The following is a 114228-nucleotide window of genomic DNA, read 5'->3' on the forward strand; positions in this document are numbered from 1 at the left end:
GGGAGATGTTGATGGTGATGCCGCGTTCTTTCTCTTCCGGCGCTTTGTCGATCTGGTCGAATTTGGTCTCTTCCGCGTAACCGGCTTTCGACAGGACGTGCGAGATCGCTGCCGTCAGCGTGGTCTTACCGTGGTCGATGTGCCCGATCGTGCCGATGTTCAGATGGGGCTTGCTGCGTTCAAATTTCTCTTTTGCCATTGGTGTGGCCTCCCTAAAACTGAAAATTTTCGGGCCCTGCAGGGGCCGCTTATCGAAAATCAAGCCTGCGTCATCTCTCCTGCGACCGCGTCACAAAGGACCGTCGCCGACAGCTTCTTTCTCCGTTCCAGCAGACGACTCCACCGCGATGCGGGCGGAGAGGCCGCAGACGAACGTTCTGCTTTTCGCTCGTCCATACAAGAGTTAACAGGTTCTCTGGAATTTTATCAAAGTGCGCCCGTCTTGTCCACGGCCCAATCTAAAAAAACAACGTGTTTCACTCCACACATCGTCCCGCGGAGCGAATTAAATTCATCATTTTGACAGAATATTTGATCTTTCATTAAAAATTCATGCGCACTTCACAGCAAAAGGTTCTTGACCGACAAAATTCGACTTTCCCCTAACGGCCGATAAATCAATTAAAAAAAACGAAGGAGATGTTTTTCGCGGACACCGCGGCTGCGGTTTCGGCAAAACCGCGCGCAAATTTCGCCGATTCGCCTGTGCATCGCGATCGAACCGCACACAGGACGCCACGGAGAATCGGCCGTCGGGCTCTCTTCATGCGAAATGTTCCACGTGGAACACACCATCCGGCCGTCTTCATCATTTTCCTCTTTTTCGCCGCCGCGCCGGCTTCAACAGCGCCCGCGGCCGCCAGACCGGCGGCACCGAATCGAAGAAACCCAGCCTTTCGCCGCCGAGATAATACGCCGCTGCCAACAGTCCGCCGGCCAGGACCGCCGCCACGCCGTTTTCCCGCAGCGGCCCGAGCGCCGCGCACGGCAGCGCGAACGCAAGCGACGGCTTCCACACCGCTCGGGCCGCGCGCTTCAACGCCCCCGGCGCCAACAGCGCCGCATAGACCAGAGCCGAGCCGCCCCACGTCAGCCCCGTCGCCACACAGAGCCCCGGCGCGCCCCAGCGCGGCGCCAGCATCCAGTCCAGAAACGCGTTCACCCCCAGCGCCCCGTAACTCACGGACAAAATCGTCTTCAGCCTGCCCGCCGCCTGCGCGTAGCGCGACAAAAACTGCCCCCACAACATCAGCGGCAGACTCCAGGCCGCCGCGGCCACGCACGGCGCCGTCAGATCCACCGCCGCCGCGTCGAAGGCGCCGTAGCCCAGAAAGATCCTCACCAGCGGCCGGCTCAGCGCCGACATCAGCGCCGCCGGCGGAAGCAGGTACAGCCATCCCGTGCACATCACCGTTTCGAGCTGCGCCTGCGACGCTTCGGGCGAATCCATCAGCGCGCTGGCGCGATGCAGATAAATCATCAGCGCCGGCGCAAGCACGCTCTGCGGCAGCATGTAGATCAATCCCGCGTAGCTGAGCGCGGAAATGTTTCCCGCCGGCAGCCCCGAGGCGAAATAGCGGTCCACCAACAGATACAGCCCGCTGGCGCCGACGATGCCGACGCAGAGCAGACAATCCGTGCGCAGCTCGCGCAGCGCCTCCTCGCGCGCCGCGCCCGCAGCCCGCCAGGGGAAATCCCCCGTGACCCGGAACGTGCCCCAGGCCAGAAGCGCCACCACCAGACTGTACATCGCCGGCACGGCGTACACCCCCCAGAAAAAAGACGCCGCCCAGATCGCCGGGATCAGCAGCGCATGCCCCAGCACCGCAAGAGAGACCGAAAGACTGTACCGCCCGTTGAAATTGTTCCAAACGCCAAGGAAAGGCAGCACGATCCATGCCACGCCCCAAGGGATCAGCATCACCAGCATTCGGGCAGCCATCACCTGCCGCAGCGGCTCGAAATGCCGCGCGAAAAACGCCACCAGCGCCGCCGGAAAAACCGCCGCCAGCGCCGCCGACAGCAGCGCGCCGATCAACGCCAGGCGAAAAACGCGCGCCATCAGAGCCGCCGCATCCGCCCCCGTCTCCTGCCGCACCAGCCGCGGCAGCAGCGCCGATTCCGTCACATTCTGCACGATCTGGCACAGCAGCGAAAGGATCCCCATGCTGACATAAAAGGCGTCCATGCCCGCCGAAGCGCCGAACAGCCACGCCAGCATCAGCGTGCGCAGATAGCCGACCGGCTTCGACAGCGCCCCCACCGTCACCGAAACCAGCGCCCCGGCACGCGCCTCCTGCGCGCCGCAGAAAAAATCGCGAATCTTGCGCCCCATGGCCATCGTCTCACCTCGCCCGCATCTTCCATTTCGGTAAGCATAACACAAAAAACACCATGGCGCGAAGAAAAACGGCATGGCGCGAGGCACAGTTCATCGGCCGGTCAGGATATTCGTTGACGCCGCACGTCAAAAACACTGCAACAGACGTACAAAAAGGGCCCCATGGCCGGACATTCGGCGCCGATTTTCAATTCAACGTCCGTGCGCGTCGACGAGGACAGCAAGAAGCAAGTCGAGGCGTTCTGCGCCGACGTCGGCATCAATCCCTCCACCGCCGTCAACCTCTTTTTCAAGGTCATGCTCAGAGAAAACCGTATTCCCTTTGAGATCGCAAGAGAACCCTTTTACGCCCCGGTCAACATGGCGCACCTGCGCCGCAGCATTGCCCAGGCCGAAGCGGGACGCCTCACACCCCACGAATTGATCGAAGTCGACTGAGCATGTACCGGTTATACGCTTACGGCCGGCAACGACGAATTTTTGAACACGGCGCTCGAAATCGCCAGAGGCGGACTTCATCTTCAAGGCATTTATCAATGGCTTCTCAAGCGTGCCCAATCAGGTTAAACGTTCCGACGCGTCACAAAAGCGCGCATAAGATTCCCCATAATGTCATAAATAATGAAGAAGCACTGGAAAAAAAGACTTCCAGCGCTTCTTTTCATAGGGAGCAGGCGGATAAAAAAGCGGAGCTGCCGAAGCAGCCCCGCTTTTTGCGTTGGCAGAGATTCGCTTAGAAGTTCAGCAGCGTGCGGAAGCGGATCTGGTTGTTGTCGTAGTCGGGATCGCCCAGTTTGCCGTCCATGTCGCTGTAGGCCAGTTCGAAGTAGAGGTTGGGCGTGTACTGATAGCCGATGCCCACCGTCCACTCCTTCATGTCGTTGACGTTGTCCATGTCGTACTTGACGTAGCGCTCGAAAGAGCTCCACTTGTCGTTCCACTTCTGCTTCGCCTTGACGAAGAGAGCGTCCATGTCGTCCTGCACCGTGATGACCTTGTCGTACTCGGGCCAGTCGATGTCGCTGAAGGAGTAGGGGTTGTTGTGCAGGATGAAGCCCTGATCAAACTGGGCGTACTCAACCCACAGGCTGGTGAACTTCAGCACGTCCTGGCTGACGTCGAGAATGACCTTCCACGCCTTGGGGTCGTCCGCGCCGGCGACGACCACGGAATCATCTGCGATGTCCTGCATGTAGTAGGCGCCCTTCAGCTCGAGACCGTCCATGAAGCTGAAGCCGAGGCCCGCCCAGTAGGTCTTGTAGTCGGTGTCGCCTCTGTCTTCCCACAGACCGTTGACGCTCAGCCACAGCTTCTCGCTGAAGTCGAGCTTCAGGCGGGCACCGTAGACATCGTCACTGGGATTGGCAGCGTAAACGCTACCGCCGCCTCTTCTGGAGGCTGCGAAGCCCTCGACGGTGAACATGCCGCGGTTGTACTTCAGGTCGAAGCCGCGATAGCCGGTGTCCATGAAGAACGCGTCGTTGTCGTCGTACAGTCCGTCTTCGTCTTCCCAGTCAAGCGCGAACTGACCGCCGCGCATCGTCAGGCCTTCCATGCCAAAGAAGTCCTTGGCGGTGACCCACCAGCGGTCGAACGTATCATTGTGCCAGCGGGCGTCGAAGCTGACGCCGTCGCTCAGGTCGCGGTGCAGGAACAGACGGGCGCGGTTCATCGTGAATCCGTCTTCACCAGAACCAGAACCGGCAACATCATTGTCCCAGGCGTTGTAGTCGAAGCGCATCTGACCGGTGATCTTCCATCCGCCGAGGCCCTTCTCGAGCGCGCTCAGGCGGCTGTCGAAGCCGTCCACTTTCACGCCCAAGGCTTCCAGCTCCGGCTGGAATTCCACCACCAGCGCCTTCAGCTTCTCCAGGTCTTCACCGCTCAGGCCGCCCGCGGCCATCATGCGCGCCACCATCGTGGCGATCTCGTAGCGGGTCATGGCGCGGTTGCCCTTGAACGTCCCGTTCGGATAACCCTCCAGGATTCCCTTCGCGCTCAGCTGCTCCACGGCGTCGTACGCCCAGTGGTTCATCGGCACGTCGCTGAACGGATTCGCGGCGAACGCCGGCGCGGCTGCGGCCGCCAGCGATGCGGCGGCGACTACGGCGAGCATTTTCTTCATACTCATTCTCAAAACTCCTCCTCAAAAAACGATTTTTTTGCGCGCTTCTCGAATTTGGCTTCGCGAGCGGGGAGAAGTTTCTTCGGGAGTTTCCTCGTTTCCTCGCCGCTTCCTCTTCGGCCCATTCCGCACGGCTTTTTTCGAGCGATTCTGTTTTCGTCGCAGAATCCTTCCTGCACGCGCCTTTATATTAGCAAAAAATTTTTGTTTTGCAAGTCCTTGTCCAACGCCGACGATTTTAGGTTTTGATCCTTGATTTTACTGGTTCTTCTTTACATTCACCGCAGAGCGCCCATATTTACAACGTAAATAACGCAGAAAAGCACAGTGCAATATTTTTTACTTTCGATTAAGTGATCGATTAAGATTATATTGCATCATTCCCAAAAAAACGATCCTCGCCGTAAGCTTTTCCATTGAGGAATTTTTGGGAAATATCCGCCTTTTTCGGCATTCTTCCCCGCCCATTTCCCGACGGCTTCGTTCGGATCGTTCCCATAAAAAATACCGCCGCTGCGCTCCTCAGCGCGGCGGCATTTTCCTCTTCAATTGACGCGTCGGTTAAAAGCTCAACATGGTGCGGAAGCGCACCTGTTTGTTGTCGTAATCCTTCATGTTGACGGCGCCGTCCTGATCGTTGTAGGCCAGTTCGAAATACAGGCCGGGGCTGTATTGATAGCCGACGCCGACGGTCCACTCGCGCGGCGCCGGCGACAGGCTGTCGACGTCGTAGCGGGCGTACCGTTCGAACGTGCTCCAGCGTTCGCTCCACTGCTGGCGAGCGCCCACGAACCACACGCCGGTGTCGCCCGCGAGCGAAAAGTTGCGCCTTGCGCCGCGGCGCGGCCAGTCGACGTCGTCGTTGAACGACCAGGGGACGTTGTCGAGGCGGAAGCCCGCGTCGATCTGGGCGTATTCCAGCCAGATGCTGGTGAAGCGCAGTTTTTCCTGGCTGAGGTCGAGAATCACCTTCCAGGCTTTGGGATCGTCGGCCGCCGTAGGAACGCCGTAATAGTCCGCCAGCCCGTCGTTCAGATCCTGCCGGTAATAGGCGCCGCGGAAGGCGATGCCGTCGGAAAGCATGTATCCCAACCCAGCCCAGTACGTGTTGAAATCGGCGTCGTTTTCGTTGCGCCACAGGCCGTTCAGGCTCAGCCAGGCGCGCTCGCCCAGATTGACCTTGAGGCGCGCGCCGTAATGCTCGTCGCTCGCGCCCGCGGCGTAGACCGATTCCCCGTCGTCGGCGCGCTGCGAGGCGGCGAACGCCGCCAGTTCCACGGCGCCGGCGTCTTTCTTCAGGCTGGCGCCGCGGTAGGCGGAGCCCATGAAGAAGCCATTGCGGTCATAATAGAGACGGTCCTCGTCTTCCCAGTCAAGCGCAAACTGCCCGGCCCTGAAGGTCAGCCCCCGGCCGAGGAAATCGGCCGCCGTCACCCAAAAGCGGTCGAACGTGCCGTCGCTCCAGCGCGCGTCGAAGCCGATTTTGCCGCCAAGGTCGCGGTGCAGATAAAGCCGGGCTTCGTCGAACGTAAAGCCGTCGCTTAGTGCGCCCGAACCGGGCAGGTCGTTGTCCCACGCGTTGAAGTCGAACTGCAGGGTTCCGCCGATCCTCCAGCCGCTCAGCCCTTTTTCGAGGGGGTCCAGACGGCCGTCAAGACGGTCGGTCTTCACTCCGAGGGCTTCCAGTTCGGGACGGAATTCGGCCGCGAGATCGTCGAGACGGGCCCGGTCTTCGCCGCTCGCGCCGCCGTTGACCAGCGCGCGGGCCACCATGACGGCGATCTCGTAACGGCTCATGGCTCGCTCCCCCTTGAACGCGCCGTCGGGATAGCCTTCGAGGATCCCCCTGGCGCCGAGTTCGGCCACGGCGTCATAGGCCCAGTGGCCGGCGGGCACGTCGCCGAACGATTCGGCGCGCGCGGCGGAAAGCGCCGCCAACGCGAGCGCCGCCGCCAGAAAAAGCGTTCTGCGGATATTCATTTTTGCCTCACCCCGCTTTTCGAGAGACAGAAAATTCCCGCGCCGCCACGGCGGACACGGAAGAAAAAGGCCGGCGGACCGGCCGATCGATGGCATTCGTCACCGCGCGGCCAAAGACTCGCGAACCGCGCGTCATTATCATAACATTTTTCGCGGCGGATGGCGAATCGCGGAAGGATATTTTCAAAAAAGAACTAAAGCGCGCCGTTCTCCCGAAAACGCGAAGAGGCGACTGCCCGAAAGCAGTCGCCTCTGTTTTTTGCAAAACGCGGATTGGATTTAGAACGTCAGCAGGGTGCGGAAGCGGATGAAGCTGCCCTCTTCGAAACCGGGAACGCCGTTGGCTCCCACGTCCATCTTGTTGTAGGCCAGCTCGAAGTAAAGGTTGGGGCTGTACTGGTAGCCGACGCCCACCGCCCAATCCTTGGCCTTGTCGCCGCCGTCGGGATCATACTGAACGTAACGGCCGAAAGTGCTCCACTTTTCGTTCCATTCCTGCTTGGCGGCGACGAAGATCACGTCCGTGTCGGCGCCGAAGGTCGTAAATCCGTCAAGGTAATCGCCGAGCTTGCCGAAAGCGTAGGGCAGATTTTCGGCGATGAAGCCCTGATCGAACTGAGCGTACTCGACCCACAGGCTGGTGAACTTGAGCACGTCCTGGCTGACGTCGAGGGCGACTTTCCAGGCTTTGGGATCGTCGATGGCGGCGCCGTCGATATCTTCCATGTAATACGCGCCCTTCAGCTCGAGACCGTCGGCGAACTTGAAACCAAGCGCGGCCCAATAGGCGGCGAAATCGTCGCTGCCCCACTCCGCGGCGCTTTTGCCCTCGGGTCTGACCCAATAGCCGTTGGCGCTCAGCCAGAACTTCTCGTTGAAGTTCAGCTTCAGGCGGGCGCCATAATACTCGCCGCTCTCGTTTCTGTCATAGACCGACCAGCCGTCGTCGGCGCGGTTGGAAGCGGCGAAGCCCGATACCTCGGCCAGGCCGAAGCTCTTGCTGAGGCCAAAGCCGCGGTAGGTCAGCCCCTGGAACAGGCCGGCGTCTTCGTGTTCACCGTAGTACAGGCCGTCGTCGCCTTCAAAGTCGACGTCGAACTGACCGGCCTTGACGGTGAACCCCTCCCAGCCCAAGAAATCTTCGGCCGTCAGGTAGAAGCGGTCAAAGGTGTCGTCGCCCCACTCGGCGTCGAAGCTGACCTTGTCGCTCAAATCGCGGTGCAGGAACAGGCGGGCACTGTCGAATTCGAAGCCGTGATCGCCCTCAAGGTCATCGCGGCCGCCGTTGAAGTCGAACTGCATTTCGCCGCTGATTCTCCATCCGCCGAGGCCCTTCTCGAGCGCGCTCAGGCGGCTGTCGAAGCCGTCCACTTTCACGCCCAGCGCTTCCAGCTCGGGCTGGAACTCCACCACCAGCGCCTTCAGCTTCTCCAGGTCTTCACCGCTCAGGCCGCCCGCGGCCATCATGCGCGCCACCATCGTGGCGATCTCGTAGCGGGTCATGGCGCGGTTGCCCTTGAACGTCCCGTTCGGATAACCCTCCAGGATTCCCTTCGCGCTCAGCTGCTCCACGGCGTCGTACGCCCAGTGGTTCATCGGCACGTCGCTGAACGGATTCGCGGCGAACGCCGGCGCGGCTGCGGCCGCCAGCGATGCGGCGGCGACTACGGCGAGCATTTTCTTCATACTCATTCTCAAAACTCCTCCTCAAAAAACGATTTTTTTGCGCGCTTCTCGAATTCGGCTTCGCGAGCGGGGAGAAGTTTCTTCGGGAGTTTCCTCGTTTCCTCGCCGCTTCCTCTTCGGCCTCGCCGCCGCCTCTTCGAAAAGCGAATCCCGTCGCAAAAACAGGATCTGACGCATGATCATTATAGTTAGTATGTCATAACTAATCAACGCTCGAAAACTTTAATTTCCCTTTTCAAAATAAAGCCATTTCGGTTTAATCAAACAGAAACTTGCACGGAGACACGGAGTTATGAATGAGGCGCGCATCGATAGAATTTGAGAATATACGACAAACAGCTCAAATCGTTCGGATTTTTTTGCTGAGTTCTCAGTTATTCGGCAGTATCACGAGAAAATTTTTTCGCCTAAGATATTCCTTATGGTTGTATAGATTATTTTCATTGCAAAGGAGCAGATGAAAAACATGAACGTGAAAAAAGTTTTCCTTTCCGCCGCGCTGGCTCTCGCCGTCGCGTCGGCGGCCGCGGCCGCGCCGCTGGACGCCTTCAAGGGCATGTCGGGGACGATGGACATCGCCGGAGGCACGGCGCATATCCCCGTGATGAAGGAAGCGGCCAAGCGCATCATGAGCGTCAATCCCGAGATCCGCATCACCGTGGCCGGCGGCGGCTCGGGCGTGGGCGTCAAACAGGTCGGCGAAGGGCTGGTCGCCATCGGCAACACGGGACGCCCGCTCAAGGAGAAGGAAATCGCCCAGTACGGCCTGAAGACATTTCCCTTCGCGATCGACGGCGTGGCGGTCGTAGTCAATCCCGCCAATCCCGTCGGCGCGCTGACGAAGGAACAGGTGGCGGCGATCTACGCCGGCACGGTCAAGGACTGGTCGGAAGTGGGCGGCACGGCGGGCGCCATCAACGTGTTCGGGCGCGAGGACGGCTCGGGCACGCGCGAAGTGTTCACCGACAAGGTGATCAGCAAGGGCGAGCTGGCCCCGAGCGTGAATGTAGTCAACTCCAACGGCGCGATGAAGACGGCCGTCGGCGGCGATGAGCGCGCCATCGGCTACGTGGGTATCGGCCACATCGACGCCTCCGTGAAAGCGCCGACGCTGGACGGCATGACGGCGACGCAGGAGAACGCGGCCAACGGTTCCTACACGGTGGTGCGCGACCTGTTCATGAATACGAAGGGCGAGCCGCAGGGGCTGACGAAGGCGTTCATCGACTACATCTACACCGACGAGGGCGCCGAGATCATCCGCAAGAGCGGCTACATCCCCCTGCCCCGCAAATAATGGGGCGCGGGAAAAATTTTCGCGGCGCGCGATTCACGCGGGGAAAGCCTCGGCGCTTTCCCCGCGTCGTCGTATCCATATCGTGACGAACGCCCGGCGCGAAACGCGGCGGGGCGATGAAGGAAGATGATTCGATGACGGAAAACAAAGCGCCGCTGTGGCTCTCGGCCGCAGCGGCCTGCGTGGGGACACTGATGGCGTCGGTATTCGGCTTTATCATCGTCAGCGCGCTGCAGGCGGCGCTCGGCGGCGACGCGGCGGCGCTGATGGGCGACGCATGGCGGCCCGACGCCGGGCAGTACGGCATCGCGCCGATGGTCTGGGCGACGCTGGTTCTGTCGCTGTCGGCGCTGTCACTGGCGTGGTGTCTGTCGCTGGGCTGCGCCTGCTTCATGCACGGACTGGCGCCCCGCTGGGCGGCGCGCGCTCTCGGCGCGGCAATCCGTTTCATGACGGCGGTGCCGACGGTGGTGTACGGTTTCGTTTCGGTGTTCCTGCTCGTGCCGCTGGTGCGGCGCTCTCTGGGCGGCTCGGGGCTGTGCTGGCTGTCGGCGGGGCTGGTCCTCAGCCTGCAGATTCTGCCGGCGATGACGCTGGTGATCGACGGCGCGCTCCGCTCCATGGAGCAGCGCACGGCGCTGACGGCGGCGGCGCTGGGGATCGAGCCGGCGCAGTCGCTGGCGTGGATCGCGTTGCCGGCGTCGCGCCGCGCCCTGCTCAGCGCCGCCACGCTGGGATTCGGCCGCGCCGTGGGCGACACGCTGATCCCGACGATGCTGGCCGGCAACGCCGTGCAGTACGCGCGCACGCCGCTGCAGGCGATGCGGACGCTGGCGGCCCACATCGGCCTGATCACCTCGACGGACGTGACCGGGCAGGCGTACCATTCGCTGTTCGCGGCCGGCGGCCTGCTGCTGCTTTTCAGCGCCGCGGCCAGCCTGACGGTGCGCCGCCTCAAGGCGCAAAAGGAGAAATGCGCATGAGGAGCCGGGCGCTGCTGGTTCTTTCATGGGGCGCGGCACTGATCGTGCCCGCGTCCGTCGGCGCCATGCTGTGGCGCTTGTGCGCCCGGGGCGGTCCAACGCTGGGGCTGGAACTGTTTTTCGGCGACGCGCCGCCGCTGCAGGCCATGTTCGGTCGTTTTCCCGTCTGGGACGGCATCTGGCCGGCGGCCGCGGGCACGCTGTCGCTGCTGGCGCTGACGATGGCGATGGCGCTGCTCCCCGGCGTCGGCTGCGGCGTATACCTGGCCTGCTTCGCCGCTCCGCGGGCGAAGCGCTGGCTCGGTCTGGCGGTGGATCTGCTGGCGGGCGTGCCGTCGATCGTGATGGGGCTGTTCGGCTTCATGCTGATTTTGGCGCTGCGGCGGCTGTTCGCGCCCGCGGCCACCACGTGCCTGCTGCTGTCGGCGTTCTGTCTGGCGCTGCTGGTGCTGCCGCCGCTGATCATCACGACGCGGACGGTGCTGGAAAGCCTGCCAGGCGAACTGCGGCTGACGGGCGAGGCGCTGGGGCTGACGCCGTGGCAGACGGCACGGCACCTGCTGCTGCCCGCGGGAGGGCGGGACGTTCTCGGCGGCGTGATGCTGGCGCTGGGGCGCGCCGCCGAGGACACGGCGGTGATCATGGTCACGGGGGCGGTCGCCAACGCCGGTCTGCCCGCCGGGCTGACGGCCAAGTACGAGGCGCTGCCGTTCTTCATCTTCTACATCTCGGCGCAGTACGCCGACCAAGGCGACCTGCGGCGCGGCTTCGGCGCGGCGCTAGTACTGCTGATTCTCTCGGGGGCGCTGCTGCTGTGCGCCCACGCGCTGCAGAGGAGCCTCGAACGAAAATGGAAAGGAGAGCGCCCATGAATCTGTGTGCGCGCATCGAAAACCTGAACGTCAGCGCCGGAGCGCAAAACATCCTGAACGGTCTGTCGCTGGAATGTCCCGACCGGAAGATCACCGTGCTGGTCGGACGCAGCGGCTCGGGCAAGACGACGCTGCTGCGGTCGCTGAACCGGCTGAACGACTGTTTTCCGGCGCTGCGCACGTCGGGCCGCGTGGAGCTGAAAATCGGCGGCCTCCTGCGGGCCGTCGGCGACGTGCCGCTGCCGGAACTGCGCCGCCGCGCCGGCATGGTCTTTCAGTCGCCCAACCCCTTGCCTCTGAGCGTCGCCCGCAATGTGCTGCTGCCTTTGCAGCTGACGCTCGGCGTGAAGGGAACGGAGGCGGAGGGGCGCATGAAACAGGCGCTCGAGCAGGTAGGGCTGTGGAAAGAGGTCGCAGGGCGGCTGAACCAGCCCGCCGCGTCGCTGTCGGGCGGGCAGCAGCAGCGTCTTTGTCTGGCGCGCACGCTGGCGCTGGAACCTGACGTGCTGCTGCTGGACGAGCCGACCGCGTCGCTCGACCGCCACGCCGCTGAGGTCGTCGAAGATCTGCTGCTGTCGCTGAAAGAGCGCTATCCGATCGTGATGGTCTCGCACAGTCTGATTCAGGCGCGCCGCCTCGCCGACCGCCTCGCCGTGCTGCGCGGCGGCGCGCTGTGCCGCACGCTCGACGCCGCCGAGCTGCCCGCGGGCGGCGAAGGCGAGGTGTTCATCGAGCGTTTGCTGTAAACAAAAGCCACCGCGGAGACACGGAGAAAAACGAAAAATATGGACTATAGAAATACGAGAGAAGCTGGCGGGAGAACAATCTCCTGCCAGCTTCTCCTATGTTTTTGCCGCGAAGCGGCAACCTTTTTTGCCTTTCTTTGTGTCTCCGCGGTGGCTTTTGTTTTGACCTTCGCCCCTACGCCTCCCCGTCTTCGCCGCAGACGGCTTCGGCGACGCGGCGGCAGAAGCGCGCGCCCTTTTCGCGATCCGGCTGCAGCATCACCAGCGCCGCGGCGACCACGGGACGCTTGCCGTCGGGGCAGAGGACGCCCGCGTCGTATTCGCTGCCGGGAAACGAAGCGCCGAAACGCGCCAGGCATTTTTCTCCCACGGACGCGAACTTGCCGCCGTCCCGGGATTCCGACATGAGCGCCAGCAGACGCCGGCAACTGGCCTCCGACAGCCCCTCGTGACTCAGAAGACGACGGAAAAATGCGGCCGCGTCCTCGGCGCAGGTGACGTTGCTCCGCAGCGATTCGTTCTCCCCCACCGGGCGGCGGATCTCCGTCTGCTCCATGCCGGCGCGGCGGGCCGCGGCGTTGACCGCTTCCATGCCGAGCGCGCTGATCAGCGCGTTGACTGCTTCCACGCCGCCGCCGCAGACGGCGCGGGCCGCGTCTTCCCAGCTCATGGGAGCGCCGGGAAGCGGCTCTCCCAGTTCGATCTCGCCCGCTTCGACGCGCTCGAAAAGGTTCCACAGCGCCGGCAGCGCCGCCATCGGTCCGGCGGGCACAAAACGTCCGCCGTTATAGACAAGCTGCAGGTCCGCCGTGCCGTCGTAAACGGCCGCCGCCGGCGCGCCGCCGGCGGCGCCGGCGATCGCCCGCAGGACGCCGCCTTTCCAATTTTCAGGCATGAAAACTCCTCCTTATGAATAATCCTGCACGAGTGTAAACGCTCCCGCCGTCGCTGTCAATTTTCCGCGACAGATGTTTTTTGACTCCCTGCGGCCTTGCAATTTTTCGCTTTGTGTGTCAAAATATCCGCGGAGGCAAAGAAGTGTTTTTTGCTCGGAATTCATTCGCCGCCGGAAAATGATGCGGCGGCCATTGATCTTAAGGAGGTCATTCGCATGCAGGAAAGAAAAGGCGTCGTCGCGATGAAGGGCAATCCGCTCACGCTGGTGGGGCCGGAGCTGAAAGTCGGCGACAAGGCGCCCGATTTCGCCGTGGTCGACACGGCCATGGCGCCCAAATCGCTGAAGGATTACGCGGGCAAGATCAAGGTGCTCTCCGTGACGCCGTCGCTGGACACGCCCGTCTGCGATCTGCAGGCCACGTGGTTCAACGAGGACGCGGCCGAGCTGGGCGACGTGTACGTGCTCAACGTCAGTATGGACCTGCCCTTCGCGCTGAAACGCTATTGCGCCGCCAAGGGCTTCGACAAGGTGGCGACGCTCTCCGACCACCGCGAGGCCTCGTTCGGCACGGCCTACGGCGTGCTGATCAAGGAGCTGCGCCTGCTGGCCCGCGCCGTTTTCGTGGTCGACCGCGACGACGTGATCCGCTACGTCGAAGTGGTGCCCGAGGCCACCGACTCCATCGACTACGACAAGCTGCTGGAGGCCGTCAAGGCGCTGGCGTAAGGACAAAACACGAATACCGATCCGTAAAGCGCCCCTCGATGGCCGGAAACGTTCCGACCTTCGAGGGGCGTTTTTCAAGAATGGGGGCAAGCAGAAATCCTCGATTCATCGACGCAAAAAATTTCGCCCGCTCCGGTTCACTCGAACCGGAGCGGGCGAAATTTCTCTTGAGCATACAAACCAAATCGTTGCGGCATATTGCTTGAAGTAATCATGCTCCACGCAGAACATTTTCGGCGCGCACAAAAACGCGCCCGCTACGACCGCGTCAGCGGCGCTTTGAAGCTGAGCCGCCGCGGCGTGGCGAGGCGGTCGAAGCGCACCGTGTAGCACAGCTCGTCCGCGTCCGCGTCGACGATCACGCCGGGGCCGAAAACGGGGTGCGTCACCTTCGTGCCCGGCGGCAGCGCCTCGATCCGGCTGTCGCAGCGCAGCTGCCTTTCGCTCTCGGCGATACGCTCGCGGGCCTCTTCGATCAGGCCGGGGCGCGGCGGCGCGACGTGCTGCAAAAGTTCCGGGTCGATATCGAGGACGAAGCGGCTCGGATAGCGCGGCGAACCGTCGAGCGTGCGGCCGCCGGCTTCCGTCAGGCAGAGGGCGTCGCGGGCGCGGGTCACGGCAACGAAGGCGAGGCGGCGCTCCTCCTCCATCGCTTGCAGCGTGCGCGTGCGGCGCGTCGGGAATACGCCTTCGTTCATGCCGCACAGAAACACGTGGGGAAATTCCAGCCCCTTGGCGGCATGCACGGTCATCAGGCGCACCGTGTCGGCCGACTCGGCGCGGTCGCCGTCGGTGAACAGCGCCGCATGGCGGAGGTAATCGGCGACGCCGCTTTCCTCGCCGCAGGTCGTTTCGTACTCGTGGACGGCCTGTTTCAGCTCGGCCAGATTGTCGAGGCGCTGCTGGGCGCCCTCGGTGCGCAGCATGGCTTCGTAGCCGCTCTCGTCGAGGAGGCCGGACAGCGCTTCCGAGACTGGCAGAACCGGGGCGGCGGAGAACCGTTCGATCAGGCGCACGAAGGCGGCGGCGCGGGTGCCTTTGAAAATTTCCTCGTCCAGCGTCGCGGTCAGCGCCTCCCACAGCGAGCAGCCGAGCGACGCCGCCCGCTCTTCCAAAAAGGCCATGCGCCGCGCCCCCATGTTGCGCCGCGGCGCGTTGACCACGCGGCGGAAGGAGAGGTCGTCGCGGTAGGCGACCAGGCGCAGGTAGGCGAGCGCGTCCTTGATCTCGGCGCGGTCGTAGAACTGCACGCCGGCGTAGATCGTGTAGGGGATCTTCTCCTTCAAAAACGCCGCTTCCAGGCTGCGCGTCAGGTAATGGGCGCGGTACAGCACCGCGCACGACTTGCAGGGCGCGCCCGCTTCGCGGAGTTTTTTGATCTCGGCGGCGATCCAGCGCGCCTCGTCCTCTGCCGTCTCGCCGTGGAAGCAGCGCACCGGGGCGCCGGGGGCGCGCACGGGGAGCAGGTCTTTTTTGACGCGCGTCTCGTTCTTGCCGATCAGGCTGTTGGCGGCCGCGAGGATCTGCGGCGTGGAGCGGTAATTTTCCATCATCATGATCGTGCGCGTGCCCGGGTGACGGGCGTCGAAGTCGAGAAGGTATTTGACGCTGGCGCCGCGCCAGGTGTAGATGGTCTGGTCGGGGTCGCCGACGACGAACAGGTTTTTGTGAAAGCCGCAGAGGGCTTCCATGAGGCGGTACTGAAGCCCGTCGATGTCCTGAAACTCGTCGATCATCACGTATTCGAGGCGCTGCTGCCACTTGCGGCGGATCTCCGGCTCGCGCTCGAAGATGTGCAGCGTGAAGACGATCAGGTCGTTGTAGTCCAGGCCGAAGCATTTCTTCTGCTGGTAGAGATAGCCGTAAAACAGGATGTCCGCCGTCTCCGCGGCTTCTTCGTATTTTTTGCGCAGCCGTTCCAGCGGCAGGGCGATCAGGTCGAGGCAGTACCGCGGCTCCTTGAAGAGCTTGCGGATCTCGAACATGTCGCGCGCCTCGGCGAAGGTCATGTCGCGCAATGTCAGGCCGCGCTCGGCGTAAACGATCCTGAGGATGTCGTCGATGTCGGAGTTGTCGAGGACGATGAAGCTTTTCGGATACTGCACGGCGTGGCTGTCCTCCTGCAGGACGGAGACGCAGAAGCCGTGAAACGTGTTGACGTAGCCGGTGTCGTTGTCGCCGGTGAGCGCGTGGATGCGCTGGCGCATTTCGTTGGCCGACTTGTTGCTGAAGGTGACGCAGAGGATGCGCCCGGGTATCACGCCCAGCCCATCCACCAGCCAGGCGAAGCGCCGCGACAGGGCGCGCGTCTTGCCCGAACCGGCGCCGGCGATGACGCGCACGTAGCCTTCCGTGGCCGTCACGGCCTCGCGCTGGGACGCGTTCAGCCCTTCGAGGATGTCTTTCACGCCGCTCGCCCCCTTTCTTTCGCGAATACCAATTATCATACAGAAAGCGCCGAAGAAATCAAGGCGGCGGCAAAACGAAGCGCGGCGGGAAGGAAACGCGCCCCGTTTTCGCGCTCAGTGGGATATAATGAAAAAAATCTTCGCGGAGGCCGAGGCCATGATTCTGATCAGCGGAAAAAGTTATCTGCCGCTCAAGCGGCTTATGGATATTCTCGGATCGTTGGCGGCGCTGCTGGTTCTTTCCCCGCTGATGGTCGGGGTCGCTCTGCGGGTGAAAAGGGAGATGGGTTCTCCCGTCATCTTCGCTCAGCCGCGCCCGGGGCGCGGCGAAAAGATTTTTCTGAACTACAAGTTCCGCTCCATGCGTCACGCCGTCGACGCTTCGGGACGCCCGCTGCCCGACCGGGAACGCCTCACGCCGTTCGGCCGCAGGCTGCGCCGTTCCAGCCTCGACGAACTGCCCGAGCTGTGGAATGTCCTCAAGGGCGACATGAGCCTCGTCGGGCCGCGGCCGCTGCTGGTCGATTTTCTGCCGCTTTTCGGCGAAGAGGAAGCCCGCCGCCACTCCGTGCGCCCGGGGCTCACGGGGCTGGCCCAGATCAACGGGCGCAACGCCATGAGCTGGGAAAAGCGCCTCCAGTACGATCTCGAATACGTCGACCGCCTCAGCCTGTGGCTCGACCTCAAGATCCTCTGGCGCACCGTCGCCGCCGTTTTGCGCCGCGACGGCGTCGACGCCGGCGAAGGGGAAACGATCATCGCGCCGCCGACGGAGATCAAGCGGCCCCGCGCGCTCGAAAAGATCGACGGCGCGAAGGAGCGATCGTCATGAAAAAGATTCTCGTCGCCGGCGCCCGCAGCTTTGTGGGACGCTCTTTCGCCGGATGGCTGGAACGGTTCGGCGGCTGCTATCGCACTGATTTCGTCAGCCTGCGCGGCGCGGAATGGCGCCGGCGCAGCTTCGCCGGTTACGACGCCTTGATCCACTGCGCGGGGATCGCCCACCTGTCCGCCGGGCCCGACGAGCTTTATCTGCGCGTCAACCGCGACCTTGCCGAAGAAACCGCGCTCAAAGCCCGGCGCGAGGGCGTCGGACAGTTCGTCTTCATGAGCAGCATCGCCGTTTACGGCGACAGCGCGCCGCCGGGAAAGGAAAAAATCATCGCGGCCGAGACCGTTCCCGCGCCGGCGAACGTTTACGGACGGTCGAAGCTGGAAGCCGAAGGGAGACTCGCCGCGCTCGCCGCGCCGGCGTTCAGGATCGCCGTCGTCCGCGCCCCGCTGATTTACGGCCCGGGCTGCAAGGGAAACTTTCCCGCGCTGATCGGATACGCGCGCCGCCTGCCGCTTTTCCCCAAGGTGAAAAACCGCCGCAGCATGATCTATATCGGCAACCTCTGCGAACAGCTTCGCCTGCTCGTCGACCGGGAGGATTCCGGCACGTTCTTCCCACAGAACGAAGCGTACGTCGGTACTTCCGATCTGGTGCGCCGTCTGGGCGCGCTTCAGGGGCGGAAAATCACTCTCACGCGGCTTCTCAATCCTGCGCTGTATTTTTTGCGCCGCTTCACGCCGGCCGTCGACAAAGCCTTCGGCTCTCTCTGCTACGCGTGGGAGTTAAGCCGATGCGGAGAGTACAACGTCGTGCCGTTCGAACGATCTCTTGTGGAAACGCTGAACGCATTCGAGAATTTCCGATGAAAAAACTTCTTCTTGCGACAACAATCCAGCGAACGTTGCGCGATTTTCTGCTTCCTTACGGCGACCATTTCCGCGCCCAAGGCTGGCAGGTCGACGCGATGGCCAACGTGCGCGATCCCTTTCCCGCCGCGGCGGATCATTTCGATCATTTTTACGCCGTCGACTGGGGACGCAGCCCTCTCGATCCGCATAATTTCGCGCGCACGCCGAATTTCGTGCGGAAACTGGTGCTGCGGCAGCGGTACGACATCGTCCACGTGCACACGCCCGTGGCGGCCTTCGTCGCCCGCTTCGCCCTGCGCCGGCTGCGCGCCGCGGGAAAGATCAAAGTCGTGTACACCGCGCACGGCTTCCATTTCTTCAAGGGCAACTCGAAAATAAAAAACGGCCTGTTCATCGCCCTCGAAAAGCTCGCCGGGCGCTGGACAGACCATTTGATCGTCATCAACGAAGAAGATTACGACGCCGCGCTGAAATACTGCATCGTTCCGCGCGAAAACGTCACCTTGATGCCGGGGATCGGCGTCGATTTATCGCAATACAGCCGCGACGCCGTCAGCGACGCACAGGTCGCCTCCGTGCGCCGGGAAATGGGGTTAATTCCGGAAGACCGCTATATCCTGATGATCGCCGAGTTCAATCCCGGCAAACGCCACCGCGACGCCGTCAGGGCGCTCGCACGAATCGAGGACCCGCGGCTTCACCTCGCCTTCGCCGGACAGGGACCGCTGCTTGCCGAAACGAAAGCGCTGGCCCGCCGCTGCGGCGTCGAAAAACGCTGCCATTTTCTCGGCCAGCGCGCCGACGTTCCCGCGCTGCTCAAAGGCGCGGCCGCCGCCGTGCTGCCCTCGGAACGCGAAGGCCTGCCCCGCTCGGTGCTGGAAGCCATGGCCATGGGCACGCCGGCGATCGGCGCCGACGTCCGCGGCACGCGCGACCTGCTCGCCGGCGGCTGCGGCACGCTCGTGCCCGTGGGCGACACGGAAGCGCTGGCACGCGCGTTCCACGCCGTTTTCGGCGCGCCCGCGTCCGCCAGACAGCACGTCAGGCAGGCCTCGGAAAAGGTCAAAAACTATGACATCGAACGCCTCCAAAAAATGCACGAACAACTCTACGCCGAACTTCTCTCTCCAGCGCCCGCGCCTCGGGAAAAGAAACGATAATTCCGCCCCGCGGCGAGAAAAATTCGTTTTCAGACACAACTACGCGTCTTTCCCCCGCACAATCCGCCGCGCCACATCGTACAGATGGATTTTCCGCAGCACTCTCCCCAGCCCGCTCAACAGCCGGGCGCCCGGCGGACGCCAGCTTCCCGCGAACCAATGAACCGTAAAGGCGCCGGCGAAATTTTTTCCGTAATTCTCGCCTTTCAGAGTCAGCGGGCAAAAGATCTCCTGCGGATAGATACACAGGCCGTCGTCAAGAAACTGCTTCCGATTGTTCAAAAGCACGCCGTACCGTTCCTGAAGGTCCCGCGTGATCGGCACCGTATTCGGCGTCAGATCGGGGACGCCGTTTTCATCGACGAAACGTTTCCGCACGTAGTCGTCGAGCAATCCTTTGATCCACGGGTGTCCCGCCTCGGCTCCCATGATCCCGGTCACGGGGCAGCCGGGACGCTCGAATCCGGTAAAAGCCCGGTGCCGCAAAAAGCCATCGAGCGGCTTCAGCACCTCGACGTCGCTGTCCAGATAAATCCCCCCCTGATGATACAGAGCGTAAAGCCTCAGAAAATCCGAGACGAAGGCCCATTTTTTCATGGCCGCCGCTTCCCGTGTAAACCGAAACGCGGAAAGGTCGAAATTCCGCTCGTTCCAAAGAACGATCCTGTAATCGGGCAGATATTTCTTCCATGAAGCAAGACATCGGCGTCCCAGCGCCGGGAATTCCTTTTCGCCGAACCAGCAGTAATGGATGATCTTGGGAACCGCCACGTCTTCTCCCCCCTGACGCTGATTTTATACCACCTGAAACAGATAGAACTTGAGGTACTCGGTCTCCGGCACGCCCCAGAGGACCGGGTGGTCGGGGGATTGGCCGCGGGCCTCGATCTGGCGCAGGCTGACCTTGGCGTCGGCGGCCGCGGCGGCCAGTGTTTGGCGGAACAGCTCGCCGGTCATGAAGTGGGAGCACGAGGCCGTGGCGAGGTAGCCGCCGCGGGGCAGCAGCTTCATGGCCTTGAGATTGATCTCCTTGTAGCCGCGCGCGGCGTCGCGCACGCTGCGGCGCGATTTGGCAAAGGCGGGCGGATCGAGGATGATCATGCCGTACTCGCCGCGGGCGCGGCAGGCCATGCCGGCGAGCAGGTCGAACACGTCGGCGGCGACGAAGTCCATGCGGTCGAGGCAGCCGTTCAGCGCGGCGTTGTGACGCGCCATCTCCAGAGCGCTTGCGGAGACGTCCACGGCGGTGACGTGCGCCGCGCCGCCCCTGACGGCGTTGAGCGCGAATGAACCGGTGTGGGTGAAGCAGTCCAGCACGTTCAGACCGGCGCACAGGCGGGCCGCCGCGGCGCGGTTGAACTTCTGGTCGAGGAAGAAGCCCGTCTTCTGCCCCTCCACGAAATCGACGTCGTAGAGCACGCCGTTCTCACAGATGCGCGCCGTGCGCCGCCCCGCCAGCGAGCAGCCGTCCATGGCGAACTCGCCGCTGAAACGCGGCAGTCCCTCGCGGTCGCGGATCGCAGAATCGCTGCGCTCGTACAGGCCGCTGATCCGCTGTCCGTCTTCGCGCAGCAGCCGCACCAGCATGGGAAACAGCAGGGGCTTCATCTTGTCCATGCCGAGCGACAGCACTTCGGCCACCAGCACGTCGTCGAAGCGGTCCACGGTCAGCCCGGGAAAGCCGTCGGAATCGCCGAAGATCAGGCGGCAGCAGCCGTACTGACCGCCCATGACCGACTTGCGGTAATTCAGCGCGTAGCGCAGGCGGCGCTCGAAGAAAGCGGCGTCGAAGCGGTCGTTGGCGTTGGCGGAAATGAGGCGCACGCGGATCTTGGAATGATCGTTGACGAAGCCCGTGCCGAGGTAAACGTCCCCGCGCCCGACCACGTCCACAAGATCGCCGGGCGCGTACCGCCCCCGAACGTCCGTAACTTCTTCGCCGTAGACCCACGGATGCCCGCCTTTGACGCTGCGCTCCGCCTTGGGCGTGACGGTGAAGCGCGGATAGTGCCGTTCCTGTTTCATGATTGAGCTCCTCGAAGACCGGCCTGAACGGCCGCGATTTTTCGCCATTATACCATCATGCGAACCGGCTTTTGCGGCAAAAACGAGGGCGAACGGCCGAATTTCCCCGGTCGTCCGCCCTCGTTGTTTTTTTCAGAAAAGCTCCTCGTTCAGCGGCTCTCCATGCCTCTTCTCGGCTCGAGGATCTCGCGCACGATCAGATACATGAGGTTGTGCAGGATCGAGGGCTCCTGACCGGGCGCGTGCAGCAGCGTCCCGCCGGCGCCGAACTGTTCCTCAAGAAGCAGAAAGACCTGACGCGATTCCGCCGCGCGCCCCGCCTGGGCCAGCACGTAAGCGCCCAGCGACGCGGCCGCCAGCGACGCCTGCGCGCCCGTCGCGAGAAATTCCGGCTCGAGGCGCAGCTTTTCCACCAGCCGGTCCATGGAATGGAGCGGCACAAGGCCGCCGTCCACAAGATTGGCCATGATCAGCAGCGCGTCGAGAGAGCCGTCCTGACTGTCGACGTAGCTGCGCTTGTCCACGTCGTAGGACAGCCGCAGCGTCTGCGCGCCGCTTCCCGCCAGCAGGATGCCGAGGCAGCGCTGCGCCACCGGCTCCCACTGAGAAGAAAAACTTTGCAGCTGCTGCAGCGCCTTCACGTCGACGGCGCCGAGGCTGAGGCGGTGGCTCGGCTCGTAAATGCTGAAAATGCCGGATTTGCGTTCCTTCCACGAAGCGCCGTTGATCAGCACGCTGCGGTACACGTTGAAGCGCAGCATACGCCCGGCCGTTTTCAGCGCGCGTTCGCGGTAGCGCGGTTCGTTCCATCGCTCCGCCGCGTCGAGCAGCACGCGGCAGAACTGCAGGTCCGTCGCGGTGAGATTCTCGCACGCCACCGGCTTCAGCGAAGCGTCCAGCTGGCGGTACAGCAGCATCAGCGGCGACTGGAAGCGTTTCACCACCAGGCGATAGAGCGCCTCGAAGCGTTCGCGGTCGTTCTGCAGCAGCCGCAGGCGCAGCTCGCGCACAACCACTTCCGACGAATAGGTGCCGCCGCCGGGCTGATCGGGCAGCAGGCCGTTTTCGGCGCGGCACGCTTCCAGCGCGCTCTCCACGGACGCCCGCGCCGGAACGCCCGCCAGAGCCAGAGCCAGCAGAGCGCCCAGCGCGGCTTCCAGAAAACGGTTCCTTTTCACGACGGCGCCACCCCCGTATCGCTCAGAATTTTTTCAGCCGCGCCAAAATCAAAGGCACCAGGATCAGCGCGATCACCATGTTGGCGGCCATGAAACTGCCGTTGTACAGCAGCGAATAGACCAGCGGATGCGTGCCGGCCGGCGCGTAGGACGCGAAAAACACCACGCCCGAGGCCACGTGGCAGACGATCCGCGCCGCCACGGCGATGAGGATGCCGGCGAAGACGTGCTCCCCGCCCAGCGCCGCCAGTCCCAGCGCGGCGTAGGCCAGCGGGTAGTCGAGCAGCCCCTGCACGGGATGGACCACGTAGCCGCCCATCACGTACTGCAGAAGACCGGCCACGGCGCCCGCGCCGATCCCTTTCAGCAGTCCCCAGCGCATCGCGTAGACCAGCAGCGGCACGATCTCCAGCGTCACCGAGCCGCCCTGAGGCAGACGGAACAACCTCAGCCGCGAGAACACCACCGCCAGCGCAATGCACAGCGCCGCCTCCACCACCGACTGCGTTTTGCTGCGTTGATACATCGAAAAGACCTCCCGTAAAATCAAAAGATTTACAGGGGACGGGGAAACCCCGCACCTTCCCTGCACCGGTATGAACCGGATCAGGTTCCAAGGGTCGAGACCGTTTCGTCTCCTCTCAGCCGGATACGCCGACGCCCCCGGTTCCTGTTTTTATTATCATCGTTCCGGGCGGACGCGTCAAGGCCGTCTCGCCGAAAGGCGCCCGGCTATGGTAGACTTGTGAAAACGAACGCGCCGTCCCAGCGGCACAAAAGGAGAAAAAGACCATGAAACCAATTCTGTTCTTCGGAGAAGCGCTGATGGACCAGTTTTACGACGCCGCAGGCGAACTGCAAAGCTCGCTGCCCGGCGGCTCCGTGCTCAACGCGGCCGTCGGCGCGGCGCGTCTCGGCCTGCCGACGGCCTTCTGCGGCGGCATCGGCGGCGACGAGGAAGGGCGCGCCCTGCTGCGCCTGCTGAACCGCGAAGACATCGATCACCGCTTCACCTTCTACAAAAAAGACCGCGCCACCGCCGCCGCGCAAGTGCGTCTCACGCCGCAGGGGCAGCCGGCCTTCGCCTTCCGCCGCGCGGGCTGCGCCGACGAATCCGTGACGCCCGACGACATGGCGGGGATCGACCCGAACGACTTCAGCGGCCTGCACTGCGGCGGCGTCATGCTCGCCTCCGAACCGGGAGCGTCCGCGCAGGAAGCCTTGGCGGAAAAATTTTACGACGCCGCCGTTCCCGTGTCGTTCGATCTCAACGTCCGTCCCGCGCTGATCGCCGACAAGCAAAACTACTGCGAACGGGCGCTGAGATTCATGATCCGTCCGCAGCTCGTCAAGTTCAGCCGCGACGACATCGAATGGTTCTTTCCCGGCGAGGACGTCAACGACAGCTTCGCCGCCATGCATCAGGCGCGCCGCGGCGCGCTGACCGTGCTTACCGCCGGCGCGCAGGGCTCGCTGATCGCTTCGGGACAAGTCTGCGAGCGCCTCTTTGCCTACTCCGTCGCCGTCGCCGACACGACCGGCTGCGGCGACGGCTACGCCGCCGGACTGCTGCGCGGCCTCTTCAGCCTGCCCGACGCCACCGCCTGGGACGAGCTGACCGCCGAACAGGCGCGCTGGGTCGGTTCCGGCGCGTCGGCCGTCGCCGCCCGAGTCTGCGAAAAGCAGGGCGCGATCGCCGCCATGCCACGCTTCCGCGACATCTACAGCGCCAACGGCACGCATCAGTGAACGTAAGGCGGCGAAAAACGCCAAGAAGGCCGAAAAAACGACAAACGAAAAGAGCCTGACGATCGCTCGATCGTCAGGCTCTTTTCGTGCAGACTGTTCCACGTGGAACAGTCCCGATTTATCGTCAATTCTCATTTTTTCCGCGCCGATGCGCGGCATTTTCAACGATGCCTTCCCATTGAAAATCGGTATCAGAAATTCGGTTCGGGCCCCGTGCCGTGAGGCAGACCCCAGTCGCGGCACACTCCTTTGGTGAAGAGCAGATGGACGCAGGGCACGCCTTTTTCGAGAAAATCCATGATCAGGCCGCGATCCCACGATTTCGGCTTCACCGGCCAGGGCGGCATGATCAGCCCGTGAGGCAGGACGGCGCCTTCCTCCATGCTGCGGCCAAGGCTCGTCCACGAACCGCCGCAGCTGACGAAGGCTTTGATGGGCTTTGCAGCGAAGAGCATCTGCCGGAAAGCCATGGACATGCGGAGATCCGCCGGGATCATGCAGGTTTCGCGGCGCTCGCTCATGAGCCGGCGCACGAGCGGCAGCACGTCCTCGTCGAGGACGTTCCGGCGCATGCGGTCGTCCATGCCCCCCGGCGTCAGCGCGTCGATCTTCACGTCCATGACGCCGCGTTCGCGCAGCGCGTCGAGCATCACCGGCACGGTGAATTGCGGCAGCGTGCCGCCGTACATGGAAGCGCCGTAGGAGAGCACGAAGACCGTGTTCAGTTTCAGCGTTCGCGCAGCGCAGAGCGCGGCTATCGTGAAACCTGGATAGGAACTGGTGGAGTTGATGCCGATCCAATCCCCTTCTCTGACGCCGGCGCAGATCAGATAGCCGGCCAGGGCCCCGGCCATTTCCGGTTGGGCGGCCGCGCGCTTGTCGTGCCAGCTGCCGGGGGTCGTGGCCAGCGCGGTGAACTCCTCGCCCACCAAGCCGGTGCGATCGGGATCGAGACGCACGTCGAAATCGGGCACGCGTTTCAACATTTCTTCCCACAGCGCCGTCTCGCAGCGGCGCATCAGATCGGCGGCAGCGTTCTGCCTCGCGTCTTCGAAGGCAAAAACAGGGCGTGCCGCCAGCGCCAGAATCAAGCACAAGAAAATTCTTTTCATCGTCCCCACCTTCATGACGTCGCGGCGCACGAACAACAAAAACTCATACTGATTCTTGATAGAAAGTATTAACATAGTTTTCTGGGCGCTGGGGGGAGTTCAGTCGCTCAGGACTACCTCGAGCGCTGCGCGGTCTGCGCGGCTCGCTTTGTGAATCTCCCCCGCAGCGCCCTTGCGTTCGGCTTTTTAATTAAGAAATAGTATCAGAAACGGAGCGGCTGTTTCCGAGTTTTTTCTGTCGCGATCTTTCAACGGGCTCTCTTTCCAAAACGTTTCGCCTCGCGTTCGCACCACAGATACAGAGCGGCGCAGAGCGCAAAGAGCCCGGCGTAGAGAACCAGCACGGGCGAGTAACTGCCGGCGAGGCCGTAACCGAAGTTGATCAGCGGGTTGCCGACGGCGATGCCGGCGGACATGAGCGCGAAGAAAACGCCGATCATAGCCGTGTACGCCCGAGTCCCCAGAAGATTCATCACCAGCAGCGGCACAATAATGGTTTCCACCGGCATGGCAAAGCCCAGCAGCACGGCAAACGCGACGGCGGAAAGCTCGCCCGAGGCGCGGGAAAGCATCAGCAGCGCGGCGACGCCGCACGCGCAGCTCGTCAGGAACACAGGCCGAAGCCCGAAGCGGTCGTACAGCGCGCCCCAGAGGATCTTGGCCGCGCCCAGCACGATGAACATCAGCCCCGTCATCTGTCCGGCAAAGACGGGATCGAAACCGCGATCCACGAGATGCGCGGGAGCGATCGTATAGACAGGATTGCACAGCCAGCCAAGCACGAACACAATCGCGAACAGCGCGTAAAAACGACTCGTGCGGCGCAACTCCGCAAGCGACGGTCCGTTGCCGGAGGTTTCCGCGCGCTCCTTTCCCGAAGCGGCGTTTTCCGGCCTGCGGCGCACGCGCACGAACAACGTCAGACCGAGGCCGATGCCCAGGATCAGGAACGAAGTCAAACGGTAGGAGAAACGCCAGCCGTTCTGCGCGATCCAGCGCGCCACGAGCACGTTGCCGAGGGCGCCGCCGATGCCGCTGGCGGCAAAGACAATGCCCAGCACGGTGCCTTTGCGCTCCGTGAACCAGTTGTCCACCAGATAAGAGCAGGACGCGCTGGTGCACAAAGCCAGCGCGGTGCCCTGCAGGATGCCGCCGGCGTAAAAACCGGGCAGCGTGCTGGAAGACGAAAAGATGAAAAACGCCGCTGCGAGGACCAGAAAGCCGACGCCGATCGTCCAGCGGATGCCGATTTTCGTAAAAATTTTCACCCACAGCAGATTGAAAATCGTCGTGAACAGATACCTCATGCTGAAGGTCAGGGAAAAATCGGCCCGGCTCAGACCGAACTCCCGCGTCACCGGGGCAAGATACTGCCCGTTGGGCGCGTTGCCCAGCCCCATGGCCACAAACATGAACATGAAGCTCACCGCCGCAATGACGTAGCGATATGACGAATTTTTTTCCTCCGGCTCCGCGTTTCGATTCATTTTCAACCTCTTCCCGCTTCGGGAGCGTTGCGCTCCCACTGTTCACAGACGGCTACGGCAGCACCGCGCTGGCCACGGCAAAGTACAGCGCCAGACCGAGCACGTCGACGATCGTGGCCAGCAGCGGCCCGGAGATCAGCGCCGGGTCGAAGCCGAGGCGCTTGACGACGAAGGGCATGAGCGCGCCAAGCAGGTCGGAGGCGACGACCACGCAGACCATCGCCATGGCGACCACGAACGTGACCTGTCCCCCCGCGCCGATGAAAAGCGACCGCCCCGCGGCCAGCAGCGCCATGGCGCCGCCCAGCAGCAGGGCCGTGAGCAATTCGCGCAGCAGCACCCGCCCCAGCACATTGTTCTCCAGCCGTCCCAACCCCATGGAGCGGATGATCAGCACCGAGATCTGCGCGCCTACGTTGCCGCCCGTATCGATCAGCAGCGGCACGAAGAACGAAAGCGCCAGCACCTGCGAGAGCATTTCCTCGTAATTTTCCATGATGCCCGTGGTGAGGATGCCCGTTACCAGACAGAGCAGCAGGCACGGAAAGCGCCGCAGCGCTTCGCCCCACAGGCTGCCCTCGTCGTTGTCGCCGTAAAGCCCGCCGGCGTGGTGGAACAGCTCCGTATTTTCGTCCTCCATGACGTCGAGCACGTCGTCGAAGGGCAGCGCGCCGAGAAGCCGCCCGTCCTTCACGACCGGCAGCACCTGCACGTCGTAGCGCGACATGACGCGCGCCGCCTCGGCTCGGTCCATCTCCGGCGGCACGGCGTGGCAGTCCTCCTCCGTGAGCTGCGCAACCTTCACTTCCGGCACGGCGAGGACGAGATCTTCCAGCGCCGCCGTGCCGGCGAAGCGTTCGCCGTCGATGACGAAACAGTGGTAGACCAGATCCTTGCCGGGCGCGTCGCGCCGGATCTTGTCCAGCGCTTCGGCGACCGTGTCCCGCGGCGACAGGACCACGCCGTTGCCGCTCATGATGTAGCCGACGGAATCTTCCGGCCACTCCTTTTTGGGCTGCAAAAGCTTCTGGAGGTTCTTCGGCAGCTTTTCCAGCAGCGGATGCTTTTGGCGCGAGGGCAGGGCGTTCAGCAGCTCCGGCAGCAGGCGCTCCGGCAGCGACAGGAACAGCCCGCGCAGCTCGGGGATCGAAGCGCTGCTCAGCAGTTTCTGCTTTTCGCGGCGCGACAGACCTTCGATCAGCACGGCCAGACGGGGCGGCTTCAAAATGCTGCACAGCGCCAGGGCGCTCCGCGGCGGCAGGCGCAGCAACTCTTCCTCCAGCACTTCCGGCGCCATACCCCGGATCATCAGCCGGGCTTCGTCCAGGCGCCCTTGCTGCAGCAGCGCCTTCAGACGAGAACTGTATCCCATGCGGGCGGACATGGCGGGTCGTCCTCCCGGTCCAAAACGCAGATTTTTTTCATGTTCGTCACCTCATCGCGGACACAGGCCGCTCAACTCAGGCCGATAAAGGCACCGGCGATCTCGAAATAGACGATCAGCCCGCAGACGTCGACGACCGTCGTGATCAGCGGTCCGGACATGATCGCCGGATCCAGCCGCACGGCGCGGGCCAGCAGCGGCAGCAGCGTCCCCGCCAGGTTGCCCAGCAGCACGATCAGCGTCACCGCCGCCGCCACCGTCCAGGCCACGGCCGTTCCCGTGCCGATCATCCAGGCGCGCGCCATGCCCAGCAGGCCCAGCGCGCTTCCGAGCAGAAGCCCGGTCATCGTCTCGCGCAGGATGATTCGCCCCAGGTCGTGCCACTGCACCTCGCCCACGGTCATGCCGCGGATCATCAGCGTCGCCGCCTGCGTGCCGGCGTTGCCGCCGGTACCGATCAGCAGCGGCACGAAAAACGTCAGCGACACCACACGCTGCACGATCGGCGAATAATGTTTGAGCACCGTCGACGTCAGCGCTTCGGCGACGATACAGATGATCAGCCAGATGAAGCGTTTGCGCGCGACGGTGAGCAGACCGGCGTCGAGGTAATCCTCCTCGACCGGCTCGATGCCCGCCATGCGCTCGAAGTCTTCCGTGGCTTCCTCTTCGACGATGTCGAGAATGTCGTCGAAGGTGATGATCCCGACCAGGCGGTTTTCCTTGTCCACCACCGGCAGCGTGTGCAGGTCGTAACGGGAGATGAGCTGCGCGGCCTCTTCTTGGTCGGCGGTGGTCGGCACGGAGACGGGGCCGCCGTCCATGATGTCGAGCACTTCCGTCTGCGGGTCGGCGAGGATCAGGTCTTCCAGCTCGACCATGCCGAGCAGGTGGCGTCCCTCGTCGGTGACGCAGCAGGTATAGATGGTCTCCTTGCTGCGCGCTTTCTGACGAATGCGCACCAGCGCCGCTTCTGCCGTCATGTGCGCCTTGAGGTCGATGTACTCGGGCGTCATGATGCGGCCGGCGCTGTCCTGCGGATAGCCCAGCAGCGTGTTGGCCAGCTTGCGTTCCTCGGACGACAGCTTCTGCAGCAGGCGCTTGACCGTAGTCGCCGGCAGCTCGTCGAACAGTTCCGTGCGGTCGTCGTCGGACATCTCTTCGATCATTTCCTTGACTTCGTCGTCCGTGGCATGCTGCAAAAAGCGTTCCTGCTCCTCGATGTCCAGCAGCTCGAACACTTCGACGGCCAGATCCTTGGGCAGCAGGCGGAAATAAAACACCAGGCGGGCCGGCGGCAGGTCGCGCTCCAGCCCTTCGGCGATGTCGATCGGTTCCATGTCGGAGAGAAGCTCTTTCGCTTCGCGGAAGCGCTTCTGGTCGATGCAGTTCTCGATCTGCTCGAAAAGTTTGTTGCGTTCCAAAAAAAACACTCCTTTCGCATTCCGGCAGCGGCGGCAGCCGACGCGAAAGGAACGTCAGAGCCGAGCGAAAACCGCCGGAGCTATTGTGCCGAATCGTAAGGGAATACCGTCAGCGTGTTGGTCCATCGGTTTCCGACCGCCTCCTTCTCGTGAAAACGCCCTGATACTGATTTTCAATTAAAAAGAATCATTGAAGATACCGCGCTGGCACGCGATTTCATGCGGTTTTCGACGCGCCTTCGGCGCTCAGAAAAGGGCGAAGAGCCCTTGCTTTTTTAACGAAAACGAGTATGACTCTTTTCAGGGCAATGTTTTATTATGATACACACTCGCAAAAAATGAATCAAGTGACCAAAAAGGATTTTTTCGCGCGCCCGCGTAAAAGAGGAATGGAGTGCGCAAAAAAATCGCCCGATCTTCGCAAGACCGGGCGATTTTTTGCGCGCGCATGAAACGCGCTTATTTCCCTTCGACCGCAGCAGGCTGCGCGGCAGGCGCCGGAGGTTCTGCGGAAACCGCGGGAACCTCTTCGGGCAGTTCCGGCGGCAGGAACTCCTCCACTTCGCCCGGTTTGGGGTCGAGCCACTCCTTCTGGAACGGCAGACGAAGCGCCTTTCCCGTGTCCTTTCGCAGCGTGCCGGCTTTGCGGTCGCCGGAGCTGGCAAAGGCAAAATCGGTGGTCATGCTCAGCGCCGACACGGGACAGACGTCGTTGCACTGCGCGCAGAAGCAGCAGCGGTCGCCGTGCAGCATCACCTTGCGGGGCTTCTGCCCTTCGGTGTCGGGATCGAAGACGATGGCGCGCGCCGGACAGACTTTGGTACACATGCCGCAGCCAATGCACTTGGCGCGGTCGTAATTCAGACGCCCGCGGAAGCGTCCCCAGCGCGGCACGGCAGGATTGAGAGCGACTTTCCCCTCGGCCGCCGCCTGCAGCGCGCCGCTCATGGAATCGGGCATGCGCATGGCGGGGAAAGGACGGGTCAAGCAGCGCATAAAGAACTGACGGAGCACCGTCAGCGACATGGCGTTCAGCATTGCGGATCTCCTCCCTTTCCTTTAATGAAGCATGATCTCGACGGTGATCAGGATCATGCCGGCGAGGGACAGCAGTCCCACGTACCCCCAGTAGAAACGCGCGGCCTGCCAGATCTTGAGCCGTCCGAAGACGCTGCGCAGATACGTGACGCCGACCAGTGCCGCGGCCAACACTTTCAGCCAGAACCAGAAGAAATCCACGACATAGCCCACGGCTTTGGGCAGACTGCCGGCGAACAGAGATCCAGGAAAGAACAGAGCCACCATCAGCGCCGAAAAGGCCAGCGAGCGCACGGTGATCGACAGATTGACCAGCGCCAGGTTGACGCCGCTGAACTCCACCGTCATGCCCTCGAGGATCTCCGTCTTGGCCTCGGCAATGTCCATCAGCCCCGTGCCGCTTTCGCCCGGAGTGATCATCAGCGCCGAGAAAAGGAAGCAGAGCAGGCCGATGAAGCCGCTCCAGCCCACCATGCTCCACGGGCTGCTGACGTTGTACGTCGACAGCGCAAAGGGCGCGCCCGGCACGCCGACCCGGCTGGCCAGCCACGCGATCGAGGAGACGATGATCGCCGTGGGGATCTCGAAGCTCATCATCAGCACGATCTCGCGCTGAGCGCCGATCGTGGCGATCGGCGAACCGGAAGCGAAGGCCGCCATGGCCAGACTGATGCTCGACAGCGTGATCAGGTACAGCACGGTGATCATGTCGCCGCGGCCGGAAAGCACCGCCGGCACCGAGCCCATGGGGATGTACAGGAAGATCATCAGTCCCGCCGCCAGCGCAAGCACCGGCGCACCGTTGAAAATCCAGCCCACCGCGCGGCGCGGCGTGATGTTCTCCTTGCCGAGCAGCTTGAAGAAATCGTAAAATCCCTGCAGGAGGGGCGGCCCGAGACGACGCTGCATGCGGGCGTGACCGATGCGGTCCAGCGCCTGAAAATACAGCGCGAAGAGGACGACAAAGAGCGACAGCAAAAGCGCGAGGATGATTCTCACAATCAGCATTGGCCCATCTTCCTCCTCAGGTCAGCCGTCTTCTCGCGGCTCATCTTCAAAAGTTCGTCCTTGGTGACGACGCCCTGACGGTTCGCCGCGCGGTCGGTCAGCACCATGCGCTCCATGCAGGAGATGCACGGGTCGATGCTGTTGATGATCAGCGCCGCGTCGGCGATCTCGTTGCCGATGAACATCAGCGGCCAGGCCTGGGCGTTTGCGTAGGTGGGGGCGCGGACCTTCCACATGAAGACATTCTCGTCGCCGGCTTTCAGCTCCACCACGTGCGTGACGTCGCCGCGGGGCGCCTCGATGCAGCCGTAGCCGAAGCCGCCGGCCGCCTTCAGTTTGGCCAGCCCGGCGACCGGCTTCGGAAACGCCGTGATCGGGCCTTCGGGCAACCCCTCGAGGATGCTTTCGAGCAGATCGAGCGACTGATAGACCTCAAGCAGGCGCACGAGGAAGCGGTCGAGCACGTCGCCGTGAACTTCGCCGAAATAGTCCTGAGGCACGATCGCCTTGACGGGAATGTCGCAGTACGCGTCGTAGGGCGACGACTCGCGCACGTCGGCGCGCACGCCGCTGCCGCGCGACGTCGGCCCGAGCGCGTCCAGACGCACGGCGTCGCCCGTGGGGAGCACGCCGACGTCGCGCAGACGGGCCTTGACCACCGGATCGTTGATCACGGCGTCGTAATATTCGTGGAACTCGCTACGGTAATAAGCGATCATGTCGCGCACAACGCGGTCCACCTTGGGCGTCACGTCCCAGCGCACGCCGCCGATGGCCGTCACGGCGTAGTTGACGCGGTTGCCGGTGAGCGCTTCCAGAACGTCCATGACCTTTTCGCGCAGGGCCATGCCGAGGTGAAAGGCGCTGTCGAAACCGATCGAATAACAGGCCACGCTCAGCCACAGGATGTGGGAGTGAACGCGCTCCAGTTCCAGCACCAGCGAACGGATGTACTGACCGCGCACGGGCACCTGGACTTTGGCGGCGTCTTCCACGGCCTTGGCGTACGCGATGGAATGACTGAACGAACAGATGCCGCAGATCCGCTCGGCCAGAAAGATGACCTGGACGGGATTGCGCTCGCGGCTCATGAACTCGATGCCGCGATGGATCGCGCCGGGGCGGACCGTCGCGTCGACGATACGCTCGCCCTCGATGTCGAGCCACGCCGTGACAGGTTCCTTGAGCCCCACGTGGGCGGGACCGATGGGAAGTTTATAGGTTTTGGTCATCACGGCACCTCCTAATCGAGCTCATTGATGACGCCCTTGCCTTCGGGGCCGGTCTCGTCGCGGCGCCAGGGCAGGATCGCGCGGTCCCAGCCGTCGGGCAGGAACACGAGATCCGTGTTGGGCTGTCCGTCGTGAGCGACGCCGAGCATCTCGTTCATCTCGCGCTCGCTGAAACCGACGCCGGGATTGCGTCCGTGCAGCGACGGCATAACCGGATCGGTCTTGGGCACGCGCACCGTGACCGTGACCGTCAGTTCCTTGCCGCGTTCCTCGCGGCGGAACAGCGAGAAGTGATAGATCTGCCGGATCGTGTCGCCGTCGTCGTTGCCGCTGGTCACGTGAAAATGGGGAAAGTCCAGCTCGCCGAGAGCGTCCACGAGATCGAGGAACCTCTCGCGCCTGACGGTAAGCAGCAGATGCCAGCGCGAATACTGGCATACTCCCTCTTTGTATTCGCGCAGCTCCGTTTCCGTCACGGCGTCGCCGAAACGGCCCTGAAGAAACTCGAGCGCTTCCTGAGGCGTTTTGTAATTCACATTTTTATCCACGTAGATTTCCATCGACGTGGGATATTTTTTCGATTGCGCGCTTGCCAGCATGTCCATCGCGGATTACGCCCCCTCTCCCACCGCGCTCTTGTTCAGCAGCTCGGCCCGCTTGGCTTCCAACAACGTGACCGCCTTGGCCACGCCCTCGATCAACGCTTCGGGACGGATGGCGCAGCCGTGGACGTACACGTCTACGGGCACGATCCGATCCACGGGGCCGACGAGATTGTAGGATTTGAAGAACACGTCGCCGGACGTGGCGCAGTTGCCCACGGCGATGACCACCTTGGGGTCGGGGATCTGCGCGTAGATCTGGCGCAGCTTCGGCTCCATGAAGCGCGTCACCGGGCCGGTGACCAGAAGGACGTCGGCATGGCGCGGCGTGCCCGTCAGCTTCAGCCCGAGACGCTCGATGTCGTAACGGGGCGTCAGGCTGGCGACGATTTCAATGTCGCAGCCGTTGCAGGAACCGCTGTTGAGCGTAAAAACCCACAACGACTTGGGCAAGACCTGAAGATAATTTTCCAGCTTCATGACATCCCCCTCCTAAACGAGCACAAACGTGAGAATCAGAGCGGCCGTGAACACGAACCAGCCCACGTATTCCGTAGCGATGCCGCGATGCAGCGCCGTCAGGTGGGAATAATAGCCCTTCAGCGCTTCGCGGAATCCCCAGTAGGATGAGCTGGCCGGAACCGTAAAGACCTCCGCGTCGGGAACGACGTTGCCCGAATAGTAAATTTCGTCCTGGTCGGTCCCTTTTTTGTAATCGCTGCACCCCATCCGGCGGATGAAAAGCGCCGCTCCTCCCACGAAGAGGAACGCCAGGATCCACGCGCCCGCATCCCAGAAGCCGGCGCCGGAGAAAATGCTGCCGAACATCACAAAGCACCTCCCATCACTGCCGCTCCGTAGGAGGCCTTGTCCACCAGAGCCTCCGCCGCGGGGCGCACCAGCGTGTTCACCGTCCACGAGGGGAACAGCGAAAGCACGAGAATCGCCGCCGCCAGCACCACCATGCCGGCGATCATCGACTTCGGCACCTCGCGGACCGCCGCGAACTGAGAACGCTCGGGCCCGAGGAACGCCGTCTGATAGACTTTGACGAACGAAGCCAGCGTCAGCACCGACGAGACCAAAGCCACCACCATCAGGAACGGATGGACCGCGTAGACGCTCTCGTAGATCATCCACTTGGAGACGAAGCCGTTGAAAGGAGGCAGGCCGGAAATGGCCGCCGCGGCGACCAGGAACAGCACGCTCGTGACCGGCATGCGCCGCGCCAGGCCGCCCATCTTGTCGAGATCGCGGCTGCCCACGACGTAATACAGAGCGCCGGCGCAGAGGAACAGCAAACCCTTGTAAAGAATGTAGTTGATCATGTGATAAAGTCCGCCGGATACCGCCGCCAGACCGTAATCGTTCATGGCCGTCGCGTCGCCCAAAGCCAGCAGACCGACGCCGAACGCCGTAAGCATATAGCCCACCTGCGACACCGAGTGATAGCCCATCAGGCGCTTCACTTCGTGCTGCACCACCGCCATGGACACGCCGCCGAACATGGACAGGCAGCCCATGACGATCAGCGCCCAGGGCACCGCCGCCGAACCGATCGCCGTGCCGTACAGCGAGAAGCAGAAACGGCAGAGCACCACGAGCGAAGCCTGGCTGGTCGCCACCAGCATCACCGTCACGGAAGCGGGGGCCTCGGCGTAGGAATCGGGCATCCACATGTGCATCGGGAACGCACCGCACTTCATGCCCAGCGCGACGAGAATGAAGACCAGCACCACTTTGCTGATCAGGTCGGGCTGCACGGCGCGGCTGAAAGCGGCCATGTTGAGCACGCCGTAACGCCCGTAGATGAACGCCAGCCCGACCAGCACCAGCTGGGCCGCCAGCTGCGACACCAGCATATACTTGTAGGAAGCCTCGACCGACTCGGGACGGTCGCGCCAGAAAGCGATCAGACCGAAGGACGCCACCGAACTGATCTCGAGAAACACGAAAAAGTTGAACAGGTCGCCGGTCAGAATCATGCCCATCGTGCCGGCCGTCAACAGCAGAAACAGCGCGCTGTAAAACTCGAGCCCGGTGAATTTCTTCACGAATTTCAGGCCGTAGATCGTGCCCGCCAGCTGCGCCAGCGCCGCCGCGCAGGCCGCCAGCGCGTTGAACGCGTCGACTTCGAGAATGATGCGCACAGGAAGGGTAAATCCCGAAGGCAACGAGATGTTCCACGAAGACGCTCCCATCACGTAGATCTGCGTGCCCTGGACGAGCACGCGATGCAGCAGCGCGAAGACGACCAGCGTCACCAGCGCGGAGACGCACGCCACCCAACGGTTGCGAGCCTTGGCGCTCAACGCGGCGAAAAGCGGCGTCGCAAAAGCGGCCAGCAGAGGCAGGGCCAGCGCCAGCGCCGGAAGATGATTCATCAGCTTCATCCTCTCAGCCTCCTGATCTCGCGCACGTCAAGCGTGCCGTAATGGCGGTACAGCATGACGATCAGCGACAGCATCAGCGCCGACGTCGCCAGCGCAATGACGATGGCCGTCAGCGTCAGCGCCTGAGGCGTGGGCAGTACGAAGTTTTCCGTGCCGGCCGGCATCAGGAACTTGACCGGGATATAGCCGCCCTCGCGGTATCCCAGCACGATCAAAAACATATTGGCCGCCGATTCCATCACGTCGATGGCGATGCCGATCTTGATCATGTTCGTCTCCAGCAGAACGCCGAGAAGGCCGATCAAGAAAAGCACGGCCACCACGAAATAAGGCAGATTAGCGCTGATCATGACCAGTCTCCTTTCCCATGCCGTCCTCCTGAACCGTGCCCAGTCGAATGGCCCGGAACATCGTCATCAGAATCAGGCTCAGTCCGCCGGCGACTTCGATGCCGACGGCGATATCCATCAGCGCCACCGTGCCGGAAGGCGGCCACCAGGGCTTCACCGCCGCCAGTTGGTCGTGAGCCACCGCAGCCCAGTTCAGCATCATCGTGCCGTCCATCGCCCAGCCCAACCCCATCAGGCCGAAACCGATGAACATGAACAGCCCCAGAAACAGGCAGGCTTTGTAAAAATTCTCGTTCAACCACGCCGAGACGTAGGTGCTGCCCTGAGTGACCAGCATCAGCGCCAGGAACGTCGCGCAGATCGCACCGCCCTGAAAGCCGCCGCCGGGCGTGATGTCGCCATGGACGATCACATAGGCGCCGAAAGCCACCATGAACCACGCGTACATGTCGCAGGCCGTGCGCGCGATCACGGAAAGCGGACGCATGCTCCTGCTCTTCATTGTTTTCTGCCCCCCTTGCGGAACAGCATCATCACCGAGAGAAGCGCCGCAAACAGCACCGTCGACTCGCCGATCGTGTCGAAACCGCGATAATCGAAGACGATGGACGTGACCACGTTTTCACACGACAGATCCGCGCCGGCGCGGTTCAGATAGTGTTCGTCCACCGCGCGTCCTTCGACCGAAGGCACGCCGAAAGGATGCAGCGACGAAACCGCGCCCATCAGCGCGCCGCCCAACATAATAGCCGCAATGACGAAAAGAATCCGCACGGATTTCATCGGCGCCCGCCTCCGTTTCCGCGATGCACGTAACCGATACCCGTCAGGGCGATGATGAAGATCGCCGTGTCGAGGGCCGCGCCGATGCCCGCCTGAGCGATAGCCACGTCGGGCGCCTGGAGGATGTAAAACTCCAGCGCCAGCAGCAGACTGAACGCTCCGGCACAGATCACCGAGCACAGCAGGTCGCGAAACCAGACCGTGAAAAAGCCGGAAACCAGCAAAAGAATCAGAACCGTAAAATGCAGCCAGTCCACGCTTACTCACGCTCCTTTTCCTGCGCCAGCTCGGCGGCTTCTTCTTCAAGCTCCTTTTTGCAGAAGCCGTCGAATTCGTCCACCACGGCAAACCGGGGTTTGATGCCGGAACGGTAGGCTGCGCGCGAAAGCACGTGAGCGCTCGTCGAATTGCCGATCAGCAGCCCGAACAGCGCCATGACGATATGGATGATCAGCACGGCAAACCGCAGCTCGCCGCCGGCGACAATTCTCGCCACGCAGTAGACGATCACCGCCGCCGCGCAGAAAATCGCCCCCAGCGTGCTGCACTTGGTGGCCCCGTGCATGCGCATGTAGACGTCCTTGAAACGGTACAGGGAGATCACGCCGAGAGAGTTGACCAGCATGCCGAGAAACGCGAAAGGAACGATCAGCACATACATGATCCAGCTCATGAGCGGCTCCTCCTCTCGATATAACGGGCCAGGAACATCGTCGCCACGAAGGACAGCCCGCCGTACACGATGGACAGATCCACCAGGAGCACCGAATCGTAAGCGGCCGCCAGCAGGATCATGATCGCAATGACCAACGAATTCATGGTATCCAGCGCCACGGCACGGTCGGCGTCCGTCGGCCCCCAGACGATGCGCGCCACCGAGCCGAAGGCCAGCACGCTGAGAACCGCGGCCGCAAAACCGAAGAGCGAACGCGCAAAAGTCATTGAGTCAGCCTCCTCGCCCAGGCGCCAAAGCTGCCGTAAATCATTTCCTCCGTCGGACGCACGTCGGTCACGTTGATCCAATGGACATACAGATCGCCGTTTTCTGGATCGATATCCACCGTCATGGTCCCCGGCGTCAGCGTGATCGAATCGGCAAGCACCGTCTGCCCCAGCCCGCTTTTCAGTCCCGACGAGACCTTGACGATGCCGGGCTTCACCCGTCCCGTGATGATCCGCAGCGCCACGTCGATGTTTGCCCTGATCAAGGCCCAAAGGAACGGTCCGAAGAAATAGCAGACGAACAGTCCCCAGCGTTTCGGGCTCAGGCCTCCCCAGCCATAGCGCCGAGAACGGTTTTTCCGTCCCAGCGACAGGTACAGGATCGCCGCCACCAGCAGCGCGATCGCGTACTCATAAGCGGGCAACGCCTCCCCTGACCAGGAAAGAAGCAAATAGGTGATAAACGTAAGCACAAAGACAAACAAATCCCTGTTCCCCCCTCCAGCCGAAATCAACTTGCCGGCCCATGCCGGCAGGCTCTTCAGAAAAAACGCACCAGCGTGCGCCCTTTCAAAATACCACGGTTCGATCCGTCCCGTCACTCACCAACGCTTGCCGCAACGAGCGCACTGGTAACTTGCGGCGTCTTCCGGCATAAAGAGCCCGCCATAAACGATTTTGCCCTCTTCCTTCTTTCGCGCCACGTCAAAGGGCAGATAACCATAGATGACCTCTCTTATTTCTTTTGAGCCACAGCAAGGACATCTCACCCAACTCACCACACTTTGAACAGAAAAAGACAGAATTACTTATTCATTATACGATAAAATTTACATTGTGCAGAGCTTCTCGAATAAAAATACAATTTTTATACAGTTCTCTTTCTTTATCCGTCATTTCTCAGTATCGTTCCTCAAGATACTCACAAATATGATGAATTTTTTGCAGATCATGGCATGATACCATTCATTCGTGCCCTTCATTTCCGGAAATTCATCCGCGCCCGTCTCGAACGGTAAAAATTCAGACGCCATATTTCCCGAATCCATCAATTTTTCTGTCCGCTCCAGGTCCTTGGACAAGAAAAAGTGGAAGCGGCTTGCAGGATGAAAGCCGCTTCCACTTTTCTTTTGGCGAATCACCGCAATCGAACGATCCGTCGACGATCAGATGCTATGCATAAAGTTCTCGAGCACGCGCTCGCACACCTCGCGATCGCTGTCGGAAATTTTCAGAGCCAGCTTGCGGACGAGCTCTCTCTGGCGCTTGCGGTGTTCCTCGTAATAAGCGCGCCCTCTTTCGGAAAGAAGAATCTTGTAGGAGCGGCGGTCGTTTTCGTTCCGGCACCGTTCCACAAGCCCCATGACCTGAAGACGGTCGATCATCACGGTCACCGTTCCCGTGGTCAGCTCCATGCGGTCGGCGATGTCCTTCATGCGAATGTCTTCATTGCGCCCGATCACGCAGATCGTGCGAAGCTGCGGCGCAGACAGCCGCCCCAGTTTCGCCACCGACGCCTCCCAGCCGTAAAACCTCTCGCAGAACTCCACGAGGGTCGATGTCATCTTCTCCAGTGCTTCATCGCTCATCATTTCCATATCCATTCCCTTCCAGTACTTCAAAATTTTAAAGGCAACGCCTTTTGCAGCGATTTTTACGGACGCTCATCTTAACACAAAACTTCTTGATCTTCTACCGTCTCATTTATCCAGCGCCACGAAAATCCCCAAAACCCTGCTTTTATTTCTATTTTACCTCATTTCATTAGCCATGGAAACTGACAACATTAGAATGAAACTAACAAATTGTCAAACAGATTTCTCTTTTTGACAAAACAGCGCCGCGACAGACGCGGCGCCGCCATACTCTCGCCAGTCATGATCTCACTTTTGCCCGTGGCACGGCAAGCATAAAAAATATTCTCCAGTAATCAATATGACCAGCATCCCGGGGACATATCACCGCCAGGCGCTCTTTTTTCCGCAAAAATTCGAGTGGCTCGCGTCAGTTTTTCAAGCGACCTTCGTGAGTATTTTTTATTTTCCACAACTTGCGTTAAAAGGTCGCGTCCGAGTCGCCCACTGTCCTCTAACAGGTTTTGACCTGTGATAATCATGCCCGCCCGTCAACAAAAACGCCCCGGCCTTTCACAACAGGAAAAGCCGGGGCGCGTGCATGAGAGGAATAACTGTGGTTATCTTTAATACAGCCAGTTGAGGACGAGCGGCGCCCAGAGGACGAAGACGACGGTCATGAGCACGCAAGGGAACCAGCCCATCTTGATGTACTCCTTCATCTTGAAGCCCGCCGCCGAATAGGCATAAGCGGGAGCAGGCGCGGCCATGGGCGTGGCGAAACAGATGATCGAACCGACGCCGACGCCGGCGAGCACGAGGCGGGGATCCATGCCCAGCGACACGGCCATCGAGGCGGCGATGGGGCCGAACACGGCCCACACGGCCAGATTGCTCATGAACTGTGTGACGACCATCGAGATGACGGCGAACGCGGTAGCGAGCACGACGGGATTGGTCATCGAGGGGAACATTTGTTGGACGAGCCCAACCATCCACGTGCTGGTGCCGGAAACGTTGATCGCTGTGGCCAGAGGCAGGGTGCCGGCGACGAGGAACACGGTCTGCCAGCTGATCGACTGGAAGGCTTCCTTCTCAGTCAGGTAGCCCTTGCCCATGATGACGGCGGCGAAGAACAGGCTGACGAGGTAAGGAGCGATGATCTTCGTCATGCTGGCGACGACCATCAGGATGACGTTGAGGAAGAAGATCGTGACGATGACCTTTTCTTCCTTGGGCGCATAGCGTGCCGGCGTGGGCGCTTCGGCCACTTCGGCCACTTCGGCCACCGATTCGCTCTTCAGTTTCTGGCCGCGGCTCGTGAACAGGTAATAGGCGACAAGGATCAGCCACATCGGGAACTTGATGAACGTAAAGTCGAACAGGCCGTAGCGCAGCGGCGAGCCCGTCTGCTCAAGGTAGGAGTTGAACCACATGAAATAAGCGATCGAGCCGCCGATCGGGAACATCTGCACCGAGGCCCAGTTGCACACGTCGGCCGTGGGCTTGAAGAGCTTCTTCGGGTCCATGCCGGTATCCTTGCAGATCTCAAGCAGCAAAGGGCTGAGCAGAGCGATCGTGCCGCCGGCGCTGGTCATCATGCCGATCACGGAGCAGGCGATCAGCACCATCAGCGTGACGCGCACGGAGCTGCCCTGCGCGTTGCGGTTGACGAAGTGCTTGATCTTGTTGGTAAACGTCGTCTTGACGAACGCGCCGCCGATGATGAACAGGCCGTACCACGTGATGATCGTCGTGTTGGCGAAACCGGCCCACGCCTGGGCGGGCTTGAGGATGCCGGTGGCCTGGAGGGCGACGGGGACCATCAGAGCCGTGAACGAGATGGGCAGCAGCTCGGCGAAGAAAGAAACGGACATGGCGGCAAGGATCGCCAGCAGGGTTGCGACTTGTGCGGTCATTGTACAAACAGATCCTTTCTATAATAAAGAATGTGATCGAAATCCGACACAGCGCTTATGCCCGGTCAGGCCAGTCCTTGAGCGCGTTGTAGAGGAAACGCTCCTTGATGAAGGCGGAATCTCCGCCCAGAGAGTCGACGATCGCAAAAGCGAACGGCAGCGAGGTGCCCGGACCGCGGCTGGTGATCAGATGCCTGTCGTCGTCAAAAGCCACCGTGTCGGTCACGTAATTGGCGTCGGTAAAAAGCGGCTCCGTCTTGGGGCCGGGATAGGACGTGAGCGTCTTGCCCCTGCTCACGCCGGCGGCGGCCAGCACGGCAGGCGCAGCGCACATGGCGCACATGTACTTGTTCGGGTCGCCCGCATAATATTTCACAAGCTCGAGTACGCGCTTATCGGCCTTCATCGTGTCGGCCGCGCCCCAGCCGCCCGGGAGCACCAGAGCGTCGTAATCCTTGTACGGCTCGATGTCCTCTCCCATCACCTTGTCGGCGAGGATGCGCACTTTGTGCTGCCCCGTGATGATCTCGCCCTCGATGCTCACGCCGTCGGTGTCGAAACCGGCGCGGCGCATCACGTCGATGATCTCGCTCACTTCGCCCTCCTCGCAGTTGTTGGCGAGGATGACGCAGACCTTTTTCGTCATTGCGTGACGACCTCCTTTTTTCAATTTTCTGGCGAAAAGTATAGCGGTCAAAATTTTGAATTTCAATAAATTTACCGATGACGAAAACCGTTTCAGGAAATGAAAACGCGCCGCGAAAAAGCCTATTCAGAGCAGACGCGGCCACACAGCAAAAAACAGCCTCGAACAGGATTACCTGCCTGTTCGAGGCTGTTTTCGCGTTTTTTCGGCCAATGCCTATTTCGCTTGCGCGGAATTCTTCAGGTGCGCGTAACTCTGCGCGATCAGGTCAGCGGCGATCTGCAGCTGATACGGGTGCGACGCCTGATCCTGCTTCGATTTGAACGTGATCACGCAGTCGAGGTAATCGTTCTCGCGCACGAGCGGATTGCCCGTGACGAACCAGATCTTCGGGCGCTTGATGTTCGGATGGATACGGTTCTGGCTGTACTTGTAGCCGAAGTAGATGCCGGAATAGCTGAAGATGATCACAAGGTCGTTCTCATCGGCTTTTTCCAGATAATCGATCTGCTTTGAATAGCGCAGACTGGTGTTGACCAGCTTGCCGAGCATGAGCAGATTGGTCTGCAGGTTGAGCGCCGCGGTCGCCGCCTTGAGCGGACCGAAGACCGAAATTTTATCGAACTTTTCGATGTCGCGCGCCAGCAGCTCGATCATCCTCATGTCCAGACTGTCGCGCGCCAGTGCGATGGCGTCGATGACCGCGCCGATGTATTCCTTCTTCTGCGCGGCAGGCGAAGGGGCGTTCGAGGCGATCTCGAACTTGAGGTCCGTGTTGTTGATGAGGCGGCGCAGATCGGCAAAGTCAGTCAGGCCGATGTCGCGGCAGAAGCGCGACACCGACGCGGTCGAAACGTAGCAGTCAGCGGCCAGCTCTTTGATCGACAGATCGCGCAGCTCGCCCATGTGCGTGAGGATGTAGGACGCGATCCGCGCGTTCGTCGCGTCCGACGGATGCTCCACCAGCTCGGCCAGCAGCAAGATCGGCAGTTTTCCGTAAAACACGGTTGTTCTCCCCTCTTCATGCTCCGCATAATAAAGCCACGCGCTCTCAAGCCAGCAAAAAATATGTTTCAAGTTTATTTTACACCTTTTCCTTTTACGAGAGTGAGTATCAATTGAATTACCAATTTTGTATACATAATACTTAATTGAACAGGTCGGAAGATTATGATATACTTTTTACAGTTTCGGTTTTTTAAACCGTTATTCAGTACCTCATGAGAGGCATAATTATGTGGAGGTGGCGTTTATGAAATTTACCAAGAGTCTGGCCGTGGCGCTTGCGCTCATAGTGCTACCGTGCGGTTCGGCTTTCGCCGTTTTCCCTGATGGCAAGCCTGTTCATCTGGTCAACCCGTTCAGCGCCGGCGGTGCGGGCGACATCGAGTTGCGCTACCTAGCGCCCATGCTTGAACAGAAACTGGGCGTTCCCGTCGTCGTGGGGAATATGACGGGGGCCGGCGGCAAGATCTGCATGGAGCGCATGTATAAGGCCAAGCCCGACGGGCACACCTTGGTGTACAACAACATGCCCGCGTCGGTGCTCCAGGAGCATCTGTACAACGCCCGCTTCAAGGTGAGCGAGTTTGGTTTCCTGTCCAACTTCGGCCGCGAGAATCGTTTCATCGCCGTGCTCGAGAGCTCGCCCTACAAGACATTTAACGACCTGTTCGAGGCTGCCAAGACCAAGAGAATTTCCACCGCCGTTTCCGGCCTGGGTTCCAGCGGACACCTGGGTAGCGTGATGCTTGAAAACGGCATCGGCTTCAAGCACAGCATCGTCCCGTTCGAGGGCACAGCGCCCTCCAAGGCCGCGTTCCTGGGCGGGCACGTCGATTTCTGGATCATCGGTTACGGCGACCTGGCCCCGATGCTGAAGGACGGCAAGGTGCGCGTGCTGGCTGTGCTGGCTGACAAGCGAGAGGCAGCCTATCCCGACATCCCCACTCTGGCCGAGCTCGGCTACAAGAACGTGCTCGTCTTCACCGCTCGCGGCCTATGTTGCCCTCCCGGCACGCCTGAAGATGTGCAGAAGGTCCTTACCGACGCGCTGGCTGAAGTGCTGAACACCGACACTGTCAAGGAGTGGGCAAAAACCTCAATGCGTTCCATCGATACGCGCTACGGCCCCGCTTACCGCGCTCTGTACGAAGAAGTCGACAAATTAGTCCTCGACGCAATCCCCGCGATGAAGGCGAGTATCGGCCAGAAATAACAGCATTGTTCGGGGGGCCTCTTTCGGGAGACTCCCCTTTTTCTTTTGTCTGAGGTGATCACTTTGGAGTTCAGCCAAAAAAAATGTGAAATAGGCTTTCTCATCTTCATCGCCGCTTTTTCGGCGCTATTTCTGCACATCTCGTTCGAGTACAGCGAAATCTCGCGTCTGATCCCGGTCATGGCCTGCTCGGCTACACTGGCGCTGGTCGTAGTGCGTCTGGTGCAGATCTTCATGGCAAAGGAAGAAGGCAAACCCGTGAAGATTTCGCCCAAGGTGGCACTTTTCGCGCTCGTGCTGTTCGTCGGCTATCTTGGCGGCACGTACTTGATCGGCTTCACGATCGCCACGGCGCTGTTCGTGGCGTTGGTGATGTGGTTCTCCGACTACAAGAAGCCGCTGCTGATCCTCTGCATCACGGTCGGCTATGTGGCGCTGATGTATTTCCTGTTCGTCAAGGTTTTCAGCGTGTCGCTGCCTGAAAGCCTGATCGGTTTCTAACGTTCCAGGAGGGCTGAACATGATCCTTGAAGGCATCACACAGGCTTTTATGCCAAACAATCTTTTCATGGCTCTGCTGGGGACAACGCTCGGCATCGTCATGGGCGCGCTGCCGGGCATCGGCTCGACGATGACGATGGCGCTGCTGTTGCCGTTCACGTTCTGGATGACGCCCGCCGCAGCGCTGATCCTGCTCGGTTCAGTGTACTGCGGAGCAACGTACGGCGGTTCGATCTCGGCGATCCTGCTAAATACTCCCGGCACACCGGCTTCATCAGCCACAGCGTTCGACGGATACCCTCTGGCTCAGAAAGGCAAGGGGCTGAACGCGATCGGCATTTCGGCCATGGCGTCGTTCGTCGGCGGTACTGCCGGACTGCTCTTCCTGCTCTTCCTGGCTCCGCCGCTGGCGGACATCTCACTGCTCTTCGGGCCGGCCGAATTCTTCCTGCTGACGCTGTTCACGTTTTTGATCATCTCCGTGACGATTCTCAAGGAGTCGGTGTTCAAGGGGCTGATCGCTCTAGCAGCCGGACTGGTGCTGGCAACGATCGGGTATGATCCGGTCTCGGGAAACATTCGCTTCTCTTTCGGCATCTCCTATCTCGAAGATGGGATCCAGCTGCTGCCTGCCATCATCGGTCTGTTTGCCGTTTCCGAAGTGTTCGCGCTGATCGAGAAGGGCGGCACGATATCCAGCACCCCGGATGCACAGGGTAGCATCTGGCAGGGGTTCAAAGACACGTTCAAATACCCGCGGACGCTGACGGAATCGACGCTGATCGGCTCCGGCATCGGCGCGCTTCCGGGCATCGGCGTCAGCGCCGCCAACATCATCGCCTATGTCGTCGCCAAGTCGCACTCCAAACACGCGGCCGACTTCGGCAAAGGCGTCGAAGAAGGCGTCGTCGCTCCTGAAGCGTCGAACAACGCCGTCACCTGCACGTCGCTGATCCCGGCTCTGACGCTGGGTATTCCCGGCAGCTCGTCGGCGGCCGTACTGCTCGGCGCGCTGATGATCCACGGACTGATCCCCGGCGCCGGCCTGTTCACCGAATCGGGAAAGATCACCTACACGTTCATCTTCGGGCTGGGCATCTCCAACTTCTGCATGCTGCTCGTCACCGTCCTCTGCGCACGGATGCTCGTAAAGATCACCGTCGTCAACGTCAGCGTGCTCACGCCGATCATCACGAGCCTGTGCTTCATCGGCGCGTATTCGCTGCGCACCAGCATGGGCGACGTGATCGTTGCGTTCATCTTCGGCGTCGTCGGCTTCGTGATGCGCCGCCTGCGCTACCCCATCATCTGTCTGCTGCTGCCGCTCATCCTCGGTTCTATGATGGAGCGCGGCTTCCATCAGGCGCTGATGATCTCCGGCGGAAGTTACGGCATTTTTGTACAGAGCACAATCTCGAAGGTCATCTTCACGATGATCGTGCTGTCGCTACTGTGGCCGGTATTCAACGCGCTGCGCGCAAAACGGGACAAATAAGCCGACGGGCGGTCCGTCTTGTGACCTAAAAACAGATCGCCTGCTTTTTATTTGACTAAAGAATGACACGATGACATTTCATGTGTAAAATAATTCGCGTTCTACTCCGAACATCATTTCTCCTCGCGCAGTGTTTTCTGCAGAGGATCAAGACAGGAAGTGCAGCATGAAAACAAGCAATCTTTCTAAGAATTCTGTCCGTTCCGTCGAACGCGCTCTGTCGCTCCTGGAGTGCTTCAATCACAGCTGCCGCCGCCTGACGCTGAACGATCTCATGGACGCCAGCGGTCTGCCCAAGACAACAGTCGTCCGGCTGGTCGCATCGCTGGAAAAGAAAAGATTCATGGAAAAAGATCAATCCGGAACGGGGTACCGGCTTGGCAACGTTCTGTTCCGCCTCGGTCATGTCGTCGAGGCAGACATAGATCTGATCAGCATCGCCCAGCCAACCATGCGCGAGTGTGCGCAGCGCACCCTCGAATCTGTAGAGGTCAACGTCGTGATCGACGACTCACGTGTCTGCATCACAAAAATCGACAGTGTACGTACCCTGCGTCACGTGATCCCTGTAGGCAAGCGGCTGCCGCTGTATCGCGGCGGTAGCGGCAAGCTGCTGCTGGCTTATCTGCCGCATGTGCAGCAGGAACGCATCCTGCGCGAAAACCAAAATTCACTCGGCACCAGCATCGACAACGCGCTTGCAGAGCTTGACACAATCCGTAAAAATGGTTACGTCGTCTCAATCGGCAACCGTCTTGCCGGAGCTATTGCTATTTCAGCACCTATCTACGGGGCAGACGGCAATGTTATAGCCGGTTTTGCCATTTCTGGTGCCTCAGCCCGCTACGATGAAGCAGAGATTCAGAAAGTCCTTGCCGAAGTTGTCGCCGGTGCGAAAAAGATTTCTCTCGCTATGGGGCACATTCCAGAATAAATACTCTCCTGCTTTCCAAATACAAGACGAGGCTGTCTCAAAACAGGTCATTGTAAAAAGCGATCAAACATGCAGGACCTAGGCATTTGAAGTAACATTTATCAGAGAAAGTCAACAAATGAGAAAAATAGCACCGGAAGTTTTACCCTTCCAGTGCTATTTTTGTTATATTGTGGGTAATTGCGAGCAATCCCCATTCGATTTTGACCTTTCCGATCCCGCGCAGCAAAAAGCGCCGGAACGCCCAACAGCCTTTGATCCGGTCGAAGGTTTGTTCCACTTCGCTGCTTCTGCGTGCAGCAAGTGTCTTTCCCTCCGGGGAGCAAAGGTTTTCTCGTGTTTCCCGTTTTAGTTCATTCAGACGATGGGAAACCTGGGTGCTTCGCCGTTCGCCTTCTGTACACTATTCTACATATGAACAGCCGCCGCAGTTGGCACAGCGATAGATGTCTCGCCTTGCCTGATAGCTGGCTTCTGTCGTGTATTTACAATTGCCGACGTGTTCCAGTTTCTTCCCGTTGGGGCAGGTATAGCTGTCGCTTTCAGGATCGTATGGCATGTTGTCTGCCAGGAATGGGGTGTTCTGGTATTTCTTCGTCTGTTCTTTGTGATAGGTCCCGTATTTGACGCAGCTTTTGCAGCCGTGCTGTTTCAGGTATTCGTAGTTTTCTTCGCTGCCGTAGCCTGAATCGGCAATGACTGTATGCGGCAGTCTTCCCAGCTGTTCTTCAACGTGTTCAAGATGGAGGATGAGGGTCTTGGTGTCGGTGGGATTGGGAGGGATGGTGTAGCCGACGATGTAGGTATTCTCTGTTCCGATCTGAACGTTGTATCCGGGGTTCAGCTGACCGTTCAGCATATGATCTTCTTTCATGCGCATGAAGGTTGCGTCATGGTCGGTTTTGGAATAGCTGTTTCTTTCACCGAAGACTTCCAGGTCGTGTTCGTATCTCTCTTTGCGGGGAACTCTATCGTCTTTGAATTCTTTGAGGGCTTTTTTCAGTTTCCTGTGTATCGCTTTGTTCTGGTCTGTATTTGTATCCTTCTCCGAAACTTTATCCTGAAGTCTTTTCTCGATCTCTTCGGTAATGGACTTGACTTGCTCGCTTGTGATGCGTTCGGCGTTTTCTCCTGTCTCTTCCAGATCGGCATCCTGATAGATGGTGTTTTCTTCTGCTGTGATCCGGTCGATCTCTTTCAGATGAAGGCGAACCTTTTCATCCAGTTTCCTATCATATCTGATGACGTTCTTCTTCCACGTGAAGGTGTATTTATTGGTGTTCGCTTCAATCTTGGTGCCATCGAGAAAGTAGTTCTCCAGTTTGATATAGCTATTCTTGATGAGGAGCTTGATCACGGCATAAAAGACTTCTTCGATGATCTCTTTCATGTCAGCTCGGAAACGGCTGACAGTGCGAAAATCGGGCTTCTGGTCTCCGGCAAGCACATGAAATTGACGTTCTCGCGAAGGCTTTTAGCAATCTGACGAGATGAATAAGTCTTTTGAGTATAGGGGTAGAGTAGAACTTTCAGCATCATCTGCGGATGGTAGGCCGGGCAGCCTGCTTCTTTATACCTGCTGTACAGCTTGTTCAGATCCAGGCTGTCGATGACTGAATTGACAACTCTGACAAGGTGTTCTGCAGGTACGAGATCTTCATATGATGGCGGCAAAAGATACATTTGGTTCATTGTATAGGGTTTGAATTTTCGCATATTTCTAGAGCGTGTTCACACTAATAGACAACTGCACAATAGAAATCTATAATGTGCATATGGAAATTACGAAAGGACAATATGATCGAATTGAAAAGCACTTGCCCCGTCAGCGCGGGAATGTGAGCATGAGCAATCTCCAACTGATCAATGCGATACTGTATGTCACGGAAAACGGCTGTAAATGGAGGGCATTGCCGAAATCCTATGGAAACTGGCATACGATTTATGTACGCATGAGCAGGTGGAGCAAAAACGGCGTTTTACAGCGCCTGTTCGAAGCGTTGCAGGTGGAGAACATTATTCGCATAAAGGTCAAATCGATCTGCCTGGACAGCACATCGGCAAAGGTTCATCCCAACGGGACAGGCGCTTTAAAAAAAGAGGAAGACAGGCCATTGGAAGATCGAGAGGCGGGCTCACAACGAAGATTCATATGGTCACCGCAACTGACAGATCGGCTGTCAGCTTCGCGCTCTCCGGAGGAGAAGCCCATGACTCGCCGGAAGGCCCAGCTCTGCTTGACAAGATCACAAGAGTCCCAGAGCAAAAAAACATCTTGATGGACAAAGCTTACGAGGGAGAGAGTATGCGGAAGAAAGCGATGGAGAAGGGGTATTCTCCGGTTGTTCCTCCCAAATCGAACCGCAAAGATCCATGGGAGTATGATAAAGCAACGCAATGAGATAGAGCGATATTCCCTGCGTCTTAAGCGATTTCGGAAAATATTTACCCGTTACGATAAGCTTGACGTGCTGTTCTGTGGATTCATCTACTTTGCTATGATTGTAGATGCAATTTAGCGTGAACACGATCTAGTATAAGCTCTGTTACCCTGTCTGTCAGCTTCATGCCGCTCTAAAAATGAAAGAGGCTCTCTCTTGGTCATCTTCTCGATGACTTTTGAGACAGCCTCTTCTTGATTATCAGCCGCTAATTGTTGTTGTCTACAAACTTCGGCAGATATTTCTTCTCAAGTTCACGGAACGCGTTGAAGCCGATCAATTCCTTATAATCCGCCATCGGTGTCACCAGCTCAGAACGTCCCTGCGAGGTACCGCTACTGAGCGCTTCCAGATACCTCGTCATGCCTTTCACCGCGGAGAACAGCAGGCCAACAGGCACGCTGATACGGGCCACGCCGATCTTGCGCATCTCCTCCAGAGGCAGCAGCGGCGTCTTGCCGCCGGAAACCATATCCATAAAGTTGATGCTGACCAGACCGTGTATCTCCTTCACCGCGCGGCAAATATCGTCCGCCGTCCGGGGCGCTTCGACGAAGATCATATCAGCTCCGGCCTCGATATAGGCGTTGCCGCGCTCGATCGCCTTGTCAATGCCCTCTACGGCGATCGCGTCGGTTCTCGCGTTGATGATGAAATCTGGATCAATAGAGTCGCGAACTTCCTTGCAGGCTTTGACCTTGAGCACCATCTCCTCCATGGGGATGATCGTCTTGCCCTCGAGATGTCCGCAGCGCTTGGGGAACGCCTGATCCTCGATATTCATTCCGGCGCACCCCGCCTCGATGTACTTGCGCGTGACGAACATGGCGTTGACCGAGTTGCCGAAGCCTGTATCTGCGTCGCCCATCAGAGGTATATCGATCGCGTTGGCGATGTTGCGTGTCAGTTCCAACATTTCGCCGAACGAGAGAAATGCCATATCCGGCAAGCCGAGCATCGTCGCGGCAAGTCCAAAACCGCTTGCCTGCGCCGCCTGAAAATCGTACTTCTGGATCAGACGTGCGGAAAGCACGTCATGCGCACCGGGAACAACCAGCGCTTGTCTTTTTTTGAGGAGTTCACGAAGTCGGGTACTCTTTTTCATCTTGATGTTCAACCTCCTGTTCAGTATTACAGTTCGTACTTTTTGTGCTTTTTCATGTACGGCACAAGCCCGCCCTCGCCGAGGATCTGGATCATCACTTCCGGCAGAGGTTCAATGGGGATTTCGATCCCTTGCGTGATGTCAGTGATGCTTCCGCCGCCAAGCTCGCATACGAGATGATCGCCATCTTCAATTTTCCTTGTATCGCACTCGATCAGGGGCAGGCCGATGTTGACAGCGTTGCGGTAGAATATGCGTGCGAATGATTTGGCGACAACACAGCCAACGCCCGCCACTTTCAGCGCCACTGGGGCCTGCTCGCGTGACGAGCCGCAGCCGAAGTTTTCCCCTCCCACAACAAAATCGCCTTTCTCTAGTCTGTCTTTAAAATCCGGATCAAGGTCTTCCATCGCGTGCATGGCAAGGGAGCTGAAATCAAGCGTCTTAGTGTATTTTCCGGCAATGACCAGGTCTGTGTTGACATCATCGCCGTACTTCAGGACTTTTCCGTCAAGAAGCATGAGCTACACTTCCTTTCTGGGGTCAGTCAGACGTCCCGTCAGAGCGGAAACCGCCGCCGTTGCGGGAGATGAGAGATAGACAAACGCTTTGTTGTTGCCCATTCTGCCGCAGAAATTGCGATTGGTCGTCGAAAGGACAACTTCGCCGTCGCCAGGCACACCCATGTGGGTACCCACGCAGATGCCGCATCCTGAAGGCATGATCACCGCACCGGCAGCGACAAGCGCAGCAACGGTACCGTCTTCGGCAGCAGTGAGTAGCGTCTTCTGCGAGGCAGGGAAGATATAAAAGCGTACCGTCGGATCGACGTGTTTTCCTTTGAGGATGCCAGCGGCAACATGAAGGTCCTCAAGGCGTCCGTTCGTGCAGCTGCCGAGGACGACCTGATTGATCTTCATCCCCTCATGCCTGGATACGGAACACACGTTATCAACGAAGTGCGGACAGGCGATCTGCGGTTCGATCTTCGATGCATCAATTTCAACAACTTTGCAGAATGTCGCGCCAGGTTCGGAAGCGATACCGGTCGACGAATCACAGATAAAACCGTTCTTGCCGCCCATTTCGGAAACCATGTTGGCAATCGTTGCTTTCGACGACAGCGAGAGCGTCTCTAGCGTGTCGCCGTAAAATTCGACGCTCTTATAGATTGCGCCGCCGGCGCCCAGCTCCCTGATCACGTAAAGGATCAAATCCTTGGCAAAGACCCCTTTCTGCAGTTTTCCGCTGATAATGATCTTGATCGTCTCGGGGACCTTAAACCAGGACTGACCAGTCAGCATGGCCGCAGCCAGATCGGTCGCTCCTACACCAGCCGCAAAAGCACCGAGGCAGCCGTAAGTACAGGTATGTGAATCAGCGCCGAGGACGATCATTTTTCTTCTGATAAGTCCTGATTCCAGCAGAAGCTGATGGCAGATCCCCTCGCCAGATTCGTAGAACCTCACGCCATACTTCCCGGCAAAATCCCGCATGAGCACATGCAGATTGGCAATCGTTTGATTTGGAGGCGGAGCTGCGTGATCGATGACCAAAGCAACTTTTGCAGGATCAAAGACCTTTTCGCCGCCCATTCCTTCAAACGCTTTGATGGTCATGGGGCCTGTCGTGTCGCTGGCCATCAGAAGATCGACAGGGGCAATGACGATCTGCCCTGCTCTTGCCTCGTGGCCGCTACGCTCAAAAAAGATCTGCTCAACAACTGTCCTTCCCGTTTCGTTCATATTTTTCCCCCATTTCGAGTCCTGTGCCGCCATTTTCTCGATAAAGAACGTTCCTGTTTTTATTCCATTTAGCAAGTACCGTATAATGGTTTAATAAACCATTGTAATATTTTCATACTAGCACGTTTCATGAAATTTCGTCAAGCGCAGACTCGGCATTCTTCAAGAAGCTCTCTGTTTTTTGACCGCTTCCAACATAATATACACCCCCCCTCGCACCGTGAGAAGTTATACGCGCGAGGGGGAGCACAAATCCGTGTTATATTACCATACAAAAAGTTTTTTTGAACAAATATAGCCACTTATTTAAACTCGTACAGCTCGGCAGGATTATCGGCCAGCGCCAGCCTGCGCGCTCTCTCCGTGGGGAACCACGTCGCGATCAGCTCGGTCAGCTCAGTCTCGTCAGGCTTGACCTTTTCGGTGACATGCGGCCAATCGCTGCCCCAGACGACGCGCTCGGGCGCGAACCTGGCCAGCTCGACGGCCGTGGCGGTAGCGTCGTTCCAGGGGCGGCCAGTGACGGTGTTCAGGTAGGCGCCGGACAGTTTGACCCACGTGGCGCCGCGATCGATCATCCCGCAGATAAATCGATACGCGGGGTCCTTGACGCCGAGCGCGGGGTCGAGACGTCCCATGTGGTCGATGACAATCTTTCCTTTTAATTTGCGGATCACGTCGGCATGCTCGAGGTATTGCTGCGAGCTCATGTGCAGCTGCATGTTCCAGCCCATGTCAGCGCAGCGTTCCGACAGCGGCGGACAGTCGTCGAACGAGACGACGGCGTTCTTGGGGTTCCACACGGAAAAGCGCAGTCCCTTGACGCCGCCGGCGTTGAGGCGTTCGAGCTCCGCGTCGGTGACAGAATTATTCACCACGGCGATGCCGACGGCGTTTTTCGCCCCGAATTTCTCGATCGCGTCGAGCAGACACGCGTTATCGGTGCCGAAGGGCTTGGCCTGGACGAAGACGGCACGGGGCAGCTTCAGCGCCGCAGCGACCGCCTTGTACTCCGCCACGGTGCCGCGCTGGGCCTCGGCCTTGCCGTCGTTGGGGAAAGCGGGGTCAATGATGTGCAGATGGGCATTGCACGCGTTTTCGGGCATGGCAAACGCGAAGGGGTGTTCTGAGCTGTTCATGGGGCAGCGCTCCTTTAACAAAATTTGTTACATTTTATTAAAGAAAGGCCGCCGTTGCAAAGCAAAACATATCTCCCCTCGTGCAAAATTTTCTTGCACCGCAAAAAGCGTTTTCGTTGAACTTTTCGCTGGTACCATTAAGCTGTTTCCAGAATATTTTGCCTCTTAGCAACCAAAAGATGCACCCATATAAAATTTATGTGCTTCTCTCTCAGCTTCAATCGTGATAAATTTTGACTATCAATAAAGAGGCCTTATCAGACGATCAGCGCGTGCTGCTTCTTATCAATCGATCTAAAAATATGAAATGAAAGGAACTCCATCATAATGGGAAAGACTTGCATCGTAAAAATCATGGAGCGCGCGGCGGGCCTCCCGGTCCGGGTGGGCGAACGCGTCTGGTGCCGTGTGGATCTGGCGTCCGCCCGTGATTTCGGCGGCGCCAACTGCGTGCTCCAGTTTGAAAAGGAGATGGGCAAGGAGGCCAAAGTCTGGAATCCGGACAAAGTCGCTTACACGTTTGACCTGCAGGCGCCGGCCCATTCAGAAAAAGTCGCCAACAATCAGAAGATCATCCGCGAGTTCGCCAAGCGACAAGGCATTCGACATCTTTTCGACGTGAATCACGGCGTCGGCCAGCACGTCATGCTCGAAGCCGGCCTGATCAAGCCCGGCGACGTCGTGCTCGGCACCGACAGCCACATGAACCTGCTGGGCGGCGTCGGCGCTTTCGCGACCGGCGTCGGCAATTCGGACGTCGCCGCCTCCTACATCAACGGCACGGCCTGGTTCAGAGTGCCCGAGACCATGAAGATCGAAGTGACCGGCTCGTTCCCAAGGGGCGTATGCATGCGCGACCTGCTGACGAGAATCGTCGGCGACCTCGGCGCCAACGGCATGGACTACCTCGCCGTCGAATTTACCGGCGAAACCATCGACAACGCCACGCTGGCCGAGCGCATCACCCTCTGCTCCATGGTCACGGAGATGAGCGGCAAAGTGCCTTTGATCATGCCCAGCGGCGAAGTGCTCGACTGGCTGGTCGAACGCGCCGGACAGGAAGTCGTCGAACGCGTCAAAACCCTTTCCGCCGATCCCGACGCCGCGTACTGCCGGGCGCTTCGCTACGACGTCAGCGCTTTGGAGCCGCTGGCCTCGTGCCCCGACGCTCCCGACAACGTCAAGCCGGTTCGCGAAGTGGCCGGCGTCCATATCGACCAGGTGCATATCGGCTCCTGTTCCAACGGCCGCTACGAGGACATGAAAGCCGCCTACGACGTGCTGATGGCCGGCGGCGGCGCCGTCGATCCCGGAACGCGCGTGATCATCACGCCGAGCACCACGGAAGTGCAGCTCGAGTGCATCAAAAACGGGCTGGCCGCGGCCTTCCTCGAAGCCGGGATCGTCTTCACCAATCCCACCTGCGCCCTCTGCACCGCCGAACACTACGGCGCGATGCCCTCGGGCGACGTGGGCATCGCCACCAACAACCGCAATTTTATCGGCAAAGTCGGCAAAGGCAGCCACACCTACCTGACCAGCCCCATGACCGCCATGGCCAGCGCCGTCCGCGGCCGCATTACCGACCCCCGCGACATTCTTGGACGGGAGGAATGAACATGAGCAAACTGACCGGACGCGCCTGGGTTTTCGACGACAACGTCGACACCGACCTGATCTATCACAATAAATACCTGGCCGAGACCGACCCCAGGCAGATGCCCCAGTACGCCTTCGAATACTATCCCGGGCAGGAGAACTTCGCCAAAGAGGCAAGACCGGGCGACTTCGTCGTCGCCGGCAAGAACTTCGGCTGCGGATCCAGCCGCGAGCACGCCGTCTATTGCCTCGAATACGCAGGAATCCCCTGCGTCCTCGCCGAAACCTGCTCGCGCATTTACTACCGCAACGCCATCAACAACGGCTATCCCGTGCTGTTCGTCAAAGGATTGTCCGACGCTATCCACAACGGCCGGATCAAAAACGGCGATCAGCTGCAAGTCGACCTCGACACCGGTTCCATCCGTGATCTGACCAGCGGCCAGGAATTTCACGGCGACGCCGTCAGCGACCTCGAGCACGAGATCATGGAGGCGGGGGGGCTGTTTGGGTATATGAAGAAGCGGACGACGAAAAAATAGCCACTGTACAAACGTGCATGAAAGGGTGATACTCACGTGAAAAAGAACGATACAACACGCTATTTCTGCATTTTCCTGTTCTGTGTCGGGATGATACCGACGATCTACGAATTCGTCGAGAGCTCAGAAGGGTATGAGGTTTCGCCCCTGTTTTGGCCGCTAATGGCAGTCTGGTTAGGGCTGACGTTCACCGTTATCGCTTTCTTTGTTGCGCTGAAAGACGGGCAGAGATTCATCCTCGCTGAGATTCTCTCGGGCATCTGGAGCAACAGAACGCAGCTTGCATTCCTTGTGCTGGCAGGATTATACCTATTCGCCATGGGCTATATTGGTTTCCTTGCTGCCTCGCTCATTATACTGCCAGTGATGATGCTCTTCTTCGGTTACCGTAAATATATCATTGGGCTTGTGACCTCGTCGACATTTGTGATCATCGTCTTCCTGCTCTTCAGTAAGATCTTCAAGATCCACTTCCCTACGTGGGCGTTAGGGGGTCTCTAAAATGGAGACTCTCACTGTGGTATTAGGAACTATCACTCTGAAAAACGTTCTCTTCCTTGTCGGTGGCTCTTTCTGCGGCATCATCGGCGGTGCGCTTCCCGGCATCAGCCCGAGCATGACGATTGCCCTATTGTTGCCCATGTCGCTTTACCTGCCTCCCAGCTATGCGATCATGATGCTAATCGGTGCATATCAAGGCGCAATGTATGGCGGATCGATCTCAGCTATTCTCATTAATACTCCGGGCACAGCTAGTGCAGCTGCAACCGCCTTCGACGGTTATCAGATGGCGAACAATGGCAAAGCTGGCAAGGCGCTTGGTATGGCTTTAACTGCCTCATGCAGTGGCGGCCTGATCTCCAGTATCATCCTCATCTGCCTGGCCAAGTCACTGGCCAATCTGTCGATCCAGTTCGGCCCAGCCGAATATTTCGGCATCATGGAGCTGGCACTGACGCTGATAGCCGGCGTATGTGGCGACAACCTGCTCAAGGGACTTGTTGCGGCCACACTGGGACTTCTGGCTGCCAGCGTCGGACAGGATCCTGTTGTCGGTACCGAGCGTCTGACATTCGGTATTTTCGAGTTGTTCGATGGCTTCACTCTGCTTTCCGTATTCATCGGCATATTCGCCATGTCCGAGCTAATGATGCAACCACGCTCCGGCAATACAATCCTGAACGAGCCTACCAAGCTACTCAATGTGTCAAGTGATCGTCTCACGTTTGGCGAATACTGGAGCCAAAAGTGGAATATCCTCATTAGCGGTATCATCGGTACATTCATTGGCGTTCTTCCCGGCGTTGGCGGCAGCACAGCCTCATTCCTCGCCTATGCAGAAGCGAAGCGCCGTTCGAAGTATCCTGAGCAGTTCGGTACCGGCATCATCGGCGGCGTCGCTGCGGCCGAGTCAGCCAACAACGGTGTCTGCGGAGGGGCTCTCGTCCCCATGTTAGCGCTAGGCATTCCAGGCGATGTGGTCACGGCCATTCTCGTAGGTGCGTTCATCGCCCATGGACTTAAGCCGGGGCCTCTTCTGTTCACACAACATATCAACGACGTGTATATGATCTACGTATCGTTGATCCTCTCCTGTATCGCAGTCCTTTTTCTCGGTATGATCTTCTTGCCGTTGTTTGTGCGCATCGTCAAGATTCGTAAATCAATTCTTTTTCCCTGCGTGTTCATTCTCTGCATCGTGGGGACCTACTCAGTACGCAGCAATTTGTTCGACTGTTTTATGATGTTGGGCTTCGGCTTGCTCGGCTATATCCTGCGTTGTTACAAGTTTCAGCTGGCACCGTTCATTATTGCGTTTGTCCTTGGTCCCGAGGCGGAACTTAATTTTCGTCTCGCACTGCGTATTTCAGGTAACAATTACATGACGTTCATCCAGAAACCAATCTGTGCAGGGTTACTGGCCCTGACACTCATCTCGTTCTATTACTTTGCGTACCGTTCAAGAAAATAGAAAAAGGCAGCGTAACAATTACGAACACATGGCCAGCATTGTGCACGGCCGCCTATGGGCTAAAAAGTCCGAATCATTACGGAGGTGCAGTTCAATGAAATTGATGAAGAAAATGGCGTTTGTGTTTGTCTGCATTCTAGCGCTCGGCGCTTCGGCAACCGTAGCAGCCTACCCCACCAAGCCGATCACGATGGTCGTTGGCTACGCTGCCGGTGGCGGCACGCACCTAGCAGCAGAGATACTCGCTCCCGGCGCGGAGAAGTTCCTCGGTCAGCCCCTCGAGATCGTTTGTAAACCCGGCGCAGGCGGCGCAATTGGCACAACTTATGTCGCCAAGGCTCCTAAAGACGGCTATACTATTCTTTACGCGACGCTGTCGCTTCCCACCGCTCCTCTTCTCGGTAAGGTTGGTTACAAGACCGATGAGTTCGTCGGCGTTGCCCAGTGTTCTGACGTTGCTTCGGTGCTTGCCGTGCGTGCCGACGCCCCGTTCAATAATGCCAAAGAAATGGTAGAGTGGGCCAAAGCTCATCCAGGACAGTTCTCGTGGAGTCATCCCGGCGTCGGCAGCAGCCTTCACATTCAGGGTGCCAACGCCATTTATCAAATGGGTATCGCTAATGTAACCAAGGACATCCCCGCCAAGGGCACTGCTCCTGGAATCGCCAATGTGCTTGGCGGTCATGTCACTGCAATCAGTTCCTTTTTCCCCGCGCTCAGCGAGAACGTCAAGGCGGGTCAAATGAAAGTCATTGGCGTGGTCGGCTTGAAGCGCCTTGAAGAACTACCTGACGTTCCTACGTTTGATGAACAAGGCTATCCCGCGCTTGTGACCAGTTGGCGTGGTGTGTTTTGCCATAAGGATGTGCCCATGGAGATCCGTAAGTACCTTGAAGAAGCGTTTGCCAAGATCATCGCTTCCACTGAGTATCAAGAGCGAGCCAAGAAGCTCGGCGAGCCGCAAGTCTACGCCAACAGCGAGGAATTCACCAAGGTTCTCATGAAAGGCCATGAAGATATGTCTGTCCTCGTCAAAGCAATTGGTCTTGCTAAATAGAAAGGGACCTGCTGATCTACCATACCCGTCCAGCGATTACTTTTCCCGTTCATAGCAGCCTTTTGGGGAAGGGACAAACAGCGACGCCAATGCCAATAGCTCCGAGAATTCTCTTTTTGGCTCTTAATAGGCCTCATTGATATAGATTGCTCGTGTTCCAAGGATATCTAGTCGTCCCAACATCTTAAACACACTTAACTGCTGCGCAATCTAGTAGTTTCGTTTTGTGAGTCTTTCTCAGGGGGCTCTTGCCATTTAGGAGGAATCAGTTATGTATCGAGAAGCTTTTACCATTCCCTGTTCCATCATCCGCGGTGGTACTAGCAAGGGCATTTATTTTCTTGAGAATTCCCTGCCCGCCCCCGGGCCTATGCGTGATAAAGTCATCCTGGCCGCATTCGGATCTCCAGATCAACGCCAAATCGACGGACTTGGCGGCGCCAATTCGCTGACCAGCAAGGTCTGCATTATTGGCCCTTCAAACCGAGAGGATGCCGATGTTGATTACACATTTGGGCAAGTAAGCGTTGACAAAGCTATCGTAGACTGGAAAGGGAATTGCGGCAATCTTTCGTCTGGAGTAGGAATTTTTGCCATCAACAATAACTTACTCAAACCAGTTGAACCAGAAACAACGGTGCGCATCTATAACACCAACACCGATAAAATCATTCACGTCACCTATCCCGTAAGAGACGGGCGAGCGCTCTCCAATGGAGACTACCGTATTCCCGGTGTCCCAGGAACAGGGGCCCGCCTTATAGTTAAGTTCTTTGAACCTTCCGGCTCAATCACCGGTAAGTTACTGCCCACTGGCAATGTCAAGGATATTATTGAAGTCTCTGGACATGGCAGATTTACTGTTTCCATCGTTGATGCCGGTAATCCAGTCGTATTCCTAAAGCCCAACGAAATTGGATTAAAAGGCACTGAACTTCCTACCGAAGTAGAAAGCATGCCCGAGGTTCTTAAACTGATTGAGTCAATCCGAAGCATTGCCGCAGAAATGATTGGGATCGTAAAAGATCGTTCACTCGCTACGTCTACAAGTCCAGCCTATCCTAAAATCGGATTTGTAAGCGAACCTCAGGATTATAAAAACCCTGAGGGCGCCCTGATAAAGAAAGAGAACGTAGATATCACCGCCCGTCTCTGTTCCATGCAGAAAATGCACCGTGCCTATATGGTTACCGGTGCTATATGTACCGGTGCAGCTTCTAAAATCCCGGGGACATTAGTCTACGAAGCAATGAGTAAACGCGCTCGCGAAAGCGACACACTGTTGATTGGCATGCCTTACGGCCCTATGGAAGTTATTACTGATGAAAGGAAAGGCCAAATCATCTCCGGCGGAGTCTATCGTACAGCACGTCAAATTCTTGACGGCTCGGTTTTCATTCCTGAATCACGCTTATAGTTACCGGGGTTATAATTCGCTATAAGTTTGTCATTTTCTAATAAGAAACGGGACAAAATATTGTCCCGTTTCTTACCCCAGTACCGGATTACAGTAACGACTGCATGTGTTTTTTATCAGCTGAATTAAATCCCAGCCATACCGTGGGAGCAATTTCCTTTTCTGGAAAGCACAGACAAACTGATTGGTGATCTCTGCATCACAAATTGAATAGATATTCAGATAATGTTCAGGATGCAGCTTGTTCATTTGAAGTATTGTTGGTATGTACATCGTCCAGCAGAAACTCGCCGCGTAGTCTTGGGCAGAAAGCTGAAAATGAACATCTAACTGTGTAAGTTCCATTACGCACTTCAAACACAAATCATGAGCTTTCAAATACGCGTCTAAAGAGATTCTTGAATTAAAGGTCTTTCTATTCAAAACAAACGGAACATCCTGAAATTCAGCAAGATTGACGCCTTCCTTTTGAAAACGACACTTACACTCAGGATATTGGCCAGAGAAATATTGTGCCAACATATTGTCTGAGATGACGAGATAAAGTTTTTCATCAAGCAACGGATGAATTTCAAACTCAGAAAGATTAACAAAGGTTTTATTCATAATCACAATATCAAAATCATTTCTGAGAATACCCGTTAGCCAATTCTTCCGAGTTTGCATAATGCACGTCAAGTCTCACTTCGGGATAAAGTTTCTTATATTGAGCGAGCAGATCGGGGAACAGAATCCGATAGCGCCCTCGGTCGTTCCCAGACGAATGATTCCCCTTCTGGACTGGCGGATGTCGTCGAGCTGGCTTTCCAGGTTCCTTTCGAGAAACTGGACTTGGCGCAGCATGTTCAGCATGGCTTCTCCGGCTACCGTCAATTTCAGCCTGGGAGAGCGCTCAAAAAACGTGACGCGGTATTCCTGCTCGAGGTTTTTCAGATATTTGCTCAGACACTGATGGGAAATAAACAGCCGTTCCGCGGCGCGGGAGATGTTCTTCTCTTCGGCAAGAGTGATGAAATAGTTGTAATTGTTCAGCACGACGCTTCACCTCGCAAATAAAATTTGCACATTCCCAAAAACATTCTATCTCAAAAATTGCGGATAAGAAAGGAAGCTTTACGATGGCCGACTACAAGCCCAACAGAAAGATTCCCTGCGTCTATATGCGCGGGGGCACGAGCAAGGCGGTGTTCTTTCGCGACGAGGACCTGCCGCAGGACGTGGCGGAACGCGACAAGGTGATTCTTTCCGCCTTCGGTTCGCCGGATCGCCGCCAGATCGACGGCATGGGCGGCGCCAGCACGTCCACCAGCAAGGTCGCCGTGATCAAGAAAAGCAGCCGTCCCGGCATCGACGTGGATTACTCGTTCGGCCAGGTCGACGTGACGGCGCCGATCGTGGGCAAGACCATGAACTGCGGCAACATCTCATCCGCCGTCGGGCCGTACGCCATCGACGAAGGCCTGGTGAAAGCCGTCGAGCCCATGACGGAAGTTCACATCTTCAACACCAACACGCAGAAGGAAATCGTCGCCCAGGTTCCCGTCAAAGACGGCCGCACCGTCACCGAAGGAGATTTCGCCATCGACGGCGTTCCCGGTACGGCCGCAAAAGTCACGCTCAAGTTCGTGGCGCCTCAGGGAGCGGCCTCCGGCAAGCTGCTGCCGACCGGTCATGTCAAAGACTCCATCGCCGTCGACGGCACGACCTACGAGTACAGCTTCATCGACGCCGCCAATCCCGTGATCTTCGTCCATCCGGAGGATTTCGGCGTCTCCGGCACCGAAATTCCGGCGGAGTTCAACGCCTTGCCGAACTGCCAGGAAATCTGCCGCGTCCTCGAAATCATCCGCGGCACCGGCGCCATCACGCTGGGCTTCGCCAAAGATCTCGATGACGCCAGAAAGAACAGCCAGACGCTGCCCAAGATCGCTTTCGTACGCCGGCCCGTCGATTACACGGCCGGCAGCGGCAAGGCCATCTCCGCCAAAGATATCGACCTGGTCGGACGTTTGTTCTCGGTCAACATGAAGATGATCGACGCTTACATGGGCACCGGCGCGATCTGCACCATCACCGCCGCCAACACTCCCGGCACGATCGTCAACGAGATCGTCTGCGGCCGCGGCAAGCGCCCCGACAACCACGCCGCGCACATCCGCATCGGCCATCCCTGGGGCATCATGGACGCCTACGCCGATCTGAAAGACAACCCCGACGGCACTCATACCGTGCTGAGCGGCAATCTCGACCGCACGGCGCGCCGCATCATGGAAGGCTGGGTCTACGTCCGCGACTGAAGAGTTTTTCGGCACGAAGTTCTCTTCGTGCCGAATTTTATATGAGCAAAGACGACGCCGCTCCTTTTATAACAGGATCGTTTACTTCGCCGGGAAAGGGGACTAGAATATGAACGCTGTGATCGCCGCCATGCTTGAACGGCGCAGTATCCGCTCCTATCAGGAACGCCAGATCGCGCCGGAGGAGCTGAGGCAGATTCTCGAAGCGGCGCTTTACGCGCCCACGGGCAAGAATTCGCAGAACACGCGCTTTTTCGTCATCCAGAAACCGGAGACGCTGGCGGCGCTCAACCAGGTTATTCAGCGGCAGCTGGCGGCGCGGCAGCCGGTCGACGGCAGCGTGATGAAGTCGGCCGTCCTGCGGGCGCGAACGCCCGGCTATCATTTTATCCACCGCGCCCCCACGCTGATCAGCGCCGTGGCCCCGCAAAGGGGTGAAAACAGCATGGCCGAATGCGCCGCGGCCGCCGAAAACATGCTCCTGGCCGCTTCGGCGCTGGGACTGGCAGGCTGCTGGAGCAATCAGCCGCACTGGCTCACGGGCGCGCCCGAAGTGCGCGCCTTTTTCGAGGCGCTGGGGCTCCGCGACGAGGAGGACATTTTCGCCAGCGTCTCCGTCGGCTACCCGGCCGTGAAAGTTCCGGCGCCGCTGCCCCGCAAAGAAGGGCGAGTCGTCTGCGATCTGTAACGGATGGGCGTCGTTTTTCGAAGCAGAACCGATTTCCCAAGGAGGGCAACAGCATGAAAACTGCAAGCGCGGGCACGTTGGAATCCATGGACTGTCTGGTCACGGTCAGCGAAGGCGGCCGCGGTTCCGGCCTCGCCGTCGAACTTGAAGGGAGCGGCGTCAGCCGCTTCCGCTCCGCCATGGAAAAGACCGTCAGGGACACGCTCGAAACGCTGGGCGCCAACGACCTGACGGTGAACGTGAACGACCGCGGCGCGCTCGACGTGGTGCTGGAAGCGCGCGTCGAGACGGCCGTGAAGCGCCTGAGAGGTGAGAGATAATGCGCCGCACGATGCTCTATCTGCCCGGCAACAATCCCAATATGCTGGTGCGCGGTCATCTCTTCGGCTCCGACGGCATCGTCATGGACATGGAGGACGCCGTGGCGCTCTCTGAAAAGGACGCGGCCCGCATCATGATTTCCAAATTTCTCCAGCGCGGCGACTTCGGCAGCGTGGAAGTGACGGTGCGCATCAACGGCGCCGACACGGAGTTCTGGAAGAAAGACCTCGAGGCCGTCGTTCCCTGCAAACGCCTCGACGGCGTCCGCCTGCCCAAGGCCGACAGCCCGCAGGTCATCAGGGACGTGGACGAAGAGCTGAGCCGCCTCGAGGACAAATACGGCATCGCGCAGGGGCACATCAAGCTGTTCTGCATCCTCGAAACGGCTTACGGGATCTGGCATGCCTACGACGTCGCCACGGCTTCCAGGCGCGTGACCGCCATCCTGCCCGGCGGCGAAGATCTGGTCGCCGATCTGAAGACGAGCCGCACGCCCGAAGGCACCGAGCTGGAGTGGTCGCGCCGCATGATCGTCATCGCCGCCCGCGCCGCCGGCGTGGACGCCATCGACCTGATGTTTCCCCGCGTCACCGACGGCGAAGGTCTGCGCCGCGACGCCCAGTTTTCCAAGGATCTGGGCTTCGACGGCAAGAGCGTCATCCATCCCAACCAGATCCCCGTCATCCACGAGATCTTCACGCCCTCGGAAAAGGAGATCGAGAAGGCGCAGCGCATCATCGCCGCGGCCGAGGACGCCCGCGCGCGCGGCCTCGGCACGGTGTCCGTTGACGGGCGGATGGTCGACGTTCCCGTGGTCAAGCGCGCCCGTTACATTCTCGTCAAGGCCGGCCTGGAAAAGGAGGACGAATAGCCATGCCTCTCAACGCACTGGGACGGGACATCCCCGCCTTTATCGAAGGATACGGAAAAGTCAAACCCTATCGCGGCGCTTTCGTCCTTCAGCCGTCGGGCAATGTCGTCGGCCCGCGTCTGCGCGTCACCAACGCCGACCGCACCGACAAGGTGCTGCCCGGTCTCAAAGCCGCCATCGCCGCGTCCGGCCTGAAAAGCGGCATGACCATCTCCTTCCACCATCATCTGCGCGACGGCGACTCCGTGGTCAATCAGGTGATCGACGCCTGCGCGGAAATGGGCATCCGCGACCTGACCATCTTTCCCACGGCGCTTTTCGGCGTGCACAGGCATCTGATCGACCATATCACATCAGGCGTCATCGCCCACATCTGGGGATCCGTCAACGGCCCCATCGGCCAGCTCATCTCCGCGGGCGGACTCGGGGCGCCCGCAGTGCTGCGCAGCCACGGCGGCCGCCCGCGCGCCATCATGTGCGGCGACGTGCATATCGACGTGGCTTTCATGGCCGCGCCGTCGTGCGACCGTTACGGCAACATGAACGGCGTGCAGGGCCCCTCGGCCTGCGGGTCCTTGGGCTACGCCTTCACCGACTGTCAGTACGCCGACTGCGTCGTCGCCGTCACCGACAACCTCGTGCCCTATCCCAACGCGCCGATCTCGATCAACCAGACCTGCGCCGACTTCGTCGTCGCGGTCCCCAGCATCGGCGATCCCGCGGGCATCGTCTCCGGCACCACCAAGGTGACGAGAGATCCGCTGCGGCTGCTCATCGCCCGCTACGCTTCCAGACTGATCGAAGCGAGCCCGTACTTCCAATCCGGGATTTCTTTCCAGACCGGCGCCGGCGGCATCGCCCTCGCCGTGACGGCGTTCATGAAGGAGGCCATGCTCAGAAAAGGCATCAAGGGCAGTTTCGGCCTGGGCGGCATCACAAGCTATTTCGTCGATCTGCTTCGCGAGGGGCTGGTCGACAAGCTGCTCGACGTGCAGTCCTTCGACCTCGGCGCGGTCAAATCCATCGCCGAGGATCCGCGGCACGTGGAAATTTCCGCCGACATGTACGCCAATCCATGGAACCGGGGGGCCGCGGTCAACATGCTCGACGTGGTCATTCTCGGCGCCACGGAAGTGGACCGCGACTTCAACGTCAACGTCAACACGGAAGCCGACGGCGCGCTGCTGCACGGCATCGGCGGCCATCAGGACACGGCGGCCGGCGCCAAGCTGACGATCATCGCCCAGCCGCTGCTGCGCGGCCGCATCCCCTGCGTCACCGACACAGTCTACTCGGTGACGACGCCCGGCGAATGCGTCGACGCCGTCGTCACGGAATACGGCATCACCGTCAATCCTCGCCGCGCCGACCTGGTCGAGGCGTGCCGGGGGATCCGGGACGCGCCGGTAATCTCCATGGACGAATTGGCCGACAAGGCCAGGCGGATGTCCGGCCCCATGGATCCCGTCGAGACCACCGACCGGATCGTCGGCGTCATCGAATGGCGCGACGGCACGGTCATCGACGTGGTGCGTCAGCTGAAGAAAAAATAAAATCGCATACAAAAAATGGAGGCGGTCGAGTTTCTCGGCCGACTCCGCTTTTTGTCTGGGCACGACGTTTTTCCGCCGGCGCGATTTTTGCTCGCGTCGTTGCGCTGCGGCATTTCAGCGTTCTTGAAAAGTATCTTCGCCCTGATTGACAAAGCTTTGCTATAAGGTATAATTCTATTGTCATAAGCTTTTCATTGTATACAAATTGAAACTTATTCGGCAACAAAAGGATGTTTAGGGAACCGCCGGTTCCCTTGGCATAAAACACTCGATCGGGAGGGATTTTCCATGTCCAGCGCGGAGAAGAAAGTGCGAGAGAAAAGAAAACCGACCACGTTCGAAGCGGTTTCGACCGTCGTGTTCCTGCTGCTGACGTTCGGCGCCGGCGCTTTGTGGGGGCTGAACTACGTGCCGCTGATGGTCGTGGTCGCCGCCTATTCGGCGCTGATCAGCTGGCGGTGCGGCTACACCTGGGACGAGATGGAATCGGCCGTGGGCAAGCGCATCGGCCGTTCGGTCCCGGTGATCATGATTCTGCTGGCGATCGGCTTCATGCTGGGCGGGCTGATGTTTTCCGGCACGCTGCCGATGCTGATCTATTACGGGCTGCAGGTGGTGTCGCCGCGCTGGATTGCGCTCTGCGCCTTTTTGCTCTGCTGCGTGTTCTCGACCGTGACCGGCACCTCGAACGGTTCGGCGTCCACGGCGGGGCTCGCGATGATGGGGCTGGCCATGGCGATGCCGGACGTGAATCTGGGGCTGGTGGCGGGAGCCTGCTACGCCGGTTCGCAGTTCGGCGACAAGCTGTCGCCCCTTTCCGACACGACGGTCCTGGCCTCGCTGACGACTGACAACGACATTTTCGATCACATCATCAACATGTCCAAAACGGTCGTTCCCGCGGCGCTGATCGCCATCGGCATTTACGTTTACATCGGCATGAACTCCCCCGAGACTCCCGCGGTGGTCAGCAAGGATTCGGCGGCGCTGCTCGCGTCGCTGAGCGCCATGTTCAAGTTCCACTGGGTGCTGCTGATCCCGGTCGCGTTCCTGCTTTGGGGCTCGTTCACAAAGAAACCCACCACGCTGGTGCTCTTCGGCGCCGGTTTCATCGCCGTCGTCATCGGCGTGCTCTACCAGGGGTTCTCCGCCAAGGACGCCATCAACGTGCTGTACGGCGGCTTCAACTCCAAAATGGTGCTGGCGGCGCACCCCGACTTCGACGTCGCAACCATGAGCAAGGCGGCCAAAACGCTGCTCGAGCGCGGCGGCATCGCCGACATGAACAAGACCTTCGTCGCCACCTGGCTGTGCTTCTACTTCGCGGCCATCGCCGAGCAGTGCGGCTGTCTCGACGTGCTGCTGGACTCGCTGATGGGCTTCGTCAAGAGCACGGGCAGCCTGATCCTCACCACGGGAATCTCGATGGTGGTGCTGACGGCCGTCGGCGGTTCTTCCACGGTCTCGCTGCTGATCGGCGGCAGCATGTTCAAATCGAAATACGAAGAGATGGGCGTCAACACGCTGAACCTGTCCCGCACGCTGGAAGACTTCGGCACGGGCACTTCGGGGTTCTTCCCCTGGACTTCGTCGGGGATTCTTTACGCCAGCGTGCTCTTCTCGTCAAGCACGACGTTCCTGCGCTACTCCTTCTTCAGCTGGATCGTCTGGCTCCTCGCCATTTTCTACGGTTTCACCGGCCTGTGCCTGCGCACTTCCCCCACCCGCAAGCAGCTTGAAAAAGCCGCCCGGCGCGCCGCCGCGCAGTAAAGGCGCGTGAAAATGTACTGCGACGTTCACATTCACACGGAAGCTTCGAGCGATTCAAAGACGACGATCGAAGACCAGCTCGACCGCGCCGTCAAACTGGGGATGAAGTACGTCTGCATCACCGACCACCAGGATTACGACTATCCTCAATGGCACAGCATCTACCAGCTGAACGAAAACGGCGACGTGGGCGCCTACGTCGAAAAACTGCTGGAAACGCGCGAGGCCTACCAAGGGCGCATCGAGATGCTCCTGGGCATCGAGTTCGGCCTGCAGCCCCACCTGGCGGAAAAACACAACAAAGTCTACGCCGGTTATCCGTTCGACATGGTGATCGGCTCGACGCACATTTTCGAGGGGCGCGACACGGAGGACCAGACGCTTTACGAGGGGCGCAGCAAGGAGGCTTCGATCCGCGCCTACTTCGAAACCGAGCTGGAAAACCTGTCCGTCACCGACGGCTACGACACCGTTGGTCATCTGGATTACGTGCTGCGCGACATTCCCGGCAAAAACGAGGGCTTCGCTTACGCGCAGTACGCCGACCTGATCGACGCCATGCTGCTCACGGCGATCAAAAAGAACAAAGCCGTCGAGCTGAACACCAAATCGCTCGTCGTGGGCATGCGCGACTCCAGCCCCGGACGCGAGGTGTTCAAGCGCTACCGCGAGCTGGGCGGCGAGCTGGTCACGCTCGGTTCCGACGCGCACTTCCCGGAGCGGATCGGCGCGTGCTTCGACATCGCCGGCGACATTCTCAAGGACGCGGGCTTCAAATATTACTGCGTGTTCAAGAATCACCAGCCCGAATTCCTGCCGCTGTGACGGAGGAATCTCCATGGACATCAAGCCGTTTAAAGTCGAAGAGTGGATCAACGCTCACGAACAGACCGCCAAATACAACATCTCCAGTACCGGCGTGGTCAATCTCACGCTGGAGGGCCTGTTGGAACTGACGGGAACCGATCGGGAAGCGTTTCTCGAGGAGCTCTGCTCGCGCCGCCTGTCCTACGGCCACATCGGCGGTTCGCCGGAACTGCTGCAGGGCGTCTGCGGCCTGTACCGCACGCTGAAGCCCGCGGACGTGGTCCCCACGCACGGCGCCGCGGGCGCGAACCACCACGTCTTCTACACGCTCATCGAACCGGGCGACCGCGTGGTCAGCATCGTGCCGACCTATCAGCAGCTCTATTCGATCCCCGAAGGCTATGGCGCCGACGTAAAGTGGCTCAAGCTCCGCAAGGAAGACGGCTTCCAGCCCGATCTCGACGAGCTGGAACGTCTGGCCGCCTCCGGGACGAAAATGATCTGCATCATCAACCCCAACAATCCCTGCGGCTCCGTCATCTCCAACGAAGCGCTGCGCCGCGTCGTCGGCATTGCCCGCGCCGCGGGGGCCTGGCTGCTCTGCGACGAATCCTACCGGCACCTGACGCAGAACGGCGAATGGATCGACTCGGCGGCCGACCTGTACGAAAAGGGCATTTCCACCAGCAGCACCTCGAAAGTGTTCTCCATGCCGGGGCTGCGCATGGGCTGGATCGCCTGCCGCGACCGCGATTTCGTCGTCTCCTGCCTGTCGCACCGCGACTACAACCTCGTCAGCTGCGGCAACCTCGACGATACCATCGCCGCGCTGGCGCTGAAACACGCCGGCACGCTGATCGAACGCGGACAGCGCGTGATCCGCGACAATCTGCAGATCGTCGAGGGCTGGGTGCAAAGCGAGCCGCACATCTCCTGGGTGAAGCCGCAGGGCGGCTCGATCACGCTGCTCTACTACGATTTCGACATGAACTCGTACGACTTCTGCCAGCAACTCTTCGACCGGACCGGCGTGTTCGTGTCGCCCGGCGACTGCTTCGAAATGCCCGGCTGCTTCCGCCTCGGCTACGCCGGCAACACCGCCGAGTACCTCAAAGCCGCCCTGGACGGCATCAGCCAGTTCATGAAGACGCTGGAATAGAGTAAGACAGCTCCATAAAAAAATTCCCCTGAAAACGGATTCATCCTGGACTGTACCCCGTTTAAAGGCCAGAGAATAAAAAGACCTCCTGTTGTAGAATGAACTCAACAACAGGAGGTCTTGCTATGGCAAGGAATTACACCCAAGTAGAACATTTATCAGCCGAAATTTTTCGTCGCAAAAGTTCCGGAGAGACGAACAGGCAAATAGCAGAATCCTATCACCTTTCGCTGCAGCAGCTGAAAGGGCTGATCAAACGTCAGAACCGAAAGGGCCGGCTGATTGAACAAGGTTACATCCTGCGCAGGAAGGGCAGACCTTTGCGAAAGGATGCCGATGAATTGACCGCTCTTAGAAACGAGTGTATCGAATTACGTATGCGTACCGAGGTACTGCGAAATTTTCTATCCGAAGCTGGAAGGCGGTGAGGCTCAAATATCGTGTCATAGAACGTCTGAGAGAGAAATATCCTATTACGGCAATGTGTTCCATTTTGGAGGTCTCGCGCAGCGGGTATTACGCATGGAGAAAGCAAAAGCATAAAACGGATAAGGACAGCTGGCTTATGCAACAGATAACTGCCTGCCAGCGTAAAAACAATTACACATATGGATGCCGCCGCGTTCAGGCATGGATCGAACAGAACAGCCATGTTCATGTTAATCTCAAGGCAGTTCCGCGTGTTATGCGGAAGATGGACGCGCTTGCACGGATTCGCCGCCGACGGGCTTATACCAGCTCCAAAGAGACAGCTCACCGCTACGAAAACATTCTTCGGCGTCAGTTTATCCAAACATTTCCCAATCGCTGCTGGGCAGCAGACATCGCTTATATCCCAACAAAACATGGCATGGCGTACATGTGCGCTGTCATCGACCTTTGCGGAAAGATGGTGCTGAACTGCCGGCTTGGAACAGATATGACATCGACACTGGTCATTGACACCATAACCCAGGCATTAAAACAGGAAAAGGCCACTGACGGACTCGTCCTCCACAGTGACCAAGGGTCGCAATACACGTCAGGAGCATATTGCAACCTGAGTGAAGAATGTCATTTCCGGCCGTCGATGTCCAGTAAAGGCTGCCCATATGACAATTCAGCGATGGAGAACTTCTTCGGAACACTGAAAAGCGAGTGCCTGAACCGCATTAAATTCACGGACATGGCTCAACTGGAGAACGTTATTTGGGAGTACGTACAGTTCTACAACTACGAACGGATCAACATGAAAAATGGCCTTACTCCGTTTGAAATTCGGAGCAAAGCCAAGTAATTCGAAGCTTTTCTACGACAGGTGCTTTTTTCTTTGTCTATTTACTGGGGAACAGGCCAAAGGCACCGCTGTCCGGCGGGGAGCTTTTCAGTCAAAGAGAACTTTCAAAGATCTGGAGACGCGGGCGAGCGGTCTCTACGCGTCGGCGTTGAAAACGTTCCAGTCCACCTTGCCGAATTTGGCACAGGCCGCCATCGTGCCGACCATGTCGCCGGTGACGTTGCCGGTCGTATGGGGAATGTCGATCACGGGCCAGATCGCCGCCAGGATGGGAACGAGGCCAAGCGGCAGCCCCAGCGACTCGAAGAACACGGCGGACATGACGATCCCCGCGCCCTTGACGCCGGCGGCGCCGACCGCCAGCATGAGCCCCAGCAGAATGGTCTGCACGAGACGGAGCGGCGTGATCTCCACGCCGAAGATGTCGAAGGCGAAGACGGCGATCACGCCGAAAGCGGCGGCCATGCCGTTCATGTTCATCGTGTTGCCCAGCGGCAGCGAGAACCCGTAAACGCTCTCGTCGAGGCCGAGTTTTTCCTCGGCGATGTTCATCTCCATCGGCAGCGTCGCGGCGCTGGAGGTCGTCGTGGCGGCCACGAGCATGGCCGGAGCCACGTGCTTGAAGAAGCGCAGAGCGGGAACGTTCCAGATCTTCAGCGCCAGCGGATACACGACGAACATGCCCGCCAGGACCGCCGCATAATCGGCGACGAAGAACTTGGCGATCGCCGTCATCATCTTGCCGCCGATCGTGCCCGCCACGCAGGCGACCAGCGCGCCGATGCCGTAGGGGGCGAAAACCATGACGAACTCGGTGATTTTGATCATCACATCGGCCATGTTGCGGAAGAAGGCGATCGCCGCGGGAACCCTGTCTTTCAGGTGCAGCAGCGCCACGCCCGTGATCAGCGCGAAGAAAATCACCTGGATCATGTTCATGTTGGCCATAGACGCCACGGGATTCTCGGGAATCCAGTTGAGGATCGTGTCGATCGCCGAATACTTGCCGACCGTCACTTCCTTGACCACGGAGCCGAGCACACCCTCCGCTCCCCTGCCGGGGCGGAGCGCAAGCGCCACGCCGGTGCCCACGGCGGCGAAAACGAGAGAGGACAAAAGGTAAAAGGCGACGATGAAACCGCCGATCTTTTTCAGGCTGCCGGGGCTCTCCATGCTGGTCACACCGGCGACCAGAGTGAAGAACACCAGCGGCACGATCAGCATCTTGAGCAGGCGCAGGAACAGGTCGCCGACGGGCTTGATCACCGTCACGGCAGGCCCCCAGTAAACGCCGGCGGCGATACCGACGCACATCATGACGACGATCTTGCGGGACATGGACAGCTTGGACCAAAAGTTCATAGTAACCCTCCTTCTGCAATCTGCGATAAAACCGTTCCGTTCGTCCGGACGCGACATTTCTTTATACGGCCAAGAGTTATTCGACCGTGCAGCCCAGCTCCTCGAGCTTGGCGTCCACCCAGGGACGCGGGTATTCGCCCCTGAGAATGCCCGCCATGATCGCCGCTTCCTTCTCGACCACCGCGCGGGCGGCTTTGGCGAGATCCTCGGCTTCGCCGGGACGGATCACCAGCACGCTGTCGGCGTCGCCCACCACGATGTCGCCGGGGTTGACGATCACGCCGCCCAGGGAAATTGGATAGTTGATCTCGCCGGGGCCGTTTTTGTACGGCCCGTTGGGAGTGACGCCGCGCGCGTAAACGGGCAGGTCCATCCCGGCGATGGCGCCGGCGTCGCGCACCGCGCCGTCCACGACCACGCCGGCCACGCCGCGGACTTTGCAGTACGTCAGCATCAGCTCGCCTAAAATAGAACGCTCCGTGCAGCCGCCGGCGTCGATCATGAACACGTCGCCGGGCTTTGCCATGTCCATGGCCTTGTGGAACATCAGGTTGTCGCCTTCGGCGACTTTGACCGTAAAAGCCGTGCCCAGCAGCGGCGCCGCGTTCAGCGGACGGATCGCCGCGTCGACGGCGGCCATGCGGTTCATGCAGTCGTCGATGTTCGCCACGGGAACGCTGCGAAACAGTTCCACCAGTTCCCGGGACGGACGGGGAAAATCGGCGCGGATCCGACAGCCAATCGTGCTCATGTTATTTTCTCAGTCCTTTCATCATTCTCGCGACGTTCGCCACGGCACGGCGCAGCTGCGCGTCGTCGGTCGCAAAGGAAAAACGCATCCAGCAGCCCTTTTCTTCCCCATAAGAAACGCCGGGCACGCCCACCACCTTGGCGTTGTTCAGGATATACTCGCCGCCCTGGTTCGAATCCATGCCGGGCAGATCGAATTTCGTCCAAGCGTAAAAAGCCCCCTCGGGCATCTCGCAGTGCACGCCGGGAACGGCGTTCAGACCGCCGACGAAAAAGTCGCGGCGCTCCTGATATGCGCGGCGCATCGCTTCGATCTCCTCGCCGCATTCGAAGGCCACCGCCGCGGCTTTCTGGATGAAGCCGCTCGTGCAGGAAATCGTGTGCTGAAACAGCTTCGCCGCCACCTTGACGATCTCGGGAGAGGCCGCCATGTAGCCGATGCGCCACCCCGTCATGGCGACGCATTTGGAAAAGCCGTTGACCGTGACGACGCGCGGCGCAATGTCGGCGTAGGAGGCCGGGCTGACGTTTTCGTTTCCGTCGAAGAGGATCTTCTCGTACATCTCGTCGGACAGCAAGACGACGTCGGGGTGGCGGAGCACGAAGCCGCGCAGGATTTCCGCCTCGGGGCGCGTCAGCACCCGGCCGGTGGGATTGTTGGGATAGTTGACGATGAGCAGGCGCGTTTTGCTCGTGACTTTCTCTTCCAGAGTCTCTTCGGTTATGCGGTAGCCTTCGTCGGGATCGAGGGGAACCGCCACGGAAACGGCCGCGGCCGCCTGCGCGATGGCCGGATACGACACCCAGCCCGGCGTCAGGTACATCACTTCGTCGCCGGGATTCACCAGCGCGCGCACGGCGGCATAAATGGCGTACTTGCCGCCCGGCGTGACGATCACGCTGTCGGCGTCATAGCCGGCGCAGCCGTTCTCGGCGCGGAGCTTGGCAGCGATCTTTTCGCGCAGCTCCGGCAAGCCGTTGCCCACGGTGTAGTGCGTATAGCCGGCGTTGATCTGACGGAACAGTTCGTCGCAGATCTTCCTGGGCGTGTCGAAATCCGGTTCGCCTCCGGCCAGGTCCACGATCTCCGCATCCACAGCTTTCAGCCTTTTCGCTTTGGCCATGGTCACCATCGACGCCGACGGAACGATCGCAGCGATCTCTCGGTTCAAATTCAAAGACACGGTCAATTCCTCCTTCTCTATATGATTCCCATGTTTCTTTTTATTTTTTTACATGGTATCATTGGCTAATTACAGTGTCCAACGAATAATTTTAATATTTAACATCAACAAAATCACTATTTATCCCCCGGTGAGGCAGGAGAATGGACTCTTTCGATATCGAGCTTTTCCGCGCCATCATCAGCAGCCGCAGCATCACTCAGGCGTCGCAGGCGCTGATGCTCTCCCAGTCCGCCATCAGCCAGAGACTCTTGCGCCTCGAACGGGAGCTGGGCATCAAACTGATCGAACGGCAGAAGGGAATCCGCCGCGTCGAAATCACGGAACAGGGCACGCGCTTTCTCGAACTGGCGGAAAAATGGGAAAACAGCTATCAGGAAATCCTCCGCTTAAAGGACACGGAACCGGAGCAGTCGCTGGTCATCGCCAGTCCGGACAGTTTGATCAATTTCGTGCTGGGACCTTTCTTGAAGCGGCTTCCGGGCCTCGGCTATTTTCCGCGCCTGCGCACTCAGCAGTCGCTGGAGATATACGACCTCGTCGACAACAAGGAAGCCGACGTCGGCTTCGTATTTCGCGACGCCCGTTACGCCAATATCGTCACCCGCTCCGTCCTGCGCGAACCCATCTCCATGATCTGCCGTCCCGGCAGCCCCTGGAACGAACGCGCCGTTCATCCGCAGCAGCTTCGCAAGCAGGACGAGATTTATCTCGCCTGGAGCCCCGCCATCCAGCAGTGGCACGATTACTGGTGGAACCCGTCGACCCATCCCGTCGTCCACGTCGACACGCCGGCGGCGCTGCTGAATTATCTGGCTCCGAGGACATGGGCCATGTGCCCGGAATCCGTCGTCGCGGCCTATCGAGACAATCGGGAAATCGAGATCCACGCCTTTGCCGAAAAGCCCCCGGACCGCGAATGCTTCCTCATCCTCCACAAATCGCCCGGCAGCGGGCGGACGAAGATGATCGCACGCTTCGAACGGCATCTCGACACGTTCCTCCGCACGCTTCCGTATCACGTATGAGCCCGCTTCAACCGCCCAAACCGAGCGCGCGTTTCCAGGACGGGCAAGAAACGTCAAGCCCCCGGATCGATGGAACGATCCGGGGGCTTGACGTTATACGGTTCTGTAGCTGCTAGTCGCTGCCGGCGGCGATGGCGAAGAGGAACGGGAACAGGAAAAGAAAGTCGTCCCGGTCGCGGCGATGCCGCCAATACCGCGGAGGCGGAGGCGGCGGACGGTGCCAGGCCGGCGGCGGTGGCGGCATTCTCCGTCCCCAGTCGGGCGGCGGCGGCCCGGGGCGCCAATCACGACGGGGCGGGGGCGGCGGGGCGGGACGGAAGCCGGGGTAAAAGGGCGGGGGCGGGGCAGGACGCCAGTCACGCCGGGGAGGAGGAGCCGGGCGAAAACCGGGGCCGCCGGGGCCAGGGTGGAAAGGCGGCGGCCCGGGGCGCCAGTCGCGCCGAGGCGGAGGCGGGGCCGGGCGAAAGCCGGGGCCGCCGGGGCCGTGTCCGAAGGACGGCGGCCCGCCGTGGAACTCCGGCCCTGGGCGCGCGCAAGCCGCGGTGGCCAGCGTCAGAGCGGCCAGCGCCGACAGCGCCAGAACCGCGTATTTCCTGTCAGTGAGTCTCATGTGAATACCTCCTTCAAAGGATTTTTCTCTGCAGAGCGTGTATGGGAAAGCGGCGCGCTTGAGATCGCACCGCGGATCTTCGCGCCTTATACCATTCCTCAATTAAAAAGCCGAACACAAGGTTAATGCTTTTTATCAAGAAATAGTATCATTCGTATTTCAGCGCGTCGATGGGATCGAGCAGCGAGGCCTTGGCCGCGGGGTAATAGCCGAAGCCGATGCCGACCGCCGCGGAAAAGACGAAAGCCAGCGCGATGGAACCGAGCGTGAACACCGGCGGGGCCTGCGTGACCGAAGCCAGAGCATAGCCCGCACCGATGCCCAGGCAGATGCCGAGGACCCCGCCGATCACCGACAGCGTCACCGATTCGATCAGAAACTGCAGGCGGATGTTGATGCTCTTGGCGCCGACGGCCATGCGGATGCCGATCTCGCGCGTGCGCTCCGTGACCGAGACGAGCATGATGTTCATGATGCCGATGCCGCCGACGACGAGCGAGATAACGGCGATGGAGGCCAGCAGCATGGAAGTGACGCTGGTGGTCTTGCGGCGCGCTTCGAGCATCTGCGAGAGACTGCGCACCGCAAAGTCGTCGGTTTCGCCGCCGCGGATCTTGTGGCGCTCGCGCATCAGCATCGTGATCTCGCTGGTGATGTACGAAAGCGATTCCATGGATACGCCCTTGACCTGAATGTTGCCGACGCGGCCGGGCGTGTTGTCCCATTTGACAAGACGGCTCTGCGCCGTCTTCAGCGGCACGAGGACCATGTCGTCCTGGTCCATGAAGCCGCCGGTGGATTGTCCTTTCGCGGCGAACACGCCGACGATGGTAAAGGGCACTTTGGCAATGCGGACCGATTTGCCGAGCGGATCTTCGTGAGCGAAGAGCTTCTGCGCCACGGTGCTGCCGATCACGGCCACCTTGTTGCCCATGCGCTGATCCGACTCGCTGAGGTTGCGTCCTGCGGCGATCGCGTAGCCGTTCACGTCGGCATACGACGGCGTGCTGCCGTAGACCGACGTGGACCAGTTCGTGTTGCCGTAGATGACCTGCACGCTGGTGTTCACGGTAGGCGCCACGGCTTCGACGCCGGAGACGTTGGCGGCGATCGCCTCGGCGTCGCTCTCGGTCAGGTACTTGGCCGTGTCGCCGGTGGATTGGGCGTTGCGTTCGCGCATGACGGTCACGGAATTGGTGCCGAACGAGGCGATCTCTTCGTCGATCACCTTGTTGGCGCCCGCGCCCACGGCGAACGCCGCGATCACGGCGCCGACGCCGATGATGATGCCCAGCGTGGTCAGGAACGAACGGGTTTTGTTGCGCCGCAGGGCGCGCAGCGCGGTGCGGACGATTTCCACAAAAGAGATCATTTTCGCTTCTCCCCTTACGTGCGCTGACGTTCGTTGATCTTGTCCTCGAGGATCGTGCCGTCGCGAAAGAGCAGTTCGCGCCCGGCGAAGGCCGCCACGTCGGGTTCGTGGGTAACGAGGATGATGGTGATGCCCTCTTCGCGGTTGAGCTGCTGGAACAGGCGCATGATCTCGTCGCTGGTCTTGGAATCGAGGTTGCCCGTGGGCTCGTCGGCCATCAGGATGGGGGCGTGGTTGACGATGCCGCGGGCGATGGCGACGCGCTGCTGCTGGCCGCCGGAAAGCTGGCTCGGTTCGTGATAGAGCCGTTCGCCCAGCCCCATGCGCACCAGGGCTTCCTTGGCGCGCTCGCGGCGCTCCTTGGCATGCACGCCGGCGTAGAGCATGGGCAGCTCGACGTTTTCGACGGCGCTGGTGCGCTGCAGCAGGTTGAAGCCTTGGAACACGAAGCCGATGGTGCTGTTGCGGATCGCCGCCAGCTGGTCGGATTTCAGCTTCGACACGTCGCGGCCGCCGAGAAAATATTGACCGGACGTGGGCTTGTCGAGACAGCCGAGGATGTTCATGGTCGTCGACTTGCCCGATCCCGACGGCCCCATCATGGCCACGAACTCGCCTTTCTCCACGACGAGATCGATGCCGTGAAGGATCTCCACCTGCTCGCCGCCGAGGCGGAAGCTTTTTTTGACGTTTTTCAGCTCGACGAGCGGCATTTTATTTCGTCTTCTTTTCCGACTGAAGGTTGAAGCCGACCAGCACCCTCGTGCCTTCCTCGAGGCCGGAGAGGATCTCGGTGCGGTCGCCGTCGCTGATGCCCTTTTCCACTTCGACCTTGACGGGCTTTTTGTCGATCAGCACGTACACGCCGGGCGTCTCCACCGCGGCCACGGTGCCGCGGCGCGAGGGCGGCCCCATGGTCACCGCGGTGTTGGCGACGGGACGGAAGCGCAGCGCCGCGTTGGGCACGAGCAGAACGTCCTTCTTTTCCGTGACGACCAGCGAGACGTTGGCGGTCATGCCGGGCATCAGCTTTTCTTCGTCGTTGGCGACCTTGACGATCACCGTGTAGCTGACGACGTTGTCGCTGGTGCTGGGCGAGATGCGCACCTGCGTGACCTTGCCGGAGAACGTGGCGTCGGCGTAGGCGTCGACGGTGAACTCGGCGTCCTGACCGACCTTGACGCTGCCGATGTCGGCCTCGTCGACGTTGACTTCGACCTGCATCTGCTTGAGGTCGCGGGCGATCTCGGCGATGCTGGGCGTCTGATAGCTGGCAGCCACGGTCTGCCCTTTCTCCACGTTCTTGGCGACGACGACGCCGTCGACGGGCGAATAGATTTTCGTGTAGCCGAGGCTGATCTCGGCCTTGCGCAGAGTGGCCTCGTACTGGGACACTTTGGCCTGCGCGGCCATCACGTCGGCGTTGGCGGTCGACTGGGAAGCTACGTCGGCGTCGAGTTCGCTGCGGGCGATCAGGTCCTTTTTGATCAACTCGCGGGTACGCTTCAGGTCGCGGCTGGCCTTGAGCAGCGTGGCCCGTGCCTTGGCCAGATCCGCTTTGGCGGAGAGGACGTTGGCCTTGGCCATGTCGACTTCGGCCTGCTGAGTGCGGTTGTCCATCACGGCGATGAGCTGTCCCTGCGTGACTTTGTCGTTGTAGTCCACGTAGATGTCGTTGATGGTGCCGCTGATCTGCGTGCCCACGTCGACGGTCTCCTCGGCGCTCAGGGTGCCGGTCGCCTGGATGACGCTGCGCAGCGAGCCGCGCTCGGCGAGGGCCGTGCGGTAGCTTACGTCGGCGCTGGCGGCGCGCCGTTCGCTGTACCAATACACGCCTCCGCAGCTGAGCGCGGCAATGATAAGAAGCGTAACGATCCTTTTCAGTTTCATGATCCTGAAACCTCCCCCATGGCTTTCTCGAGGCTGAGCCGCGCCTCTTTGTGATCGTAAAGGCTCGCGATCAGCGTCGTCTGCGATTGCGCGTAGGCGTCGACGGCGTCGGAAATTTCCAGGCTGTCGCCCACGCCGGCCCGATAGCGGCCCAGCGCCAAGTCGAGATTTTCGCGGGCCTGCCGTTCCGCGGCGCGGGCGGCGGTGATGGAAGCGGCGCTTTCCTGAAGGCTCTGCCAGGCCTGGCGCACGTCGAGCACGACGTCCTGAGCCAGTTTGTCGCGGTTGGCCTGCGCTACTTTCAGGTCGGCTTTGGCGCCGGCCACGCGCGCTTTCGTCTCGCCGCCGTCGCCGATCGGGATCGACAGGCTGAGCTTGGCGCTCCACTGGTCATCGTCGTAAAACCCCGAGCCGCCGAAGCTGTAACCGGCGCTGGCGGTCAGGTCGGGGGCGTTCGTCAGTTTCGCCGACGTCACGTCGGTCTTCGCCTTATCCACCAGCAGGTCCTGAGCGGCCAGGTCGGCGCGGTTCGCCGCCGCGCGCTTCAGCGCGTCGCTGAGGGCGATGTCCCATTGTTCGTAATCCAGTTCGTCCGCGACGCCGTCGATCTCCAGTTCCGGCGTTCCCATCGCCGAGGCGAGCTGGGCCTTGTACTGCTCCGCCGCGGACTCGGCTTTGATCAGCGAGAGTTTGGCGTTGGCCAGGTCGGTCTCCGCCTTGGTAACTTCGATTTTGGCCTTGGTGCCTGCCGAATAGTAGGATTTGGCCCAATCGAGGCGTTTCTGGTAGTTTTTCGCCTGTTCGTTTTGCACCGCCGTGTCGCGCACGGCCTTGTTCAGGCTGTAATAGGCGTCGCGCACGTCGGCGACCACGCTCTCGCGGGTGCGCTTCAGCGTTTCCTGGGCGGCTTTTTCGTTGAGCGCGGCGCTTTTCACGGAAGCGTTCGTCTTGCCCCAGTCGTACACCGTCTGCGAGAGTGAGACGCCGGTGTTCCAGTCGCCGTCGCTGCCGCCGCTGTTCACGCCCTTGGTGGCACCGCTGCGCGCGTAAGAGCCTGTCGCGTTGGCTTTCAAGCGGCCGCCGGTCGCCGAAAGCGAGGCGGCGGCGTGGCGCGATTCCACCGTTCCCGCGGCGGCCGTCAGACTGGGATGAGAAGCCAGCGCTTTTTCGACGCACTGCGCCAGCGTCAGTTTTTCGCCGGCCATGGCGGGGGCGCCGAGCAGGAGCAGGCAGCCGCCCAAAGCCAGAGCGCCGATTTTTTTCCTCATGTGAGTCACCTCGCCGAATGATCTGTCCGTTCCGAATTCGTTGGCTTCAGTTTAACGTTGTCCTCCCCGTTCGGCATTGTCGAAAATACCAGTTCCGGCCCCGGTGAATTCCCCACTTCAAGCGGAACGGCTATAATAATGAACAGATGAAAAGGCAGGTGACGCGCAGTGCAAAACGATTTCGAACGGGAAAGGCTTTTTTCGCTCTGCCGCGGGATGGACGGCGACGAGAGGCACGCCTTCCGCATTCTGGCGGCGGCGTTCGGTCCCGTCGCGAAAACGACGTATGAGATGATGCTCCGCTCGCAGGGGGCGCGCAGGATTTCGCCGTCGCTTCCCAATTTCGACGCGGCGGCGCTGCCGCGCTGGGAGCGGCTCGGGATCGTCGGGCGCGAACGGGGAGCCGAGGGCAAAGGCTGGCTGGTCGTTCTGCCCATCCGCGAACTGGTCGCACGCGAAACGGTGCGCGAAAAAACTTTCGCGCTGTACTGCGAGGCCGTGGAGAGCACGCTGCGCCTGTCCCGGCTGCGCGCCGGCTCCAGCGGCGGCTGCCGAGTGTTCAAAGAGCTCTGGCACGCCGTATACTTTCTGCGCAAATATTTTTATCTGGGCGACTCCGAAAGTTTCATCCGCCTGGTGACGCCCGGCTTCGCCGGAGGAAAAGCCACCGAAGAGCAATGTCTCAGCGTTTTTGCCGCCACGGTGCTGAACAATCCCTTCGACGACGAGATGTTCAGCGCCCTGCCGGAGGTCATGCGCCCCTTTTTCCTTGAAACGCTGCGTCTGACGAAGAGCGGCCCGGAACTGCGCGCTTTTGTGACCGCCGAAGAGGAAAAACTCTGCCGGTCCGGCGACTTTCCGGAGCTGGCGGCCGCGCTGGCCGATCAGTACTGCCATGCCGGCCTCTTCGCGAAGGCAATGGAGCTGGCACCCATGCTCGGAGACGCCGGCCGCGACCGACTGCAGGCGGTCGATGCCCTGGTGCGCGGCGATCTCGAAGCGGCGCGCAAAAACTACGCGCGCCTGGCGCGGCGTCCCAAACGCCGCGCCGGCGAGGCTTCGCCGCCCGTCAACCTGTGGGATCCGTTTTATATTCCGCTGCTGGCGGCGCTGCGCGAAGCGCCCGACAAGATCTCCAGCGCGGCGCATAAAGAAAGCAACCGCACCGAATGGGCGCGCGGCGGGGTCCTCTACGACGCGCTCGGCCTCCTTGCCAAAGGCAGTTCCGCCAACCAGGCGGCGCTGTTCGCCGGCCATGACCTGGTCAAGACGCTCGGCAAGGCCGTTCGCTCCATGCTATGCGCTCCGCCCGGGCAGGACGAAAAAGCGCTCGACGAGCGGCTGACGAGACTGATGGACGCCTACTGCCTCGGCGCGGCCGACCTGTGCCATCTGCTGCTGGCGGCGCGCTGGATCGCTCCCGGGCTGGCCCAAAAGTGGCAGCCCTTTTACCGCATCGCGGCGTTTCATCTGAACAGTCTCGGGATGTCTTTCGTCGCCAGCGAGCTGGAATCCGCCGGCGAAGCGCTGTCAGGCCGGCAGGACAACGGCTGGCACCCGCTTCGCGACCTGTTCAGCCCGCTCCCGCCGTGGGAATGCGCCCTCGACGCGCTGGAAACGCTCGCCGACGGTGGCTCTTCCCGCGGCGGGGAAAAAGGCGAGCGCCGTCTCCTCTGGCTCGTCGAGCTCGCCAGGCCGGAGTGGCGGAAGGAGGACGAACCGATCGTCGCCGTGCGCCCGCTCGAACAAACGCTGCAGGCCGCAGGGAAGTGGAGCAAGGGGCGCGAAGTCGCCCTCAGCTCCATCGCCAACGGGCTGGAACGCATTCCCGGCCTGAGCGAGCAGGAACGCCGCGTCGCCGACGCCGTGTACGATCGCGGCTCTTACGGCAAGTCAGAGCTGTGGCTGGACGGGACGCAGGCGCTGCACATCCTCGCCGGGCTGCCCAACCTCGTCCGCGCCGACGACCTTTCGCCGCTCGAAGTCGTCGCCGGCGAACCGCAGCTGGAAGTGACCAGCGTCCCGTCCGGCTGCCGCATCCTTATGACGCCCGCCAATCCGCGGGGACGCGAGTACGTGGTCAGCGAAGAGTCGCCGTCGCGGCTGCGCGTCACCCATTTTACCCAGATGCACCGCAACATCTTCGCCATTCTCGGCGGCGGGGGCGCGGTCGTTCCCGAGGAGGCGCGTGCCCGCACGCTGAAGATTCTTTCCCGGTTGGCCGCGAACGTGACCGTACAGTCCGAACTGGACGGCGCGCCGCCGAGCGTTCCCGTTGAAGAAGCCGACGCGCGCCTGCACGTGCAGCTTTCGCCCTGCGGCGACGGCCTGAACGCGGAGATCGTCGTGCGCCCCTCCGGCGGCGAGGGCATTTCCTGCCGTCCCGGCGGCGGCGTGCCGTCGCTGTTCGGCCTGAAAAGGGACGACGCGGGGAACGAGCGGCGCGTGCAGGTCAGGCGTAACCTCGCCGTCGAAGCGCGGAAGATGAAGGAACTCTTCGCCGTCTGCCCGGCGCTGGCCGAAAACGGCGATCCCGACGACGGACGCGCGCGGATCGACGCTCCCGACGCGTGTCTCGAACTGCTCTTGCAGCTGCAAAAAATCCCCGACGTGGTCGTCGAATGGCCGCGCGGCGGCGCCATGACCGTGCGCCGCGAGCTGGACGGAAGCGCCATGCTCGGCGCGATTCAGAGCAGCGGCACCGATTGGTTCGCGCTCTCCGGCACCGCCGCCGTCGACCGCGAATTGACGCTGTCGCTGTGCCAGCTCATGGAGCTGCTGCGGCAGAGACGGGGCCGCTTCGTCCCCGTCGGCGAGGGCCAGTTCGTGGCGCTGACGCGGGAGTTCCAGCGCCGCCTCGAAGCGCTCGACGCCATGACCGACGCCAAGGGGCAGGAACTGCGCGTGCCGCCGCTGGCTGCGGCGGCCGTGGCGGAGCTGTTCGACGAGGGCGCTCTGGCCGCCGACAAAAGATGGCGCGAGCTGTGCGAGCGTTTCGCTGAAGCGCAGCGGCTTGCGCCCGAAACGCCGCGCACGCTGCGCGTGCAGCTGCGTCCCTACCAGCTGGAAGGTTTCCGCTGGCTGGCGCGCCTCGCCCACTGGGGGGCGGGCGCCTGTCTGGCCGACGACATGGGGCTGGGCAAGACCGTGCAGACGCTGGCGCTGCTGCTGCACCGCGCGGAGGGAGGCCCGGCGCTCGTGGCCGCGCCCACGTCGGTCTGCGGCAACTGGACCGAGGAGGCGGCTCGCTTCGCCCCGACGTTGAACGTCATCGACTACCGCAGCGCCGGACGCGAAAAGGTTCTCGCCGCGCTCAAGCCTTTCGACGTCGTGCTGACGTCCTACGGCCTGCTGCAGAGCGACGCGGAGTCGTTCGCGCAGAAACGGTGGCACACCGTCGTGCTCGACGAAGCGCAGGCGGTCAAGAACATGTCCACCAAACGTTCCGCCGCCGTCATGGGCCTGCACGGCGACTTCCGCATGATCATGACCGGCACGCCGATCGAAAACCGCCTCAGCGAGTTGTGGAATCTGTTCCGCTTCCTCAACCCCGGCCTGCTCGGCTCGCTGGAGCGCTTCAACCGGCGCTTCGCTTCTCCCATCGCCGCGGGCGACGACAGCGCGCGAGGCCGCCTGCGCCGGGCGATCGCGCCGTTTCTGCTGCGCCGCGTCAAGGAGCAGGTGCTCGACGACCTGCCCGAACGCACCGAAGTGACGCGCCGCATCGAGCTGAGCCCGCAGGAGCGCGCGTTCTACGAAGCGCTGCGCCAGTCCGCCGTCGAGACCATCAACGCGGCCGGGAACTCTCCGGAAGAAGACAAGCGCTTCGCCGTCTTCGCCCAGCTGATGAAACTCCGCCGCTGCTGCTGCGCCGTCAGCCTCGTCTCGGACGGCGTCGGCGCGGCGATTCCCTCGTCCAAACTGGAAGCGCTGCTCGAACTCGTGGACGAGCTGCGCGAAAGCGGGCACCGCGCCCTTGTTTTCAGCCAGTTCACCGACCACCTGCGCCTGATCGAACAGGCGCTCGCGGAGCGGGGCGTGCCCTGCCTCTATCTGGACGGTTCCACGCCGCCGGGCAAACGCGCCGAATTGGTCAGCTCGTTCCAGTCGGGGCGCGGCGACTGCTTTTTGATCAGCCTGCGCGCCGGCGGCACGGGGCTGAATCTGACCGGCGCCGATTTCGTCGTCCACATGGATCCGTGGTGGAACCCCGCCGTCGAGGACCAGGCCTCGGACCGCGCCTACCGCATCGGCCAGACGCGCCCGGTCGCCGTCTACCGCTTCGTGGCTGCCCACACCGTGGAGGAGAAGATCGTCGAGCTGCACCGCAGCAAACGCCGCCTCGCCGACAGTCTGCTTGCGGGGGCCGAAGCGCCGCGTTCGCTCGATCTCGAGGCGCTGGCGTCGCTGATCCGGGAAGAAGCGTGAAGAAGCGGCGCGTCCGCAGTGCCGGCAAAATTTTTCGATTGAAGGAGGCGTTACGCATGAACAGCGAATGGAAGTCGCCTTCGGGCGTCCAGGTCCGCATGGTCACCGGAGGCTGGCGCAGCGGCGCCAGCGCCTTCGCGCTGAAGCTGGCGCAGGACTGGGAACGGAAAACGATCGTTTCCGCCCAGACCTCCACAGAAGAGGACGTGCTGGAGCACATCGCGCTCTATCAGAAAGGGCTCGACGACGGCTGCGAAACCATCGTCGAGGGCGTCGATCTCGCCGGCGCGCTCGATAAAGTCAGAGGCGGCGTGTGCATCGTCGACGACCTCGGCGTCTGGGTGAGCAACCTGACAAGCGGAGGCTCCCGCTTTGCCGGCGAGACCTGCCCCGAAATCGAAGCGTTCGTCAGAAAACTGCGCCTGCCGCCCTGCGAAGTGATCGTCGTCACCCGCGAGCTGGGCATGGGGCTTTCTTCCGAGCGGATCGCCGAGCGTCGTTACCGCGACGTCGTCGGCCGTCTCAACCAGCGCGTCGCCGCCCTGGCCGCTTCGGTCTACCTGTGCGTCAGCGGCCTGCCGCTCAAGCTCAAATAATTCGTGTATAATACCCTCGAGAACTTTTCCGGGGAGGAATCCGCATGTCCGCACTCAGCGCGCTCCATCAGCGCGTCTGCCAATGTCGCAACTGTCCGCTGGGACAGGCCGACGGCGTCCGCGAGGACGGCTCCGCCTTTTATCACGTGCCCGGCGAAGGGCCCGAAAACGCCCGCCTGATGATCGTCGGCGAAGCGCCCGGCGCCGAAGAGGAGCGCACCGGCCGCCCCTTCGTCGGCCGTTCCGGCCGTCTGCTCACCGAGATCCTCGCCGCGGCGGGCTTGGAGCGCGAAGAGATCTTCATCACCAGCGTGTGCAAATGCCGGCCGCCAAAAAACCGCACGCCGCTCAAAACCGAGATCGCCGCCTGCCTGCCGTGGCTCGCCGCCCAGTTCGAGGCGATCCGTCCGCGCCTGGTGCTTGCCGTCGGCAACGTGCCCTCGCAGACTCTGCTCGGCGTCAAGACCGGCATCAACGGGCTGCGCGGCCGCTTTCATCAATTCACGTGGAACGGCCGAACCATGACGCTGCGTCCGCTGTTCCACCCCGCCTACCTGCTGCGCAACCCGCGCCGCGTCGAGGGCTCGCCGTGGGACAAAATGCTCCGCGACCTCGTCGAAGCGCGCCGGTTCCTCGCCGGGTAAGGCTGAACGCGCCGTCCGACGGAAGCCGCCGCAAAAACGCGAAAGAAAACGAAAAAGGTCTCGTCTGGAATGCGAATCTCAGACGAGACTTTTTTTATCCTGGAGATCTGCCGCCGCGAGCGGCGTCCTTCTTGTTTTTCTTCGCGCCGTGCCGCGGCGTTTCCCGCGTCCTCCCGCGCCATTGCCGTTTGGCGGACTTTCGTGTAGAATTATATTATAGATTTCAGTTATAAAGGAGTGCTTTCTATGGAGCTCTTTCATTTACGGTACTTTATGACTGTCGCTAAATACGAAAATTTTTCGAAGGCCGCCGAAGAACTGTACATCTCCCAGCCGTCGATCAGCAAGGCCGTGCTCTCGCTGGAGAAGGAGCTCGGCGTTTCGCTGTTTCTGCGCAAAGGCAAGCGCGTGCAGCTCAACGACACGGGGCTGGCGCTGAAGCGCAAGCTCGAGCCCGTGATGAGCATCCTCGACAACCTCTCCAAGGAACTCAGGGTCGTGGCTGGACATTCGCGTTCGACCATCGTCTTCAACGTGCTGGCCGGCTCGCCGCTGCTGCCCGACATCCTCCTCAAGTTCAAGGCCATGCATCCCTTCATCGACTTCCAGATCATCCAGAACGCCCGCACCACCAAGTGCGACCTCTGCATGCGCACGGCCCTGCCCGACGCGGCGCCGGAGAACAGCCGCGTAGTCATGAACGAGGAAATTCTGCTGGCCGTCCCCATGCAGTCCCATCTGGCGCTGAAAGAATCGGTGCGGCTCAAGGACCTGCGCAACGAGAACTTCGTCATGCTCGGCAAGCGCAGCCCGATGCGCGAGATCGCCGACCGCTTTTTCTCGCTGTGCGGCTTCGTCCCGCACGTGGGCTTCGAAAGCGACAATCCCGGCACGATCCGCGGCCTCGTCAGCGCCGGCCTGGGCATCTCGTTCTGGCCGGAAGCCACGTGGGGGCATCTGGCCACCGACAAGGCGCGGCTGGTGCACATCTCCGACCCGCTGTGCAACCGCAACATCTGCATCACCTGCGACGAACGCGGCAAACTCAACGACCAGACGCGAATGTTCCTCGACTTCGTCGTCGACTACTTCCACGGTCTTCTGAAAAAAACTCGTTAAAAAGCCACGCCGTAGCCGCCGGGCAATGTTCCACGTGGAACAACGAAAGAGGGCGGAAGCCGATGACCCAGATTCCATCGGCTTCCGCCCTCTTTGCGTCGTTCAGGGGCAAAATGCCCGCATTACAGCGTCAGGCAGACGGGGCGGGCGGCCTGGGGCAGCACGTCCCAGATCACTTCGCGGCGGTCGGGCACGGCCCTCAGATCTTCGAGCGCGAGCGTCCAGATCTCCATCGGGTTGACGGGGCGGATCAGCTCGTCGCCCAGCGCCTTCAGCCGCGCCAGAGAAGCCTCGGCCCCGGCGCGAGAGCGGCTGACGAAGATCAGCCAGTTGACGCTGTCCTGTTCGTGCACGTCGCAGTCGAGATAGCCCGGGATCGCCAGCCGCCGCAGCTCCCAGAGCAGAAGATGAAAGCGCCCGAGCGCGTCGAGCTGTTCTTCCGCCGTCGCCGCGGCCGAGAAGTAAAAGCGGTCGGTGTTGACGAGCCGGTGCTCGTCGCCCGCATGTCCTTTAAAGTCAAGATAATTCTCGAAATCGTAGTTGACGATCAGCGCCAGATCGACGCCTAATTCCTCGCCCGGCAGCGCGCGCCACGCCGCCCAAGCGGCGGGATCGGGAATCTCCGGCCGGCGCCGATGGTGCGGCACGGCGGGATGAAGCTCGAGCATAGCCTTGAAGCGCGGTTCGTCGGGATAAAGCCAGCGCAGTTTTCCGCCCTCGAGACGCCACACTTCTTCGCGCCGCAGCGCCGGCCGCACGGACCAATCGGGACGGACGACGTAGCGCTTCAGCCCCCAGCGCTGCACGTTCGTGCGCTCCAGTTCCAGCCACAGTTCCGTGGCCAGCAGGCAGCGTCCGGCGTCTTCCGGCTGGCCGCCGGGACGCTCGTCGAGAAACATCTCCGCCGCGGCCCGGCGGAACGATTCCGCGCCGGATTCCGTCAGCGCGTAGACTCCGCCGCGCTCCGTCAGCAGCCCCCGCTCGGTCAGTTCGTCCAGCCCCGCCGCGTCTTCTCCGGCGCGTTCCAGCAGTTCGCGGTTCCAGCAAGGGTGATCCTGACTGAAACGAGTCAGCAGCGATTCGTGCATTTCATCCTCTCCCTTTCGTCAACTTTTATGAAGAGCGTCCCAGCCCGCCAGCGCCATACAGGCAAATTCCAGCGCCATGCCGGCCGCCTGCACGGCTGTTGCCGTCTCGCCGAGAAAAAACACTCCCAGCAGCCCCGCCGTAAGCGGCTCCACCAGCCCGATCGTGTAGGACTGTCCCACGGTGATGCGGGTCAACGCCAACGCGAAGAAGAAATGAGGCACCGCCGTGGGGAAAAATCCCAGCGCCAGCGCGCTTGCCATGCCGCGTGCCGTCGCCAGCCAGCTCATGTCGTGTCCCCACAGCAGCGGCAGCATCAGCGCCGCCCCCCACAACAGCGCCGCGCCGTTGCTCTCCAACGGGCCAAGACCGCGCCGCGCCAGCAGCTTCAAATTCAACCCCAACAGCGCGTAGCCCAGACCGCCGAGAAGCCCCCACAGCAGCCCCGCCAACTGAAAAGAAGCGCCCGCCGAGCCGGGCGCGGCCGCCAGACAGCTGCCGGCAACGCCCAGCAGCGCCGCAAACCACCAGAGCCGCGACGGAACCTCGCCGAGGAAACAGCCGAGAACGCCGGCCATGACCAGCGACGATCCGATCACCAGCATCGTGCTCAGCGCCACGCCGAGCACGTCCATGGACATGAAAAACCCTGTCTGATTCATCGCCATACAGATTCCGGCCAGAAATGCCGCGCGCGCTGCCGAGAGAACGCCGCGACGGCGAACGACCAACGCCGCCGCGCAGAGCATGACGCCGCCGAAAAACAGCCGCGTCCACGCCAGCGCCAGCGGTTGACCGAGGGCCGCCGCCGGCGCGAAACGCGAAATCGTGCCGCTGCCGCCCCAGAACAGCCCCGCGGCCAGCATCGCCCCAATTCCCAAGACGCTTGAAGAAGATTTCATCCCCGCACTCCCTTTGTCGGTCGTTCAGCCGTTCTGCCGATCATTCTTCCGCCGCGATAAAACACGCGCCGCCGTTCGCTCTTTTTTATACCATACTGCAACGCTCCACGTCCATTCCGCTTTATCGGCTTCAGAATATTGCCGTCTTCCGAAGATTTCCTTCAGGGGCAACGCCCTTGCCGCGTCACTCCCCGCCGTCGATTATTTGGGAAATTTTACTGACCATGCCGTGCTTGAAGCGTAGCGAGTCCTTTCGGGACCGGCAGCACATCGCATCCTGGCCGGTCAAAGCTATGCGGAGGAACTGTCAGAGCACGCCGTCGCCTGCGTTCCGGCAACGCACTCGCCCAGCAGCGCGATCCCCAGCACCCCAGCCACGAGCGCTTCGATCAAACCGATGGTATAAACCTGACCGACACCTATGCGCGACAGCGCCGCAGAAAAAGGCGGCAGGGAACGGCATAAGAGCAATATGAGCAGCGGCGCGTCGCCGTTACACGGCGCCGCGCCGCTGCTCTCGAACGTATCCGGGCATGATCGGTCATACTCTTCATCGTTCTATTGTTCAGTGATAGCCCAAAGCGGCTGATATGCTGCCGGCTGCTGCGATAAGCTTCTTCAGCACATCCTGGGCTTTGCTCTGGATATCCGTGCCGATTATCTTGAGCAGGACAGCACTCATGGCGGCCACAGTACGTCCTTGATAATCACGGATCGGCACTGCGATGCAGTAGAGTCCGCTGATGTACTCTTCGTCGTCGAGACTGTATCCCCGTTTGCGGATATTCGCCAGCTCTTCACAGAGCAAATCAAGATTGGTAATTGTATTCGCCGTATAGCGGCGAAGTTTGATATTGTCATGAGGAGTACTGCGTGACGCTGCCTCGTCGGAACTCCTGAAAACGTCCCGAATTTCCTTTTCATCCATGCAGGACAAAAGCATTTTGCCAAGCCCCGTGCAGTAGGCAGGCATATAGACGCCCAGAGGCAATGTGGCACGGATTGTAGACTGGCTTTCTATCTTCTCGATATAAACCACGGAGTACGATTCCATCACAGCAAGATTGATGCCTACCTGAGTTTCTTCGGCCAACGCCTTCATGAAGGGCATAGCGATACGCCCAAGTCCAAGGGACCTCACGACGCTGTGCCCGATGTCAAAAAACTTTAGGCTGTTGGAGTACTTGAAGTTTTCTCTATTTTGATTCACATATCCAAGAACGCGAAGTGTTGCCAAGAGACGGTGCACGGTGCTTCGATCAAGCGAAAGCTGTGCGCTGAGCTCCGCAATGCCAAGTTCCTGATGCTCTTTCAGCGCTTCAATTATAGAAAACGCACGCTCTATAGACTGGACCAAGCCAGTTCGCTCTGAATGCGATTTCATGGATTTCTCTCCTTTTACTTAATGTTTCTATATCTAGAACAGAAGTAACTGATTCTTACAGCCCGCTAATTTAAAAACAAATCAGATAGTTATCAACAGGAACCAGAGTTTATCGCTGCCCGCAGAGAAAAAATTCGAATTCCTCTGAACCTGCAAATCCAGAAGTATAGGGGGGGGGGTCTTGCCCCATAACATTCGCAACGATGAGAGTCATCATAACCACATTATTTAAACAATATTATACAGAATTTAACCGTATAATCAACAATTTTTCCTGTGACATACTCCCGACGTCTAAACATCGTAGGAGCTGAGAGAGGCATGGACAGCGCGTTCCCATGGAATCTGCAGTCCTTGAGTACCCAATTATGCGAAAACAGACGTTCTCTTCATTCAGCGCAGAAGTCCATAGCCGTGTCTGCTTACAGCCACGCTGTTCTCAGCAGTTCCTGCGTGCCCATTCCCCGACAGGTAAATTTTTATCCCTGAGTTTCTGTAACCGCAGACGTAGTAAAGCTGAATACCTATGGAGAATAACCCAACGGTGACGCTGTTTCTCTCTATGTCTGCTGTGCCCTTGTTTTTTGGCAATGGTCAGCCCAGATCGTTCTCGCATCAGCTTCAAAAGCAACTGGTAATATATCTGCAAATAATCTCTGACGGCGCCCGCCGGCGATTATCTGGCAAAGACTCCGGCTTCAGAGAATTTCTTTTATCTGATCGAATGACACCTTATGGATGTGCAGCTCATTACCGAAAACCTTGATCGCCTTTTTCGATTTCCCCTGCGCATATTGTTCTATGACGAGAGCAACAAAATTTATCACATATTAGGTCTTGTTTAAAAAACACCATACTGCCCCAAAAGTCTGAAGCATTTAAACTTCAACCATGGAATCAGAAGGCATGAATTGACTGACAACGAATGGGATCGAATCAGAGATATCCTGTTGCTAGAGCACCTCAAATCAGGCCAACGCAGATGTCCGGTAAAACACGGTAATCGCAAGGTGATGAACGGCATTCTGTGGATCGCCGAAAACGGCGTGCCGCGGAGAGAACTTCCTGAACGCTATAGACCATGGCAGGCAGTTTATGCACGCTTCAGGCTGTGGAAACGACGGGAAATTCGAGGCGGTCTCCAGCGCCTTGCTACCAATTCTTGACTAAAATATTGAATACGGAGCGCCCCGGGGGAGTTCAGTCACATGGAACTCCTCCGGGGCGCTCTGCGTACTCTGTCAATGCGCTCCATTCTATTAAGTGAATATGATCGCCAATGCAGACATGGGGAACAGCGTCATCAGCGACAAAGCTTACGGTTCACAAGCTCTCAGGGAGGCATGTATGCCATTCCCTCCCACAGCGCGGCGCAAGCCGTGCTCTGCAGATAACCACGTTCCCAAGGGACAGCGCTTGCCCAAATGCTCCAATGCTCCTTTCGGAAAATCAATTCTGCAGAATTTTTACCCGCTATGACAAACGTGACGCTTCGTTCTCTGCCTTTCTTCTCATTGCCTCCATCACTATTTTGTTGAAGGAGCACAGATTACCTAGTTTTTAAACAAAACCTAGTATCATTCGACATATTTAATTTCATCAACATCGGATTTGCGCACGCTAAAGAAAACAAGAGCAGAGCGAGACGCTCCACTTTAAGAGTGACTAGTGAAAAAAATTCTTTTTTGCTGTTCATGAAAAAATCTCTTTTCAGTTGATGGTGTTTTTAGCATAGCAGCGACCTTGTTTCCCATGAATTTATTTTTTGTTTTTTTATAAACTGCAAGGCCTCACTTATGCGATCTAAGATTCATTTGAAAAATAATGATTGACAGACGGCGTTTTTATATTATAATTATTCTACAAGCCGAAAAAACAATATGCTATTTCGCAATACGAAACAAACTATTATTTATGATGTGTTTTCCCAGAAAAATAAATTTATATATGAGATAAATTATGGCATAGAGAGGAGGCGTAATCTATAAACAGCGCGACCAAGACAGTTAAAAAACCGTTAAAAACTGATTGAAAGGAGGAAATCAACTCGTGAAAATTGCTGTGGTTGGAGCCGGCGCGATGGGAAGCCTCTTCGGTGGATATCTTTCTCAAAAAAACGACGTCTATCTTGTGGATATCTGGGCAGAGCATGTGCAGGCCATAAACGAAAACGGGCTGAAAATTGAGGAGCAGGATGGGCAGATTCGAATCTTCCATCCTAAAGCGACGACAGATGCAAAAACTGTAGGAGTCGTAGAGCTTGCTGTTGTATTTGTAAAGTCTATCCAGACCATTGAGGCTATGGAAGAAAACATTTCACTGATCGGTCCAGACACTATGGTTCTCTCTCTTCAAAATGGTCATGGGAATGATGCGGATATCCGCAAGTTTGTGGACAAGAAAAATATCATTCTAGGAACGACAGCCCATGGCTGCACGATGAAAGAGCCGGGATTTGTTTACCATGCCGGCGTCGGTCAGAATCACATTGGTCCCGTGAGCAGTGATCGAAATGCGGCGGAGATAGTAGCTGCTGTCCTGAATGAATGTGATCTCATTACGGACGTCTCTGATGACGTAATGAAACTTGTGTGGAACAAACTCTTTGTGAATGTCGGCATCAACGCAATTACAGCTCTTATAGACAGAACAAATGCCTGTATTGCCGACAGCCCCTGTGCCAATGCAGTGTCGAAGGCACTAGTTTATGAAGCTGTCGCGACAGCCAATGCCGGCGGTGCTAATTTTGACGCTGCCGCAGTTTTTGCAAATGTAGTGGAAGTCGCCCGCAAAACAGGCCTGAACCGCTCATCCATGCTTCAGGATGTGTCTAAGAAGCGTAAAACTGAGATTGATAAAATCAACGGCGCCATTGTGAAAGAAGCAGAAGCTCATGGCGTGGACGTGCCGGCCAATCGTCTGATCGTAAATTTAATCCACGCAAAAGAATAGGCGAATTTCCCGAGAATAAAGAATGCGGTTTTAAAGATGACAACTTGTCGGACAAAAACAGCAAAATGGCGATAAAAACTTGGCATATTCTTAAATAGGGGGCGTCTTGTGATGGCAAAGCAGAAAATGACGGTTATGGATTTTCAGAAGTACAAAGATGAAGGCAGAAAGTTCTCCTATGTGACGGCTTATGATTATACGACTGCATCTATCGTGGACGACAGCGATGTGGAGGTTATTCTTGTCGGCGACTCTCTGGGCATGATCATGCTTGGCTACAAGGGAACGACGGCAGTAACCATGGACGACATGATCCATCATATCCGTCCAGTAGTACAGGGAGCTCCTCACACCTTTGTCATTGGCGATATGCCTTTCGGTTCCTATCAGGTTTCCTGTGAGCAAGCGATGACCAACGCCATCCGCATGATCAAGGAAACAGGCTGCGACTGCGTCAAACTTGAGGGCGGCATCAACATGGCCGACAAGATCGCAGCAATCGTGAATGCTGGTATTCCCGTGATGGGGCATATAGGTCTGACACCTCAGACCGCAACTTCGCTCGGAGGATTCAAAGTCCAGGGCGGTACGCCTGAAAGCGCCCGCAAACTTATTGAAGATGCCAAGACCATCGAAAAAGCCGGCGTATTCTCCATCGTCCTTGAGTGCGTGCCCAGTTGTGTCGCAAGGGCCATGTCCAAAGAAGTCCGTGTTCCCATTCTCGGTATTGGTGCTGGCCCCGATGTGGACTGTCAGGTGTTGGTGACACAGGATCTTCTTGGCATGTACGGTGATTTCAAGCCCAAGTTCGTCAAGCAGTTTGCTCAGATTCGCAAGGCCATGGTGGATGGGCTTAATGCGTTCCACGAGGAGACTCTGAACGGATCATTCCCATCGCCCGAGTTCAGTTTCAACAAGCAAGTCGATATCCCGCCGGCCAAGGAATAAGCAAGAGAAGTTATGAAATAAAGTCAGCCCTTCCGCAGCACCGCGCGCCTCCCTGAGGGTATTTTGACAAGGACATACAAGTGCGCCCGCTGCGCCATTTCATCCCACGAAATTTCAAGGAGGCTTTCTTGACATGAAGAAGTTATATGCTGCTCTTGCGGTTTTAGCGCTGCTCTGCGCGTCAGCTTCAGCCACTGAGGTCCTCAAGGCCTCTCATTCCGTAGCTCCGTCCCATCCGTATCACCTTGGACTCGTCAAGTATGCCGAGTTGGTGACGGAACGTACCAATGGTGCTGTGACAATTGATATCTTCCATTCCGCCCAGCTTGGCAACGAGCGAGATAACATCGAAGGCCTTCAGATGGGAACACTAGACATCTGCGTTACCTCCACGGGCCCTATGGGCGGATTTGAACCCCGCTTCTTTATGTTTGACCTGCCCTTCCTGTTCCGCGACCGAGAGCATGTTTACAAGGTCCTCGACGGCACTGTGGGACAAGAACTCCTAAAGAAACTCAGTGATGTAGGTATTGTCGGTGCCGCCTACTGGGAGAATGGATTCCGTCAGGTCACCAACTCCAAGCGTCCCATCAACTCCATCAACGATATCAAGGGACTTAAGCTCCGTACTATGGAGAATCAGGTTCACATAGATGCCTTTCGCGCTCTTGGCGTCGATCCTACCCCCATGGCCTGGAGTGAGGTCTTCACAGCGCTGCAGCAGGGGGTTATCGACGGTCAGGAAAATCCTGTGCCTATCATCTACGTTCAGAAACTGATCGAGGCCGGTCAGAAGTACTTAGCAATAACTAACCACGTTTATTCACCTTCGCTGTTCCTGATCAGCGCTATCACTCTGGAGCGCTTTGATGCAAAGACCCGCGCTGTCCTTGTAGATACAGCAAAAGAAGTGGCCTTCTACGAGCGCGGCCTGATCAAGCAAATGGATGAAGAGCAGATTGGACTTCTTCAGAAGCAGGGTATGGTAGTCACCTATCCTGATCAGGCTGAATTTAAGGCCGCCTGCCAGCCTATTTACACAAAGTACGAAGAGCGCTTTGATAAAAAACTTATCGACAATATCATCAATACCAAATAACACAAACAGGAGGGGCGATTTTCTATCTTGAACGCAAAAGGACAGGCCGTGCCCTGAAAAGCGCGGCCTGTTCGGGAAAGGAGGACCTATGCAACTGACTGGACTGATACATAGAACAAGCGACTTCTTGAACAGCCTCGTAGAGAAGACTATCTGTATTCTGCTCGCAGGTATGACGGCGGTGACCTTTGCGCAGGTAGTATGCAGACTTATACAGGGCTCTTTGCCGTGGTCCGAGGAATTATCGCGTTACATGATGGTTTATCTGACTTTTCTTGGGCTGAGTGTGGGCGTTAAGCGAGGTGTTCTTATTAATATAGAAGCTTTCATGAACCTCCTCCCCTCAAAAATCCAGAATGCAGGCGCTCTTCTTGTGACCCTGTTGAACATGGCTTTTTTTTACGTACTCCTCCGTTACGGCGTCAAAATTGTCCTGTTCACGCTGCGTCAGACTTCCCCAGCCATGGGCGTCAAAATGGGCTACATTTACGCGTCTATCGCCATTGGAGCTGTTTTAATGATGCTTCACTCCGTCGATAACTTACTTCAGAAATTCTCAAATAAAGCGACGGTGAACTCTCATGACTAACGAAGTCACACTGGTGCTCTTCGGCTCTCTGCTACTATTCTTCTTTTTGAAGGTCCCTATTGGGTTTGCTATAGGCCTTTCGTCGGTGTTGACGTTGACGCTGTGCACCCGTATTCCCCTTCAAGTGGTACCTCAGCGCCTTTTTACGGCGACAGATTCCTTTCCCTTCATGGCAGTTCCATTTTTTATCCTGTCAGGAAGTCTCATGGAGCAGGGAGGCATATCGAGGCGGCTCATTGCTCTTGCGAGTTCATTTCTCGGTGCCTGCCACGGCGGGCTCGGTATGGTGTCGATCGTTGCATGCATGTTTTTTGCAGCCATCTCCGGATCCTCAGCGGCAACGACGGCAGCTATCGGCAGCATTATGATTCCCGCCATGGTCAGTCATGGTTATGATGTGGGTTTTGCTTCGGCAATCAACGCAGCTTCAGGGACCATTGGCATCATCATCCCGCCAAGCATACCCTTTGTCACTTATGCTGTGCTCACCGGCTCTTCTGTAGCAAGCATGTTTTTGGGCGGCATGGTGCCAGGACTTCTGATGGGACTGTCATTGATAGCTTTAACCTACGGCATCTCATACAAGCGCAGCTACAAGGACGAGCAGAAGGCGACATGGCATGCTAGATGGGTGGCCTTTAAGAACTCTATTCTGGCGCTGTTTATGCCGATTATCGTCATCGGCGGTATTTATTCGGGATTTTTTACGCCCACAGAGGCAGCCGTAGTCGCCGTGGTCTACGCTTTAGCGGTAGGAGTTCTGGTCTATCGTGAGCTGACTTTCAAAACTATTATGAAAGTTTTCACAGAATCAGCGGTAAGTACGGCGGGCATTTTATTCCTCATCGCCGCTGCATCGCTTTTCGGCTGGATACTTACCAACAACCGTATCCCTGACGCCATAGCGCAATGGCTGATGTCCACCTCAAAAAATCCCATCATCATCCTGATGCTGATCAACCTTCTTCTTCTGAGCGTGGGAACATTTCTTGACACCGTAGCAGCACTCATTATTCTGGTGCCGATTCTCTTCCCCATTTCCGCACAGCTGGGCATCGCCCCTGTTCATTTTGGGCTCATCATCTGCGTCAACCTAGCTATCGGTCAAGTGACGCCACCTTTCGGTATCTGCCTTTTCGTCGCTTGCGGAGTGGCGGACATCAAGCTTGAACGCATAGTAAAAAGCGTGCTTCCCTTCATCCTGATGCTTATTCTGGATGTGATTCTGGTTACCTATCTACCCTGCCTCAGTACCTGGCTTCCGAGTGCGTTGATGTAAAGATATCAACTTAACGAGCATATAGATAAAACCAAGTTTTCTCGAAAAATACTTATACTCGTAGTATCCCAATTATAAAATAAGAAATGACATTGTTTTCTTACAATGAAAAACAACACGAAAACTACTGCACAAAAGGGGGAAAAAAGCATGACAGCATTGGCGTGGATCGGTGTTATGTTTATCATTGCGGTAATTCTGAGAGCGAAAATAAACTTTCTCGGAAGATCTCTGGTACCTGCTTGTGTCATTGCCGGAGTCATCGGTTTTATTCTGATGAATACCTGCGGGCTTGGAGGCAGCAAAGCCGGAGATTACGGCTATATTTCAGGGCAGCTTTACACCTTCCTGTTCATCAATATGGGCGTTACTCTTGCTGCGAAAAAACTTGATACCCCTCAAAAAGAGAAGATCAAAAATCTGAAAGAGCTACGCGCGCGCATGGGTGACAGCATGTTCTCGGGTATCTTCGGTATGGGATCCTACTGGGCGCTGGCCTATTCATTCCAAGCCTTGATCGGTTTTGGTATTTTGTGTCTCATCGGCAAGTACTGGGACATGGATCCCACCTATGGCCTGCTTATCTCCTTCGCGTTCGCTCAGGGCCCCGGGCAGGCCGTTACCTATGGCGCCCAGATGGAAGCGGCCGGATGGAGTCATGCGATTCAGGTGGGCATCACCTTTGCATCCGTTGGCTTCCTGGTCGCCTTTATCCTCGGCGTCCCTTATGCCAAAAAGGGTATCAAGATGGGCATCGCCAGTTCCAAGATCCGTCTGAGCCCCGATGTGGCCTTTGGCTTCTATGAACCTGAAAAGCAGGAGCCCTACGGTAAAATCACAACCTTTGGCGGCAACCTCGATGTGCTGACGTTCCATATCGCCCTTGTAGGGGTAGCATGGATCTTGGGTACCTATCTAGGCAGGCTCTGGGGCCTGTTCCCAGGATACTTCGGTCAACTCTTTTCAATGCTCCTGTTCTTCAACGGTATGCTCTGCGGCTATGGCCTGCGCTGGATCATAGGTAGACTTGGGGCCAGCAAATATCTTGACCGCGGCACTCAGCTCCGCATCGGCGGAGCATGCACCGATATCATGGTAACAGCGGCTTTCATGGCTATTGACATGGAAATCGTTGGCAAATGGATGGTTCCTATCACCATCATCTGCGTAGTTGTATCCGGAGTTACCTGGGTTACTATTAAATACTTCGGCGCCCGCTTTGGAGGCAGCAATGACTTTGAGCGCATTCTCGGCGAATGGGGAACGGCAACAGGAACAAATGCTACGGGGCTGTCATTGGTCCGCATCGTCGATCCAGAAGCTGAGACCACCACTGCAGCGGAGTTGGGGCCTGCAAACATCGTGAACGTTCCGGCTTCCTACTTTGTCATGCCCGCCATTCTGGCTTTTGCAGCCAAAACGATGACTCAGATATCCATGATTCTGTGCCTTGTGACCGTTCTCGTGGGTTACTTGATCTTCATGCGCGTCGTTGGCGTATGGGGTAAAAAAACCTTCGATATGAACAAGGGAGAGAAGTATAAAGACGGTAAACTTATCATGAAGGATGGCAAGCCAGTAAACTAAATAGTATTTAAAATATAACTCATGATTAGAATATGGTGGGCAACAAAGAACACAGAGACTGTGAATTTCGACGCCTTCCATGTTAAAACGCTCTTGCAAAGGAGGAAAAAATGAGCTCTGATCATTCGTATCTTGACATTGCCTTTAGAAATGGAAACGTTATTACGGTAAATGCCAACGACGACGAGGCTCAGGCCGTAGGCATCAAGGGCAATAAGATCGCGTTTGTAGGGTCTAACGAAGCACTGCATGAACTGCTCGACTTGCACACAAAGGTCTACGACCTAGACGGACGTACGCTGATGCCAGGAATCAACGACAGCCATTTTCATCCTATCCTGAACGGTATGCTGGGAACAGAACTGGACTCTGCCATACTCGATACCACACCTAAGCACTGCTCATCTCTTGCAGAAATGCTAGAACTGATACGACAAACAGCGAAGATCAAAAAACCCGGACAATGGATCTCAATGATGGGATATGAACCGCTTCTTTTCCCCGAAGGAAGACACCCCACCCTTGAAGAGCTTGATGCAGCTGCGCCAAATAACCCTGTTCACTGCATGCACGGCGGCGGGCATATCTGCATGTACAATTCAAAAGCTTTGGAATATCTGGGCGTTTATAGTCCCTCTGACGCCGTAAAATATCCTGCTGATGAGGTAGAAGTTTGCGCCGGAAAATTGACGGGAATGGTCCGCGGTCATACGCACTTTTGGCTTTGGGGACAGGTAGACTACACAGAAGAACAGCAGAAACGCGCCGCCATGAAATCCCACAAACAGCTCCTTGAAGCAGGCATCACCTCGGTAGGCGATATGGGTGAATGTGGTAAATCTTCATATCATATTATGCAGAAGCTCTGTCGTGACGGAGAGTTCAAGGTTCGCGTCTATATGGCGCTCCACAGTATTTTTGGCAAATCTTACTCCTTAGCTGACAACCAGCATTGGCTGGATCTTGGTTTCATGACTGGGCTAGGCGATGAACACTTCCGCGTGGGACCATGCAAATTCATGATTGATGGCGGTTCAGGCGGTCCATCCTGTGCCACCCGTGAGCCCTACAGCCACGATCCCTCCATGGTTCGCGAGCGAGGCTGGGAACGCGATGAGACAGCGCGCTATATCAAGACCATTAACGACGCCGAATGCCAAGTCACAGCCCACGCCATTGGAGACTTGGCTATCGAATTCATGGTGGAGGGTTACGAGAAGGTCTTCGCCGAGAATCCGGAAAAGGTTCGTCATCTGCGCCATCGCATCGAGCATTGTACCATCGTGGATCAGGATCTGATTGACCGCATGGCACGCATGAACATTTGCCCTTCAGTAAATGCCGGGCTTGTGGCCATGCTGGGAGAAAACTTTACAAAATTCTATGGCCAGCGCAACAGATACCTTGGCGCGCTGAAAAGTATGCTCAAGGCCGGCATAAAATGCTCCCTTCACAGTGACGCACCTTCAGGGCCAGTGGGACTCAAGTGCATTGATGGATGTGTAAACCGTTACGACAAAATCAAAAATGTGCAGTGTGACCGGACCCAGGCCGTGACCGTTCTTGAGGCTATCCGCTGCGCCACACTGAACGGCGCCTACGGATCCTTCGAAGAAAAAATCAAGGGCAGCATTGAGGTTGGCAAGCTTGCCGACATGATAGTCCTTTCCGATAATATCTTAAAGATCGATCCCATGAATATCGCTGATCTCAATGTAGATTTAACGATGATTGACGGCATTGTGGAGTATGAAAGACGGAAAGAAGGATGATTCAGTTTACTTTGAACTAGAGCGTGTTCACACTGATAGCCAATTACCCAACAGTAATCTATAATGTGCATATGAAAATTACGCAAGGACAATATGAGCGAATTGAAAAATACTTGCCCCGTCAGCGCGGGAATGTGAGCATGAGCAATCTCCAACTGATCAATGCGATACTGTATGTCACGGAAAACGGCTGTAAATGGAGGGCATTGCCGAAATCCTATGGAAACTGGCATACGATTTATGTACGCATGAACAGGTGGAGCAAAAACGGCGTTTTACAGCGCCTGTTCGAAGCGTTGCAAATGGAGAACATTATTCGCATAAAAGTCGAGGCGATCTGCCTGGACAGCACATCGGCAAAGGTTCATCCCGACGGGACAGGCGCTTTGAAAAAAGAGGGAAACAGACCATTGGAAGATCGAGAGGCGGGCTCACAACGAAGATTCATATGGTCACCGCAACTGACAGATCGGCTGTCAGCTTCGCGCTCTCCGGAGGAGAAGCCCATGACTCGCCGGAAGGCATCGCACTGCTTGACAAGATCATAAGAGCTCCAGAGCAAAAATACATCCTGATGGACAGAGCTTACGAGGGAGAGAGTATGCGGAAGAAAGCGAAGGAGAAGGGGTATTCTCCGGCTGTTCCTCCCAAATCGAACCGCAAAGATCCATGGGAGTATGATAAGGAGAGATATAAGCAGCGCAATGAGATAGAGCGATATTTCCTGCGTCTTAAGCGATTTCGGAAAATATTTGCCCGTTACGATAAGCTTGACGTGCTGTTCTGTGGATTCATCTACTTTGCTATGATTGGAGATGCAATTTAGTGTGAACACGCTCTAAAAGGCCGAACGCAAAGGGCTGCGGGGGAGATTCACAAAGCGAGCCGCGCAGACCGCGCAGCAGTCGAGATAGTTCTGAGCGACTGAATTCCCCCCGCAGTGCCCGGCAAACTATGTTAATGCTTTTTATCAAAAAATAGTATTACAAAAGAGGCACGGCGACCCGTTTCAACGGTTGCCGTGCCTCTTGCGTTGCCGATTCCGTTTCTTTTCCGCCGTGGCGGCGGATTTCGTTTACTTGAGCTTGCCCGAAGCGCGCAGCAGACGCTCCAGCTTTTCCACCCGGTCTTTCATCTCCGCCTGCTCGCGGGCCTGCGAAGCCTTCAGTTCGGCGATCTCACGGGCCTGAGAGGCCACCTGGGCCTGCAGCTCGGCGTTCTCCTTCTGCATCACGTAGACGCTGCTGATCGGGCCCTTGCGGTAGCGTTCGGGGATCTGATCCTTGTCTTCTTTCCTGCCGATCTTCCAGGTCAGTCCGGCGTTGGCCATCGAGTCGCCGTGGTGGGTGACGGACACTCCGGCGTGGACCATGAAGTCTTCTTTCAGGTAGTGCGCGAAGCCGAGGGCCAGCGCGTACTCGCCTCTGTACGCTCCGAAGCCGGCCATGATCTGGCTGGGTTCGACGGGGTCGTACTGCATGGGTTTCAGGCCGGCGAGGGCGGAGCCGAGCGCTCCGGTGGTCTTGATTTCGCCTCTCAGTTCGCCCATCTGGTTGTAGACGTCGCCGAATCTGTTGTAGATGTTGTTGAACTGTGTGTCTACGGCGCTGAGGGCGTCGCCGACGTTGTGGTAGGTGCCGCCGCGGATGATGTAGGTGGGTGCGGAGACGGAACCGTCGACGTTGACCGTGGAGCCGCCGCCGAAGTGGTTGGATACGCTCGACGACACACCCCACAGCTGGGAGCCGTTGACGGCGTCGGCGCTGGTCTGGCTGACTTCGCCCTTGGCGACGTTGGCGATCTTTTTGTTTCCGGCGTTGATGCCGGCCTTGGTGACCGAGGGGCCGTTTTCAATGACGAGGCCGTTGTCGGTGATCGAGGTGCCGCCGGCCGTAAAGGTGTTCGCCGTGACGCTGTTGAAGTTCACGTCGGCTTTCGTGGCGATCGTGACGTTTTTGTCGGTGCGGGCGATGGTGATGTTGTCGCCGCTGGTGAACGTTACCGTGTCGTTGGGATTGACGGCGACTGCCGGCTGCGTGCCGGGCTTGGTATCGAGATTCCAAGAGCCGCCGCCGGCACCGAGCAGGGCTTTGAGCTGGGCGACGTTGACGGCGTCGGTGTCGTTGACGCCGGCCGCGACGCCGGTGATCTGGCGGGTGACCGGCGTTCCTCCCGTGATTGTCACCGCGCCGACGGAAACGGCCGCGGCGGTGGATTTCCAGACGCCGGTCGTATCGTTGGCGTGGTCTGCCCCAGGGGTGGGATCGTAGCCGACGACGCCTTTGTCGACAGAGGCCTCTGAGCCGCTGCCGAGGGCCACGCCGCCCTCTACGGTCGAATTGGCGTTGTAACCGAGAACCACGACATTCTTCTTGTCCATCACTGATAAACCGGCCGCCCCCGTACCCGGTTTGTCAGCGGAGCCAAGAACGATACTGCCGCTCGCTCCGTTCAGCTGCCGGTAGTCGCCCAGCAGCAGAGCGCCGTCGGTGTCTGTTACCTCATTCCCCGAGCCGATGACGGTGACGTTATTGATATTCTTGCCGGTGTTTCCGAAACCGTCGATCATGTTCAGCTTGCTTTCCTTGCCGTCTTCGCCGGTCAGGGTATTCCCTATGCCGACCAGCTTGGAATGCGTCGCATAATCAGCGACGTTGCCGCCGCCGATGGCAAGGACCGCGCCGCCGCTGGAGGAAACATATTCGCCCAGCTTCTTTGCCAGTGCTTCCGTATTCCCGGTTTGAGCTATTCCGGCGATTTCCATCAGATCGAAAGCGTTTCCATTTTTGTCTTTCAGGTCGCCGTAGGAATTTTTGATGATGTTCCCCGCGCCGAAAATGAGGGACGCATTCGCGCGGTCGGTAACATTGACGGTACCGACGATGCTGTTTGCCACGCCGTCATACTGCTCACCGCTTTTCGCGTTGATCGTGTTCATCGTGCCGAAAATGCTGGCAGTCGCTCCCTGCGGCTCATTGTTCACGTTGATGGAAGACCCCAGTCCGGCAACGATCGATGCGGTTCCCTTCGCTCCATCGTTATTATAATTCGGCGCAAAACTACTCAACTGTCCATTTCGATCATTTACGCTGTAATAATGAGTCTTGGCCGCTTCTACGCTGGCTGCCTGCACCGCCTTCAGCTGCGCCACATTGACCGCATCAGTGTCATTCGTACCGGCTGCGAGATTGGTGATCTGGCGGGTGAACTCCTTCGTCTTGTCGCCGATGGAAAGGGCGCCCAATTTGGATTGCCACGCCTTATCCTCGTTTGTGGATTTCCTCCCGGTAGACGGGTCATACCCGAATTCGCCGCGACTGGTATCCGCCACACTGAAAGCGCCAAGCGCCACGCCGTGGTTGACCCTGGCGTGAGAATCATAGCCCATGGCGATCGACGTCTCTTTTTCCGCACTGCTCTTCGAGCCGATTGCGATAGTCCAATCAGCTGCGGCCTGGCTCTCGTTACCGACGGCCAAAGCTTCTTCGCCCTTGACGGTCAGATCGTTGCCCAAAGCGACGCCTCTCTGTCCGCCGCCATCGTCCATACCGACAATAGTATTTCCATGACCGACAGACGTTCCCAAACTATCGGATACGGAACTGGTGCCTACCACGACGCTCCCGCCGTTCACCGTGTTGGTCAGGCCGACGGCCACGTTCTGGTCGCTGCCGCTGGAGTTCTTGGTGTAGATCCACTTTGTCGGATCGGACGGATCTTTTTCCGCCGTATAGCCGACCAGGTTCCCCACACCGATGACCGTATTCTGTTCACCAAAGACTTTTGTCAGCTTATGGTCGTAATTATTATAATCCGTGCCGAATACGGCATTATGAACGCCCTCCACCTCTACGTTCTGACCGGCGACGATGCTGTTGTTTCTTCCGTTTTTATCCCCTGTCAGTTTGTTGTTATTTCCGAGAACGGTACTGTTTATCCCTTTCGAAGAAGAGGAAATACCGAGCACGATGCTGTCTTCCGCCTCGGCGCCGTCATTGTCATAGTTGCTGCCGGCTCCCGTTTTCGTGGAGTTGGCGCTGTAATAATGCACTTTCGCGGCATCGGCGGCGGATTTCACCGCTTTCAGCTGGCGCAGGTTGACCGCGTCGGTCTCTTCCGTTGCGTCGCCGACGTTGATGATCTGCCGCAGTTTGTCCGCCGTGCCTACGGAAACGGCGCCGGCGGTCTTGCCGTTCAGATCGAAGTCGCTGAATGCGCCCTTTGTGGCGGTGGTAAAAGCGCCCCTGTCCGCCAGTGATCCGCTGCCGAGCGCCACGCCGCCTTCTTTTTGCACGTCGGCGTTATGGCCGATCAGCACGGCGTCGGAGACCGTGATTTCTTTTTCCGCGTCGGCGGAACCGAGGACAATATTGTTCATAATCTTTGCGCCGGATGTTCCGGTTAGCTTGTGATTATCGCCGATAACCACGTTGGACTTGCCGTGAGTCACAGTGTTATTGGAGCCGATCACGGACACGTGCTCGACGTTGGCGGCGGTATTTTTGTAGCCGTCGAGCAGGTTGTACTTGCTGACCGCGCCGCTTGTTCCGGTCAGTTTGTTGCCGACGCCCATCATCTGGGACGACTGGGCATACTCCGCGGCATTGGCGCCGCCGATAGCAAGGACAGCGCCGCCGGCACTTTTTGCCACCCCGTCCATCAATGCCTTTTGCATGGCGGTGACCGAATCAAAATGCTTACTGTAAGCAGATGCGTCGAAGCTCGCACTAGATTCTTTCACGCTGTTCCCCGCGCCGATCACAATGGCCCCATTGCTGTTGGTCACCTTATTGGCAGCGCCGTTGATCACGTTGGCCACGCCGCTGCTGGAGGAACCGTTCATCGATTCATTCGAATTCAGCGTGCCGACAACTGTGGCAAAGGCATTTTTAGCTGTATTGCTGTAATCAGATAGGCCACCTGCTTCATATTGACTGCTTTGTACATTGTAACTGCCAAGGGTCGTGGCGAAACCGCCGCCGGTATAGGAATTCGTGCCCAACGTGGTAGAGGCCACGCCGAACTGGCGCAGCTTATCCGCCGTCGTGTCGCCGATCGCGATATTCTTCGTCTCCAGCGTGTGCGCGCCGATCTGGATGGAGCCGGTGCGGGCATAGGTGTTTGTACCAACGGCAATGCCTTCCGGCAAATTCTTTTTGGCATCATTGTTGGAATGAATATTCATTCGTCCAAAAAAATCAGGACCAGTTACGGTCTCCCCAAAGGAAAGCATGGCTTCCTGCGTGCCACCGCCGATGAAGACTTTGGCGTTTTTGCCCACGGCGATGTTCGTCCCGTCGTTGGCGGGGCTGATGTCGTAAGCAATCGGCTGGGCACCGTTGGAAACGATGTCGTCCGCGTCCTCCGCTTTCGACGGCACGGCCTTCATCAGCATCAATCCCAGCGCCACGGCGGCCAGCGCGCCGCCTTTCAGGACGGGCGACGGGCGTTTTTCGGCGAGGGGCGTCCCTCTCCCCCCGCAAATGTCCGGTACCAGAGCGGAAGCGCAGACCTTGGTACGTTTTTCCATCAACAACATCCTCCTCGAGAGTTTATTTCGAAAACATCACCCGGCGGGCTTGGAAAGCCCGCCGGGAAATTTTTTGTCTCAAAGAATTTCAGACGAATACGGTTGATTTTATCATGGATTTTCCACGAATCAACAGGTTTCCTGACGGTCGCCTCCGTTTTTTTGCTTTCATTCTCCGCCGCGCGGCCGACGCCGGCCGGCGGCAAAAGCCCGGCTCTTTTCGTTTCCGCGCCAAAGGCGGCGCGGAAGACCTTTCAGGACAAGCTCTTTTTCACTCCGTCTCCGGCGCTTCGCGCCCGGCGCCTGCCCAGCACGAGGAGCGCGGACGACAGCAGGATCAGCGCCATGCCGGCGGCGAGGCGCGGCGTCATCGGCTCGCCGTAGACGGCCAGGCCGACGGCGATGCTGGTCAGCGGCTCGAAGGTGCTGAGCAGCGACGCTTTCACCTCGCCGCAGAGAAACAGCCCCTTCTGGAAAAAGGCCAGCGCCAGCACGGTCGCCAGCAGTCCCAGCCCGGCCTCGGCCGCCCAGGCGGCCGCGCCCTGGCTCCAGGCCAGGCCGCCCGTCAGGGCCGCGAACGCGCCGATCATGAGCGCCGAGAACAGGGAGATCCAGAACGTGATCACGAATATCTCGACCTCACGCAGATGGCTGCGTCCCAGCGCGATGATGTAGCCCGCGTAGAGCAGGCCGGACGCGGCGGCGAGCGCCATGCCGAAGCCGTCGGCGTTCCGCCCGGGGCGGTAGAGCAGAAAAATTCCCGCCGCGCACAGCGCCGCGCAGAGCACCTGGCGGGGCGTGAAGCTGGCGCGGAAGAACAGGCCCATCAGGCACATCACCGCGACGGGATAGGTGAAGTGCAGCGTCGTCGCCAGCCCGGAGCCGATGAAGCCGTAAGACAGGTAAAGCAGCACCGGCGTGAGGGCGTAAAAGACCGACAGAAAGGCGAGTTCGCCCATTTGCCGGCGGCCGACGCGCAGCGACACGTCTTTGTATTCGAGGTACGCGAAAGCCATGACGCTGCCCGTGAGAAAACGGCCGAACGCCGCCGTAAAGGCGTTGGCGCCGCTTGCGTAGGCGATCTTGGCAAGCAGCGGCATCAGGCCGAAGAGCACGGCCGAGGCGATCACGTACAGCGCTCCGGCGCGTTCGCTGTTTTCTTTCACTGGACTGTCACTCCCTCGCATCTTTTCGGCAGATCTCTGCCGGCGCGGCGATCCCGCCCGCGATTCGCCTACTGTAACGCAGAGCGGAGGCAAAATCAACCTTTTTCAAGTTTGCCGACGCCGCGGGGCCTCGCCGTTTTCCGCCAAGGAATGTTCCACGTGGAACATTCCCTCCGTCGATCCGCGCCGAGCGTTCCGCCGGAGTTTTTTGAGGGGCACGCAAAAAACGGATGGGATCCGGCCGTAACGATCGGATCCCATCCGTCGGCGAAGCGAAAAGAAAAAGTTTACCGCCCGATCAGGGCGCGCAGGCGTTCCGTGCACGCCGGCGCGGGGGCCCGGCGTCCGTACAAAGAGGAATGGATGCCGTGCGCGACCACGTATTGGAGCTCGTCGTGCTCCTCTTCGTGTTTGAGCCCTTCGCCTGGAACCGGCGCACGACGATGCAGTCGCCTTTTTTCAGGAGCCGGGCCGGCATAAAACGGTTTCGCGCTTCGCGCCTCCTCCAGGCGGCCTCGGGTCTTGATTTTCGACCGGCGCGTGATATATTTATGGTTAGTTAAAACTAATTAACGCACGAAAAAACGAAACGGAGGCGATCGGCACGAAAAACTACGAAGAACTTTCCCGCCGTCATTTCAACAGACAAGCCGCCGTCTACGACGAAAACACCGGCGTGTACTATTCCGGCCCGGCCAGGGTCAGCGGCGCCGACGCGCTGGCGTATCTTCGGGACGTGCGGTACAAGTCGCTGCTCGACGTCGGCTGCGGCACGGGATTTCTTCTCGACGGGCTGGCCCGGCGGCGGCACGCCGTTTACAAGGGGCTTGACATCTCGGAAGGGATGATCGAAATCGCGCGCGGAAAAAAAATCCCCGGCGCGGAATTCGTTCTGGGAAGCGCCGACAAACTGCCCTGGGCGGACGGCGCTTTCGACGTCGTCACGTGCATCCAGAGCTTTCACCATTATCCCTACGCCGACGAAGCCGTGCGGGAGGTTTATCGCGTTTTGAGGCCGGGAGGGCTGTATCTGCTCTCCGACACGGGCGTCGGCGGTCTGGGGGCGTGGCTCGACAACCACATCGTTTTCCCGCTGCTGCGAAGCGGCGACTGCCGCACCGAAAACCGGCACGCCATCGCGGCGCGCATGGAGCGTCACGGCTTCGCGGTAATCAGAAACGAACGGCTGCGCGGGCTGATCTACACCGTCGTCGGCCGCAAGCCGAAAGCGGATTGACAGGAAGGGGGCGTGTTTGTATCATGAAAGCCGATTATAAAAACTGGATGCCGAAAGGGCTGATCGCGGCGCTGCTGGCCGCGTCGGCGACGGGCGGCCTGTGCTTCGCCGTCTTCGGCGCCGCCGGCTGGGGCGTGGGACGGACGGCGCGGATCGTTTGGGCCGTCGCCGCCGGGGCGGTCTGCGCGCTCTGCGGGCTTCTCGCGGCGCAGTTCATCGGCATGTACCGCGCCTTTTCCTACGACGGCAAACGGCAGCTGGCGCGCCAGATCGTGGAGGGAACGGCGCGGTACGTCGAACTGCCGCCGGGAGGGCGCGGCTTGGACGTGGGCTGCGGCAGCGGCGCGCTGACGATCGCCTGCGCCAGGCGCAATCCGCAGGGTTCCATGCTGGGGATCGACCGCTGGGGAGGGGAATACGCCTCGTACAACAAGCCGCTTTGCGAGCGCAACGCGGCGGCCGAGGGCGCGAGCAACGTCAGCTTCGCCCGCGGCGACGCGCTGAAGCTGGACTTCCCCGACGAGAGCTTCGACGCCGTGACCAGCAACTACGTGTATCACAACGTGCGCGGCGCCGACAAACAAAAACTGCTTTTGGAAACGCTGCGCGTGCTGAAAAAAGGAGGCGTCTTCGCCATCCACGACCTGATGACGCCGGCACGCTACGGCGACATGCGGGAGTTCGTCCGCGAACTGAAGCGGCGGGGCTATGAAGAAGTTCAGCTGCTCGACACGACCACGGACATGTTCATGAGTCCGGCGGAGGCCCATCGTCTGATGCTCAAGGGCTCGGCGCTGCTGACGGGGAGAAAATGACGGGAGTGAAATCATCGTGACAAACGCCGTTCACGTGACCGCGGGGATCCTGATCCCGTTTCTGGGCACGAGCCTGGGCGCGGCCTGCGTTTTTTTCATGAAGGGCAGCATGAGGGAAAACGTGCAGAAAGGCCTCACCGGTTTCGCCGCCGGCGTGATGGTGGCCGCTTCCGTGTGGAGCCTGCTGATCCCGGCCATCGATCTGGCGGCGGAGTACGGCCGGGGCGCCGTCGTGCCGTCGGTCGTCGGCTTCTGGCTGGGGATCCTGTTCCTGCTGCTGCTCGACCACGCCATTCCGCACCTGCACCAGTTCAGCGAGGAGGCGGAAGGGCCGCGCAGCCGCCTGGCGCGCACGACGATGATGGTCCTGGCGGTGACGATCCACAACGTGCCCGAGGGCATGGCCGTCGGCGTCGTTTACGCCGGGCTGCTGGCGGGTACGGCGAACATCACGCCGATGAGCGCGCTGGCGCTGGCCGTCGGCATCGCCATCCAAAACTTTCCGGAAGGGGCGATCATCTCCATGCCGCTCCACGCCGAGGGGCAGAGCAAATGGAAAGCGTTCGCGGGCGGCGTGCTCTCCGGCGCCGTCGAGCCGCTGGGCGCGGCCGGCACGCTGCTGGCCATCGGCCTGGTCGTTCCGGCCATGCCCTATCTGCTCAGCTTCGCCGCCGGCGCCATGCTCTACGTCGTCGTCGAGGAACTGATCCCGGAGATGTCGCAGCCTCCCCACTCCGATTGCGGCACGCTCTCGTTCGCTCTGGGGTTCAGCGTCATGATGGCGCTGGACGTGGTGTTGGGGTAAGAACGACGGTTGAAGAACAACTTATGATTATAAAAGAGGCCTCCGGAAGTTCCCGCAGAGCGCGGGATTTTCCGGAGGTTTCTTTCGTGCCGCGCCGGGGCGCGGACAAAACAGGTCGATTTGCGTCAGCGGCGCGCGGCTTCGAAGCTCAGGTCGGGATAACCGGCGGCGCGGACAGTCACCGCGCCGCGCTCCTTGAAAAGCGGCGCGGAAAGATCGAGGCGGCCTTCACCGTCGATGATCTTCGCTCTCTTCGGGTTGACCGCCGTGCCGTCGATCGTCAGCTCGCGGACGCAGCGCAGATAGTTTTTGAAATCCTCTTCGCCGCCGGCGGGGACGAGGCGTCCGCCCTCCGCGTCCCATGCGGCGGGAAGGACGTCGGTCGAGAGCACGAATGCGGCCGTCAGCGTCTCGTACACGCCCTTTTCGTCCGTGATTTTCATCTCGTACTCGCCGGGCTTGTTCCGCGCGGACCAAACGATGCGGCCGTCTGCGGCCGTGCCGCCGTCAAGCGCTCCGGCGTCGTACACGGGAACGTAGTTCCCGGGGAGCTCGCCCTCTACCGCAAACGCCGTGTGGCCGGCCGCGAGCGCGGCGTTTTCCGCCTTCAGACGGCAGCCGGTGAGGACGGGCAGATAAACTTGCGCGTCCACGTTGTAGACGGCCTTGTCGGTGATGTAGGTCAGACCGGTGATCGTCGTGCCGGTCAGAGTCTTGTAGTGCGCGGGGAAGGTGGGGTTGACGTCCTTGATGAACTTGGTGTAGCCCACGTTCCAGCCCAGCTCGCGCCCGCCGCGCCAGATGTTCTCCAGGCGGCGCATGCCGTAGTCGTTCTGCGCCGTGCGGACGATCACGCCGTACAGCGTTTCTTTCTCGGGATCGGTGTCGAAGCCGTCCAGCTTCAGCTGGTAGTCGCCGCGCCGGGTCCTGGTCCTGACGCTGCCCTTCACGTTCGCGACGGCCACTTCCGGCAGCCCCTGCACCTTGCCGAACGCGGGCGCGCCGCCGGCAACGCTCATTTCCTTGAAGAACGCGGGGGCCTGCGTCAGTTCCGTCCAGGCGTAGCTGCCACGCGAGAAAAGTTCGTCGGCCGACGCGGCGTGAACGAATCCCTTCAGCGCCGCCTCGTCAACCTTGACGGGGAACGTCACGCCTTCGATGATCAGCGTCGTGTCGTCGCCGGTGTGGTAGGTGCCGCCGACCAGATGCGCGTTTTTCGCCTTGGCGACGGTCGCCGAGGTGACCGCGTCCACAGGTACGGCGTTCTTCGCCAGTTCCGCCTTGTAAAAATCGTTGTAGGGAACGTTCATCAGCACGTAAACCGGCGCGCTTTCGGCGCTCCCCGCCCCGCACGCCGCCAGCGCCAGCGCGGCGATTGCCGCTGTCAATCCTTTGTTCATCATCGTTCAGCCTCCTTGAATATTTTTAGTTAGATTTGTCTAACATCGCTGTCATCATAGCATTTTGCGCCGCCGCGTGTCAACGAAAATCCTCTGCCCAAACCGCCGGCAAATTTTTCTGCGGGAAACGGGCGATATTTCCCGTTCCGCCGCAGGAGACGATGTTTTTCGCACGCTTTCAGCGGTATAATAATCGCAAAAAGATTCGCGCGCTGCGCTTCAAACGACAGGAGGCTCAGACAATGACGCACACGCAGTATTACGATTCGCCGCTCGGCAGAATGCTCATGGCCGCCGACGGCGCGGCGCTGACGGGGCTGTGGTTCGAGGGGCAGAAACATTTCGCCCGAACGCTGGCGGAACAGCACGCCGAGGGCGATCTGCCCGTGTTCGCCGAAACGGCGGCGTGGCTGGACATGTATTTCGCGGGACAAAACCCCGGTCCCGTTCCGCCGCTGAGCCTGCACGGCAGCGATTTCCGACTGGCCGTGTGGGACGCGCTGCTGGCTATTCCCCGCGGATCCGTGACGACTTACGGCGACATCTCCCGCCGGATCGCCGCGGAGCGCGGACTCAGCCGCATGTCGGCGCAGGCCGTCGGCGGCGCGGTCGCTCGCAATCCGATCTCCATCATCGTGCCCTGCCACCGCGTCGTCGGCACTGGCGGCAGCCTGACCGGCTACGCCGGAGGCATCGCCAGAAAGCAGGCCCTGCTGCGCCTCGAAGGCGTTGACCTGAGCCGCTTCTTCGTCCCCAAAACGGGAACGGCGCTGTAAAGAACGGTTCGTCAAAGTTTGAGAAATGCCGCCAACGGCTGATCTTGCCGCAGGCTGTTCCACGTGGAACAGCGAAAATCACAAAAACAAAACACGCCGCGTTCCCCTGGCAAAAGGGGAACGCGGCGCGGCTTTTTGATACTACTTCTCAACAAAAAGGCCGAACACAAGGGCGCTGCGAGGGAGATTCACAAAGCGAGCTGCGCAGACCGCGCAGCGGTCGAGGTAGTCCTGAGCGACTGAACTCCCTCGCGGCGCCTAGCAAACTATGTTAACGCTTTTTATCAGGAAACAGTATGAAAATACACCTTCGGCATGACGGAGTCCCGCCATGTCATTTGGAAGGCATCGCGCCGCCCCATATTCGCGGCCTTGCAAAAAGTCCCGAATCTGACGCAGATTCGGGACTTTTCATTCACATCGTAATGTTCTTTGTTTAGTCGGCAGCCTTCTTGGCGGCTTCGATTTCTTCGGCCGTGGCGTCGGCGTCGCGCAGATAGCGGCCGATACCGTTCTGCATGATATCGTCATAGGAAGGCATGTTGGTGATCACGATCTTGCGCTCGCCTTCGGGGCCTTTCGCCAGCATCCGCTGCGCCTCGGCGTCGTCGATCTTCAGCGCCGCGTCGGGCTTCAGCTCGCCGAGATCCTTGGGATAGCCGCTGTACTCGTTGCGGGCGTCTTCGCCCAGGTCGGAGTAGATCTCCGCCAGAGACAGATCGGTGGCCACATTGCGGCCGGTGCGCTCGTTCAGAGTGACGCCTTCGCTCTTGTAATCGACCTTCAGCAGCTTGTCCTCGAGCAGATGGCGGTACACTTCGTCCTTGCCGTTGATGATCAGTTCTTCATAGGTGACGCCGCGGGCGGAACCCTGGCTGGGGTTGGGCGTTTCGGACAGGAAAGCGATGGCGGGCGTGTAGTCGCCGAGCTCGCGGTGCGAAAATCCGTGCAGCGGGATGGGCGAGATCTCGACGCGCATCCTGATGTTCTGCTCCTCGAGCATCAGCGCCATCTCGGAGGTCAGGTCGATGCCTTTCTGGTGCACGCAGATGGCGTTGACCAGAGGCTTTTCGGGCGGAGCTTCGTGATGGTCGATGATCATGTCGGCGGCCTCGTCCCAGCACATGCGGTTGAAGGCGTAGGCGACCTGCTGGGTCAGCAGGCCGTGAGGATTGCCGGGATGAGCGCGGTCAAGGTTGCGGATCTCGTCGGCGGCCAGATTCTGCCCCGAAGGATAATGCAGGTACATGTCGGGGTCTGGGAACTGGTCGACGGGGTTGGAACCGCGGTTGCCGTAGCGGAAATAGCGGACCTTGCCGCTGGGCGTGGCGATGTGGAAATAGGGCACGTGACCGAGCCCGGGCTCGCAGGTGCTGAAGCCGGAGTTGTTGGAGTGAGGCACCACCATGACCTTGCCTTCGGTGACCACGGCGTTCTCGATGAAGAGAACGGCCGCCAGCAGTCCGCCGGGCTCGGTAGGATGCGTGCCGCCCATGATGATGAAATTTCCGCCGGGCTTGCCGCTGTCAAGGACGTAAACCTTGGAGTCGCCGTTGGTCCCCTTCAGGAAGGGATTGTAATCGCTCAGCATCTTCACGTCGGTGACGCCGGGGCCCTTGTAAATGGGCTCGACGTTGAACTGATAGCGGAATTCCTTGCCGACGGTGAAGATTCCGGCGCCGAGTGCGGCCGCCAGGATCAGTCCGGTGAGGAAATTGCCGCAGCCTTTTTTCGCGGAATTGTTTTCAGACATTTTTCATTCTCCCTCTTGAACCGATCAGTGAAGCAGAAACAGACGCAGAAGGAAAGGAATAAGGAGGATGGCGCAGCCGATCTGTTTGGCAAGGCTCTTCTGGGTGAACAGATTATAGATGAACAGCACCGAGAAGAAAGCGACCATGACCAGATAGGCGTACTTCATGATAATGTACTGGAATGCCATAATGAGAAAACTCCTCTCTTACTTCAGGG

At 59.2% G+C, this 114228-nt stretch carries 106 protein-coding genes, 2 pseudogenes and 1 riboswitch (1 of these 109 only partly in view); of the genes and pseudogenes, 50 read left to right on the forward strand and 58 right to left on the reverse strand.

The genetic code is table 11. The features are described from left to right. Together FYJ74_RS04610 and FYJ74_RS04615 are read right to left on the reverse strand one after the other, a co-directional pair. Positions 1-199: GTP-binding protein (locus FYJ74_RS04610; protein ID WP_229769351.1), on the reverse strand; the 199-nt coding region annotated here is incomplete at its 3' end. 609 nt (positions 200-808) lie between these two features. After that, positions 809-2341 carry a lipid II flippase MurJ gene (locus FYJ74_RS04615; protein ID WP_195838797.1) on the reverse strand — a complete coding sequence of 511 codons (1533 nt, stop codon included), beginning with the start codon at positions 2339-2341 and terminating at the stop codon, positions 809-811. A 162-nt stretch (positions 2342-2503) separates the two neighbouring features. Here FYJ74_RS04615 and FYJ74_RS04620 point away from each other — a divergent pair, with 162 nt between their 5' ends. Then, complete coding sequence (locus FYJ74_RS04620; RefSeq protein WP_154528421.1) at positions 2504-2779, forward strand: type II toxin-antitoxin system RelB/DinJ family antitoxin; 276 nt, start codon at positions 2504-2506, stop codon at positions 2777-2779. A gap of 295 nt (positions 2780-3074) precedes the next feature. Here the strand turns inward: FYJ74_RS04620 and FYJ74_RS04625 are convergent, their stop codons facing one another. The 3 genes from FYJ74_RS04625 to FYJ74_RS04635 form a co-directional block, all read right to left on the reverse strand. Then, positions 3075-4472 carry an S-layer homology domain-containing protein gene (locus tag FYJ74_RS04625; RefSeq protein ID WP_154528422.1) on the reverse strand — a complete coding sequence of 466 codons (1398 nt, stop codon included), beginning with the start codon at positions 4470-4472 and terminating at the stop codon, positions 3075-3077. A gap of 555 nt (positions 4473-5027) precedes the next feature. After that, complete coding sequence (locus FYJ74_RS04630) at positions 5028-6446, reverse strand: S-layer homology domain-containing protein (RefSeq protein ID WP_154528423.1); 1419 nt, start codon at positions 6444-6446, stop codon at positions 5028-5030. Positions 6447-6725: 279 nt separating this feature from the next. Then, on the reverse strand, positions 6726-8138 hold the full coding sequence (locus tag FYJ74_RS04635) for an S-layer homology domain-containing protein (protein WP_154528424.1): 1413 nt from the start codon (positions 8136-8138) through the stop codon (positions 6726-6728). A gap of 460 nt (positions 8139-8598) precedes the next feature. On the opposite strand from FYJ74_RS04635, the gene FYJ74_RS04640 reads away from it, so the two are divergent. The 4 genes from FYJ74_RS04640 to FYJ74_RS04655 all read left to right on the forward strand — a co-directional run bounded on the left by FYJ74_RS04640 (position 8599) and on the right by FYJ74_RS04655 (position 12030). Further along, on the forward strand, positions 8599-9429 hold the full coding sequence (locus FYJ74_RS04640) for a phosphate ABC transporter substrate-binding protein (RefSeq protein WP_154528425.1): 831 nt from the start codon (positions 8599-8601) through the stop codon (positions 9427-9429). Positions 9430-9563: 134 nt separating this feature from the next. Next, positions 9564-10412 carry a PstC family ABC transporter permease gene (locus FYJ74_RS04645; protein WP_154528426.1) on the forward strand — a complete coding sequence of 283 codons (849 nt, stop codon included), beginning with the start codon at positions 9564-9566 and terminating at the stop codon, positions 10410-10412. Beyond that, positions 10409-11284 carry a PstA family ABC transporter permease gene (locus FYJ74_RS04650; protein ID WP_154528427.1) on the forward strand — a complete coding sequence of 292 codons (876 nt, stop codon included), beginning with the start codon at positions 10409-10411 and terminating at the stop codon, positions 11282-11284. The genes FYJ74_RS04645 and FYJ74_RS04650 overlap by 4 nt, the downstream gene beginning before the upstream one ends. Next, positions 11281-12030 (forward strand): phosphate ABC transporter ATP-binding protein, encoded by a 750-nt coding sequence (locus tag FYJ74_RS04655; protein WP_154528428.1) that lies wholly within the window; start codon positions 11281-11283, stop codon positions 12028-12030. Before FYJ74_RS04650 ends, FYJ74_RS04655 begins: the two co-directional genes overlap by 4 nt. Positions 12031-12205: 175 nt before the next feature. Here the strand turns inward: FYJ74_RS04655 and FYJ74_RS04660 are convergent, their stop codons facing one another. After that, the gene (locus tag FYJ74_RS04660; RefSeq protein WP_154528429.1) at positions 12206-12925 is read right to left on the reverse strand and encodes a serine hydrolase; all 720 of its coding nucleotides are present in this window, start codon (positions 12923-12925) and stop codon (positions 12206-12208) included. A 216-nt stretch (positions 12926-13141) separates the two neighbouring features. Here FYJ74_RS04660 and tpx point away from each other — a divergent pair, with 216 nt between their 5' ends. Further along, positions 13142-13654: a thiol peroxidase gene (tpx, locus tag FYJ74_RS04665; RefSeq protein ID WP_154528430.1), complete on the forward strand. Its 513-nt coding sequence runs from the start codon at positions 13142-13144 to the stop codon at positions 13652-13654. 257 nt (positions 13655-13911) lie between these two features. Here tpx and FYJ74_RS04670 read toward each other — a convergent pair whose 3' ends face one another. Next, complete coding sequence (locus tag FYJ74_RS04670) at positions 13912-16062, reverse strand: ATP-dependent helicase (protein WP_326830872.1); 2151 nt, start codon at positions 16060-16062, stop codon at positions 13912-13914. Between the two features lie 157 nt (positions 16063-16219). Between FYJ74_RS04670 and FYJ74_RS04675 the strand changes: the two genes are divergently transcribed. The 3 genes from FYJ74_RS04675 to FYJ74_RS04685 are packed head-to-tail and all read left to right on the forward strand — an operon-like array spanning position 16220 to position 18926. Beyond that, positions 16220-16894 carry a sugar transferase gene (locus FYJ74_RS04675; RefSeq protein WP_154528432.1) on the forward strand — a complete coding sequence of 225 codons (675 nt, stop codon included), beginning with the start codon at positions 16220-16222 and terminating at the stop codon, positions 16892-16894. Further along, positions 16891-17763 carry an NAD-dependent epimerase/dehydratase family protein gene (locus FYJ74_RS04680; RefSeq protein WP_154528433.1) on the forward strand — a complete coding sequence of 291 codons (873 nt, stop codon included), beginning with the start codon at positions 16891-16893 and terminating at the stop codon, positions 17761-17763. Before FYJ74_RS04675 ends, FYJ74_RS04680 begins: the two co-directional genes overlap by 4 nt. Beyond that, positions 17760-18926, forward strand: coding sequence for a glycosyltransferase family 4 protein (locus tag FYJ74_RS04685; RefSeq protein ID WP_154528434.1), 1167 nt, complete (start codon positions 17760-17762; stop codon positions 18924-18926). Before FYJ74_RS04680 ends, FYJ74_RS04685 begins: the two co-directional genes overlap by 4 nt. 39 nt (positions 18927-18965) lie before the next feature. Here the strand turns inward: FYJ74_RS04685 and FYJ74_RS04690 are convergent, their stop codons facing one another. From FYJ74_RS04690 to thiT, 4 genes are all read right to left on the reverse strand, one after another. Beyond that, complete coding sequence (locus FYJ74_RS04690; protein WP_154528435.1) at positions 18966-19697, reverse strand: glycosyltransferase family 32 protein; 732 nt, start codon at positions 19695-19697, stop codon at positions 18966-18968. A 24-nt stretch (positions 19698-19721) separates the two neighbouring features. After that, entirely contained in the window at positions 19722-20951 is a 1230-nt protein-coding gene (locus tag FYJ74_RS04695) for a class I SAM-dependent rRNA methyltransferase (protein WP_154528436.1), read from the reverse strand. Positions 20952-21100: 149 nt separating this feature from the next. Beyond that, positions 21101-22129: a hypothetical protein gene (locus FYJ74_RS04700; protein ID WP_154528437.1), complete on the reverse strand. Its 1029-nt coding sequence runs from the start codon at positions 22127-22129 to the stop codon at positions 21101-21103. Positions 22130-22151: 22 nt separating this feature from the next. After that, entirely contained in the window at positions 22152-22655 is a 504-nt protein-coding gene (gene thiT, locus FYJ74_RS04705; RefSeq protein WP_154528438.1) for an energy-coupled thiamine transporter ThiT, read from the reverse strand. 39 nt (positions 22656-22694) lie between these two features. After that, positions 22695-22804: riboswitch (TPP riboswitch) on the reverse strand. 117 nt (positions 22805-22921) lie between these two features. Between thiT and FYJ74_RS04710 the strand changes: the two genes are divergently transcribed. Then, on the forward strand, positions 22922-23878 hold the full coding sequence (locus tag FYJ74_RS04710) for a carbohydrate kinase family protein (RefSeq protein ID WP_154528439.1): 957 nt from the start codon (positions 22922-22924) through the stop codon (positions 23876-23878). Positions 23879-24069: 191 nt separating this feature from the next. Here FYJ74_RS04710 and pgsW read toward each other — a convergent pair whose 3' ends face one another. The 22 genes from pgsW to FYJ74_RS04820 form a co-directional block, all read right to left on the reverse strand. Continuing rightward, positions 24070-24990: a poly-gamma-glutamate system protein gene (gene pgsW / locus FYJ74_RS04715; protein WP_195838798.1), complete on the reverse strand. Its 921-nt coding sequence runs from the start codon at positions 24988-24990 to the stop codon at positions 24070-24072. A gap of 248 nt (positions 24991-25238) precedes the next feature. Further along, positions 25239-26477 carry an MFS transporter gene (locus FYJ74_RS04720; protein WP_154528441.1) on the reverse strand — a complete coding sequence of 413 codons (1239 nt, stop codon included), beginning with the start codon at positions 26475-26477 and terminating at the stop codon, positions 25239-25241. Positions 26478-26529: 52 nt separating this feature from the next. Further along, a complete protein-coding gene (mgtE, locus tag FYJ74_RS04725; RefSeq protein ID WP_154528442.1) occupies positions 26530-27861 on the reverse strand; it encodes a magnesium transporter in 1332 nt (443 codons plus the stop codon). Between the two features lie 71 nt (positions 27862-27932). Then, positions 27933-29285 (reverse strand): magnesium transporter, encoded by a 1353-nt coding sequence (mgtE, locus tag FYJ74_RS04730; RefSeq protein ID WP_154528443.1) that lies wholly within the window; start codon positions 29283-29285, stop codon positions 27933-27935. Between the two features lie 459 nt (positions 29286-29744). Next, complete coding sequence (locus FYJ74_RS04735) at positions 29745-30323, reverse strand: 4Fe-4S dicluster domain-containing protein (protein ID WP_154528444.1); 579 nt, start codon at positions 30321-30323, stop codon at positions 29745-29747. 21 nt (positions 30324-30344) lie between these two features. After that, entirely contained in the window at positions 30345-31331 is a 987-nt protein-coding gene (locus FYJ74_RS04740; protein WP_154528445.1) for a respiratory chain complex I subunit 1 family protein, read from the reverse strand. Continuing rightward, positions 31325-32563, reverse strand: coding sequence for a hydrogenase large subunit (locus tag FYJ74_RS04745; protein ID WP_154528446.1), 1239 nt, complete (start codon positions 32561-32563; stop codon positions 31325-31327). Before FYJ74_RS04745 ends, FYJ74_RS04740 begins: the two co-directional genes overlap by 7 nt. An 11-nt stretch (positions 32564-32574) precedes the next feature. Next, positions 32575-33168 (reverse strand): NADH-quinone oxidoreductase subunit C, encoded by a 594-nt coding sequence (locus tag FYJ74_RS04750; RefSeq protein ID WP_154528447.1) that lies wholly within the window; start codon positions 33166-33168, stop codon positions 32575-32577. 6 nt (positions 33169-33174) lie between these two features. After that, positions 33175-33645 (reverse strand): NADH-quinone oxidoreductase subunit B family protein, encoded by a 471-nt coding sequence (locus FYJ74_RS04755; RefSeq protein WP_154528448.1) that lies wholly within the window; start codon positions 33643-33645, stop codon positions 33175-33177. Between the two features lie 12 nt (positions 33646-33657). Continuing rightward, on the reverse strand, positions 33658-33993 hold the full coding sequence (locus FYJ74_RS04760) for a hydrogenase (RefSeq protein ID WP_154528449.1): 336 nt from the start codon (positions 33991-33993) through the stop codon (positions 33658-33660). Next, on the reverse strand, positions 33993-35558 hold the full coding sequence (locus tag FYJ74_RS04765) for a proton-conducting transporter transmembrane domain-containing protein (RefSeq protein ID WP_154528450.1): 1566 nt from the start codon (positions 35556-35558) through the stop codon (positions 33993-33995). The genes FYJ74_RS04760 and FYJ74_RS04765 overlap by 1 nt, the downstream gene beginning before the upstream one ends. Then, positions 35555-35908 (reverse strand): sodium:proton antiporter, encoded by a 354-nt coding sequence (locus FYJ74_RS04770; RefSeq protein ID WP_009164176.1) that lies wholly within the window; start codon positions 35906-35908, stop codon positions 35555-35557. Before FYJ74_RS04770 ends, FYJ74_RS04765 begins: the two co-directional genes overlap by 4 nt. Then, the gene (locus tag FYJ74_RS04775; RefSeq protein ID WP_154528451.1) at positions 35895-36410 is read right to left on the reverse strand and encodes an MnhB domain-containing protein; all 516 of its coding nucleotides are present in this window, start codon (positions 36408-36410) and stop codon (positions 35895-35897) included. The genes FYJ74_RS04770 and FYJ74_RS04775 overlap by 14 nt, the downstream gene beginning before the upstream one ends. Beyond that, positions 36407-36691 (reverse strand): hydrogen gas-evolving membrane-bound hydrogenase subunit E, encoded by a 285-nt coding sequence (gene mbhE / locus FYJ74_RS04780; RefSeq protein ID WP_154528452.1) that lies wholly within the window; start codon positions 36689-36691, stop codon positions 36407-36409. The genes FYJ74_RS04775 and mbhE overlap by 4 nt, the downstream gene beginning before the upstream one ends. Further along, the gene (locus FYJ74_RS04785; RefSeq protein ID WP_009164173.1) at positions 36688-36948 is read right to left on the reverse strand and encodes a hydrogenase subunit MbhD domain-containing protein; all 261 of its coding nucleotides are present in this window, start codon (positions 36946-36948) and stop codon (positions 36688-36690) included. Before FYJ74_RS04785 ends, mbhE begins: the two co-directional genes overlap by 4 nt. A 2-nt stretch (positions 36949-36950) precedes the next feature. Further along, positions 36951-37364, reverse strand: a complete 414-nt coding sequence (gene mnhG / locus FYJ74_RS04790) for a monovalent cation/H(+) antiporter subunit G (protein ID WP_154528453.1) — start codon at positions 37362-37364, stop codon at positions 36951-36953. After that, positions 37361-37633: a monovalent cation/H+ antiporter complex subunit F gene (locus FYJ74_RS04795; RefSeq protein WP_154528454.1), complete on the reverse strand. Its 273-nt coding sequence runs from the start codon at positions 37631-37633 to the stop codon at positions 37361-37363. Before FYJ74_RS04795 ends, mnhG begins: the two co-directional genes overlap by 4 nt. Further along, positions 37630-38118, reverse strand: coding sequence for a Na+/H+ antiporter subunit E (locus tag FYJ74_RS04800; protein WP_154528455.1), 489 nt, complete (start codon positions 38116-38118; stop codon positions 37630-37632). The genes FYJ74_RS04795 and FYJ74_RS04800 overlap by 4 nt, the downstream gene beginning before the upstream one ends. Before the next feature lie 681 nt (positions 38119-38799). Then, positions 38800-39231, reverse strand: coding sequence for a MarR family winged helix-turn-helix transcriptional regulator (locus FYJ74_RS04805; RefSeq protein WP_195838799.1), 432 nt, complete (start codon positions 39229-39231; stop codon positions 38800-38802). A 602-nt stretch (positions 39232-39833) separates the two neighbouring features. Then, the gene (locus FYJ74_RS04810) at positions 39834-41126 is read right to left on the reverse strand and encodes an SLC13 family permease (RefSeq protein WP_154528456.1); all 1293 of its coding nucleotides are present in this window, start codon (positions 41124-41126) and stop codon (positions 39834-39836) included. A gap of 55 nt (positions 41127-41181) precedes the next feature. Then, positions 41182-41772 carry a DJ-1/PfpI family protein gene (locus FYJ74_RS04815; RefSeq protein WP_154528457.1) on the reverse strand — a complete coding sequence of 197 codons (591 nt, stop codon included), beginning with the start codon at positions 41770-41772 and terminating at the stop codon, positions 41182-41184. A gap of 216 nt (positions 41773-41988) precedes the next feature. Then, positions 41989-42777, reverse strand: a complete 789-nt coding sequence (locus FYJ74_RS04820; RefSeq protein WP_078016335.1) for a MurR/RpiR family transcriptional regulator — start codon at positions 42775-42777, stop codon at positions 41989-41991. A gap of 247 nt (positions 42778-43024) precedes the next feature. Here FYJ74_RS04820 and FYJ74_RS04825 point away from each other — a divergent pair, with 247 nt between their 5' ends. The 4 genes from FYJ74_RS04825 (at position 43025) to FYJ74_RS04840 (ending at position 46920) form a co-directional block, all read left to right on the forward strand. Then, positions 43025-43990 (forward strand): Bug family tripartite tricarboxylate transporter substrate binding protein, encoded by a 966-nt coding sequence (locus FYJ74_RS04825; RefSeq protein ID WP_154528458.1) that lies wholly within the window; start codon positions 43025-43027, stop codon positions 43988-43990. Between the two features lie 54 nt (positions 43991-44044). Next, complete coding sequence (locus FYJ74_RS04830; RefSeq protein WP_326830878.1) at positions 44045-44491, forward strand: tripartite tricarboxylate transporter TctB family protein; 447 nt, start codon at positions 44045-44047, stop codon at positions 44489-44491. Between the two features lie 19 nt (positions 44492-44510). Next, a complete protein-coding gene (locus FYJ74_RS04835; protein WP_154528460.1) occupies positions 44511-45986 on the forward strand; it encodes a tripartite tricarboxylate transporter permease in 1476 nt (491 codons plus the stop codon). A 166-nt stretch (positions 45987-46152) separates the two neighbouring features. Then, complete coding sequence (locus tag FYJ74_RS04840; RefSeq protein ID WP_154528461.1) at positions 46153-46920, forward strand: IclR family transcriptional regulator; 768 nt, start codon at positions 46153-46155, stop codon at positions 46918-46920. A gap of 142 nt (positions 46921-47062) precedes the next feature. Here the strand turns inward: FYJ74_RS04840 and FYJ74_RS11990 are convergent. The 3 genes and pseudogenes from FYJ74_RS11990 to FYJ74_RS11995 all read right to left on the reverse strand — a co-directional run. Continuing rightward, positions 47063-47305 (reverse strand): annotated as a pseudogene (locus FYJ74_RS11990) (transposase); the annotation flags it as partial. Positions 47306-47323: 18 nt separating this feature from the next. Beyond that, a complete protein-coding gene (locus tag FYJ74_RS11940) occupies positions 47324-48367 on the reverse strand; it encodes a transposase (RefSeq protein ID WP_326830873.1) in 1044 nt (347 codons plus the stop codon). Beyond that, positions 48307-48636: a transposase gene (locus FYJ74_RS11995; protein ID WP_154528463.1), complete on the reverse strand. Its 330-nt coding sequence runs from the start codon at positions 48634-48636 to the stop codon at positions 48307-48309. Before FYJ74_RS11995 ends, FYJ74_RS11940 begins: the two co-directional genes overlap by 61 nt. 59 nt (positions 48637-48695) lie before the next feature. Between FYJ74_RS11995 and FYJ74_RS04860 the strand changes: the two are divergent. Beyond that, positions 48696-49439: pseudogene (locus FYJ74_RS04860) on the forward strand (IS5 family transposase). A gap of 130 nt (positions 49440-49569) precedes the next feature. Here the strand turns inward: FYJ74_RS04860 and FYJ74_RS04865 are convergent. From FYJ74_RS04865 to FYJ74_RS04875, 4 genes are all read right to left on the reverse strand, one after another. Next, positions 49570-50466, reverse strand: a complete 897-nt coding sequence (locus FYJ74_RS04865; protein ID WP_154528464.1) for an isocitrate lyase/PEP mutase family protein — start codon at positions 50464-50466, stop codon at positions 49570-49572. A gap of 26 nt (positions 50467-50492) precedes the next feature. Further along, positions 50493-50987 carry a 3-isopropylmalate dehydratase small subunit gene (locus FYJ74_RS11620; protein ID WP_195838801.1) on the reverse strand — a complete coding sequence of 165 codons (495 nt, stop codon included), beginning with the start codon at positions 50985-50987 and terminating at the stop codon, positions 50493-50495. Positions 50988-50990: 3 nt separating this feature from the next. Next, on the reverse strand, positions 50991-52211 hold the full coding sequence (locus FYJ74_RS04870) for a 3-isopropylmalate dehydratase large subunit (protein WP_195838802.1): 1221 nt from the start codon (positions 52209-52211) through the stop codon (positions 50991-50993). Positions 52212-52513: 302 nt separating this feature from the next. After that, positions 52514-53350 carry an amidohydrolase family protein gene (locus FYJ74_RS04875; RefSeq protein ID WP_154528465.1) on the reverse strand — a complete coding sequence of 279 codons (837 nt, stop codon included), beginning with the start codon at positions 53348-53350 and terminating at the stop codon, positions 52514-52516. A gap of 327 nt (positions 53351-53677) precedes the next feature. Here FYJ74_RS04875 and FYJ74_RS04880 point away from each other — a divergent pair, with 327 nt between their 5' ends. From FYJ74_RS04880 to FYJ74_RS04905, 6 genes are all read left to right on the forward strand, one after another. Beyond that, the gene (locus FYJ74_RS04880; protein WP_154528466.1) at positions 53678-54967 is read left to right on the forward strand and encodes a 3-isopropylmalate dehydratase large subunit; all 1290 of its coding nucleotides are present in this window, start codon (positions 53678-53680) and stop codon (positions 54965-54967) included. A gap of 2 nt (positions 54968-54969) precedes the next feature. Continuing rightward, positions 54970-55491, forward strand: a complete 522-nt coding sequence (locus tag FYJ74_RS04885; protein ID WP_154528467.1) for a LeuD/DmdB family oxidoreductase small subunit — start codon at positions 54970-54972, stop codon at positions 55489-55491. Positions 55492-55527: 36 nt separating this feature from the next. Continuing rightward, entirely contained in the window at positions 55528-55992 is a 465-nt protein-coding gene (locus FYJ74_RS04890) for a tripartite tricarboxylate transporter TctB family protein (protein WP_154528468.1), read from the forward strand. A gap of 1 nt (position 55993) precedes the next feature. Further along, positions 55994-57463 (forward strand): tripartite tricarboxylate transporter permease, encoded by a 1470-nt coding sequence (locus FYJ74_RS04895; protein WP_154528469.1) that lies wholly within the window; start codon positions 55994-55996, stop codon positions 57461-57463. 94 nt (positions 57464-57557) lie between these two features. Continuing rightward, complete coding sequence (locus FYJ74_RS04900) at positions 57558-58520, forward strand: Bug family tripartite tricarboxylate transporter substrate binding protein (protein ID WP_195838804.1); 963 nt, start codon at positions 57558-57560, stop codon at positions 58518-58520. Between the two features lie 271 nt (positions 58521-58791). Continuing rightward, the gene (locus FYJ74_RS04905) at positions 58792-59937 is read left to right on the forward strand and encodes a 2-methylaconitate cis-trans isomerase PrpF family protein (protein ID WP_154528471.1); all 1146 of its coding nucleotides are present in this window, start codon (positions 58792-58794) and stop codon (positions 59935-59937) included. Between the two features lie 72 nt (positions 59938-60009). Here FYJ74_RS04905 and FYJ74_RS04910 read toward each other — a convergent pair whose 3' ends face one another. Further along, on the reverse strand, positions 60010-60603 hold the full coding sequence (locus FYJ74_RS04910; protein WP_154528472.1) for a LysR family transcriptional regulator substrate-binding protein: 594 nt from the start codon (positions 60601-60603) through the stop codon (positions 60010-60012). Positions 60604-60618: 15 nt separating this feature from the next. Further along, positions 60619-60972: a LysR family transcriptional regulator gene (locus tag FYJ74_RS04915; RefSeq protein WP_154528473.1), complete on the reverse strand. Its 354-nt coding sequence runs from the start codon at positions 60970-60972 to the stop codon at positions 60619-60621. 83 nt (positions 60973-61055) lie between these two features. Here FYJ74_RS04915 and FYJ74_RS04920 point away from each other — a divergent pair, with 83 nt between their 5' ends. The 10 genes from FYJ74_RS04920 to FYJ74_RS04965 all read left to right on the forward strand — a co-directional run bounded on the left by FYJ74_RS04920 (position 61056) and on the right by FYJ74_RS04965 (position 70679). Further along, positions 61056-62234: a 2-methylaconitate cis-trans isomerase PrpF family protein gene (locus tag FYJ74_RS04920; protein WP_154528474.1), complete on the forward strand. Its 1179-nt coding sequence runs from the start codon at positions 61056-61058 to the stop codon at positions 62232-62234. 109 nt (positions 62235-62343) lie between these two features. Then, positions 62344-62922, forward strand: a complete 579-nt coding sequence (locus tag FYJ74_RS04925; RefSeq protein WP_154528475.1) for a nitroreductase family protein — start codon at positions 62344-62346, stop codon at positions 62920-62922. A 53-nt stretch (positions 62923-62975) separates the two neighbouring features. Continuing rightward, positions 62976-63242 carry a citrate lyase acyl carrier protein gene (citD, locus tag FYJ74_RS04930; protein ID WP_154528476.1) on the forward strand — a complete coding sequence of 89 codons (267 nt, stop codon included), beginning with the start codon at positions 62976-62978 and terminating at the stop codon, positions 63240-63242. After that, positions 63242-64114: an HpcH/HpaI aldolase/citrate lyase family protein gene (locus FYJ74_RS04935; RefSeq protein ID WP_154528477.1), complete on the forward strand. Its 873-nt coding sequence runs from the start codon at positions 63242-63244 to the stop codon at positions 64112-64114. Before citD ends, FYJ74_RS04935 begins: the two co-directional genes overlap by 1 nt. A 2-nt stretch (positions 64115-64116) precedes the next feature. Then, positions 64117-65667: a citrate lyase subunit alpha gene (citF, locus tag FYJ74_RS04940; RefSeq protein WP_154528478.1), complete on the forward strand. Its 1551-nt coding sequence runs from the start codon at positions 64117-64119 to the stop codon at positions 65665-65667. A 288-nt stretch (positions 65668-65955) separates the two neighbouring features. Next, entirely contained in the window at positions 65956-67437 is a 1482-nt protein-coding gene (locus FYJ74_RS04945; RefSeq protein WP_154528479.1) for a Na+/H+ antiporter NhaC family protein, read from the forward strand. A 12-nt stretch (positions 67438-67449) separates the two neighbouring features. Beyond that, positions 67450-68262 (forward strand): histidinol-phosphatase HisJ family protein, encoded by an 813-nt coding sequence (locus FYJ74_RS04950; RefSeq protein ID WP_154528480.1) that lies wholly within the window; start codon positions 67450-67452, stop codon positions 68260-68262. 13 nt (positions 68263-68275) lie between these two features. Further along, entirely contained in the window at positions 68276-69403 is a 1128-nt protein-coding gene (locus FYJ74_RS04955) for an aminotransferase (RefSeq protein ID WP_154528481.1), read from the forward strand. 125 nt (positions 69404-69528) lie between these two features. Beyond that, positions 69529-69831: a hypothetical protein gene (locus FYJ74_RS04960; protein ID WP_154528482.1), complete on the forward strand. Its 303-nt coding sequence runs from the start codon at positions 69529-69531 to the stop codon at positions 69829-69831. Positions 69832-69884: 53 nt separating this feature from the next. Beyond that, positions 69885-70679: an IS3 family transposase gene (locus tag FYJ74_RS04965; RefSeq protein WP_229769365.1), complete on the forward strand. Its 795-nt coding sequence runs from the start codon at positions 69885-69887 to the stop codon at positions 70677-70679. A 135-nt stretch (positions 70680-70814) separates the two neighbouring features. On the opposite strand, the gene FYJ74_RS04970 is transcribed toward FYJ74_RS04965, so the two are convergent. From FYJ74_RS04970 to FYJ74_RS04980, 3 genes are all read right to left on the reverse strand, one after another. Then, positions 70815-72041, reverse strand: a complete 1227-nt coding sequence (locus tag FYJ74_RS04970; RefSeq protein ID WP_195838805.1) for a dicarboxylate/amino acid:cation symporter — start codon at positions 72039-72041, stop codon at positions 70815-70817. 76 nt (positions 72042-72117) lie between these two features. Continuing rightward, a complete protein-coding gene (locus tag FYJ74_RS04975; protein WP_154528485.1) occupies positions 72118-72792 on the reverse strand; it encodes an RraA family protein in 675 nt (224 codons plus the stop codon). 1 nt (position 72793) lies between these two features. Further along, positions 72794-73975, reverse strand: coding sequence for a pyridoxal phosphate-dependent aminotransferase (locus tag FYJ74_RS04980; RefSeq protein ID WP_326830874.1), 1182 nt, complete (start codon positions 73973-73975; stop codon positions 72794-72796). Positions 73976-74118: 143 nt separating this feature from the next. On the opposite strand from FYJ74_RS04980, the gene FYJ74_RS04985 reads away from it, so the two are divergent. Further along, complete coding sequence (locus FYJ74_RS04985; protein WP_154528486.1) at positions 74119-75003, forward strand: LysR family transcriptional regulator; 885 nt, start codon at positions 74119-74121, stop codon at positions 75001-75003. Between the two features lie 508 nt (positions 75004-75511). Beyond that, positions 75512-75739, forward strand: coding sequence for a hypothetical protein (locus tag FYJ74_RS04990; protein WP_154528487.1), 228 nt, complete (start codon positions 75512-75514; stop codon positions 75737-75739). Positions 75740-75761: 22 nt separating this feature from the next. Here FYJ74_RS04990 and FYJ74_RS04995 read toward each other — a convergent pair whose 3' ends face one another. The 4 genes from FYJ74_RS04995 to FYJ74_RS05010 are packed head-to-tail and all read right to left on the reverse strand — an operon-like array spanning position 75762 to position 80143. Further along, positions 75762-76985: an ABC transporter permease gene (locus FYJ74_RS04995; RefSeq protein ID WP_154528488.1), complete on the reverse strand. Its 1224-nt coding sequence runs from the start codon at positions 76983-76985 to the stop codon at positions 75762-75764. Between the two features lie 14 nt (positions 76986-76999). Further along, positions 77000-77698 (reverse strand): ABC transporter ATP-binding protein, encoded by a 699-nt coding sequence (locus FYJ74_RS05000; protein WP_154528489.1) that lies wholly within the window; start codon positions 77696-77698, stop codon positions 77000-77002. A 1-nt stretch (position 77699) separates the two neighbouring features. After that, positions 77700-78875 (reverse strand): efflux RND transporter periplasmic adaptor subunit, encoded by a 1176-nt coding sequence (locus FYJ74_RS05005; protein WP_154528490.1) that lies wholly within the window; start codon positions 78873-78875, stop codon positions 77700-77702. Next, complete coding sequence (locus tag FYJ74_RS05010) at positions 78872-80143, reverse strand: TolC family protein (protein WP_154528491.1); 1272 nt, start codon at positions 80141-80143, stop codon at positions 78872-78874. The genes FYJ74_RS05005 and FYJ74_RS05010 overlap by 4 nt, the downstream gene beginning before the upstream one ends. Before the next feature lie 168 nt (positions 80144-80311). Here FYJ74_RS05010 and FYJ74_RS11945 point away from each other — a divergent pair, with 168 nt between their 5' ends. The 4 genes from FYJ74_RS11945 to FYJ74_RS05030 all read left to right on the forward strand — a co-directional run bounded on the left by FYJ74_RS11945 (position 80312) and on the right by FYJ74_RS05030 (position 86930). Further along, positions 80312-84571: a DEAD/DEAH box helicase gene (locus tag FYJ74_RS11945; RefSeq protein WP_154528492.1), complete on the forward strand. Its 4260-nt coding sequence runs from the start codon at positions 80312-80314 to the stop codon at positions 84569-84571. A gap of 56 nt (positions 84572-84627) precedes the next feature. Then, the gene (locus tag FYJ74_RS05020) at positions 84628-85167 is read left to right on the forward strand and encodes a bifunctional adenosylcobinamide kinase/adenosylcobinamide-phosphate guanylyltransferase (protein ID WP_154528493.1); all 540 of its coding nucleotides are present in this window, start codon (positions 84628-84630) and stop codon (positions 85165-85167) included. A 44-nt stretch (positions 85168-85211) separates the two neighbouring features. Next, positions 85212-85811 carry a uracil-DNA glycosylase gene (locus FYJ74_RS05025; protein WP_154528494.1) on the forward strand — a complete coding sequence of 200 codons (600 nt, stop codon included), beginning with the start codon at positions 85212-85214 and terminating at the stop codon, positions 85809-85811. Positions 85812-86057: 246 nt separating this feature from the next. Further along, positions 86058-86930 carry a LysR family transcriptional regulator gene (locus FYJ74_RS05030; RefSeq protein ID WP_154528495.1) on the forward strand — a complete coding sequence of 291 codons (873 nt, stop codon included), beginning with the start codon at positions 86058-86060 and terminating at the stop codon, positions 86928-86930. Positions 86931-87052: 122 nt separating this feature from the next. On the opposite strand, the gene FYJ74_RS05035 is transcribed toward FYJ74_RS05030, so the two are convergent. The 3 genes from FYJ74_RS05035 to FYJ74_RS05045 form a co-directional block, all read right to left on the reverse strand. After that, a complete protein-coding gene (locus tag FYJ74_RS05035) occupies positions 87053-88018 on the reverse strand; it encodes a hypothetical protein (protein WP_154528496.1) in 966 nt (321 codons plus the stop codon). Positions 88019-88036: 18 nt separating this feature from the next. After that, positions 88037-88918 (reverse strand): DMT family transporter, encoded by an 882-nt coding sequence (locus FYJ74_RS05040; protein ID WP_154528497.1) that lies wholly within the window; start codon positions 88916-88918, stop codon positions 88037-88039. A 565-nt stretch (positions 88919-89483) separates the two neighbouring features. Then, positions 89484-90302 (reverse strand): IclR family transcriptional regulator, encoded by an 819-nt coding sequence (locus FYJ74_RS05045; RefSeq protein WP_154528498.1) that lies wholly within the window; start codon positions 90300-90302, stop codon positions 89484-89486. Between the two features lie 911 nt (positions 90303-91213). Between FYJ74_RS05045 and FYJ74_RS12000 the strand changes: the two genes are divergently transcribed. The 9 genes from FYJ74_RS12000 (at position 91214) to FYJ74_RS05090 (ending at position 101354) form a co-directional block, all read left to right on the forward strand. Further along, on the forward strand, positions 91214-91468 hold the full coding sequence (locus tag FYJ74_RS12000) for a transposase (RefSeq protein ID WP_195838806.1): 255 nt from the start codon (positions 91214-91216) through the stop codon (positions 91466-91468). An 883-nt stretch (positions 91469-92351) separates the two neighbouring features. Further along, positions 92352-93254 carry a ketopantoate reductase family protein gene (locus tag FYJ74_RS05055; protein WP_326830875.1) on the forward strand — a complete coding sequence of 301 codons (903 nt, stop codon included), beginning with the start codon at positions 92352-92354 and terminating at the stop codon, positions 93252-93254. A 111-nt stretch (positions 93255-93365) separates the two neighbouring features. Continuing rightward, on the forward strand, positions 93366-94202 hold the full coding sequence (gene panB / locus FYJ74_RS05060; protein WP_154528499.1) for a 3-methyl-2-oxobutanoate hydroxymethyltransferase: 837 nt from the start codon (positions 93366-93368) through the stop codon (positions 94200-94202). Positions 94203-94335: 133 nt separating this feature from the next. Further along, entirely contained in the window at positions 94336-95301 is a 966-nt protein-coding gene (locus FYJ74_RS05065; protein WP_154528500.1) for a TRAP transporter substrate-binding protein, read from the forward strand. Between the two features lie 88 nt (positions 95302-95389). After that, complete coding sequence (locus FYJ74_RS05070) at positions 95390-95890, forward strand: TRAP transporter small permease (RefSeq protein ID WP_154528501.1); 501 nt, start codon at positions 95390-95392, stop codon at positions 95888-95890. Beyond that, entirely contained in the window at positions 95883-97169 is a 1287-nt protein-coding gene (locus tag FYJ74_RS05075) for a TRAP transporter large permease (protein WP_154528502.1), read from the forward strand. Before FYJ74_RS05070 ends, FYJ74_RS05075 begins: the two co-directional genes overlap by 8 nt. 150 nt (positions 97170-97319) lie before the next feature. Then, on the forward strand, positions 97320-98756 hold the full coding sequence (locus FYJ74_RS05080) for a sodium/glutamate symporter family protein (RefSeq protein ID WP_229769352.1): 1437 nt from the start codon (positions 97320-97322) through the stop codon (positions 98754-98756). 110 nt (positions 98757-98866) lie between these two features. Beyond that, a complete protein-coding gene (locus tag FYJ74_RS05085) occupies positions 98867-100528 on the forward strand; it encodes an amidohydrolase (protein ID WP_154528504.1) in 1662 nt (553 codons plus the stop codon). A gap of 71 nt (positions 100529-100599) precedes the next feature. After that, positions 100600-101354, forward strand: a protein-coding gene (locus tag FYJ74_RS05090; protein WP_154528576.1) for an IS5 family transposase whose coding sequence is annotated in 2 segments (ribosomal slippage) — positions 100600-100930 and positions 100930-101354 — 756 coding nt in all. Because the reading frame shifts where the segments join, the coding sequence is not laid out codon by codon here. A gap of 249 nt (positions 101355-101603) precedes the next feature. Here FYJ74_RS05090 and FYJ74_RS05095 read toward each other — a convergent pair. Beyond that, positions 101604-106058 carry a YadA-like family protein gene (locus FYJ74_RS05095; protein WP_195838807.1) on the reverse strand — a complete coding sequence of 1485 codons (4455 nt, stop codon included), beginning with the start codon at positions 106056-106058 and terminating at the stop codon, positions 101604-101606. 254 nt (positions 106059-106312) lie between these two features. Next, positions 106313-107224, reverse strand: a complete 912-nt coding sequence (locus tag FYJ74_RS05100) for a DMT family transporter (protein ID WP_195838808.1) — start codon at positions 107222-107224, stop codon at positions 106313-106315. 676 nt (positions 107225-107900) lie between these two features. Here FYJ74_RS05100 and FYJ74_RS05105 point away from each other — a divergent pair. From FYJ74_RS05105 to FYJ74_RS05115, 3 genes are read left to right on the forward strand one after another with little or no spacing between them, the layout of a single operon-like run. Then, positions 107901-108461, forward strand: coding sequence for a class I SAM-dependent methyltransferase (locus FYJ74_RS05105; RefSeq protein WP_326830876.1), 561 nt, complete (start codon positions 107901-107903; stop codon positions 108459-108461). A gap of 23 nt (positions 108462-108484) precedes the next feature. Continuing rightward, the gene (locus tag FYJ74_RS05110; protein WP_154528507.1) at positions 108485-109276 is read left to right on the forward strand and encodes a class I SAM-dependent methyltransferase; all 792 of its coding nucleotides are present in this window, start codon (positions 108485-108487) and stop codon (positions 109274-109276) included. 16 nt (positions 109277-109292) lie between these two features. Beyond that, a complete protein-coding gene (locus FYJ74_RS05115) occupies positions 109293-110081 on the forward strand; it encodes a ZIP family metal transporter (RefSeq protein WP_326830877.1) in 789 nt (262 codons plus the stop codon). Positions 110082-110206: 125 nt separating this feature from the next. Here FYJ74_RS05115 and FYJ74_RS05120 read toward each other — a convergent pair whose 3' ends face one another. Then, positions 110207-111484: a hemoblobin-interacting domain-containing protein gene (locus tag FYJ74_RS05120; protein ID WP_154528508.1), complete on the reverse strand. Its 1278-nt coding sequence runs from the start codon at positions 111482-111484 to the stop codon at positions 110207-110209. A 239-nt stretch (positions 111485-111723) separates the two neighbouring features. Between FYJ74_RS05120 and FYJ74_RS05125 the strand changes: the two genes are divergently transcribed. Continuing rightward, positions 111724-112257 (forward strand): methylated-DNA--[protein]-cysteine S-methyltransferase, encoded by a 534-nt coding sequence (locus tag FYJ74_RS05125; protein WP_154528509.1) that lies wholly within the window; start codon positions 111724-111726, stop codon positions 112255-112257. 436 nt (positions 112258-112693) lie between these two features. Here FYJ74_RS05125 and FYJ74_RS05130 read toward each other — a convergent pair whose 3' ends face one another. The 3 genes in view from FYJ74_RS05130 to FYJ74_RS05140 are tightly spaced (at most 24 nt apart) and all read right to left on the reverse strand, a layout consistent with a single transcriptional unit that may run on beyond the window. Then, positions 112694-114010, reverse strand: a complete 1317-nt coding sequence (locus FYJ74_RS05130) for a M14 family metallopeptidase (RefSeq protein ID WP_154528510.1) — start codon at positions 114008-114010, stop codon at positions 112694-112696. Positions 114011-114034: 24 nt separating this feature from the next. Next, positions 114035-114199, reverse strand: a complete 165-nt coding sequence (locus FYJ74_RS05135) for a hypothetical protein (RefSeq protein ID WP_154528511.1) — start codon at positions 114197-114199, stop codon at positions 114035-114037. 18 nt (positions 114200-114217) lie between these two features. Further along, positions 114218-114228, reverse strand: the end of a protein-coding gene (locus tag FYJ74_RS05140; protein ID WP_154528512.1) for a TRAP transporter large permease subunit. Its footprint extends 1354 nt past the window's final position; only the last 11 of its 1365 coding nucleotides appear in the window; its start codon lies beyond the right edge, outside the window; the stop codon is at positions 114218-114220.

It is taken from the genome of Pyramidobacter porci, from assembly GCF_009695745.1.
Lineage (GTDB): Bacteria > Synergistota > Synergistia > Synergistales > Dethiosulfovibrionaceae > Pyramidobacter > Pyramidobacter porci.

Excerpts from the sequence above, each read along its gene's own strand:
- FYJ74_RS04615 (WP_195838797.1), bottom strand. The coding sequence starts at position 2,341 with ATGGCCATGGGGCGCAAGATTCGCGATTTTTTCTGCGGCGCGCAGGAG.
- FYJ74_RS04620 (WP_154528421.1), top strand. The coding sequence starts at position 2,504 with ATGGCCGGACATTCGGCGCCGATTTTCAATTCAACGTCCGTGCGCGTC.
- FYJ74_RS04625 (WP_154528422.1), bottom strand. The coding sequence starts at position 4,472 with ATGAGTATGAAGAAAATGCTCGCCGTAGTCGCCGCCGCATCGCTGGCG.
- FYJ74_RS04630 (WP_154528423.1), bottom strand. The coding sequence starts at position 6,446 with ATGAATATCCGCAGAACGCTTTTTCTGGCGGCGGCGCTCGCGTTGGCG.
- FYJ74_RS04635 (WP_154528424.1), bottom strand. The coding sequence starts at position 8,138 with ATGAGTATGAAGAAAATGCTCGCCGTAGTCGCCGCCGCATCGCTGGCG.
- FYJ74_RS04640 (WP_154528425.1), top strand. The coding sequence starts at position 8,599 with ATGAACGTGAAAAAAGTTTTCCTTTCCGCCGCGCTGGCTCTCGCCGTC.
- FYJ74_RS04645 (WP_154528426.1), top strand. The coding sequence starts at position 9,564 with ATGACGGAAAACAAAGCGCCGCTGTGGCTCTCGGCCGCAGCGGCCTGC.
- FYJ74_RS04650 (WP_154528427.1), top strand. The coding sequence starts at position 10,409 with ATGAGGAGCCGGGCGCTGCTGGTTCTTTCATGGGGCGCGGCACTGATC.
- FYJ74_RS04655 (WP_154528428.1), top strand. The coding sequence starts at position 11,281 with ATGAATCTGTGTGCGCGCATCGAAAACCTGAACGTCAGCGCCGGAGCG.
- FYJ74_RS04660 (WP_154528429.1), bottom strand. The coding sequence starts at position 12,925 with ATGCCTGAAAATTGGAAAGGCGGCGTCCTGCGGGCGATCGCCGGCGCC.
- tpx (WP_154528430.1), top strand. The coding sequence starts at position 13,142 with ATGCAGGAAAGAAAAGGCGTCGTCGCGATGAAGGGCAATCCGCTCACG.
- FYJ74_RS04675 (WP_154528432.1), top strand. The coding sequence starts at position 16,220 with ATGATTCTGATCAGCGGAAAAAGTTATCTGCCGCTCAAGCGGCTTATG.
- FYJ74_RS04680 (WP_154528433.1), top strand. The coding sequence starts at position 16,891 with ATGAAAAAGATTCTCGTCGCCGGCGCCCGCAGCTTTGTGGGACGCTCT.
- FYJ74_RS04685 (WP_154528434.1), top strand. The coding sequence starts at position 17,760 with ATGAAAAAACTTCTTCTTGCGACAACAATCCAGCGAACGTTGCGCGAT.
- FYJ74_RS04695 (WP_154528436.1), bottom strand. The coding sequence starts at position 20,951 with ATGAAACAGGAACGGCACTATCCGCGCTTCACCGTCACGCCCAAGGCG.
- thiT (WP_154528438.1), bottom strand. The coding sequence starts at position 22,655 with ATGTATCAACGCAGCAAAACGCAGTCGGTGGTGGAGGCGGCGCTGTGC.
- FYJ74_RS04710 (WP_154528439.1), top strand. The coding sequence starts at position 22,922 with ATGAAACCAATTCTGTTCTTCGGAGAAGCGCTGATGGACCAGTTTTAC.
- pgsW (WP_195838798.1), bottom strand. The coding sequence starts at position 24,990 with ATGAAAAGAATTTTCTTGTGCTTGATTCTGGCGCTGGCGGCACGCCCT.
- FYJ74_RS04720 (WP_154528441.1), bottom strand. The coding sequence starts at position 26,477 with ATGAATCGAAACGCGGAGCCGGAGGAAAAAAATTCGTCATATCGCTAC.
- mgtE (WP_154528442.1), bottom strand. The coding sequence starts at position 27,861 with ATGTCCGCCCGCATGGGATACAGTTCTCGTCTGAAGGCGCTGCTGCAG.
- FYJ74_RS04735 (WP_154528444.1), bottom strand. The coding sequence starts at position 30,323 with ATGCTGAACGCCATGTCGCTGACGGTGCTCCGTCAGTTCTTTATGCGC.
- FYJ74_RS04740 (WP_154528445.1), bottom strand. The coding sequence starts at position 31,331 with ATGCTGATTGTGAGAATCATCCTCGCGCTTTTGCTGTCGCTCTTTGTC.
- FYJ74_RS04745 (WP_154528446.1), bottom strand. The coding sequence starts at position 32,563 with ATGACCAAAACCTATAAACTTCCCATCGGTCCCGCCCACGTGGGGCTC.
- FYJ74_RS04750 (WP_154528447.1), bottom strand. The coding sequence starts at position 33,168 with ATGGACATGCTGGCAAGCGCGCAATCGAAAAAATATCCCACGTCGATG.
- FYJ74_RS04755 (WP_154528448.1), bottom strand. The coding sequence starts at position 33,645 with ATGAAGCTGGAAAATTATCTTCAGGTCTTGCCCAAGTCGTTGTGGGTT.
- FYJ74_RS04760 (WP_154528449.1), bottom strand. The coding sequence starts at position 33,993 with ATGTTCGGCAGCATTTTCTCCGGCGCCGGCTTCTGGGATGCGGGCGCG.
- FYJ74_RS04765 (WP_154528450.1), bottom strand. The coding sequence starts at position 35,558 with ATGAAGCTGATGAATCATCTTCCGGCGCTGGCGCTGGCCCTGCCTCTG.
- FYJ74_RS04770 (WP_009164176.1), bottom strand. The coding sequence starts at position 35,908 with ATGATCAGCGCTAATCTGCCTTATTTCGTGGTGGCCGTGCTTTTCTTG.
- FYJ74_RS04775 (WP_154528451.1), bottom strand. The coding sequence starts at position 36,410 with ATGAAGAGCAGGAGCATGCGTCCGCTTTCCGTGATCGCGCGCACGGCC.
- mbhE (WP_154528452.1), bottom strand. The coding sequence starts at position 36,691 with ATGAAATCCGTGCGGATTCTTTTCGTCATTGCGGCTATTATGTTGGGC.
- mnhG (WP_154528453.1), bottom strand. The coding sequence starts at position 37,364 with ATGAGCTGGATCATGTATGTGCTGATCGTTCCTTTCGCGTTTCTCGGC.
- FYJ74_RS04795 (WP_154528454.1), bottom strand. The coding sequence starts at position 37,633 with ATGACTTTTGCGCGTTCGCTCTTCGGTTTTGCGGCCGCGGTTCTCAGC.
- FYJ74_RS04805 (WP_195838799.1), bottom strand. The coding sequence starts at position 39,231 with ATGGAAATGATGAGCGATGAAGCACTGGAGAAGATGACATCGACCCTC.
- FYJ74_RS04810 (WP_154528456.1), bottom strand. The coding sequence starts at position 41,126 with ATGACCGCACAAGTCGCAACCCTGCTGGCGATCCTTGCCGCCATGTCC.
- FYJ74_RS04815 (WP_154528457.1), bottom strand. The coding sequence starts at position 41,772 with ATGACGAAAAAGGTCTGCGTCATCCTCGCCAACAACTGCGAGGAGGGC.
- FYJ74_RS04825 (WP_154528458.1), top strand. The coding sequence starts at position 43,025 with ATGAAATTTACCAAGAGTCTGGCCGTGGCGCTTGCGCTCATAGTGCTA.
- FYJ74_RS04835 (WP_154528460.1), top strand. The coding sequence starts at position 44,511 with ATGATCCTTGAAGGCATCACACAGGCTTTTATGCCAAACAATCTTTTC.
- FYJ74_RS04840 (WP_154528461.1), top strand. The coding sequence starts at position 46,153 with ATGAAAACAAGCAATCTTTCTAAGAATTCTGTCCGTTCCGTCGAACGC.
- FYJ74_RS11995 (WP_154528463.1), bottom strand. The coding sequence starts at position 48,636 with ATGCGAAAATTCAAACCCTATACAATGAACCAAATGTATCTTTTGCCG.
- FYJ74_RS04865 (WP_154528464.1), bottom strand. The coding sequence starts at position 50,466 with ATGAAAAAGAGTACCCGACTTCGTGAACTCCTCAAAAAAAGACAAGCG.
- FYJ74_RS11620 (WP_195838801.1), bottom strand. The coding sequence starts at position 50,987 with ATGCTTCTTGACGGAAAAGTCCTGAAGTACGGCGATGATGTCAACACA.
- FYJ74_RS04870 (WP_195838802.1), bottom strand. The coding sequence starts at position 52,211 with ATGAACGAAACGGGAAGGACAGTTGTTGAGCAGATCTTTTTTGAGCGT.
- FYJ74_RS04875 (WP_154528465.1), bottom strand. The coding sequence starts at position 53,350 with ATGAACAGCTCAGAACACCCCTTCGCGTTTGCCATGCCCGAAAACGCG.
- FYJ74_RS04880 (WP_154528466.1), top strand. The coding sequence starts at position 53,678 with ATGGGAAAGACTTGCATCGTAAAAATCATGGAGCGCGCGGCGGGCCTC.
- FYJ74_RS04885 (WP_154528467.1), top strand. The coding sequence starts at position 54,970 with ATGAGCAAACTGACCGGACGCGCCTGGGTTTTCGACGACAACGTCGAC.
- FYJ74_RS04895 (WP_154528469.1), top strand. The coding sequence starts at position 55,994 with ATGGAGACTCTCACTGTGGTATTAGGAACTATCACTCTGAAAAACGTT.
- FYJ74_RS04900 (WP_195838804.1), top strand. The coding sequence starts at position 57,558 with ATGAAATTGATGAAGAAAATGGCGTTTGTGTTTGTCTGCATTCTAGCG.
- FYJ74_RS04905 (WP_154528471.1), top strand. The coding sequence starts at position 58,792 with ATGTATCGAGAAGCTTTTACCATTCCCTGTTCCATCATCCGCGGTGGT.
- FYJ74_RS04910 (WP_154528472.1), bottom strand. The coding sequence starts at position 60,603 with ATGCAAACTCGGAAGAATTGGCTAACGGGTATTCTCAGAAATGATTTT.
- FYJ74_RS04920 (WP_154528474.1), top strand. The coding sequence starts at position 61,056 with ATGGCCGACTACAAGCCCAACAGAAAGATTCCCTGCGTCTATATGCGC.
- FYJ74_RS04925 (WP_154528475.1), top strand. The coding sequence starts at position 62,344 with ATGAACGCTGTGATCGCCGCCATGCTTGAACGGCGCAGTATCCGCTCC.
- citD (WP_154528476.1), top strand. The coding sequence starts at position 62,976 with ATGAAAACTGCAAGCGCGGGCACGTTGGAATCCATGGACTGTCTGGTC.
- FYJ74_RS04935 (WP_154528477.1), top strand. The coding sequence starts at position 63,242 with ATGCGCCGCACGATGCTCTATCTGCCCGGCAACAATCCCAATATGCTG.
- citF (WP_154528478.1), top strand. The coding sequence starts at position 64,117 with ATGCCTCTCAACGCACTGGGACGGGACATCCCCGCCTTTATCGAAGGA.
- FYJ74_RS04945 (WP_154528479.1), top strand. The coding sequence starts at position 65,956 with ATGTCCAGCGCGGAGAAGAAAGTGCGAGAGAAAAGAAAACCGACCACG.
- FYJ74_RS04950 (WP_154528480.1), top strand. The coding sequence starts at position 67,450 with ATGTACTGCGACGTTCACATTCACACGGAAGCTTCGAGCGATTCAAAG.
- FYJ74_RS04955 (WP_154528481.1), top strand. The coding sequence starts at position 68,276 with ATGGACATCAAGCCGTTTAAAGTCGAAGAGTGGATCAACGCTCACGAA.
- FYJ74_RS04960 (WP_154528482.1), top strand. The coding sequence starts at position 69,529 with ATGGCAAGGAATTACACCCAAGTAGAACATTTATCAGCCGAAATTTTT.
- FYJ74_RS04965 (WP_229769365.1), top strand. The coding sequence starts at position 69,885 with ATGTGTTCCATTTTGGAGGTCTCGCGCAGCGGGTATTACGCATGGAGA.
- FYJ74_RS04970 (WP_195838805.1), bottom strand. The coding sequence starts at position 72,041 with ATGAACTTTTGGTCCAAGCTGTCCATGTCCCGCAAGATCGTCGTCATG.
- FYJ74_RS04975 (WP_154528485.1), bottom strand. The coding sequence starts at position 72,792 with ATGAGCACGATTGGCTGTCGGATCCGCGCCGATTTTCCCCGTCCGTCC.
- FYJ74_RS04985 (WP_154528486.1), top strand. The coding sequence starts at position 74,119 with ATGGACTCTTTCGATATCGAGCTTTTCCGCGCCATCATCAGCAGCCGC.
- FYJ74_RS04995 (WP_154528488.1), bottom strand. The coding sequence starts at position 76,985 with ATGATCTCTTTTGTGGAAATCGTCCGCACCGCGCTGCGCGCCCTGCGG.
- FYJ74_RS05000 (WP_154528489.1), bottom strand. The coding sequence starts at position 77,698 with ATGCCGCTCGTCGAGCTGAAAAACGTCAAAAAAAGCTTCCGCCTCGGC.
- FYJ74_RS05005 (WP_154528490.1), bottom strand. The coding sequence starts at position 78,875 with ATGAAACTGAAAAGGATCGTTACGCTTCTTATCATTGCCGCGCTCAGC.
- FYJ74_RS05010 (WP_154528491.1), bottom strand. The coding sequence starts at position 80,143 with ATGAGGAAAAAAATCGGCGCTCTGGCTTTGGGCGGCTGCCTGCTCCTG.
- FYJ74_RS05020 (WP_154528493.1), top strand. The coding sequence starts at position 84,628 with ATGAACAGCGAATGGAAGTCGCCTTCGGGCGTCCAGGTCCGCATGGTC.
- FYJ74_RS05025 (WP_154528494.1), top strand. The coding sequence starts at position 85,212 with ATGTCCGCACTCAGCGCGCTCCATCAGCGCGTCTGCCAATGTCGCAAC.
- FYJ74_RS05030 (WP_154528495.1), top strand. The coding sequence starts at position 86,058 with ATGGAGCTCTTTCATTTACGGTACTTTATGACTGTCGCTAAATACGAA.
- FYJ74_RS05035 (WP_154528496.1), bottom strand. The coding sequence starts at position 88,018 with ATGCACGAATCGCTGCTGACTCGTTTCAGTCAGGATCACCCTTGCTGG.
- FYJ74_RS05040 (WP_154528497.1), bottom strand. The coding sequence starts at position 88,918 with ATGAAATCTTCTTCAAGCGTCTTGGGAATTGGGGCGATGCTGGCCGCG.
- FYJ74_RS05045 (WP_154528498.1), bottom strand. The coding sequence starts at position 90,302 with ATGAAATCGCATTCAGAGCGAACTGGCTTGGTCCAGTCTATAGAGCGT.
- panB (WP_154528499.1), top strand. The coding sequence starts at position 93,366 with ATGGCAAAGCAGAAAATGACGGTTATGGATTTTCAGAAGTACAAAGAT.
- FYJ74_RS05065 (WP_154528500.1), top strand. The coding sequence starts at position 94,336 with ATGAAGAAGTTATATGCTGCTCTTGCGGTTTTAGCGCTGCTCTGCGCG.
- FYJ74_RS05070 (WP_154528501.1), top strand. The coding sequence starts at position 95,390 with ATGCAACTGACTGGACTGATACATAGAACAAGCGACTTCTTGAACAGC.
- FYJ74_RS05075 (WP_154528502.1), top strand. The coding sequence starts at position 95,883 with ATGACTAACGAAGTCACACTGGTGCTCTTCGGCTCTCTGCTACTATTC.
- FYJ74_RS05080 (WP_229769352.1), top strand. The coding sequence starts at position 97,320 with ATGACAGCATTGGCGTGGATCGGTGTTATGTTTATCATTGCGGTAATT.
- FYJ74_RS05085 (WP_154528504.1), top strand. The coding sequence starts at position 98,867 with ATGAGCTCTGATCATTCGTATCTTGACATTGCCTTTAGAAATGGAAAC.
- FYJ74_RS05095 (WP_195838807.1), bottom strand. The coding sequence starts at position 106,058 with ATGGAAAAACGTACCAAGGTCTGCGCTTCCGCTCTGGTACCGGACATT.
- FYJ74_RS05110 (WP_154528507.1), top strand. The coding sequence starts at position 108,485 with ATGAAAGCCGATTATAAAAACTGGATGCCGAAAGGGCTGATCGCGGCG.
- FYJ74_RS05120 (WP_154528508.1), bottom strand. The coding sequence starts at position 111,484 with ATGATGAACAAAGGATTGACAGCGGCAATCGCCGCGCTGGCGCTGGCG.
- FYJ74_RS05125 (WP_154528509.1), top strand. The coding sequence starts at position 111,724 with ATGACGCACACGCAGTATTACGATTCGCCGCTCGGCAGAATGCTCATG.
- FYJ74_RS05130 (WP_154528510.1), bottom strand. The coding sequence starts at position 114,010 with ATGTCTGAAAACAATTCCGCGAAAAAAGGCTGCGGCAATTTCCTCACC.
- FYJ74_RS05135 (WP_154528511.1), bottom strand. The coding sequence starts at position 114,199 with ATGGCATTCCAGTACATTATCATGAAGTACGCCTATCTGGTCATGGTC.